Genomic DNA, 109,946 nt, shown 5'->3' on the forward strand with positions numbered 1-109,946 from the left:
GCCGCCGAGTCCGAGTAGCCCGCGGCGCGCGGACCGAGGGGGCGGTGACCGGGGTCTGGTCACCGCCCCCTCGGGGCTTTCCGGACGGGCTCCCGCAGGGCGTGGGCCGCGGGACGCGGGGCGCCGGTGGCCAGGCGCAGAGCGCGCGGCCCCGGCGCCTTGGCCGGCCGGCGCGCCGGGGGGTCGCCTCCGTGCGCCGGCAGGTCGCCGCGGCCGGTGCGGCGGGCCCTGCGGCCGGTGCGGCCGGTGCCCTCCGGGCGTCCTACCGCAGCGCGGCGAGCACCGCGTCCGCCATCACCTTCTCGCCGGTGGCGTTCGGGTGGAACGGCACGGCGGGCGAGCCGGGCAGCGCGCCCTCGATCCAGCGGTCGTCCGAGCAGACGTCGTGGCCGAGGGTCGGCGTCGCGGTGTCGACGTAGGTGGCGCCGTTCGCCGCCGCGGTGGACCTGAGGGCCGCGTTCAGCTCGGTGAGCACGCCGTGCATGTACTCGACGTCGCCCGGGGTGACGGGCTGGCGCAGGATGCACTTCGAGCCGTCGGCGGGCAGCACCGACGGGTAGCCGACCAGCAGGATCCGGGCGCCCGGCGCCTTGGCGTGGATGCGCTTGAGCGTGTCGGCGATCTGCGGCGCGATAGTGGTGGTGATCCGCTCGGCGAGGTCGTCGTTGCCGTACTGCCAGGACCACGTGCTCCAGTCCCAGTAGCCGTGGTGGTAGACGTCCTTGCAGGGCGTGCCGAGCGGGTTGACGACGGCGCCGGCGATGCAGGTGGCGACCAGCTCGCCGAGGCCGAGGTCGCTGGCCGCGAGGTCGTTGCCGCCGATCCCGAGGGTGACCAGGTCGGTGTCGGGGGTCACCGCGTCCAGCTGCGGGTCGTTGACCCTGATGAAGGCGTCGTACTGCGGCTGCGTCATGGCCTTGACCTTGGCGGCGGCGCAGGTGACGTCGGTGTACGCGGCGGCCTTGAGGGCGCCGGCTACGAGGTGGCCGTAGTTGCGGTCGGAGCGCAGGCACAGGCCGGCCGACTGGCCGGGCACGCCGGCGCCGGCGGCGTAGGAGTCGCCGAGCGCCACCATGTGTTTCGGCGCCGGGGTCGCGGCCTGCGCACTGGTGGAGGTGAGGGCGAGGGCGGCGCCGACGGCCACCGCGGCGAGCGCGGTGGAGCGGCGGAGTTTCCGGGCAGGGCGGAGCACGGTTCCTCCTGGGGGAGAGAAACGACGGGTGGGGGTCGTGCCAGCCGGGCCACAGCTACTCACAGGTAAGTTACTGTCAGGTTTCGCGCACGTCCATGGCATGCGCAGAAATTCCCGAAATTCCGTCAGGTGGTATTTCGAATTACGCTCCACCGCGTATCGGAGGCATTTCCGAAACGCCGTGGAGCGGAATTGCCGCCGTCGGTTGTTACCCGCCGGTTGACCGGGCCTCGCCGCAGGCCGCAGTATCGGGCGCACGGCGACGCCGCCCGCCCGTGCGCCGCCCCGCCGACGGCGCCCGCCCCGGAGCGCCGTCCGTGCCCACCGCGACGGAGGACTGCGCAATGGCCCTGGACGCCGACGTCATCGTCATCGGAGCGGGACTCGCAGGCCTCGCCGCCACCGCCGAACTCGCCGACGCCGGACGGAGGGTGATCCTGCTCGACCAGGAGCCCGCGGCCTCCCTCGGCGGCCAGGCGCACTGGTCCTTCGGCGGCCTCTTCCTGGTCGACTCGCCCGAACAGCGCCGGATGCGGATCCGCGACTCGCACGACCTCGCCCGGCAGGACTGGCTCGGCACCGCCGGATTCGACCGGCCCGAGGACGCCTGGCCCCGCCGGTGGGCCGAGGCCTACGTCGACTTCGCGGCCGGTGAGAAGCGCTCCTGGCTGCACGGCATGGGCGTGCGCTTCTTCCCGGTCGTCGGCTGGGCCGAACGCGGCGGATTCCTCGCCGACGGGCCCGGCAATTCCGTGCCGCGCTTCCACATCACCTGGGGTACCGGCCCCGGCCTGCTGGAGCCCTTCGTCCGCCGGGTCCGGGCCGCGGCGGCCCGCGGCCTGGTCGACCTGCGCTTCCGGCACCGGGTCACCGGCCTCGCCGCCACCGCGGGCGTCACCGACACCGTCACCGGTGAGGTGCTGGTGCCCAGCCCGGCCGCCCGCGGCGAGGCCAGCTCGCGCGAGACCGCCGGCACCTTCGAACTGCGCGCCCAGGCCGTGATCGTCACCTCGGGCGGCATCGGCGGCAACCACGACCTGGTCCGCAGGGCGTGGCCGGCCCGGCTCGGCACCCCGCCCGCCAGGCTGCTCTCCGGCGTCCCCGCGCACGTGGACGGGCTGATGCTTGGCATCACCGGCGAGGCCGGCGGCCACCTGATCAACGGCGACCGGATGTGGCACTACACCGAGGGCATCGAGAACTGGGACCCGATCTGGGCCCGGCACGGCATCCGCATCCTGCCCGGCCCCTCCTCGCTCTGGCTCGACGCCCGCGGCGAGCGGCTGCCCGTCCCGCTCTTCCCTGGCTTCGACACCCTCGGCACCCTCGAGCACATCATGTCCACCGGGCACGAACACACCTGGTTCGTGCTCAACCAGCGCATCATCGAGAAGGAGTTCACCCTCTCCGGCTCGGAACAGAACCCCGACCTGACGGGCCGTTCGGTGCGCGGCGTCCTCGGCCGCGCCCTGCCCGGCGCCCCCGGCCCGGTCCGGGGCCACCTGCGGCACGGGCCCGACTTCGTCGTCGCGAGCACCCTCGCCGACCTCGCCCGCGGCATGAACGCCAGGACCCGCCGGGCGCTGATCGACCCCGACGCGCTGCGCCGCACCGTCGAGGCCCGCGACCGGCAGATCGCCAACCCCTTCGCCAAGGACCTCCAGGTCACCGCGATCCACGGCGCCCGCCGCTACCTGGGCGACAAGCTGATCCGCACCGCCGCTCCGCACCGCATCCTCGACCCGGCCGCCGCCCCGCTGATCGCGGTGCGGCTCAACATCCTCACCCGCAAGTCCCTCGGCGGGTTGGAGACCGACCTCTCCTCGCGCGTCCTGCGCCCCGGCGGGGAGGTCCTCCCGGGGGTCTACGCGGCCGGTGAGGCGGCCGGGTTCGGCGGTGGCGGGGTGCACGGCTACCGCTCGCTGGAGGGCACCTTCCTCGGCGGCTGCCTCTTCTCCGGCCGCACCGCGGGCCGTGCGGCGGCCCGGGCGGTCGCGTAGCGGGGCGGGGGCGGGTAGGCCGGCGGGCCGGGCGCACGAAGGCTGGAGCACGCGTGCGCCGGCCGGTGCGCCCCTCCCCTGTGGGAGCGCACCGACCGGCACCGGTAGGGGTCCAGCCTCCCCGAGCGGTGCGCGCGGAACTATCCACTCCGGGGCGGTGGCCCCGCACGTTTCCGGATAGCCGGCGAGGGCCCGGCCTGCTACCGGGCCGCCGTCCGGCGGACGGGCGGCGCCGGTTGCCGGCGGACGGTCAGCGCCGGCCCCGCAGGGTCTCCGAGGGCAGCCGCCCGTACGCCCGCCGGTACTCGGCGCTGAACCGGCCCAGGTGGGTGAAGCCCCAGCGGCAGGCGACGTCGGTGACCGTCCCGGTGGCGTCCCCGGCGGCGACGGCCGTGAGGTCCTGGTGGGCGCGGTCGAGCCGGACGCGGCGCAGGTACGCCAGCGGCGTGGTGTCCAGGTGCCTGCGGAAGCCCTCCCGCAGGGTGCGCAGGCTGACCCGGGCGGCCCGGGCGATGTCGGACGCCGTGACGGCCTCGTCGGCGTGCTCGGCGCAGTAGGCCGTCGCCCGGCGCAGGGCGCTCGGCAGCAGGGCGCCGTCGTGGCCCACCGTCCGGCTCCGGTCGAGCGGGTGGACGTCCAGCAGGGTGTCGGCCAGCAGCCGCTCGAACTGCTCGACGCCCAGCGGGGAACGGCGGCCCAGCGGGGAGACGACGAACTCCCGGAAGGCGTGGGCCAGCGCCAGCCAGGAGTGCACGGCCGGGTCCGCCGGGTCGAGCGCGTGCTGCCGGAATCGCAGCGGGTGCCGCGGAACGTCCCCCAGCCGCACCGCGAGGGCCTCGTCCAGGGTCTCCCGGGACATCGCCAGCGCCGCGTTCACGGCCAGGCCGTCCCACTCCATCCCGACCTCGTCGCCCGGCCCGGCGACGAACGGCGGGGACAGCAGCCCGGTGCCGTTCACGGTCACCCGCCCGTGGCCGGCCTGGGGCAGGATGACGCTGTAGAAGTCGGGGATCTCCCCCGTCCACAGGCGTACGGGGGCGCCGTAGGCGAGGTCGTAGAGCGCCACCCGGCCCTCGTGGAAGGCCCGGAACCGGCCGGGCGCCAGTTGGTCGCCGAGCACCGTCAGCCGGTGCGGCGAGAGCCGGTCGCTCACGATCAGGCGCAGCTCCTCGATGCTGCCGCCCTCGTAGAGCGAGACCGGACCGCTCCCGTCGCCTTCCCGATCCAGTGCCGCGACCGCCACTGCCACCCCCTGATCCGATGATCCGAGCCCGGTGCCGGCGCCGCCCGTGCGGCGGCGCGACGGACCACTCTGACCCCCCGGGCACGGCCGGGCAACGGTATTACGGCGGGCGCCCGCGGGAGCGGCCGGTGGCCGGTCAGTCCTCGTCGGAGAGGCCCAGCCGCAGGTGCTCGACGTGGTAGACGGCCTGGTCGAGCAGGGCGGCCACGTGGTCGTCGTGCAGGGAGTAGACCACCGAGCGGCCGCGGCGCTCGCCGACGACCAGGCCGAGGTTGCGCAGCAGCCGCAGCTGGTGCGAGCACGCGGACTGCTCCAGGCCCACGGCGCCGGCGAGTTCGGTGGCGGCGCGCGGGCCCTCCCGCAGCGCGGCGAGGATCAGCAGCCGGGAGGGGGTGGCCAGGGCCTGCAGCGTGGTCGCGACCTTGGCCGCGTTGGACGCGTCCAGGCGCATCCGCGGTACGGCGTTCTCGGTGGTCGCGTGTCCCATGGGGGCATCCTACGGACCGCCGTGGCGCCCCGGCACCCGGCGGGGGCCCGCCCGCCGCCCGGTAGGCTGCGCGTGCACGACCCGCCCCTGACCTGGAGGAGAACCCCGACCGATGAACGTGCGAAGCGGGCGAGTCATACCGAGGTGCCGGTGGGCGTGCGCCCCGGCCGGGCGCTGCGGGGCCGGGGCATGAGCCGTCGGGACCGCGACCGCGGGCAGGGGGCCGGCTCCCCGGTGACCGTCACGGTCTGCCGCGGCTGCTGCTGCGGCACCGAGGCCAAGCACCCCGGCGTCGACCACGCGGGGCAGTACGAGCGCCTGCGGGCGGCGGTCGGCACGGCGGGCCGGGTCCGGGCGGTCAAGTGCCTGGACGTGTGCACCCAGTCCAACGTGGTGGTGGTCGGCCCCTCCTCGGCGGGCCGCGCGGCGGGCGGGCGGCCGGTCTGGCTCGGCTTCGTGCTGGCCGACGACATGATCGACGAGATCGCCGACTGGGTGCACGCGGGCGGCCCCGGTCTGGCCGATCCGCCCGGGCTGCTGGACCTCCAGCTGATCTCGGTCTCCCGCAGGGTCCGCGAGGCCCTGCCCGAGTAGTCCGCGAGGCCCTGCCCGAGTGGTGCGCGGGGTGGCGCCCGAGTGGTGCGCGGGGTGGCGCCCGAGTGGTGCGCGGGGTGGCGCCCGAGTGGTGCGCGGGGTGGCCTCCGGGGCGGACTGAGCTCCCGTCACCGCCCTTTCCGGCCGGGCGGTTCGGCGGATCCTCCAGTCGTCGGGCATCCGTGGGCGCCGCCCTCGGGCGGCCCCACTAGCATGACCCGTGGTCGCGAGCGGTTCCGCCCAGGGAGGAAGACGATGACGACGGTCTGCCGCATCTGCGCGGGCACCGGCCGGACCGCCGGCCTCAGCTGCCGGACCTGCCAGGGCACCGGCACCACCGAGGTGGGCGGCGGGGGCGGCAACTGCTTCCTCTGCGACGGCACCGGCGTCTACGTCCGGTACCGGGTCGACGCGGGCGGTGCCAAGCACGCCTACCGGGACGAGATCTGCCGCACCTGCGACGGCACCGGCAACCGCTCCACGACGCACTGGGACGAGCCGTCCGGCTGAGGAGCCGTCGGCGCGGCGCCTCCGCCCCGGCCCGACGGACGCTCAGGCGGCCCCGCAGGTCGGGGCCATGATCCCCGGTCGGTCCGGCGGCGGGCGCGGTCTTTACTCCGTCTTGGTCGAACATTGGCGTTCGAATGAGCGGCACGCTGCGGCCCGTTCACCGCGCGTCCGCGTGCGGTCAACGCACCACTGGAAGAGTCCGGCACATGGATATCCCCAACATGGGCGTGCCGGCCCGGCTCGCCGACCGCATGAGCATGGCCGAGCAGCACGAGTACCTGCGGGCCCGTTTCTCCCGCCGCCGGATGCTGCGGGCCGGCGCCGTGACCGTCGGCGCCATCGCCGTCGGCGGTGCGATGGGCAGCGGCACCGCCTTCGCCGCGCCGGCCGGCCCGACGCTGCTCCCGGCCGGTACGGCGGACGGCATCGACGGTTCGCTGGTCGCGCCGATCGGCCGCCACCTCCAGTTCGGCCCCGAGCCGGACACCCAGTTCCGCGTCTCCTGGCAGGTGCCGGCGCCGGTCAAGAAGCCGTTCCTGCGCTTCGGCAGGACCCCGTGGGAGCTCAGCCACAAGGTGCAGGCCGAGGTCCGCGCCCTGCACACCCCGGCGCTGACCCCCACCGGCCAGCCGGTGGACCAGTACTACCTGCACGTGGCGCTGGAGGACCTCCACCCCGACACCACGTACTACTACGGCGTCGGCCACGAGGGCTTCGACCCGGCCTCGCAGCAGCAGATCTCCACCCTGCACACCTTCCGCACCGCGCCCTCCCGGGACCACCGCTGGGGCAAGGTCTACGAGCCGTTCACCTTCACGGCCTTCGGCGACCAGGGCGTCAGCGCGCACGCGGCCGGCAACGACCACATCATCAAGGCCCAGAAGCCGGCCTTCCACCTGCACGCCGGCGACATCTGCTACGCCGACCCGGCCGGTTCCGGCACCGACCCGGACAAGTCCGTCTTCAACGCGAAGACCTGGGACGCCTTCCTGGTCCAGACCGAGACCGTCGCCGCCGAGATCCCGTGGATGGTCGCCTACGGCAACCACGACATCGAGGCCTGGTACTCGCCCAACGGCTACGGCGGCGAGAACTCCCGCTTCTTCCTCCCGGACAACGGCCCGGACCCGCGCAGCGTCCCCGGCGTCTACACCTTCCGCTACAAGAACGTCGGCGTCATCTCCCTCGACGCCAACGACGTCTCCTACGAGATCCCGGCCAACCTGGGCGTCTCGGCGGGCAAGCAGACCAAGTGGCTGGAGCGCACCCTCAAGGACCTGCGCAGCGACGAGACCGTCGACTTCGTCGTGGTCTTCTTCCACCACTGCGCCTTCTCCACCACCGTCGCGCACGCCTCCGAGGGCGGCGTCCGCGAGGCCTGGGTGCCGCTGTTCGAGAAGTACCGGGTGGACCTGGTCATCAACGGCCACAACCACATCTACGAGCGCACCGACGCCATCCTGGGCAACAAGGTCTCGAAGCAGGTGCCGAGCGGCGCCACCATCGAGCCCGAGAAGGACGGCGTGGTCTACGTGACCGCGGGCGCGGCCGGCCGCAGCCTGTACAACTTCGCGACCCCGGACACCTACGAGGGCCACGAGAACCACCAGGACGAGGTCACCACGTACTACTGGAGCAAGGGCCGGGTGAAGACCCCCGAGACCATCCAGTGGTCGCGGGTGCGCTACACCGGCTACTCCTTCATCAAGGTCGACGTCACCCCGGCCCACCTGGGCCAGAAGTCGGTCATGAAGGTCACCGCCCTGGCGGAGGACGGCACGCAGATCGACAACTACTCGATCCTGCGCAAGGTCGGCGAGGGCTGGGACTCCGGCCGCGACGACGACGGCGAGGGCGGCGGCTGGGGCTGGTAGTCCCGGCGCGCCCGACGGGCCCCGGTGCCGGGGAGGCGAGTCCCCGGCACCGGGGCCCGGTGCGTCTCAGCGCCTCGGGCCGTACATGATGACGGCGACCCCGGCCAGGCAGATCAGTGCGCCGACCACGTCGTGGCGGGTCGGCCGGAAGCCGTCCACGAGCACGCCCCACAGCAGCGAACCGGCCACGAACACCCCGCCGTACGCGGCCAGCACCCGGCCGAACTGGGCGTCCGGCTGCAGCGCCGCGACGAAGCCGTAGGCGCCGAGCAGCACCACGCCCAGTCCGGCCAGCCACCACGGGCGCTGCTCGCGCACGCTCTGCCAGACCAGCCAGCAGCCGCCGATCTCGGCGAGGGCGGCGAGGACGAACAGGGCGGCGGAGCGCAGGACGGTCATGCGGTCGAGCCTAGGGTCCGTCCGGCGGGGCGGGGTGGGCGGTCAGCTCTGGCGGTACGTCGCCAGGAAGCGGCCGATGCGGTTGATGGCCGTCTCCAGGTCGTCGGCGCGGGGGAGCGTGACGAAGCGGAAGTGGTCGGGGCGGGGCCAGTTGAAGCCGGTGCCCTGGACGACGTGGATCTTCTCGCGCAGCAGCAGGTCCAGCACGAACTGCTCGTCGTCGACGATCCGGTGGACCGCCGGGTCGAGCCTGGCGAAGGCGTACAGCGCGCCCTTGGGCTTGACGCAGCTGACGCCGGGGATCTCGTTGAGGGCCTTGAAGGCGACGTCGCGCTGCTCGGTGAGCCGGCCGCCGGGCAGCACCAGGTCGTTGATGGACTGGTGGCCGCCGAGCGCGGCCTGGACGGCGTACTGGGCGGGCACGTTGGGGCACAGGCGCATCCCGGAGAGCATGGTCAGGCCCTCCAGGTAGTCGGTGGCGTGCTGCTTGGGCCCGGAGACGACCAGCCAGCCGCTGCGGAAGCCGGCCACCCGGTAGGCCTTGGAGAGGCCGTTGAAGGTGAGGGTGAGGACGTCGTCGGCGAGGGCGGCCAGGCAGTGGTGCTCGGTGTCGTCGTAGAGGATCTTGTCGTAGATCTCGTCGGCGAGGACCATCAGGTGGTGCCGGCGGGCGAGGTCGAGGATGCCCTCCAGCAGCTCCTTCGGGTAGACCGCGCCGGTCGGGTTGTTGGGGTTGATGACGACGATGGCCTTGGTGCGGGCGGTGATCTTCGCCGCGATGTCGTCGAGGTCCGGGTACCAGTCCGCCTGCTCGTCGCACAGGTAGTGCACGGCCTTGCCGCCGGCGAGGCGCACCACGGCCGTCCACAGCGGGTAGTCCGGCATCGGGACGAGCACTTCGTCGCCGTCGTCGACGAGCGCGGTGACGGCCATCTGGATCAGCTCGGACACGCCGTTGCCGAGGTAGACGTCGTTGACGCCGACCCCGCTGACGCCGCGCTGCTGGTAGTACTGCACCACCGCGCGGCGGGCCGGCAGGATGCCGCGCGAGTCGCTGTAGCCGTGCGCCCTGGGCAGGTTGCGGATGATGTCCTGGATGATCTCCTCGGGCGCCTCGAAGCCGAACGGAGCCGGGTTCCCGGTGTTCAGCCGCAGCACGCTGTGCCCGGCCTCCTCCAGCGCGTTGGCCTGGTCGACCACCGGGCCGCGGATCTCGTAGCACACGTCATTCAGCTTGCTGGACTGTCGAAACTCCATCAGCGGCCTCCCGACCGTCACCACCCGCATCGTTGCTGTTGCTTTGTTCTACCAAGTTGTCACTTGGAAAGTCCAACCTTTTGGCTATGCTGATCCACATGTCACGCCGAAGCTACGACCAGTACTGCGCCGTCGCCCGCGCCCTGGACGCGGTGGGGGAGCGCTGGAGCCTCCTGATCGTCCGTGAACTCCTGGGCGGTCCGCGCCGCTACACCGACCTGCACGCCGACCTGCCGGGCGTGTCCACCGACATCCTCGCCACCCGGCTCAAGCAGCTGGAGGGCGACGCCCTGGTCCTGCGCCGACGGCTCGAACGGCCCGCCAACGCCACCGTCTACGAGCTCACCGAGCGGGGCCGCGAACTACGCCCGGTGATCGACGCCCTGGGCGAATGGGGCCTGCCGGCCCTCGGCGAGCAGCGGCCCACCGACGCCGTCCGCGAGCACTGGGTCGCCCCCCGGAAGGCCGTGGACGGGGCGGCCGTCGGGGCGTAGCGGCCCGCGCGTACGATCGTCGGGCCACGGAGCAACCGGAGCAGAGCGGAGGCCGCCCGTGCCCACCACCTACCGCAGGTACGTCGCCGTCGGGGACTCCTTCACCGAGGGGATGTGCGACGACCTGCTGCCCGACGGCCACTACCGGGGCTGGGCCGACCGGGTCGCCGGAGCACTCGCCGGCGAGGCCGCGGACGAGGAGTTCCGGTACGCCAACCTCGCCGTCCGCGGCAAGCTCATCGGCCAGATCCACGACGAGCAGCTGGCCGTCGCCGCCGCCATGGGCGCCGACCTGGTCACCCTCGCCGGCGGCCTCAACGACGTGCTGCGCCCGGGCTGCGACATCGCCCGGGTCGAGCGGCTGCTCGGCCGCTGCGCCACCGAACTGCGCGCCACCGGCGCCACCGTCGTGCTCTTCACCAGCACCGACCCCACCCGCAGGATGGCGGGCAGCGCCCGGCTGCTGCCCGCCATCCTGCGGATGAAGGCCTTCGTGCACGAGCTCGGGCAGGAGGAGGGCGTCGCCGTCGTCGACCTCTTCTCCGCCCCCTGCTTCGACGACCGCCGGCTCTGGGCCGAGGACCGCCTGCACCTCTCGCCCGAGGGGCACCGCCGGGTGGCCGACGGGGTGCTGGAGGCCCTCGGCCGCCCCGCCGCCGACGACTGGCGCGCCCCGCTGCCGCCGGTCGCCCCGCCCGGCCCGGCCGAGCGGCTGCGCACCGACGCCCGCTGGCTGCGCAGCCACCTCGGGCCGTGGATCGGCCGCCGGCTCACCGGGCGCTCCTCCGGCGACGGCCGGCCGCCGAAGCGGGCGGAGCTGCTGCCCTACCGCGGGTGAGCGGTCGGGCGGCCTCCGGGCGCGGGTGAGCCGTCAGCCGTGATCCGTCAGCCGTGAGCCGTCAGCCGGCCTCCGGTTCGAGAACCAGGCTCGCCATCGGGGTGCGGGTGGTCCAGCCGATCGCCCGGTAGAGCGACTGGCCGGCCTCGGTGCCGACCAGGACGCCGGTGTCGGCGCCCGCCCGGTACGCGGTGTCCTGGAGGGTCCGCATCACCAGGGCGCCCAGGCCGCGGCGCCGGTGCTCGGGGGCGGTGAGGATCTGGTCCGGGACGGCCACCGCGCCGGCCAGGCCCGCCTGGCCGCGGGCGGCGAGGTGTCCGGCCCCGGTGCGGACCAGCACCCGGGCCACCCCGCCCCTGGTCCAGCTGGTCACGGTGTACCCCGCCGGCACCGCGGGCCGTTCGGCGGTCAGCGGGGCGGTCATCAGGTAGCCGGGCTCGTCCAGCCGCCACTGCGGGCCCAGCCAGGGCCGGACGGCGGCGTCCTCGGTGAACAGCTTCAGCCAGGTGCCGGGCGCGGTGGTGCACTCGGCGATCTTTCGGACGTCGGCCTCGGTCGGTTCGGGCAGCACGTGCCGGGCGACGTGGCCGACCACGCCGACGTCGATCGTCCAGCCCCAGGGCTCGTCCACCGGTTCGGCCGCCCCGCGTGAGACCGTCCACCCGGCGATCCACATCCGAACGAGTTCGTTGATGCTCGGGTCCTGCACTCCTACCCCCGTACGTAATAGGTGCACTACTGATTGAGACCTTACCGGGGTGGGGTGGCCGTGGCCAGCGCCCGGCCAGCGCACAGTACGCTTGACGGGTTCCACGAGCCCGGCGAGCACCACCGACCGGCGGGTTCACCGCACCGGACCGCCCGGTGCCCCGACGCCGGAAGGACCGAGGAAACGTGCGCGAGACCGAGCCGCCGCAGGACCCCACGGCGGCCGGGCCGACCGAGCTGCGCTCCGACTGCACCAGCTGCTTCGGGCTCTGCTGCGTCGCGCTGCCCTTCGCCGCCGGCTCCGACTTCGCCGTCGACAAGGCCGCCGGCACGCCCTGCCGCAACCTGCAGACCGACTTCACCTGCGGCATCCACGAGAAGCTCCGCGACAAGGGCTTCCAGGGCTGCACCGTCTACGACTGCTTCGGCGCCGGGCAGCGCGTCTCCCAGGTCACCTTCGGCGGCCGCAGCTGGCGCGCCGAACCCGCCGGCGCCAGGGCGATGTACGAGGTCTTCCCCGTCGTGCGGCAGCTCCACGAGCTGCTCTGGTACCTCACCGAGGCCCTCACCTACGCCCCGGCCCGCCCCCTGCACGCCGACCTGCGGCAGGCCCTGGAGGAGACCGACCGGCTCGCCGGCGGCACCCCCGAGGAGGTCCTCGCCGTCGACGTCCCCGCGCACCGGCGGCGCGTGAGCGAACTGCTGCTGCGCGCCGGCGAACTCGTCCGGGCCGCGGTCCCGAACCGCCGCGAGCACCGCGGCGCCGACTTCTTCGGGGCCCGCCTGCGCGGCGCCAACCTGCGCGGGGCCAACCTGCGCGGCGCCCTGCTCGTCGCCGCCGACCTCACCGGCGCCGACCTGCGCCTCGCCGACCTCATCGGCGCCGACCTGCGCGACGCGGCCCTCGGCGGCGCCGACCTCACCGAGGCCCTCTTCCTGACCCAGGCCCAGCTCAACGCCGCCCGCGGCGACGCCTCCACCCGACTCCCCGCGGGCCTCACCCGGCCCGCCCACTGGCCGGACACCACCACCGCCCCGGTGTCCGCCGCCGCGGCCGCCGGCAAGGCGCGCGGCCCGCGCAGGCCGCGACCCGGCGGCCGCGAGGGTGGCGGCGGCCGCCAGGGCCGGCGGCGCTAGACCCGGGGGGCGGGCGCCCGGCGGGGGATCAGTCCGTGAGCAGCCGGGCCCGGAGGGCGGCGACCTGGTCGCGGTCCACGCCGAGGGTGCCGGTGGCGTAGGCCTCGACCGAACCGTGGCGGGCGGCCAGGTCGGCGAGGGCGAGCCGGATGACCGTCTCCGGGGCCCGCCCGTAGCCGGGCCAGCCCAGGGTGCGTCCCGGGTTGGCGGCGTGCCAGTCGGCGATCAGGTGCGGGGTGGCCAGCTCGGTGAGGGCGAAGTCGGCGGCGACGTCGTCCTCGGACACCCCGAGCAGGGTGAGCACGAGGGCGGCGACCAGGCCGGTGCGGTCCTTGCCGGAGGCGCAGTGGAAGACCAGCGGCTCCTCGGCCGCGGTGATCACGTCCAGGGCCTGGCGGATCTCCTTCACCCCGTCCTCGGCGACCTCGGCGAAGCGGTCGGCGAGGTAGCGCCAGGGGTCGAGCCGAGGGTCGATCGCGGCCTGGTCGTACGGGCGGTGCTCGATCGAGAGGTTGTGGTACGCGAGCCCGTCCAGGTCGGGCACCCGCCCCTTGGCGGCGATCTCCCACGGGTAGCGCAGGTCGATCACCGTCCGTACGCCGAGCTCCCGGAACCGTCCGAGGTCGCCGTCCGTGGTGAGCTTGCCCAGTGAGTCGGAGCGGTAGAGCAGACCCCACCGGACGGATCGTCCTCCGGCGGCCCGGTACCCGCCCAGATCGCGGAAGTTGTGCAGTCGGTCGAATGCGAGGTGACGCTTCGTCATGCGCCGCACTCTAGCCACCGGTCCCGCCACCACCCCGGGCCGGGGCGGCGGCGGACGGGGCCGGGAGGGGCTCAGGAGCCGAGCGAGTCCAGGATGCGGCGGATCGACTCCACGACGGGGGCGCCGGCGGCGGCGAGGGCCGCGACGCCGGAGATGTTGCGCAGGGCGCGGCGCAGGGTGGCCGGCGGGGTGCCGCGGCCGTCGCCGATGGCCTCCAGGGACTCGTCGAGGACCTCGCGGTCCTCGGCCGGGACCTGGCCGCGCAACTGCGCCACGGCGGCGATGAGTTCGCGCATCGCGGCCTGGGGGTCGACGGGGCCCTGGTTCTTGACGATGCCGATGTTGTGGTCGCCGTGCTGGGTGACCGAGTCGCCGAAGTGGATGCCGCCGTTCACAGACCGACCTTCTTTCCGATGTTGTGGTCGCCGTACTGGGTGATCCGGTCGCCGACGTGGACGTTCTCCACCTGGACCGCGAACTCGGCCTGCGGGTTGTCGATCGCCTCCATGATCAGCTCGATCAGGTTGTTGACCTGCCAGGCGTCGTGGCTGACCACGGCCGTGTTCGAGGAGCTGGACGTCTCGATGATCAGCGAGTACAGGGTCCGCATCCGCAGCCGGGTGACCAGCCGGTAGAGGCTCACCAGGAACAGGGCGACCATCACCACGGCGATCAGGTTGCCCGCGGTGGGGTTCGCGGAGCTGGAGGTGAGCGAGCCGAGCAGCGCGGTGGCCAGCAGCAGGCCGATCACCTGCCGGACGAACCGGAGGATCACCCGGGCGCGCTTCGGCGGCACCGTCTCGAACCGCCGGGCCCGCGCGATGTTGTGCAGCGGGTAGGCGTCACCGCCCACCCACAGCACCCGACGGCTGACCCTGACGTCGATCACATTGCTTCTGCGTGCCACGTTCCGTCCCCCTGCGCGTGAGTAGCGGGGAGAACCATAGCAACGGCCGCCGACCCGGGGCCGCCGCGAGCGCAGCGGAAGGACCGTCAGGCACCGGGTGCGGCAGCGCGCGGGGCGTGCCGTCAGGTGCACCGCGCCGGGAGTCAGGCGCCGCGGTGGCCGTCAGGCGCTGCGGTCGGCGAGCACCTCGCGGACGACGTGGCGGGCGTTGGCGGTCAGGCCCGGGTCGGTGTGGCGGTAGTACGGGATCGTCACCAGGGCGATGGAGAAGGCCCAGGCGCGGCCGCGGGCCCACATCGCGTCGTCGGCGCCGAGCGCGGCGCGGAAGGCGGGACGGGCGGAGGCGGGCAGCAGGTTCCAGGCGACGATCAGGTCGGCGGTCGGGTCGCCGACGCCCATCAGGCCGAAGTCGACGACCGCGGCGAGCCGGCCGGTGCGGTCGACCAGCAGGTTGCCGGGGGTGAGGTCGCCGTGCATCCAGCTGGGCGGTCCCGCGTACTCGGGCAGCCGCAGGGCCTTGTCCCACAGGGCGGTCGCCGCCCCGGTGTCGACGGCCCCGGCGAGCTGGGCGATGGCGGCGCGGGTGGAGCCGTCCCGGGACGCGAGCGGGAGGCTGCGGTGGGCGGCGGGGCCGCCGGCCGGGTTGACGGCCCGCAGCGCGGTGACGAAGCCGGCCAGGTCGCGGGCGAGCCCGTCGGGGGCGGCGAGGGCGCCGACGGCCGGGTTGACGCCGTCGAGCCAGCGGACCACCGACCACTCCCAGGGGTAGCCGGCGGCGGGTCTGCCGACCGCGACGGGGGCGGGGACCGGCCGCGGGAGGTGCGGTGCGAGCTTCGGCAGCCACTGCTTCTCGCGCCGGACGTCCCCGGCCGCCCACTCCACCCGGGGGAGCCGGACGGCGAGTTCGGGCCCGAGCCGGAACATCGCGTTGTCCGTCCCGACGGAGGCGACCGGTGTGACCGGCAGGCCCACCCAGTCCGGGAACTGGGCGGATATCAGCCGCCGCACCAGGGCCGCGTCGATGACCAGTTCGTCGGGGTGCATCCGGGTGGCAGCGCACATGTGCGGCAGCGTACAGCGCGGACCGCCGCCCTTCAGGCGTTTCCGGAAGCCGGTCCGCCGACCCGCGGGCGCGGACCGTTCGCAGGCCGGTGGCGGGTCGGGCCCGGGTGGCGGGTCCTCCCCTCGCCGGGTCGGGCCCGGGGGCCGGTCCTACCCCGCCGCGCGACGTACCCCGCCGGCCGTCCGGGACCGGCTCAGTCCAGGGTGACCCGCACGCCGATCGTCCCGCCCTTGCCGAAGCGCAGCACGTTCGCGGTGAGCGCGATCGCGCAGAGCGGCCCGTACTTGCGGCGCAGCAGCCTGCGGTAGGCGGGGGCGCGCGCGGAGTCGAGGACGGCGGTCGCCGGGACCTGCTCGCCGAGCAGGGTGCCGCGGATGTCGCTCGGCCCGACCAGGACGTCGGAGCGGTTGCGCAGCCGCTTGACCTTCCCGGTGCGGGTGACGGTGGTGAAGACCAGCGCGTCCCCGTCGCGCGCCACCCAGACCGGGGTGTTCACGGGGGTGCCGTTCCTCCGGTGGGTGGTGAACAGCAGGTACTTGGCGGCGGCGAGCTCCGCCAGCCGGGCGGAGGCGGCCGAGGAGGCGGTCGCGGGGGCGGTCGCGGAGGAGGCTCCGGCGCGGCCCGCGGACGGGGCCGGGCCGGCGTTCAGCGGGCGGGAGGTGTCCATGCGCGCCAGCGTAGGAGGGCACAACGGGGCCCGGCTGGAGTCCTGTTGGGGCCGCCCGGTGCCGCCGCCACGCCCGGCCGCGCCGGGTGCGGCCGGGAGCCGTCCCCGGCACCTGCCAGAATGCAGGGCGTACGGCGAAAGCACTGAAGGAGAAGGTGACCGGCTTCGTGACCACGCCAGTCGAACAGGTGGCCCGGCAGGCCCAGCAGGCGATCGAGCGCAAGATCGCGGAGGAGCTGGGCGTCCGCGAGGGGCAGGTGAAGGCGGCCGTCGACCTGCTCGACGGCGGCGCGACCGTCCCCTTCGTGGCCCGTTACCGCAAGGAGGTCACCGGCTCCCTGGACGACGCCCAGCTGCGCGCCCTGGAGGAGCGGCTGCGCTACCTGCGGGAGTTGGAGGAGCGCCGGACGGCCGTCCTGGAGTCGATCGAGGCCCAGGGCAAGCTCGACGACGCGCTGCGCGCCCGGGTGCTGGCGGCCGATTCCAAGGCCCGGCTGGAGGACATCTACCTGCCGTTCAAGCCGAAGCGGCGGACGAAGGCGCAGATCGCCCGTGAGGCCGGGCTGGAGCCGCTGGCCGACACCCTGCTGACCGACCCGACGCAGGACCCGGCGGCGCTCGCCGCCCGGTACCTCAACGAGTCCGTCGCGGACGGCGCGGCCGCGCTGGAGGGCGCCCGGGCGATCCTCGTGGAGCGCTTCGGCGAGGACGCCGACCTGGTCGGCTCGCTGCGCGAGCGGATGTGGACGCACGGCAGGCTGGTCGCCACCGTGCGCGACGGCAAGGAGCAGGACGGCGCCAAGTTCGCCGACTACTTCGACTTCGCCGAGCCCTACACCAAGCTCCCCTCGCACCGCATCCTGGCGATGCTGCGCGGGGAGAAGGAGGAGGTGCTGGACCTCGAACTCTCGCCGTACGACGGCGAGGAGGGCGACCTGCCGGGCGAGAACGACTACGAGCGGCGGATCGCCGCCCGGTTCGGCGTCGCCGACCGCGGCCGCCCGGCCGACAAGTGGCTCGGCGACACCGTCCGCTGGGCCTGGCGCACCCGCGTGCTGGTGCGCCTCGGGATCGACCTGCGCGCCCGGCTGCGCGCCGAGGCCGAGGACGAGGCGGTGCGGGTGTTCGCGGCGAACCTGCGCGACCTGCTGCTCGCCGCCCCGGCCGGCACCCGCGCCACCATGGGCCTGGACCCGGGCTTCCGCACCGGGGTGAAGGTCGCCGTGGTGGACGCCACCGGCAAGGTCGTCGCGCACGACACGATCTACCCCCACCAGCCGGCCAACAAGTGGGACGCCGCGATCGCGACCCTGGCCGCGCTGGCGAGGAAGCACGACGTGGACCTGGTGGCGATCGGCAACGGCACCGCCTCCCGGGAGACCGACAAGCTCGCCGAGGACCTGCTCAAGCGCCACCCCGAGCTGAAGCTCACCAGGGCGATGGTCAGCGAGGCGGGCGCCTCGGTCTACTCGGCCTCCGCGTTCGCCTCGCAGGAGCTGCCGGAGCTGGACGTGTCGATCCGCGGTGCGGTCTCGATCGCCCGCCGTCTGCAGGACCCGCTGGCCGAGCTGGTGAAGATCGACCCGAAGTCGATCGGCGTCGGCCAGTACCAGCACGACCTCAGCGAGGTGAAGCTCTCCCGCTCGCTGGACGCCGTGGTCGAGGACTGCGTGAACGCCGTCGGCGTGGACGTCAACACGGCCTCCGCACCGCTGCTGACCAGGGTCTCCGGCATCACCGGGACGCTGGCCGACAACATCGTGGCCCACCGCGACGCCAACGGCCCGTTCCGCACCCGCCGGCAGCTCAAGGACGTCTCCCGGCTCGGACCGAAGGCCTTCGAGCAGTGTGCGGGCTTCCTGCGCATCCCCGGCGGCGACGACCCGCTGGACGCCTCCAGCGTGCACCCCGAGGCCTACCCGGTGGTGCGCCGGATCCTCGCCTCGACCGGCGGCGAGCTGCGCGAGCTGATCGGCAACGGCGAGCGGCTGCGGGCCCTGCGTCCGGCGGACTTCGCCGACGAGGTGTTCGGCGTCCCGACCGTCACCGACATCCTCGGCGAGCTGGACAAGCCGGGCCGCGACCCGCGCCCGGCGTTCCGCACCGCGACCTTCAAGGAGGGCGTCGACAAGATCGGCGACCTGGAGGTCGGCATGGTGCTGGAGGGCGTGGTGACCAACGTGGCCGCGTTCGGCGCCTTCGTCGACGTGGGCGTCCACCAGGACGGCCTGGTGCACGTCTCGGCGCTGTCCCGGACCTTCGTCAAGGACCCGCGCGAGGTGGTCAAGCCGGGCGACATCGTGAAGGTCCGGGTGGTCTCGGTGGACGTGCCGCGCAAGCGGATCGGGCTGACTCTGCGGCTGGACGACGAGGTCGGCCGGGACCGGGGTGACCGGGGTGACCGGGGCGGGGAGCGTGGCGGCGACCGCGGCCGGGGTGGCCAGGGCGGCGAGCGGCAGGCCCGCCCGCCGCGCCAGGACCGTCGGGGCGGCGGCCAGGAGCGGCGCGGTCAGGGCGGCTCCGGCGGCGCCGCGGCGCCGTCCAACAGTGCCATGGCGGACGCGTTGCGCCGGGCGGGCCTGACCGGCGGCGAGGGCGGCTCGGGGGACCGGCGCTCCGGCCGGCGCTGAGCGGCCGCCCGGGCGCGAGAACACGGCGGCGGGGCCGGTGGACGACTGCTCCACCGGCCCCGCCGCCGTACCCGCCCGCCCGCTCAGACCAGCAGCTTGTCCTTGGCCTTCTGGTACTCCTCCTCGGAGATGGCGCCCTTCTCCCGGAGGTCGGCCAGCCTGGCGAGGTCGTCGACGTGGCTGCCGCCCGTGCCGCCCTCCGGCCCGCCGGCGGCCGCGTCGCGGATGTACGTCTTGAACGCGGCCTCGGTCTGTCTGGCCTGCTCGACGTCCCGCTCACCCATCGACTTCCCGCGGGCGATCACGTAGATCAGCACGCCGACCAGCGGGATCAGGATCACCAGGATCAGCCAGCCGGCCTTGCCCCAGCCGCTCATGTCGCGGCTGCGGAAGATGTCCGTGATGATCTTGAACAGCAGGAAGAACCAGAGGATCCAGAGGAACAGCTCCAGCATCGTCCAGAAGATGTTGAGCAGCGGGTAGTTGTTCATAGCCGAGTCATATCACCGCAAAACGGACATCGTGCTCCGGTGTACGGCCATTCCGGTGGTTCTCGGTGCCGGCGGGAATAACCCCGGCCGCGGGAGACCGGGTGTCAGCCGGCGCCGGGAGCCGGGTGCCGGCCGACCTCGGGTGCCGGGCCCTGGTCGATGCGGCAGGCCGGAAGTCGGCCGTTGCGGCCGGACCGGTGTCAGCCGAGCCCTGCGCGGCGGCGCAGCTCCACCGCCAGGCCGACCAGCTCGCCCCACCACTCCTCGTGCCCGGCCAGCAGCAGCCGCTGCGCCTCGGCCGCCGGCACCGCCCGCACCTCGACCACCTGCTCGCCGTCCGCCGGATTGGTCGGCGTCGAGTCCACCGAGACCTCCGCCCAGCCCCACAGCCACGCCTTCTCGGGGTGCGGCTGCCACGGCCGGTACGGCGTCGGGTCGTCGGTGCGGCAGCGGTGCGCGCCCAGCCAGTCCGGCTCGCCCAGCAGCCGGGCGCCGGCCTCCTCCCGCAGCTCGCGCTCCAGGCAGGAGGCGATGCTCTCGCCCTGCTCCCGGGTGCCGCCGGGCAGGAACCAGTGGTCCCGGTCGTCGCGGCAGAGCACCACCCGGTCCCCGGTGAAGCCGACCAGGTGGATGTTGGTGACCAGTTCGTCCGGCGGCAGCTCGGTGGAGAACAGGGCGTCGTACCTGCCCCACGTCCAGTACTGCGGCGCGTGCAACGCCGGGAAGAGCGCCGCCAGTTCGGCGGCTCTGCCGGAGGTGTCGGTGCGGTCCGTGGTGTCTGTCATTCGGTGATCGTAGTGCCGGCCGGGAAACGGCGGGGGGCGCTCGGATGGACGAGGGAGATGTCGGAGGTGGAGATGGCGCGCGGCCGCCGGACCCCCGAACCGGTCGCTTCGCCGACCCAACTCCCCAGCGCCATCTCGGCGGTGATGCCCGGTCCGAAACCGGCGATCAGCCCCGGGGTGCCGTCCGGCACGCCCCCCTCGGCGAACAGCCGGGCGAGCGCGTCGAACACCACGGCGCTGGCGATGTTGCCGCGTTCGGTGAGGGTCGCGCGGCTGTGCCGGAAGGCGGCCGGCTCCAGGCCGAGGAACCGGCAGAGGTCGTCGAGGATCCGCGGGCCGCCGGCGTGCACGATGTAGAAGCCCAGCCCGGAGGCGTCCCAGCCGTGGTCGCCGGCCAGGCCGCGCAGGGCCGGGGCGAGCATCTCCATGGTGCCGGGCACCCGTTTGTCCAGCTGGAAGTGGAAGCCGGTGTCCTTCACCCCGTACGAGATCCAGTCCTCGGTGTCCGGGACGAGGTGCGAGCCGTTGCGCTCCACCTGTACGCCCGTGCCGCCGCGCCCGCGCATCACGACGGCGGCGACGGCGTCCCCGAACAGCCCGTTGGAGAGCAGCGAGCCGACGCCGAGGTCGGTCGGCTGGTAGCAGAGCGAGCAGAACTCGCAGGAGACGATCAGCACGTTGGCGCCCGGGTACGCGCGGCAGAAGTCGTGCGCGCGGCTGACCGCGGCCCCGCCGGCCGCACAGCCGAGCTGGGCGACCGGCAGCTGGCGGGTGTCGGGGCGGAAGCCCAGGGTGTTGATCAGCCAGGCGGTCAGCGAGGGCATCATGAAACCGGTGCAGGACACGTAGATGATCAGGTCGACCTCCCGGGCGCCCAGCTCGGCGTGGAGCAGGGCCCGCTCCACCACCTCGGGGACGCGTCGCCGGGCCTCCCGCTCGTAGACCGCGTTGCGGGCGGTGAACCCCGGGTGGGTGAGGGTCCGCTCGATCGGCTGGACCAGGTGCCTGGTCCGCACCCCGGTGTTCTCGATCAGCCGCAGGGCGAGGCCGAGTTGCGGGTGGCCGGCGTGCAGGGAACGGGCCAGGTCGAGCGTCTCGTCGAGGGTGACGACGTGCTCGGGCACGGCGATGGCCGGGCGGCAGAGTGTTGCCATGGGTGAGGGTCTCTTGTGAGGGGCCTGGACGGGCGGGGTGCGGGGGGTGGGGGTGTGCGGGCGGGGCCTGGACGGGCAGGGGGGCGCGGGCTGGGGCGTGCGGGCTGGGGTGTGCGGGCGGTCGGTCACCGGGGGCCGGTCACCGGACCGCTCGGTGACCGGCCCCCGGGGTCGGTCACCAGGCGACCGGCAGGGTGCGCGGGTAGCGCCAGATCGAGCCGGTCTGCCAGTCCAGTTCGGACGGGTCGACGGCGAGCCGCAGCCGGGGGAAGCGCCTTAGCAGGGTGCCGACGGCGACCTGCAGCTCCATCCGGGCCAGGTGAGCGCCGAGGCAGTGGTGCTGGCCGTGGCCGAAGGCCATGTGGGTCGGCGCCCCCCGGTCGAGGTCCAGCTCGTCGGGCCGCTCGTAGACGGCCGGGTCCCGGTTGGCGGTGAGGTAGGACACGTGTACGGCCTCGCCCGCCCGGATCGGCGTGCCGCCGAGCTCCACGTCCTCGGTGGCGACCCGGGCGATGCCGACGCCCTGGCGGAACGGGATGAACCGCAGCAGCTCCTCCAGGCCGCGCGGCAGCAGTTCGGGCCGGGCGCGCAGCTTGGCCAGCTGCTCGGGGTGGGTGAGCAGCGTGTAGGTGATGTTGCTGAGCTGGTAGGTGCTGGTGTCGTGACCGGTGACCAGCAGGACCATCGCCATGACGGCCAGCTCCTGGTCGTCCAGCAGCTCCTCGCCGTCCCGGGCGGTGGCCAGGGCGCTGATCAGGTCCTCGCCGGGGTGCGCCCGCCTGGCCGCCGTGAGCTCGGTGAAGTAGCCGCGCAGCGCCGCCTTGGCGGCCTCCTGGCCGTCCCGGCCGCCCGGGCCCGTCGCCATCATCGCCACGGCGTGCCCGCGCAGTTCGGCGCGGTCCGGCTCCGGGATGTCCAGCATCTCGCAGATGGTGGTGAGCGGGAGCCGGCCGGACAGGAAGTGGGCCAGGTCGGCGGGGGAGCCGTGCTCGGCCATCTCGTCGAGGCAGCCGTCCACGATCCGCTGGGTGGCCGGGCGCATCCGCTCCACCTGGCGGTTGGTGAAGCCCCGGGCGACCAGCCTGCGCAGGCGGTTGTGGGCCGGCGGGTCCATCAGGTTGATCGACTCGACCTGGGCGATCGGGGCGGGCGTCATCCGCGGCAGGTCGCGTCCGATGCCGGCGGCGCGGCTGAACCGGCGGTCGGTGGTGACCACCTTGACGTCCTCGTAGCGGGTGGCCAGCCAGGCCTCCCCCTCGCCGTGCGGCAGCCGGATCCTGGCGACCGGGGCCTCGGTGAGCAGCCGCCTGAGGAGGGGGTCGAACTCCAGGCCGTCGGTGTGGTCGAAGGGGCAGTCCCACACGGGGGCGGTGGTGGTCACGGGCCTGTCCAATTGTCCTGGTACTGCTTTCTGTGTCCTGCCTGCCGTGAACGGCCTGCTGTGAGCCGCCCCCGGTGCGACCCGGCCGGATGGGCCGGGTGGAGCGCCGTGGGCGTACCACCCGGGGGCGGATTCCTCGCCGGGCCCTGTTGTTCGGGCCCGGACAAGCCGATGTTCCCCCATGGATCGGCAAAAATCTTGCCTGCCAAGGGAGTTCGCTCAAATGAGTGAGCCGGATGATGGTCATGTGATGCGACGGCATTCTCGCGGTGTTCTCGCCGTCTTCTCGCGCGGTATTTCCGGCGTGCGCGGGGCACCGGTGGCCGGTGGGTGGCGGTCGGTGGCGAGGGCGTGGCGGGGCGTCGGCCGTTCGGTGCGACCCGGTGGCCCGACACCTGACGTGCGGTCAGGGGCGGGTGTTCGAGCGCCTATCATCACGCCATGGCCACCCCTGAGCTGATCCGCATCGTCTCCCGCTCCTCGCCCATGGCGCTCGCCCAGGTGGAGCGCGTCCGCGCCGAACTCGCCGCCCTGCACCCGGGGCTGCGCACCGAGGTGGTGCCCGTCACCACCTCGGGCGACCGCTGGACCGGAGACCTCGCCCGGCTGGGCGGCAAGGGCGCGTTCACCAAGGAGGTCGACGCCGCACTGCTCGCCGGGGAGGCCGACGTCGCCGTGCACTGCCTCAAGGACGTCCCCGCCGACCGCCCGCTGCCCGCCGGCACCGTCTTCGCCGCGTACCTGCGCCGCGACGACATCCGCGACGCCCTCGTCCACCCCGGCGGACTGACCCTGGCCGAACTGCCGCCCGGAACCCGGATCGGCACCTCCTCCGTCCGTCGGGTCGCCCAACTCGCCGCCTCCCACCCGCACCTGGTGTGCGTGCCGATCCGCGGCAACGCCAACAGCCGGCTGGCCAAACTGGCGGCGGGCGAGGCCGACGCCCTGCTGCTTGCCGTCTCCGGCCTCGAGCGCATCGGCGAGCAGGCGCGGATCACCGAGGTCCTGGACGTCGACGCGATGTGCCCGCCGATCGGGGCCGGCATCCTCGTCCTGCAGTGCCGTGAGGACGACGAGGCGACGATCGAGGCCGTCGCGGCGATCGGCCACCGTGACACCTGGCGCGAGGCCGCGGCCGAGCGGATGTTCCTGCACGTGCTGCAGGGGCACTGCAACAGCCCGATCGCCGGCTACGCCAGGGCCGAGGCGGACGGCCGGCTCTCGATGCGCGGCCGGGTGTTCAGCCCGGACGGCAAGCAGGTGCTGGACGCCCACGAGTGGGCGGGTGCGCTCAGCCCCGAGGACCTCGGCACCTCGACCGCGCTGGCGCTCAAGCGGCAGGGCGCGCAGGAGCTGATCGCGGGCATCCCGCACTGATCGGGCGGTGGGCGGGTGCCGGGCGGGTGCCGGTCTTGTGCTGACTGCGCCGGTCGGGCCCGAGGGCCGGTCGGGTCGCCCGCCCGCCGGGCGTGCGTCCGGATCGTGCACGCCCGATCGTCGGGTGGGCCCGGAGGCCGTCCGCCCGCCCGAGGGCCCCGGCGGGTCGGGCCGCCCGGGTCGTGTGCCCGCCCGTCCGTCCGCAGGTCAGGCCGTTCGCACGCCCCTCTTCCGGCCGCTCGGTTCGCCGGGCTTGCGGCAGAACCGGGCGGGTGTTCGAAGCGTCCGTTGGGGCGTGATCAGTGGAGTTATCGACCGAATCCCGATGTTCTGGCCCGGACTGCTGCTCGCCCTGGTCCCGGCGGCGCTGCTGAACCGGCCGGCGGGGCGGCTGCTGCGCGCGCACTGGGCGGTGGGCTTCCTGCTGCTGCTCGGGCTCGGCGGGGTGGTCACGGCGACACTGCTGCCGGACGCGTTCCGACTGTCCGCGGACGCCGTCCGGCACTGCGCCGTGGCCGGCGGGCGGCCGCGCTCGGCGCACGAGCTGCTGACCGTCCGGCACCTGGACCTCAAGCTGGCGGCCTTCGCCCCGGTCGGGCTCGCGGCCGCCCTGGCCGGCACCCGGCGGCGGGCCGTGCAGGCGCTGATCGGCGCGGCGGCGCTGCCGTTCGTGGTGTCCGCGGTCCAGTACGCGGTGCCCGCGATCGGGCGCCAGTGCGACGTGCAGGACGTCTGGGACGGCGTGCAGGGCATCGTCATCGGCGCGGGCACCGGACTGCTGGCCGGGCCGCTGCTCCGCGCCGGGTGGTCCCGGTCGCGCCGGGAGGGCGCGGCCGGCTGAGGCGCGTCCGGCGGATCCCGCCGGATCCTCCTCGGCCAGTGGGAGGGTGTGGCCGGGCGCGGCCAGTGCTCGGGTCGGTGTTCGGGGCAGTGCTCGGGGCAGTGCTCAGGCCAGTGCTCGGGTCAGTGCTCCGGCCCGTCCTCGCCCGGCAGGAGCGGGAAGAGGCGGGCCACGGCGGCGACCGGGCGGGCGTCGGCGGGCCGGGCGGCCGGGTCGTCGTCGCGGTCGCGGTAGCGGGCGAGCACCCGGCGGATCTCCGCACCGACGGCGGACAGCTCGGCGGGGGTGAGGTGGACGACGGCACTGAACGCCTCGTCCCGGCGCCAGTCGGCGGGAGCCCCGTCCCGGTGGGCGAGCCAGCGACGGTAGCTCTCGTCCTCCAGGCCGCGCGCGAGCTCGCCGAACCCGTCCGCCTCCTGTCCCGCCCCCCGGGCCGGGTGCCCGGCGGGGGCCTCGGCAGGGTCCGGCTCCCGCGGCAGGCGCCAGGGCCGGGCACGTCCGTCGACGGGCGGGGCCTCCTCGACGAGCCCGTGGCGGGCCAGCTGGCGCAGGTGGAACGAGCACAGCCCCGAGCTGAACCCGAGCCGGGCGGCGGCCTCGGTCGAGGTGAGCGTGCCGGTCTCGGCGAGCAGCCGGAGCAGGGCCGTGCGCACGGCGTGCTCGGGCAGTGTGCCGGTGGCGGGGGCGGTGAGGTCGTCGGTCACTTTGCAAAGTCTGCTACTTTGCAAAGCAGCTGACAAGCCGTCGGCCACCCGTGGCCGGAGCCGAATCGACGAGGGAGCGCCGATGTCCGAACTGCGTGAACGCCCGACCGTCCTGCGGATCACCGAGGTCGGGGAGGAGATCCTCCGTCGCACCTGCCGCCCGGCCGACGCGACGGACTACGGCAGCGAGCGGCTGGCCCGGCTCATCGACGACATGTTCGCCACCATGTACGCCGCCGACGGGTGCGGACTCGCCGCCAACCAGGTCGACGTGGACCTCGGCCTCTTCGTCTACGACTGCCTCGACGACCGGGGAACCCGGCACGTCGGCCACGTCCTCAACCCGGTCGTCGAACCGCAGGAGCCGGGCCGCCGACTGATCGAGGACGCCGAGGGCTGCCTCTCCGTACCCGGCGCCAACACCGAACTCGCCCGCCCCGCCCGGGTGGTGGTACACGGCTTCGACCGCGACGGCGAGCCCGTCACCATCGAGGGCACCGGCTACTTCGCCCGCTGCCTCCAGCACGAGACCGACCACCTCAACGGCGGCCTCTACATCGACCGGCTGTCCGGCCGCGACCGCAAGCGCGTCCTGCGGCAGTCCGCCGACCGCCGCGAGTCCGTCTTCGCCGAGCGCGCCGCCCGAGCCGCAGCCGCCGCAGCCGCCGCGAGGCCCGCGGGCTGACCATCGCGCCTGTTCACGCGGTCCGGCCCCGTCGAGGATCCTCGGATGCGGTCCGGCCGAGTGGGCCGACGTTCCGGCGACGGGCGACGTGACCGGCGCGGTCCGGGAAGCACACCCTGCCGGTTCGTCCATGGCCTGCTCCGCCGGATCGGCCGGATCGTTCGGATCGATCGGCGAGGCGGTGTCCGGGCCTTCCGTCCACGGGGTCGGTCGCTCCCGACTCGCCTGATTCCGAACGAGTTTCATCGCTCCGGGCGGCGGCCCGGGCGGCGGCCGGGCGTGGGTGGGGCGGTGCGCCGGTAGATGCTGCCGCCCGGTGCGTACCAGCTCGCCTTCTTCCGGACGGCCGGGCTCGGATCCCCGGTGCGGGACGCTTCCAGCGCGGCGGCGGCGCGCGCGTCGACGTGGACGAACTTGCCGACCAGCTCGGCGGCCATCGACCGGACCAGCGGGGAGGAGTCGGTGGCCAGATGCCGCAGCGCGGGTTCCAGGACCCGGTCCGCCCCCGGCGCGCAGGTGTCCCCCTTGCACCGGTCACAGGCCAGCGCGTGGAACGCGGCCACCCGCACCCGGGCGTCGGGATCGTCGGCCATGGTGATGAGCGCGGGCATGGACTCGATGTCCACCAGGTGGTCCAACAGACGGCAGCAGCCCTCCCGGACGGCCGCGTCCGGATGGGACAGCCCGGCGCGGACGGCGGCGATCACGCCCTCCCCGCGCCGCAACAGCTCCTGGTAGGCCGGCACGGCGCGTTGCGGGTCGGCCAGGCAGGAGACGAGGGACTGGTCGTCGGTGCTGACGAATCCGAGCATGGCCCGAGTGTCCGGCGGCCCGGCCCCTTCCGGCAACGGGATTTCGCCGCCCCCGACGGCGCCGCCGGCCGGGGTTCGGCGCCGGTCCCGGTCAGGCGCCGGTCCCGGTCAGGTGCCGGTGGAGCGCCCGTGCCGAGGAGGCCACCTGCGCGGCGGGCACCTCCAGGTGGCCACCGGGATTGGCGTGCAGCACCTTCGCCCGGGTGCCGAAGGCGTCGAACAGCGCGAGCGCCGCCTCGCGCGGCACCAACTCGTCGTCCCACTGCACGACGAACTCCACCGCGGCGTCGACCCGGGCCGCCGGCCGGTCCAGCGAGCCGTGCCCGGCCAGCCCGAACACGGCCGCCGTGATCCGGGGTTCGGCGGCGGCGAGCGGAACGCCGACCACACTGGCCAGCGACAGACCCCAGTACCCGACGGGACCGTCCGCACCGACCTCGTCCAGCCGCTGCAGGGCGTCCAGCACCGCCCGCCACTCGGGGACGGCCCGTTCCGCGAGCGCGGCGGTGTGCCGGGCGACCCGTTCGCCGATCGGCTCACCGTTCGCCAGCAACTCGCCGACGGCGGCCGGGAACCACTCGTCCTCGGCGGTCCGCGGGCGTTCACCGTGCCCGGGCGCGTCGAGGCCCGCGACCGCGAAGCCGCACCCCGCCACCCACCGGCGCGCCCGCTGCACCAGCCCCGGTGCCAGCTTGTGCTGACCGCCACCGTGCCCCTGCAGCACCAGCGGGCGGCCGCCGACCGCACCGGCGGGGGACCACAGCACCCCCGGGACGCCGTCGAGCGTGAACCGTCGTTCCGTGACGCCGCCGTCGGTCGTCTCCGAACTGAAGCGCATGAGCCCCCCGACCCTCGCGGGCGGCGCCGGATCCCGCCCTGTTCCCGTCCCCGCCCGCCGCATTCTCGCCGAGAACCCTCGCACGCTCCTCCCGGTTTCGCCCGCAGCAGCCGCGCGACGATCCCGGACGGCTCTGCGCTCCCCCTTGGACGACGGCGGAAGCGGCCCGGGGAGGGGCTCCTCCGCGCCACCGACCGGGCGGCGCAACCCCAGCAGGCCCGGTCCTTGCTGCGCAGGAAGTCGGCCCATCCGACTTCCCGTGCGCAGCTCCTGTGCCTGCCCGGGCGAGTGGAATAGGTAGACCAACCGTCATATTTCCCCGGGGCTGGGCTGGGCTGGGCTGGGCCGCGCCGCACAGGAAGTCGGCCTGGTCGACTTCCTGTGCGATTCGCTCGACCCGCTCGCCGGCCTGTGCCTCGATTCTTGGGGTGAATATGTAGACCGGGCGTCATATTCTGCGAGGTGGCGAGGCGTGGAGTGGGAAGTCGGTGGGGTCGACTTTCTGTGTGGCGGCTGCTGTGGAGGGGGCTGCATATGTAGACCGGTCGTCATATTCGATTGCCCGCTTTCTCGCTGATTGCTGGGGAGGCGCACAGGAAGTCGATGGCTTCGACTTCCTGGGTGTGAGGGGTGCGACACTCGCGGAGTCTGTAGACCGGTCGTCATATTCGCTTCGGGTGCCCGGGGTCCTGAGGGCGGGGGTGTGTCGGGGGGCGGGGCTAGGGTGTGGCTGGTGGACGACCAGTACTTCGCGTTGGCGTACAGGGGTGAGGCTCGGTGCCCCGTCTTCCTGAACGGTGTTCTCCACGAGGAGTTCGCCGAGGGGGCCTTCGACCGGCCGATGACGTACGGCTGGCAGCACGACGCCCCCAGGCAGGGGCCGCCCGATGACCTTCCGGCCGAGCTGTGGCTCGTCACCAAGGACCGGTCCTACGGCTTCGACTTCCACACGGCCTTCGGCGGACACGTCGTCAGTGCGGGTTTCCTGGAGCTGCTGCGGGCCGGGGGCGCGGGTGACTGGCAGGTGTCGCGGCTGCAGGTGGTGTCCGCGAAGGGGCGTCCGATCCCGGCGAAGGAGTACTACTTCGTACGGTTCCCGCGGTCCGCGCTGCTGAGCACCGAGCGGCTGGTCGATCTGGAACGGTCGCGGATCGACCTACGTCGTGACGGTCAGGTCAAGAAGGTGTGGGAGTTGCGCTTCGCGGAGTCGCCGGAGCGGGACTTCTTCCTGCTCGACTCGGTGGCGCTGTCGGGGGTCGCGTTCTGCTCCCGCCGCTTCGCCGAGGCCGCGGAGCGGCTGGGGCCGAAGGGTGTCGAGTTCGTGCCGTTGCCGGGGATCGGATCGCTGCAGAGCGCCTGACCCGGACTCGTCCGAGCCCGGGCCGGGCGCCCAGGGCCGGGTGCCGTGGGCGGTCAGTGCGGAACGGGCGGCGAGGTGGGGCCGAAGGCGCGCTCGGCGGCGGTCATCACCCAGAGCGGGAACTGGTCGAGGGGGAGTGCCGGCGAGGCCGGGAAGTCCGGGCGGATGGCGGCGTCGGGGAAGAACGCCGTCCGGCAGCCGAGGCAGAGCCAGCCGGCCTGCCAGACGCTCAGGTTCCGCTGCCACTGGGCCTTCTGGGTGGGCAGGACGATCGCGGCCGCCTGGCGGCGCCGCCGCCGGGACACGGCCTGCACGATCAGGCCGCAGACCACCAGGAGGCCGGGGAGGACGAACGGGCCCAGGCGGTAGCCGAGCCGGTAGGCGGCGTCGTAGCGGTCGAGGTCCCGGGCTCCGTGGAGCAGCGAGACGACGCCGAGCACGGCGAGGGCGGCGGCGATGCCGTAGAGCACCGTCGATGCCGTGCCGGCCTGCCCGGGTGCCGGTCGGGGTTCGGGCGGCGGGGCCAGCAGCGCGCGGGTCGGGCCGTCGAGGGGTGTGCTCGGGTCGGCCACCGCCCGGGGTATCGGGACGGTGTGGTCCGGCGCGGCGCACTGGGGGCAGGTGGCACTCATCGAACGGGTTCGCTCCTGGTGCGGACTGGTGCCTGAACGGTGGACCCGCGTAGTACACCACGGGCGGTCGGGCGGCTCGGTGCCCGGTCGGGCGGTGCCCGGCCGGTGGGCTACCGGCCGTTGCCGTCGAGGAGGGAGCGGGTGAGCCGGTCGGCGACCGTACCGTCCAGTGGGGCGTGGCCGAGCAGGAAGCGGTACCAGAAGACCCCGTAGACCTGGTCGACGACCAGGTCGAGGTCGGTGTCCTCGGCGAGTTCGCCGCGTTCGCGGCCGCGGGCGAGGAGTTCGCGCAGGGCGGTGCGGCGGGTGGCGGTGAAGCTCTGCATGAGGTCGGCGAGGTGGGGGTCGCGGGCGGCTTCGCGGACGAGGGTGCGCAGGGCGGGGGCGGTGGGGCCGCGTTGGGCGCCGTCGAAGGTGGTGGCGACGAAGGCGCGGAGGTCGCTGCGCAGGGTGCCGGTGTCGGCGCCGGGGACGTCCTGGTCGGCGCGGTCGGTGAGCGCGTCGAGCAGGACGGCGCCCTTGGAGGGCCACCAGCGGTAGACGGTCTGCTTGCCGACGCCGGCGGTGCGGGCGATGGCGTCGATGGTGACGGGTGTGCCGTCGGAGGTGGCGAGCAGGCGGAGGGCGGCGTCGAGGATCGCCTGGTGGGCGGCCTCGTTGCGGCGGCGTCCGGTGTGCGGGCGGGTGGGGGTCGCGGGGGCGCCCGGGTCGGTGGTGTCCGGAGCCGCGGCGTCCTGGGCCGTGGCTCCCGGAGCAGGGGCGCCCGGGTTGGCCGGGGTGTCGGGCCGGGGGTCGGTCGCTGGCATGGCGGTCCCTCTTCTCTGCTGCGGTTCGCTGCATCCCCTTGACAAGACTAACAGTCTCGACAACCATCATTACCGGAACTAGCGGTCTCGACAAACCGGAGGATGCACCACCATGAGCACCACCTCTGAACTCTTCGCCGGACAGCACGTCGTCGTGATGGGCGGCAGCTCGGGCATCGGCGAGGCCTCGGCCGCCGCCTTCGCCGCGGACGGCGCCGAGGTCGTGATCACCGGCCGCGACCGGGAGCGCCTGGACGCGGCCGTCGCCCGGATCGGCGGCAAGACCACCGGTCACCGGGTGGACGCCGCGGACGCCGAGGCGGTCGCCGCCTTCTTCGCGGAGGTCGGCACCGTCGACCACCTGGTGGTCGCGGTCAGCGGCGCCGCCGGCAGCGGCCCGTTCGCCGGGCTCGATCTGGCCGATCTGGCCACCGGGTTCGACGCGAAGTTCTGGCCGCAGGTCCGCGTCCTGCAGGCGGCGCTCCCGCACCTGCGCCAGGACGGTTCGGTCACCCTGATCACCGCGGCCTCCGCCCGCGCCGCCATCCCCGGCACCGCCGGGCTGGCCGCCATCAACGGCGCCCTGGAGGCCATGGTCCCGCCGTTGGCCGTCGAGCTCGCCCCGCTGCGGATCAACGCGGTCTCGCCGGGCGTGATCGACACCCCGTGGTGGGACCGCGTCCCGGTCGAGCAGCGGACGGCGCTCTTCGACGGCCTCGCCGCGACCACCCCGGTCGGTCGGGTCGGCCGGGCCGAGGACGTCGCGCGGGCGATCCACCTGCTCGCCGCCAACACCTTCGTCACCGGTGTCGTGTTCGACTGCACCGGTGGGGCCAACCTTCCCACCGGGCGCTGAACCGGGGATAGTCGGATGATCGCGCCCGGTCCGGAGTCAGCCCCGGACCGGGCGCGCACCCGGGCGGACGACCCGGGTGCGGCCGGGCGGTCCGCTGCCCGTGCGCACATCCGTGCGGCGGAGGTTGACGACCCGTCGCCGCGGCCCGGGGTGTCACCCGTGCGGGGGCGTCACCACGCGGCCTCGCGGTAGTCCTTGAGGAACACTCCCGACACCGGGTGGCCGGCCTCCCCGCGCACGATGGGGTCGTAGACCCGGGCGGCGCCGTCCACGACGTCCAACGGGGTGCGGAAGCCCTGGTCGGCGAGGTGGGCCTTCTTCGGCGCCGGGTTCTCGTCGGTGATCCAGCCGGTGTCGACGGCGCACATGTGCACGCCCTGTCGGGCGAGGTCGGCGGCACTGGTGCGGGTGAGCATGTTGAGCGCGGCCTTGGCCATGTTGGCGTGGGGGTGGCCTGCGGTCTTGTTGCGGACGGCGAAGCGGCCCTCCACCGCGGTGACGTTGACGATGTAGCGGGCGGGGTGCGGCGAGGCGAGGAGGAGGGGGAGGAGGCGGTCGCACAGGAGGGTGGGGGCGAGGGCGTTGACGAGCTGGGTCTCCAGGACCTCCGCCGGGTCGAGCGAACCGAGCCGGACGGACCAGGAGTTGGCCGGGGAGAGGTCGGGCAGCAGCCCGGCCTCGTCGGTGAGGTCGAGCAAGGAGGCGGAACCCGAAGGGAGTTGGGCGAGCGCGGAGAGCGGCTGGAAACCGGGGGCGTGGGTGACGGCCCGGCGCTCGGCGGCGGGCAGGGCGCTGCGCTCGCCGGCGGCCAGCAGGGCGTAGGACTCCGGCGGGCGGCGCAGGGTCTGCGCGGCGTTGTTGACGAGGACGTCCAGCGGCCGGCCCTCGGCGGTCAGCCGGTCGGTGAGCCCGATGACCTGGCGCGGGTCGCGCAGGTCGATGCCGACCACGGTGAGCCGGTCCCACCACTGCCCGCTGCCCTCGGCGGCGCGGAAGCGGCGGACGGTGTCGTGCGGGAAGCGGCTGGTGACGATGAGCTCGGCGCCGTCGCGGAGCATCATCAGGGCCAGGTGGTAGCCGATCTTGACGCGCCCGCCGGTGAGCAGGGCGCGGCGGCCGCGCAGGTCGGTGCCCAGGGTGCGGCGGCCGGTGTTGTCGGCGGCGCAGTCCGGGCAGAGCATGTGGTAGAAGGCGTCGACCTGGTGGTACGGCCCCTTGCAGACGTAGCACTTGCGCGGGATCCGCAGGTCGCCGACCGGCCCGTGGGCGGTGGCGAGCGGTGCGTCCTCGCGGCGGTGCCGGGCGCCGGTCGCGGTGCCGGCGAGCAGCTCGGCGTCGGCCTGGCGCAGGGTGTCCCTGGCCTCGCGGCGGCGGAGTTTGCGGCTCTCCGTCACGAAGGAGCGGAGCTGCCGCTCGGCGTGCTGCCGGGTGCGGGAGTGTGCGGGGAGGGTGCGCAGTCGGCCGAGGGTGCGGTCGAAGGCGGCGAGCTCCTCGGCGGTGAGGTCACGGCCCGCATCGCCGACGCGGCCCGCATCGCCGACGCGGCCCGCATCTCCGACGCAGCCCGCAGCTCCGACACGGCCTGCATCGCGGACGCAGCCCGCATGGTCGGTCGTGCCGCGGCCGTCGGCGGCTTCGGCCGCCGACGTGGTGCCGGTGTGCTGGTTCTCGTCGTCCCGGACCGTCATGCCGGTCATGTCCGCCCCCTCTGGTCGTGCAGGTGGGTGGGACTGTAGTGGACGGTCCGGCCTGATGAGATGCCAATTTCCGGGCGGTCGGCCCCCCGGCATCGCCGCCCGCCGGGAACGGGTCCCGGTCCTCCGGAACGCCGAGGTGCCGGCGGCCTCCAGGCCCGCCGGCACCTCGCCCCGCGGTGATCGGCCCGCGGATCAGCCCGCGTACTGCGCGAAGATCTTCGCGAACTCGTACGGCTGCTGCGGGATGTTGGTGCACTTGGACAGCGAGCCGCCGGTGCAGGCGTTGGCGTCCCGGGTGGCGTCCCAGAAGGCCAGCATGCCGAGGTGGTTCTGCTTGGCGAAGTTCACCAACTGCTGGGCGGCGGCCTGGTTGTAGATCTGGTGGTCGTCGTTCTCGCCGAGCATCGGGGTGACCCCGACCATGGCCCACAGCTGGGCGTCGGTCCGGGCCGGGTAGAGCGCCTTGAGCTGCCCGAAGAGCGCCTGGGCGGCCTGGACGGCGGCGTTGCCGTAGTCGGTGCCGGCCCGGTAGTAGTCCATGGCCATGATGTTCACCAGGTCGACGGCGACGCCCGCGTCCCGGGCCGACTTGACGATGGCGACGCCCTCGGAGGTCAGGCCCTCGGGCAGGACGGGCAGGGTGAACGAGACCTTGAGGCCCGGGTGGGCCTGCTGGAGCCTGGCGAGCGCGGCGGAGCGGCGGTCGTTGGAGACGGTGTCGGCGATGGCCGCGCCCTCGATGTCGAAGTCGACGTAGCGCAGGCCGTAGGCGTTGACCACGGCGTCGTACTCGTTGAACAGGGAGTCCACCGAGGTGCAGGCGGCGGCGAGTTCGGTGCCGCTGGCGCCGCCGAAGGAGAGCTTGACGTCGCCGCCGGCCGCCCGCAGCGCGTCGATCTGGTCCTTGGCCCAGCCGGTGCGCGGGTCGTAGGCGTTGAACCAGCTGGCCTTGCAGCCGACGGCGGTGACGAAGCCCATGGTGTAGGCCTTGAGGTTGCCGGCCTTGGCCATGGCGGGCATGGACGGGGTGGGCCAGGCGCCCATGTCGATGTACGGGGCGACGGGCACGGCGACGTTGGGCGGCGGGGTGCTCGGCCCGCCGGTCGGGGTGCCGGTCGGGCCGCCGGTGGGCGTGCCGGTCGGGGTGCCCGAGGTGGGCGGGGTGGTGGGGGTGCCGCCGGGGCCGGTGAGCGTGACGTCGTCGGCGAGGTAGGCGCCCTGCCCGTACCAGCCGTGCAGGTAGACGGTGACGCTGGTGGTGGCCGGGCCGGTGGTGAAACCCGTCGACAGCTGCTGCCAGTCGGCGCCGCCCGGGGTCCAGGTGGCCGGGTCGGTGACGCCGCTGCCGGTGGCGCCGAGGTAGACGTACTGGCCCTGTACCCAGGCGCTGAGCTGGTAGGTGGTGTTGGGCCGCACCGCGACGCTCTGGCCGCACTGCGCGGTGTCGCTCGCGCCCACCGCCCCCTTCAGCGCGTGGCTCCCGCTGTGGGCGCCGGAGTTGACGACGCTGCCGGTGCCGCCGGAACAGCTCCACGGACTCAGTGCGCCGCTCTCCAGGCCCGGGTTGGCGAGCAGGTTGCCGGGAGCGTCGACGGCTCCGGCGTTCCCGGCGACGACGGCCAGACCGCCGGCGGCGAGCGCGGTGGCGGCGGCCAGGCCGAGCAGCTTGGTGCGGCCGCCGGAACGGCGGTGCGTGGGGGTGGGTCGGGGCGCGCTGGGCATGGGGGTGCCTCTCGGGACGTGGGGCCGCCCGCGCCGCGAGGGGGGAGACACGGTGCGGGCGGCAGCTTGGGGGCTGGTCCGGTGCGGGGGAGGATCCGGTGCGTGGGGAGCGCGGTGCGGGGTGGGGCTGCGCGGTGCGGGGGAGCGGTGCGCGGTGGGGCTGCGCGGTGCTGAGCATCAAACTGGACTAGACCAGCTGTGCACGTCAAGCACTTCCGGCGCATCGGAAGGCCGCCCTGGGAAGGTTTTAGGAAGTGTTTAAGGCGGGGTGCCGGACGCGCCGGTGGGCCGACGGCGGTGCCGTCGGCCCACCGGGCCCGCGGGTCGGCCGGAGCCGGTCAGTGGCCGCAGCAGGAGGTGCACTCCTTCACCTGGACGTCGTCGAGGACCGGGCCGTACGCGCCGCCGACGGTGCTGACGAAGCTCAGGGTGGTGGACGTGCCCTGCGCGACGAAGGTGAACTGGCGCCCCACGTAGCCCATGGCGGCCCTCGTCCTGCCGGTGACGTCGAAGGAGAAGTCCTGGAAGTCCTGGCCGTCGATCAGCGCCCGGCCGGTGCGCAGGGCGACCCCGCCTTCGGGGTTGCCGGCGAGCGCGTAGGTGACGGAGTAGGTGGTGCCCGGGGTGGTGGTGAAGCCCTGGGCGACGGTGCCGCTGCCGGAGCCGTTGAGGTCGAGTGACTGGTCGCCCTCGGCGGCCTGCCAGAACCCGGCGCCGATCAGGTCGACGTTGCCGGCGGTGACCTTCCACGGGCCGATGGTCTGACCGGCGGACACCCCGGTGAAGGAGTTCGCCGGGACCTTCGGGGTCTCGAAGCTGCCGTCGTCGAAGCGGCTGAGCGCGCGGTGGCCGCCGGCGGCCTGGGCCGGGGCGGCCAGGGCGGTGGCGCCGACGACGAGCAGGACGGCGAGGGCGGTGCGGGTGCGGGAGAGCGGCACGGGTGGTCCTCCGAGGAGTGGTGGGGATCAACCGATGATCGGCCGATGATCGGCTGTGCACAGAGCGTCTTCGGTCACGGTGATCGCTGCCAAGACGGGACGGGCGGCGCCCGGTGGCGTGCACGGCCCCCGGGCAGGCTCTCGCGCGCCGGTTTCGACCGGGCCGGTGCGGCGGCGCCGGGCCGGGCGGAGCGTTCCCGGCGGTCGGCCCGGGCCGATCCGCCGTCATCAGGCCGGCCCCGTCCAGGGAGTGGGACGATCCGCGCGAGCCCCCACCCCGTCGTGCGCTCCGGCCTAGGCTGAGCCGGTGATCGACGACACGCGCATCTGCTTCATCGGGGACTCCTTCGTCCAGGGCCTCGGCGACCCGGAGTTCCGCGGGTGGGTCGGCCGGGCGCTCCAGGCCTGCGCGGCCGACGTCACCGCGTACAACCTGGGCGTCCGCCGCAACACCTCCACGGACGTGCTGCGCCGCTGCTGGGCGGAGGTCGAGGCGCGTACGGTGCCCGGCGCCTACCACCGGCTGGTCGTCTCGGTCGGCAGCAACGACTCCACCGAGTCGCCGTCCGGCGGCCCGCGCGTCCCGCCGGACCGGACGCGGACGAACCTGGCCGCGCTGCTCGACGGCGCCCGGGACCGCGGCCACGGCGCCCTGGTGGTCGGGCCGCCCCCGGTGGTCATGGGCGGCGCCCGGCAACTGGACCGGATGCTGGCCCTGGTCCCGCTGCTCGCCGAGGTCTGCGCGGAGCGCGCCGTGCCGTTCGTCGACGTCACCCGGGCGCTGGCCGGGAACCCCGCGTGGGTGGCCGAGGCCACCGCGGGGGACGGCGCCCACCCGGGCGCGGGCGGCTACGCGGCGCTGGCCGAGCTCGTCCTGGCCGGCGGCTTCCGGGACTGGCTCCTGGCGGGCCGGGCCGACCGGGCGGCGCGCGCGGGCAGCGCGGACCGGCAGACCCCGACGGCCCCGGAGGCCCTGGCGACGCCCGAGGCCCCGACGGCCCCGGAGTCCCCGACGGCCCGGCCGGCCTGACGCACACCCGGCTCCGGGAGACCCGCCCGCCCCGGTGGCCCGGCCCCGGCGGACGCGCTTGACCTCGAGCGCACTCCAAGGTGAATGCTGGACGCGTCGGTCCACCGCACGACCGCCGCACCACCACCGCACAGATGGGAACACCGCCATGCGCAACGCCACGTTCGGTACCAACGGCCCGGAGACCGGTGTCATCGGCCTCGGCTGCATGGGGATGACCTGGGCGTACGACGTGCACAACCGGGACGACGACAACTCCGTCCGGGTGATCCGCCAGGCGCTGGACCTCGGGGTCACCCTCATCGACACCGCCGACATCTACGGCCCCTACAGCAACGAGGAGGTGGTGGGCGCGGCCCTGGCCGGCCCGTACCGGGAGCGCGCCTTCCTGGCCACCAAGGTCGGCCTCGTCCCGGGCGCCGGCGGCGAGCGGGTCGGGCGCGACGGCCGGCCCGAGCACGTGCGGCGCGCGATCGACGACAGCCTGCGCCGGCTCGGCACCGACCACGTCGACCTCTACCAGCTGCACCGGGTCGACCCGGAGGTCCCGATCGAGGAGACCTGGGGAGCGCTCGCCGAGGCCGTGGAGGCCGGCAAGGCCCGCCGGATCGGCCTGTCCGAGGTGAGCGTCGAGGAGATCGAGCGGGCCCGGGCGGTGCACCCGGTGGCCTCCGTGCAGTCGGAGCTGTCGCTCTGGACCCGGGACGCCCTGGCCGACGTCCTGCCGTACACCGAGGAGCACGGGATCGCGTTCCTGCCGTTCTCCCCGCTCGGCCGGGGCTTCCTGACCGGCAGCATCTCCTCCTTCGACGAGCTCCCGGCGGACGACTTCCGCCGTGCCCTGCCGCGCTTCCAGCAGGACGCGCTGAAGGCGAACCTGGAGCTGGTCGGCAGGGTCGAGGCGGTCGCCGAGCGGGTCGGCGCGACCCCGGCCCAGGTGGCGCTGGCCTGGGTGCTGGCGCAGGGGCGTCACGTCTTCCCGATCCCGGGGACCCGCACGCCGCGCTACCTGGTGGACAACGCGGGGGCGGCCGAGGTCGTGCTCACCGCCGCCGACCTGGCCGAGCTGGACGCGCTGCCGGCGCCGACCGGCGGGCGCTACTGACCGGCGGGCGCCACCGGCCGGCGCCCGCGCCAGCCGCGACGAACCCGCGCCCGCCACCGCCGGCCACACCGGCCGCCCGCCACCCGTGGGCGCGGCCCCGCTACCGCTCCATCACCCAGATCAGCTGCCGCCCGGTCTCGGCCGGCGCCCGGACGGCGGCCGCGGCGACCCGGTCGAGCCGGTAGCCGAGCTTGCGCGGGACGGCCGCGCTGGCGCCGTTCGCCTCGTCGCAGTGGATCTCCACCCGGGCGATGCCGGGCAGGGCCAGCGCGGCCTCGGTGAGCGCGGCGGTGGCGGTGGTGGCGATGCCGCGCCCGGCGTGCCGCGCGGCGACCCAGTAGCCGATCTCCAGCGCGCCGGGGCCGATCCGGCCGTGCAGGCCGAAGGCGCCGATCACCCCGCCGGGTTCGGCGTCCAGGCCGACCAGGTACATGAAGTCGGTGCCGGCCTCCCAGGCGAGGGCGCCGGCCCTGGTCAGCTCGGCGGACTGGGCCCGGCTGGGGGCCTCGGCCGCCCACTCCATCCAGGGCCGCAGGTGGTCGAGGTTGGCGCGGACGGCCTTGTTGAGGGCGAGCGCGTGGGTGGTGCGGCGGCGCAGCAGCGAGATCCCGCCGGGCAGCCGCAGCACCTCGGGCGGCCGCCCGGTGGTGACCTCCTGCGGGCCGGGGCCGGGGCCGGGGAACGGTGCGGGCGGGTGGTCGCAGGACCGTGGCTGCGGGTGGCTCATGACCGCGATTATGTCCTTGGCCGGGACCTGTCACCAGCCGGGTCCCGGGCGGCGCCCGCCCGCACGCCCCGGCGTGCGCGACCGGCCGCTCAGAGCCGGACGAGCACCTCGTCGAGCTCCTTGCGCCGCAGGTCCGGGACGCGCGCCCCGTCGGCTGGGTAGCCGACCGGGATGACGTAGGCGGCGCGCTCCTCGACCGGGCGGTCGCACACCTCGTTGAGGAACCTCATCGGGCTCGGCGTGTGGGTCAGGGTGGCCAGGCCGGCCTGGTGCAGGGAGGCCAGCAGCAGGCCGACGGCGATGCCCACCGACTCCTTGGTGTAGTACGGGCGCGGCGAGTCGGGCCCCTTGTGGACCTCGAACACCACGATCACCGCCGGTGCGTCCTCCAGGAACGGCTTGCGCCAGTCGGTGCCGATCGGTGCCAGTGCGGCCAGCCACTCCGCCGAGGCGCGGTGCGCGTAGAACTCGCGCTCCTCGGCCTCGGCGGCCTCGCGCAGCCGCCGCTTGCGCTCCGGGTCGGTGATCACCACGAACCGCCAGGGCTGGACGTGCGCGCCGCTGGGCGCGGTGTTGGCGGTCCGGACCGCCCACTCGACCACGCCGTCCGGGATCGGGCGGGTCGCGTAGTCGCGGACGGTCCGGCGCAGCGCCATCACGTCGTGGAAGGACCTGCTGCGGGCCTCGGCCTCGTGGGCGGGCACCGTCATGGGGCGGAGCGGGACGCTCGGGTAGGAGCTGCCGTCCGCCGTGCTGTCGATCGTACGGTTCTCAACCATGGTCGACAGCACAGCACATGGGCGCCGTGCCGGGAAGAGGTAGAGACCAATGGCGGTCTACAGCTCGTGCACCCGCCCGCCCCGGACCTCGATCCGCCGGTTCACCGCGACGGTGTCCAGCATCCGCCGGTCGTGGGTGACCAGCAGCAGGGTGCCGGTGTACGAGGAGAGCGCGGACTCCAACTGCTCGATCGCGGGCAGGTCCAGGTGGTTGGTGGGCTCGTCCAGCACCAGCAGGTTGACCCCGCGCGCCTGCAGCAGCGCGAGCGCGGCCCGGGTGCGCTCGCCGGGGGAGAGGGTGTCGGCCGGGCGCAGGACGTGCACCGCCTTGAGGCCGAACTTGGCCAGCAGGGTGCGCACCTCCTCCGGCGTGAGCTCCGGCACGGCGGCGGCGAACGCCTCCGCCAGCGGCTCGCCGCCGAGGAACAGCCCGCGCGCCTGGTCGACCTCGCCGACCACCACGCCGGAGCCCAACGAGGCGTTGCCGGAGTCGAGTTCGAGTCGGCCGAGCAGGGCGGCCAGCAGCGTGGACTTGCCCGCGCCGTTGGCGCCGGTGATGGCGATCCGGTCCGCCCAGTCGATCTGCAGGTCCACCGGGCCGAACGCGAAGTCGCCGCGCCGGGCGACGGCCGCGCGCAGGGTGGCGACCACTGCGCCGGAGCGCGGCGCGGTGGCGATCTCCATCCGCAGCTCCCACTCCTTGCGGGGCTCCTCGACCACGTCCAGCCGCTCGATCATCCGCTGGGTCTGGCGGGCCTTGGAGGCCTGCTTCTCGGTGGACTCGGCGCGCACCGCGCGGCCCATCTTGTCGTTGTCGCTGGACTTGCGGCGGGCGTTGCGCACGCCGTGCTCCATCCAGCCGCGCTGCATCCGGGCCCGGGCCTCCAGCCCGGCCTTGGTGTCGGCGTACTCCTCGTACTCCTCGCGGGCGTGCCGGCGGGCGACGTCGCGCTCCTCCAGGTACGCCTCGTAGCCGCCGCCGTACAGGTTGACCTGCTGCTGGTGCAGGTCCAGTTCGAGCACCTTGGTGACGGTGCGGGCCAGGAACTCGCGGTCGTGGCTGATCAGCACGGTGCCCGCGCGCAGGCCCTTGACGAAGGACTCCAGCCGCTCCAGGCCGTCCAGGTCGAGGTCGTTGGTGGGCTCGTCGAGCAGGAAGACGTCGTAGCGGGAGAGCAGCAGCGAGGCGAGGCCGGCCCGGGCGGCCTGGCCGCCGGACAGCGCCGTCATCGGCAGGTCGAGCGAGACCTTCAGCCCGAGCGAGTCGGCGACCTCCTCGGCGCGCTCCTCCAGGTCGGCGCCGCCGAGGTCCAGCCAGCGGTCCAGACTGACGGCGTAGGCGTCGTCGGCGCCCGGGCGGCCCTCGACGAGGCCCTCGGTGGCCTCGTCCAGCGCGGCCTGCGCGGCGGCCACCCCGGTGCGGCGGGCCAGGAAGTCGCGGACGGACTCGCCCTCGCGTCGCTCCGGCTCCTGCGGCAGGTGGCCGACGTTGGCGCTCGCCGGGCTCAGCCGCAGCGAACCGCCCTCGGGTGTGTCCAGGCCGGCCAGCAGCCGCAGCAGCGTCGACTTGCCGGCGCCGTTCACGCCGACCAGGCCGATCACGTCGCCCGGGGCGACGACCAGGTCCAGGCCGGAGAAGAGGGTGCGTTCGCCGTGGCCGGCGGCGAGGTCCTTGACTACGAGTGTGGCGCTCATGATGAGCCCGATTGTAGGAGGAGGGCGCCGGGCGGCGGAAAACCCGCAGGGTGCCGGGCCGGCGGGCCCGGCGCGGGCGGCGGGTGCAGGGGGACGCCCGGGGGCCGCGGCCGCGCCGGCCGCGGCCCCCGGGCGCGTGAGGGTCGCCCCTCAGCGGATCACTTGGCCTTCTTCGAGAAGTAGTCGAACATGTGCGCCGCCACGTCCTCGAGGTACGGGCCGGCCTCGTAGGTGTTCGCCCCGTTGCCGATGGAGGTGTCGCTGACCAGGGCCGGCTTGCCGTCCTTGGTCGCGTACCAGCCGCCGCCGCTGCTGCCGCCGGTCATGTTGCAGCCGATCAGCAGCATCGCCGGGCGGCTCGGGTCGCCGGTCTTCTTGGCGGGCTTGCCGCCGTCGCAGTGCTCCAGCTCGACGCCGTCGAAGGGCTTGCCCTCCGGGAAGCCGTAGTTGCTGACGGAGGCGAGCTGCTCGCGCGGGGCGTTGAACCACAGCGGCACCGAGCCGCCGACGGTCTCCTCGAGCGACTTGCCGTTCGGGTCGGGGTTGGCGACCTTGATGATGCCGAAGTCGTACTGGCTCCAGGGGCCGCCGTGCTCCGGGTCGGCCTCCGAGGTCCACTGCGGGGAGACCATGCCGGCGGTCGCGCCCCACTCGCCGTACGGCTCGGCGTCGTCCAGCTTGGACTTCTGCTTGTTGCCGTTGCTCAGCACGCCGTTGCTGTTGAAGGCCGGGGCGAAGGTGATGTCGGTGTAGTACTTGTTGCCCTTGCCGCCGTGCAGGCAGTGGCTCGCGGTCCACACCAGGTTGCTCTTGCCGGGGTTGGCCGGGTCGGAGACGACGGTGCCGGAGCAGACGTAGTCCTCGTTGCCGTCCTTGAAGAAGATCTTGCCGTTGACGTGCATGTTCTTCGGGAACGGGTGCGCCACGGGCTTCGCCGGGACGACGGCGGGCAGCTGGTCGGGCCCGGTCGGCGGCTGGGCGGCGGTGGGCTGGGCCGGGGCCGCGGTGGTGGGCTGCGCCGGGGCAGCGCCGGTCGGCTGGGCGGGCGCCTGCGTCGGGTCCTGGGCCGGGGCCTGCGGCAGCGGCTTGGGCTTGGCGTTCAGCAGCTTCTGCAGGGTCCAGTAGCCCTTGACCGCCGGGGTGACGACGTTCTCCTTGGCCCACTTGTCCCAGTCCTCGAGCTTCCAGGTCTTCAGCTCTTCGACGGTCGGCAGCTTGAGCGGCGCCGCGCCCGGCTTGCCGGAGGCGCTGGCGGCCACCGTGGGGGCCGCGGTCTGGGCCCCGGCCGGGTCGCTGTTGTCGGGGCCGCACGAGGTGGCGGCCAGCACGGTCAGCGCGGCGACGGAAGCGCCCAGGACGGCACGGCTCGGCCGGGATATCGGTGACATGAGTTCAGTTCCCCCTGTGAATAACGGCCGCACGCCCCGTTCCGCGGGTACGGCCCCCGGGAGGGGCCGCAGGTGCGGCAGGTGAGGAGTCTGCCATGCGGATAAGGACCTCCTTACGCCCGCCCCGGGCTGGGACGGAGCCGTCACCGGATCGGCACCGGATCGGCACCCGCCCTCCTCCGGCGCCCGAAAACCGGTTGTCCGCGTCCGGCGGCGTGCGTAGCGTGGTCCGAGCCACCAGCCAGACAAGGAGAAGGCCGTTGCTCTACTGAGGTCCCGGGACACCGCCCCCGCCGCGCAGGCCTGTTGCCGCGCGGTGCGCGAGTGTGCGACCTCGGTCACGGCCCCCTGGCGAGCCCGGTCCCCGCGCGTCCTCCTGGACGCGCGGCCGACCTCCGGCGACTCCCCCCGGCCGTAGCGGCCCGCACCCGCGGTGTCTCCCCGTGTTGCTCCCCCTTCCTTCGGCAACCATCCGGGAGTCCCTTCATGGCACAACCCACCACCGCCGTGCTCTGCACCGACCTGTCCTTCGAGTGGCCGGACGGCAAGCCCGTCCTGGACGGCTTCCACCTCGCGGTCGGCCCCGGCCGCACCGGCCTGATCGGGCTCAACGGGGCCGGCAAGTCCACCCTGCTGCGGCTGCTGGCCGGCGAGCTGACCCCGACCGGCGGCACCGTCCGGGTCGACGGCGAACTCGGCCACCTCCCGCAGGGCCTGACGCTGGACACCGGGCTGCGGGTGGACGAGGCGCTCGGCGTCCGGGCCGCCCGCGAGGCCCTGCACGCCATCGAGTCCGGCGACACCGACCAGCGCCACTTCGACGCGGTCGGCGACGACTGGGACGTCGAGGAGCGCGCCCGCGCCACCCTCGACCGGCTCGGCCTGCACCGGCTCGACCTCGACCGCACCACCGGCGAACTCTCCGGCGGCGAGGCCGTGTTGCTGCGCCTCGCCGCGCTGCTCATGCGCCGCCCCGACGTCCTGCTGCTGGACGAGCCCACCAACAACCTCGACCGGGCCGCCCGGGAGCGGCTCTACGAGACGGTGGCGGGCTGGCACGGCGTCATGCTGATCGTCAGCCACGACCGCGAACTGCTGCAGCACGTCGACCAGATCGCCGACCTGAGGGACGGCGCGGTGACGTGGTACGGGGGCAACTTCGCCGCGTACGAGCGCACCCTGGCCGCCCAGCAGGAGACGGCCGAGCGGCTCCTGCGCAACGCCGAGGCCGACGTCCAGCGCCAGAAGCGGGACCTCACCGAGGCCCGCGTCCGGCTCGAGCGCAGCGCCAGCTACGGGAGGAAGCGCTCGATCGCCCGCAACGACCCGCACATCGTCGCGGGCAAGCTCAAACGCCAGGGCCAGGAGACGGCCGGGCGGCTCCAGGGCATGCACACCGAACGCCTGGAGGAGGCCAGGCAGCGGCTCACCGCCGCGGAGGAGGCCGTCCGCGACGACGCCGCGATCCGGATCGACCTGCCGCGCACCGCCGTCCCGGCCGGGCGCACCGTGCTCACCCTGCAGAAGGTCCGGCTGCCGCACGGCATCACCGCCGACCTCGATCTGCGCGGCCCCGAGCGGGTCGCCCTGGTCGGCCGCAACGGCGCGGGCAAGAGCACCCTGCTGCGAGCCGTCGCGGGCGAACTCGCGGCGCTGGAGGGGGAGATCACCACCCCGGTGCCGCTGCGCCACCTGCCGCAGCGGCTCGACCTGCTGGACGACGGGCTCACCGTGGTGGAGAACGTCAAGTCCTTCGCCCCCTCGGCGGGGGACAACGCGATCCGGGCCCGGCTGGCGCGCTTCCTGTTCCGCGGCGGCCGGGCCGACCAGCGGGCCGCCACCCTCTCCGGGGGCGAGCGGTTCCGGGCCACCCTGGCCGCCCTGCTGCTGGCCGACCCGCCGCCGCAGCTGCTGCTGCTCGACGAGCCGACCAACAACCTGGACCTCGCCAGCGTCCGCCAGCTCACCGAGGCGCTCGCCGCCTACCGGGGCGCGCTGATCGTGGCGAGCCACGACCTGCCGTTCCTGCGCGGACTGGGCCCGACCAGGTGGCTGGAGCTGGACGGCGACCTGCGGGCGGTGGACCCGATGTGACGGCGCCGGTGCGGTGCCACCGCCGGCCGTGCCCGGAGCCGTGCCCCGGGCACGGCCGGCTCCCCGGCGGCGCCGTGGCGGGGCGCCCGGCCGGAGCCCGTGGGCCCTGTCGCGGGCTCCGGCGGCGGTGCCGCTTCGGTACCCAACTCCGGTGTGCTCCAGTACCATCGGCGCCATGCCTGCGCTCAACATCGAGTACACGGAGCACGAGCTCGCCGCGATCCGCGAGGCCGCCGCCGCCGACGGGAAGAGCGTCAAGGCCTACGTCCACGACCTGAGCGTGCGGGAGCAGCAGCGGCGGGTGTTCGTGGACCACGCGGTGGCGTTCTGGAAGGCGCACCGGGCCGAGTTCGACGCCGCGTTCCCGGAGGACGCGCCCGCCGCGTGAACGGCAGGGGTGCGGAGCGGGCGCTGCTCCACGTCGACCTGCGCTGGCTGCTGGACGTCCAGGAGCTGGCCTCGCCCGAGGACCTCAGCGTGCGGGACTACTCGGCGCTGCAGGCCGCCGTCGCCCGGCACCGGGTGAACACCGCCCAGCTCGGCCACGACGCGGACGCCGCCTGGTGCGCGGCCACCCTGATGCACACGATCGTGCTGCTGCGGCCGCTGCCGGTGCGCAACAACCTGTACGCCTGCATGACGACGGCCGCGTACATGCACGCGGCCGGGGAGGGCGTCGACCCGCCGTACGGGGCGCTGGTCGAGCTGGCGAGGGACGTCGCCGAGGGGCGGGCGGACGTGTACGCGGCGGCCGACCGGATCCGCGCCTGGCGGATCTGAGGCCGGTCGCCGCTCGCGGCCGTCGTCGGGCGGGGACCGGTGCGCCCGGGCGGGCCCGGTACGCCCGGGCGGGCGTGCTAGGCCCGGGCGGGCCGGAGTTTGGCGGCCACCAGGGTGCCGAGTCGGTCGAGGCCGACCACGGCGGCCGCGAGCACGGTGAACTCGACGGTCAGCAGGGCGATCTGGCCCCAGACGTAGCCGTAGCCCTTGGTGGTGGGGTCGAAGAAGAAGTAGGGGTAGGGCGTCGGGTAGTCGTCGAAGAGCGCGTTGCGGGTCAGCACGATCGCGGCGTAGCCGAGCGGGAACGCCAGCCACAACGGGACGTCCTTCCAGGCCGCCGCGTTGCGCGGCTTCAGCACCAGCCAGTCGACGATCACCATCACCGGCGTGACGTAGTGCAGGAAGAAGGACGACCAGTGGGCGAGCCGGTCCGGCCCGTCGACCAGCCCGGGCAGCGGGTTGGCGCCGTGCTGGAGCAGGATGTGCGAGACCAGCCCGGTGATCAGGATGTAGAGGGTGGCGGCGCCGCGCAGCCGGGGCGCGGGCGCGTCCACGGTGCCGCGCTCGGTCATCCAGTACACCGCGCCGATGAAGTAGCCGAGCACGATGACGTTGCTCTGCACGGTGAAGTACACCAGTGGCGCCGTCCCGAGGGTCAGGCCGAGGCCCGCCGAGAGCACGATTCCCATGCGCCACCAGAGCGCGGGGCGGGTCCGGACAGTCATGCGGCCACCAGTTCGTTCCAGGCGATACGGGAGGTATCGGGCGGTTGCGGGGGAATCCCGCACTCTACTCGCAGGTAGCGGCCGGACGGAAGAAACGTCCCTGCCGGTGACCGGACGGCCCGGGCGGTCCGCTCACCGGCAGGTGTCCTCAGCCCGGCAGCACGAAGCCCGACTCGTACGCGGCGATCACCGCCTGGGTGCGGTCGCGGGCACCGAGCTTGGCGAGCACGCCGCCCACGTGCGTCTTCACCGTCTCCTGGCTGACCACCAGCTCCCGGGCGATCTCGCCGTTGTTGAGGCCGGTGGCCATCAACCGCAGCACCTGGCCCTCCCGTTCGGTCAGCCGGCCGATCGGCCCGCGCTCCGGGGCGGCGGCCCGGCGGGACTCCGCGCCGTGGCGCAGCGCGAGTTCGCGGACGGCCGCCGGGAAGAGCAGCGAGTCGCCGCGCGCGACCAGCCGCACCGCCTGGACCATCTCCTCGGCCCGCGCCCGCTTGAGCAGGAACCCGGCCGCGCCGGCCCGCAGCGCGTCGTACACGTGGTCGTCGTGCTCGAAGGTGGTGACCACCAGGATCCGCGGAGGCTCGGCCATCCCGCCGACCAGCTGCTCGGTGGCCCGGATGCCGTCGATGCCGGGCATCCGGACGTCCATCAGCACCACGTCCGGTCGCAGCTCGCGCACCAGCGGGACGACCTCGGCGCCGTCCGCGGCCTCGCCGACCACGGTGAGGTCCGGCTCGGCGTCGATCACCACCCGCAGGCCGGCCCGCACCAGCCGCTCGTCGTCGGCGATCACCACGCGGACGGTCCCGCCGCCGGCACCCCCGTCGCGGTGGTGCCCGTCGCGGTGCTGGCCGTCGCGGTGCTGGCCGTCCTGGCGGACGCCCCCGTCGCGGCGGTGCCCGTCGCGGTCGTACTCGTTCATCCTGCTGTTCCTCCCACCGGCAGCCAGACGGCCAGCCGCCACGTCGTCCCGTCCGCGCTGGGCCCGGCCGTGCTGCCGCCGCGCAGGGCCGTCGCGCGCTCCCCGATCCCGCGCAGCCCCCGCCCGCCGCCGGGGCGGCTCGGGCGGGCGGTGCCCAGCGGGTTGGTCAGTTCGATCTCCAGCCGGCCCCCGGCCAGCGCCACCCGCAGCCCGGCCGGTGCGGGCCCGGCGTGCCGCAGCACGTTGGTCAGGCCCTCCTGCACGATCCGGTAGGCCTCGCGGGAGACCCCGGCCGGCAGCCGGGCCAGGCCGGGGGCCAGGTCGGCGGACACCGTGACGCCGGTGCGGGCCAGTTGGCGCAGCAGGTCGTCCAGCCCGCCGAGGGTGGGGCCGGCCGGTCCGGCGGCGTCCTCCTCGCGCAGCAGCCCGAGCACGGTGTCCAGCTCGGCGACGGCCGCCCGTGCGGTCTCCTCGATCGCCTGCAGCGCCTCGGCCGCGAAGTCCGGGTCGCTGCGCAGCACCCGGGCGGCCGCCGAGGCCTGGATGCCGACGGCGCTGAGCGCGTGGCCGACCGAGTCGTGCAGCTCGCGGGCCAGCCGGTTGCGCTGGGCCAGCACGGTGGCCCGGCGCTCGGCCGCGGCCAGCCGCTCCTCCGGGGTCGGGCCGAGCAGGACGGGGGCCCAGCGGGCCAGCAGCGCGCCGCAGGCGGCGTTGGTGACGACGATCAGCAGCAGAACGGCGAGGCCCAGCGCCGGCCCGGTGAGCATCCAGCCGGGGAAACGGTTCTCCCAGTACTGCGCGAGGTCCGCGGCCCCGCCGAAGGAGAACATCAGCACCACCGCGAACGGCACCCCGGCGAGCGTCATCCCGGAGACCACCCCGCCGAAGAACAGGTGCAGCACGTACCAGAGCGCGGTGCGCCGGCGGGCCGCCCACGAGCGGGACGGACCGGTCGCCAGCTCCTCGGGCCGCTCCGCCGCGCACAGCGCCCGCGCCGCGGCCCCCTCCAGCGGGCGGACGGTCGGCACCAGCGCGGTGACGGCGGCCATCGGCAGGGAGGTGAACAGCGAGGCGATCTGCAACAGCACCTGGCGCAGGTGCCCCTGGGCCGGGTTGAGCGCCCCGAACAGCACCACCGAGAGCATCCAGTACGGCATCAGCAGGGCGCCGCCCAGCACCAGGTGCGTCCAGCGCAGTCGCGCCCGCCGGCCGAACCCGGCCCCGGCCGCACGCCGGATCCGGCTGCCCACCCCCGTGTTCACCCGGGCGACTCTACGTCAGCGGCCGCTCCGGGGAGAGCCATCCGCCCGGGCCGGGGCCCGGTACCGGCCGCACCCGGCGCGCCGGCCGCCGCGGGCCGCTCCGCCGTGCCGGTCGAACCCGCCGCCGTGGGACGCTCCGCCGCACCCGCCGCCACCCGTCGCGCCGCCGCCCGCTCCACCAGCGCCACCGCGCCCACCACCAGGACCAGCAGCCCCGTCACCACCTGGGCGGCCTGCACCAGCGGCATCAGCCCGGGAACGGCCTTGCCCAGGTCCGTCACCCTGGTCGTGGTCGCGCCGAAGGCCACCACCTGCCAGCCGCCCCAGCCGAACAGCGAGCCGGAGGCCGTCCAGGCCACGAGCAGCGGCCCGACCAGCCGCCGCCGCGGCCCGGCCCGGAACACGAGGGCCAGCAGCGCGCCGACGGCGGCCACCGCCATCACCGCGGTCACCCCCTCCATCACCGCCACGCCCCGGTTGTGGTCCTCGGCCATGGTCGCCGGCAGCCCGGCGGTGCCGCCGCAGGCCCAGTAGGTGCGGGCCGCCGCGACGCCCAGGGCGAGCAGGGCGGCGGCGCAGGCGAGCGTGCGCTGCACGGTCAGCGTGGGGGAGTCGGGCAGGTCGCCGATCCGCTCCCGCAGCAGGCCCGGCCAGCGCCGCCGGGCGTACAGCGCGAAGGCGGTGAGCAGGGCGACCCCCTGGACGGCGAACCCGCCGTACACCACCCCGAAGACCCAGCCGCCGAGCCCGTCGGGGCCGTCCTGGCGGCTCTCCGGAGCGGGGCCGGCCAGCAGGGTGCTCAGCAGGAGCAGCGGCAGCGCGACGAGGATGGTCCCGAGCAGTCCGGTGGCGACCCACATCGGGAACGCCACCAGCCCGGCGGGCGCCCGCCGGCCCCACGGGCGGACGAAGGCCAGGGCCAGGGCCAGGGCGACGGCGTCCATGCCGAAGGTGAGCAGGTTCACCAGCCAGAGCGCGTCCAGGGCGGCCGGGTCGTCGGCGCCCACCGGATGGCCGGTCAGCCAGAGCGTCTTGAGCGTCAGGTACGGCACCGTCGCCAGGACGGCGACCCAGGCCGCCCCCGCCCGCACCGCGTTCTCGTAGGTCCTCATGGGTTCCACGGTCGCGCCCCGCCCGGGGGCGCCACGTCAACCCGGTGAAGGGTCGCCCTCCCCCTCCCGGGGGATCTTCCCGCGCGCCCCTCCTCCCGGCCCGGGGGAGGCTCGTTGATCCGCACGCGCACCGTACGAACCGCACGCGCACCGCAGGAACCCGCACGCGCGGCGCGCGCCCGTCGGCGCACCGTACGGGCCGGCGGGCGCAGCGCACCGCACCCGCACCCGCGCCGGCCGGCGCGGGTGCGGGGATCCGCAGTCGACGGGAGGGGACCCGCCATGACCGAGCCGTCCGCACCGGTACCGCCGCCCCGGCGGCCGCAGACACCCCCGCCGCCGCCCGGCGTCCCGGCGGTGGACCCGCTCCAGCAGCTCATCCAGGCCCAGACCGGGACGCCCCGCGGCGACGCCACCGCCTACCTGCGGGCGGGTGCCCACCTCGATCCGGCCTTCCGCGACGCGGTGATCGAGGAGCTGGCCGAGCACCCCTACCGGGTGCCGCCGCCGACCCCCGGGGTCGACCTGGTGGCGGTGCTCGCGGAGTGCTACGCCGCCCGGCGCCAAGCCGTCGCCCGGGCGGTGCTGGTCCTGCTGGCGGCGGCCGTGGTGCCGGTCCTCACGGTCTGCGCCGTCCTCGCCGTGGCGGAGGGCGGCCCGGCCGGGGCGCTCGACCCGCTGCTGCGGATCTGGCTGTTGCAGCTGGCCCTCCCGCTGGCGCTGGTCGCGGCCTGGCTGGTCCGGTCCGGGCGGCCCGGGCGCCGCCGGCTCGGCAACTGGCTGGCCGTCGGCTGGGCGCTGACCTCGGCCGCGGCCATCGGGTGGCCGTGGATCGCCGGACTGGTCGCGGTCTGGTTCGCGGTGGCCCTGGCCGGCCACCGGCGCCTCGAACTGACCCTGCACGACCTCGGAACCGGCCGCGCCGCCGCCCCCGAGGACCCGGACCCGGCCCACCAGGACCTCTACCGGCGGCTCGCCCGGCAGCAGGCCGACCCCGACGTGGTCTACAGCGACTACGCGCCCTTCGTCGGCGCCGGGATCGAGGTCGACCACTGGTCCTTCGCCGACGAGCTGGTGCCCGACCCGACGGCCGGCGACCCGGCCGACTTCTCGGCAGGTCCTTCGGTAGGCCCCTCGGCGGGCCCCTCGGCAGGTCCGGACGCCGCCCGGGCACCGCTGACCGCCCCGGCCGTCCACGCCCGGCTGCGCACCGAGCTCGCCCGGCTCGGTGCGGCGGGCGCCCCGGCCTACCCCGGCGACCGCCTGCACGGCATCGCCGTGGACGACCTGGTGTTCAAGAGCGGCAAGCGCCTCGGCCCGGCCGGCGACTGGTGCGGGCACGGCCCGGGCACCGCCTTCGCGGCCCTGGCGCCCTACGCGGCCCGCTGCGCCGCCGCCCTGAACCGCGGCCTGCGGGACCCGGCGGGCTGGTGGGTGGAGAGCGTCGACCTCGCGGCCGAGGAACGCCTGCGGCACTTCCTCGCGGTGCGGGTGTCCGGCTGGCACGAGGAGATCGTCGTCACCGTGTTCGTCCGGGCCCAACTCCAGGGCGGGCAGCTGTTCCTGGAGAGCCGGGCCTTCGTGCTCCCGCCGGTCGCCCGGGCCTACCACGCGATCGACACCGCCACCCCGGCCACCGGGGCGGCCGAGTGGACCGGTCTCGCCGCGGCGGCGCTGCTGTCGCTGCCCGCCCTGGTGGCGGGCTCGGCCGGGGTGGTGCGCCGCGCGGCCCGCAGCCGCCGGGCCGCCGTGCGCAACGCCGCCTGGTACGCGCGGATGTGCCGGGAGAACCGGCTGGTCGACCACGGGCCCGCGCTGTCCGTCCGGGAGCTGGGCGCGGAGCCCGCGTACCAGCAGCTGTTCCAGGAGATGGACGTCCAGCGGTACCTGAAGTGCGTCCGGGCCCGGATCGTGACGGCCGTCCAGGAGTGCCTGCGCGAGCACGGCTACCGGACGGAGGGGGCGCGGGCGCTCCAGAACGTGGTGGTCAACCACGGGGTGCAGGTGCACGGCGACGTGCACGGCGTGGTGCAGAGCGGGGAGTCAGCCGCCGCCTGGTACCAGCCGATCGCCACCCCCGCGCCGCGCGTCGGCAGCCCCCGGCCGGACTGAGCCCCGCCAGGGCCGGGCCCCGGCAGGACTGCGCCCCGGTGACACCGCGGGCCACCCCAGAGCGTTCCGGCCCGGGACGACCCCGGACCGGACCACCCGAAGAGCAGAGGAGTCGACCGAGATGGCGAACGCGTCCGACGGCGGGACCGGGATCAGCATCACCGGGAACGTCACCGGCATCGTGCAGAGCGGCGGCCACGCCCGCGCGGAGTACACCCACCAGCAGGGCGCCCCGGCCCCGGGCGAGGCGCCGGAACTGCGCGCCCTGCTCGACGCCGTGGAGGCGCTGCGGGCGCAGCTGCGGGCGCTCGCCCCGGGGGAGCTGCCGCCGGGTGCGGCGGACGTGGCCGGTGAGGCCCTCGCCGAGGTCGCCGACGCGGCGGGGGCCGGCGGGGCCGGGAGCGGGGCCGGGGCCGGGCGGATCAGGCGCGCGGTCTTCACCCTGACCGGTGCCCTGGGCGCCGCCACGGCGCTGACCGCGGCCCTGCAGGCCCTGACCGCGGCGGCCGCCCCCTGGTTCTAGGCCCGTCGGGTCCGGGCCGGTCGGTTCCGGGTCGGTCGCCTCGGCGTCGTCGTACCGTCGCCGCCTGGTCCCGGAGCGCGTCGCCGTACCGTCGCCGGACCACCGCCCCGGCGGTCACCCCGGCCGTCGCCCGGCCCGTCGGGGGGTCTTGTTACCGGCGGGTCGCTTCCCTATCATCGCGAGTGTTACAGCTTTACTGTCAAACCCCGAAGGGTCTGCAGCCAGTGCGTGACACGAGCACTCCGCCGGGCACCGGGACCGGTCCCTTGGCGGGGGTCAGGGTCGTCGAGCTCGCCGGGATCGGGCCGGGGCCGTTCGCGGCGATGCTGCTGGCGGACCTCGGCGCCGACGTCGTGCGGGTGGACCGGCCGGACCCGTCCCCGCTGGGGATCGACCCGGCCCGGGACGTCACCAACCGCAACAAGCGCTCGGTGCTGATCGACCTGAAGTCCCCGGAGGGCGCCGGCCGGGTGCTCGACCTGGTCGAACGGGCCGACCTGCTGATCGAGGGGTACCGCCCCGGCGTCGCCGAACGCCTCGGCGTCGGCCCGCACGCCTGCCTGGCCCGCAACCCCGCCCTGGTGTACGGGCGGATGACCGGCTGGGGGCAGCAGGGGCCGCGTGCCGCCGCGGCCGGCCACGACCTCGGGTACGCCGCCGTGGCCGGGGTGCTCGGGGTGGTCGCCGCGCCCGGCGGGCCGGACCAGCCGCCCGGCATCCCGGCCAACCTGCTGGGCGACTACGCCGGCGGCTCGCTCTACCTCGCCGTCGGCCTGCTCGCCGCCCTGCACCACGCCCGCGCCACCGGCGCCGGCCAGGTCGTGGACGCGGCGATCGTGGACGGCGCGGCGCACCTGTCGAGCATGCTCTGGGGCCTGCTCGCGGCCGGCCACTGGCAGGACCGCCGGGGGGTGAACCTGCTGGACGGCGGTGCGCCGTTCTACGCGGTCTACCGGGCGGCGGACGGCGGGTACCTGGCGGTGGGGGCGCTGGAGCCGCGGTTCTACGCCGAGTTCGCCCGGCTGCTGGAGCTCGGCCCGGACGCCCCCGGCCAGCACGACCCGGCCCGCTGGCCCGAACTGCGGGGCCTGATCGCCGCCCGCTTCGCCACCCGCACCAGGGCCGAGTGGGAGGCCGTCTTCGCGGGCTCCGACGCCTGTGTGGAGCCGGTGCTGACGATGCGTCAGTCGGCCGCGGACGCGCACCTGGTGGCCCGCGGCACCTATCTGGAGGTGGACGGGGTCACCCAGCCCGCCCCCGCCCCGCGGTTCTCCGCCACCCCGGGCGCGGTGCGCCGCCCGCCCGCCCGGCCGGGCGCCGACACCGCCGAGGTGGCGCGCGACTGGGCGGTGCCCTCGCTCCGTCCGACGGCAGCCGATGACGGGACCACGGCCCGCGACGCCGAGGCGGCGCGACCCGATGCCGGGGCCGTGGCGCCCGACGCCGGGGCCGCGGCAGCCGATTCCGGGACGGCGGCACCCGATTCCGAGACAGGACAGGGAGCGTAGCGTTGCAGCGCGAGATCTACACCGAGCAGCACGAGGACTTCCGGCAGGTCGTGCGGGCCTTCCTCGCCAAGGAGGTGCTGCCGCACTACGACCGCTGGGAGAAGGCCGGCATCGTCGACCGCTCCGCCTGGCTCGCGGCCGGCCGCCAGGGCCTGCTGGGCACGGCCGTGCCCGAGGAGTTCGGCGGCGGCGGCGCCGCGGACTTCCGCTACGCCGCCGTACTGGCCGAGGAGTTCGCCCGGGCCGGCGCCTCCGGGCTGGCGATCGGCCTGCACAACGACATCATCGGCCCCTACCTCACCTCGCTCGCCACCGAGGAGCAGAAGCGCCGCTGGCTGCCCGGGTTCTGCACCGGCGAGCTGATCACCGCGATCGCGATGACCGAACCCGGCACCGGGTCCGACCTGCAGGGCATCCGCACCCGCGCGGTCGACCAGGGCGACCACTACCTGCTCGACGGCGCGAAGACCTTCATCTCCAACGGCATCCTCGCCGACCTGGTGATCGTGGTCGCCCGCACCACCCCGGAGGGCGGCGCGCACGGGCTGAGCCTGCTGGTCGTCGAGCGCGGGATGCCGGGGTTCGAGCGCGGGCGCAACCTCGACAAGATCGGCCAGAAGGCCCAGGACACCGCAGAGCTGTTCTTCCAGGACGTCCGGGTGCCGAAGGAGAACCTGCTCGGCGAGCTGAACGGCGGCTTCGTCCACCTGATGCAGAACCTCGCCCAGGAGCGGCTGACCATCGCGGCCGCGGCGATCGCCGGGGCCGAGTACCTGGTGGAGATCACCACCGACCACGTCAAGCGGCGCGAGGCCTTCGGCCGCCCGCTCGCCAAGCTCCAGCACGTCCGCTTCGAGATCGCCGAGCTCGCCACCGAGTGCGCCGTCACCCGGGCCTTCGTCGACCGCTGCATCACCGAGCACAACCGTTACGCGCTCACCCCGGCGGACGCCTCGATGGCCAAGTGGTGGGCCACCGAGCTGCAGAAGCGCACCGCCGACCGCTGCCTCCAACTGCACGGCGGCTACGGCTACATGAGCGAGTTCCCGGTCGCCCGGGCGTTCACCGACGGCCGGATCCAGACCATCTACGGCGGCACCACCGAGATCATGAAGGAGATCGTCGGCCGCTCCATCCTCGGCTGAGCACCCGCCCCGAGCCCGAGCCCGAGCCCGGACCCGCCCGCCCCGGAAGCCACCCCCCGAAAGCTGCCCCCGAAAGGCTCTCCACCGTGACCACCGAAGCGTACGTCTACGACGCGATCCGCACCCCGCGCGGCCGGGGCAAGGCCACCGGCTCGCTGCACGGCACCAAGCCGATCGACCTCGTCGTCGGCCTCATCCACGAACTGCGCCGCCGGTTCCCCGACCTGGACCCGGCCGCGGTCGACGACATCGTGCTCGGCGTGGTCAGCCCGATCGGCGACCAGGGCTCGGACATCGCCCGGATCGCCGCCATCGCGGCCGGCCTGCCCGACACGGTGGCCGGCGTCCAGGAGAACCGCTTCTGCGCCTCCGGACTGGAGGCCGTCAACCTGGCCGCCGCCAAGGTCCGCTCGGGCTGGGAGGACCTCGTCCTGGCCGGCGGGGTGGAGTCGATGTCCCGGGTCAAGATGGGCTCCGACGGCGGCGCCTGGTTCGCCGACCCGATGACCTCCTACGAGACGAACTTCGTCCCGCAGGGCATCGGCGCCGACCTGATCGCCACCCTCGAGGGCCTCTCCCGCACCGACGTGGACGCCTTCGCCGCCGAGTCCCAGGCCCGCGCCGCCAAGGCCCAGGCGGACGGCCTGTTCGACCGCTCGGTCGTCCCGGTGCGCGACCGCAACGGCCTGGTCGTGCTGGAGCGCGACGAGTTCATCCGCCCCGGCACCACCGTGGAGACCCTGGCCGGCCTCAAGCCCTCCTTCGCCGCCATCGGCGAGGCCGGCGGATTCGACGCCGTCGCCCTGCAGAAGTACCACTGGGTGGAGGCCGTCGACCACGTCCACCACGCCGGCAACTCCTCCGGCATCGTCGACGGCGCCGCGCTCGTCGCCATCGGCAACCGCGAGGTCGGCGAGCGGTACGGGCTGCGCCCGCGGGCCCGGATCGTCTCCGCCGCCGTCTCCGGCTCCGAGCCCACCATCATGCTCACCGGCCCCGCCCCGGCCACCCGCAAGGCGCTCGCCAAGGCCGGGCTCACCGCCGCCGACATCGACCTGGTCGAGATCAACGAGGCCTTCGCGGCCGTCGCCCTGCGCTTCATCCGCGAACTCGGCTTCCGGCCCGACCAGGTCAACGTCAACGGCGGCGCCATCGCCCTCGGCCACCCGCTCGGCGCCACCGGCGCGATGCTGCTCGGCACGGTCGTCGACGAGCTGGAGCGGCGCGACCTCCGGTACGGCCTGATCACCCTGTGCGTGGGCGGCGGCATGGGCGTGGCCACCATCGTCGAGCGCGTCTGACCCCCTGGTAGACCTGGAGACCCTGAACTCATGAGCGACACCACCACCATCCGCTGGGAGCAGGACCAGGACGGCGTGGTCACCCTCGTCCTCGACGACCCCACCCAGTCCGTCAACACCATGAACGAGGCCTTCACCGCCGACTTCGACGCCGTCGTCGAGCGGCTGGCCGTGCTCGCCGGGGCGGGGGAGCTGCGCGGGGTGGTCGTCACCTCCGGCAAGCGGACCTTCTTCGCCGGGGGAGACCTGCGGATGCTCTCCGCCGCCCGCCCCGAGGACGCCGCCGCCGTCCTGGAGAAGTCCCTGCGGATCAAGCGCGCGCTGCGCAGGCTGGAGACCCTGGGCCGGCCCGTCGTCGCCGCCGTCAACGGCAGCGCGCTCGGCGGCGGCCTGGAGATCGCCCTCGCCTGCCACCACCGGATCGCCCTGGACACCCCGGCCAGCCGGCTCGGCCTGCCCGAGGTCACCCTCGGCCTGCTGCCCGGAGGCGGCGGCGTGGTCCGCACCGTGCGACTGTTCGGCATCACCGACGCCCTGCTGAAGTTCCTGCTGGAGGGCCGCCAGTACCGCCCGGCGCAGGCCCTGGAGCACGGGCTGGTCCACGAGCTCGTGGCCACCCCGGAGGAGCTCACCGCCCGGGCCCGGGCCTGGATCGAGGCCAACCCGACCGCCGTCCAGCCCTGGGACGTCAAGGGCTACCGGATCCCCGGCGGCACCCCGTCGACCCCGGCCTTCGCCGCCAACCTGCCCGCCTTCCCCGCCAATCTGCGCAAGCAGCTGAACGGCGCCCCCTACCCGGCCCCGCGCAACATCCTGGCCGCCGCCGTGGAGAGCGCCCAGGTCGACGTCGACACCGCGATGGTGGTCGAGGCCCGCTACTTCACCGAGCTGGCCTGCGGCCAGACCAGCAAGAACATGATCCAGGCGCTGTTCTTCGACATGCAGGCCGTCAACTCCGGTGCCGGGCGCCCCAAGGACGTCGAGAAGCGGACGGTCCGCCGGGTCGCCGTGCTCGGCGCCGGCATGATGGGTGCGGGCATCGCCTACACCTGCGCCAGGGCCGGCATCGAGGTCGTGCTCAAGGACGTGAGCCTGGAGGCCGCCGAGCGCGGCAAGGCCTACTCCGCCGGGCTGCTGGACAAGGCGATCGCCCGCGGCCGCTCCACCGAGGCCAAGCGCGACGCGCTGCTCGCCCGGATCACCCCCACCGCCGAACCCGCGGACCTGGCCGGCTGCGACGCGGTCATCGAGGCGGTCTTCGAGAACACCGAGCTCAAGCACAAGGTGTTCCGGGAGATCGAGGGCGTCGTCGCCCCCGACGCGCTGCTCTGCTCCAACACCTCCACGCTGCCGATCGGGGTGCTCGCCGAGGGCGTCGAGCGCACCGCCGACTTCATCGGCCTGCACTTCTTCTCCCCGGTCGACAAGATGCGCCTGGTCGAGATCATCCGCGGCCCGCAGACCGGTGACGAGGCGCTCGCCCGCGCCTTCGACCTGGTCCGGCAGATCGACCGCACCCCGATCGTGGTCAACGACTCGCGCGGCTTCTTCACCTCGCGGGTCATCGGGCAGTTCCTCAACGAGGGCGTCGCCATGATCGGCGAGGGCGTCCACCCGGCCAGCGTCGAGCAGGCCGCGGCGCAGGCCGGCTACCCGGCCAAGGTGCTCTCGCTGATGGACGAGCTCACCCTCACCCTGCCGCGCAAGATCCGCGACGAGTACCGGCGGGCCGTCGAGTCGACCGGCGGCAGCTGGACCCCTCACCCGGCGGACGCCGTGATCGACCGGATGGTCGACGAGTTCGGGCGCCCCGGGCGCAGCGGCGGCGCCGGCTTCTACGAGTACGGCGAGGACGGCGGCCGCGGGCGGCTCTGGCCCGGACTGCTGGAGCGCTTCTCCGGCGCGGGCGGGGCCGAGGTGCCCTTCGAGGACCTCAAGGAGCGGATGCTGTTCAGCGAGGCGCTGGACTCGGTGCGCTGCCTGGAGGAGGGCGTGCTGACCTCGGTGGCCGACGCCAACGTGGGCTCCATCCTCGGCATCGGCTTCCCGGCCTGGACCGGCGGCGTCTTCCAGTACGTCAACGGGTACCGGGGCGGCCCGGCCGGCTTCGCGGCCCGCGCCCGCGAACTCGCCGCCGCCTACGGCGAGCGGTTCGCGCCGCCGGCGCTGCTGGAGCGGATCGCGGCGGAGGGGCGCACCTTCACGGACTGACCGCCGCTCAGGCGAGGGACCGAGTGACCGTCGTTCCGCACCGGACCGAGTGACCGCAGGTTCCGCACCGGACCGAGTGACCGTCAGTCCCGCGCGGGCGGGGCCGTGCCCAGCACGGCCCCGCCCAGCTCCTCCCGCAACGACCGCTGGAACGCCGTGACCAGCGCCTGCGCCACCATCGGCTGGATGTGGTCCGTCAGCGCCTTCATCCGGGCCAGCTCCTCCGGAGCCGGCTCGCTCTCCCGGTACGGCTTCCACACCGTCTCCCGGAACAGCCGCTGCAACTCCCGGGCCGTCGCCCGGCTGTGCTCCAGCACCACCGCGCGGGCGGCCAGCAGCGTCTCCAGCGGGATCGGGACGTCCAGGATCCGCACCCCGAGTGGCAGCAGGCCCGGATCCACCCGGAACACCTCGGGATCGGCCGTGCGCTCCACGGCCCCCATCGCCGCCAGCCGGCCGACCTGTTCCTCCGACAGGCCGCGCCCGGCCCGCCGCTCCAGCTGCGCCCGGCCCAGCTCCTCCACCGCCTCCGGCGTCCAGGACGCCACCAGCGCCCGGTGGATCGCCAGGTCCAGCGGCGTGCTGTCCTCCGGCAGCTGCGCCAGGTACCGCTCGATCGCGGCCAGGGTGAGGCCCTGGCGCTGCAGTTCCTCGATCAGCCCCAGCCGGTCCAGGTGCGCCGGGCCGTACAGCCCGACCCGTCGCGGGCCCAGCTCCGGCGGCGGGAGCAGCCCCTTCGTCCCGTAGAACCGGACCGTCCGCACCGTCACCCCGGCCCGCGCCGCCAGCTCGTCCACCGTGAGCCGGACCACCCCGTCCTCCACGGCTTCCCCCATCCGTCGCCTCCTGCGCTGGCACACTTCCGCTGTGACAGCTGCAGTGTGACAGTGCAGGGCGTGCGGGTCCACCGCGTGCCGGTCCGGGCCCGCGCCGCCCCGCGTCCGCACACGGGTCCGCCCCCGGCGCGTGGTGGCGGCGGGGGCGGACGGGGCGCGGCGGACGGCCCACGGGGCCCGTCGGGGCCTGGCCCGTCGGGACCTAGCGGGACGAGGCCTCGGCGAGGTCGGCGTGGTGGCGGCGGGTGACCTCGGGATGGGCCCGGGTGTACCCCTTCCACTCGTTGAGGCCGAACTCGGCGAACAGCGGGTTCTCCGGGTCCTCGGTGGCGCCGGGGGCGTGGTGGGCGAGCGGGAAGTCCAGCGGCTCGATGTGGGCGTCCAGGCGCGGGTTGTAGAAGAACGGCACCGAGAACCGCTCGCGGGCGCCGGCCGGGCTGACCACCCGGTGGTTGGTGGCCTTGAGGTACCCGTCCGTGGCCACCTCCAGCAGCTCGCCGAGGTTGACCACGAAGGCGCCCTCCATCGGCGGGACCTCCAGGAAGGTGCCGTCCGGGCGCTCGACCTGGAGCCCGCCGACGGTGTCCTGGAGGAGCAGCGTGATGAAGCCGTAGTCCTTGTGGGCGCCGACGCCCTGGCCGGCGCCGTCCGGCGCGGTGCCGGGGTAGCGCACCAGCTTGAGCCGCAGGTGCGGGTGGCCGGCGAAGGCGGCGTCGTAGAAGTCGGGGCGGGCGCCGATCGCGGCGAGGAGTTCGTGCAGCAGGCGGCGGGCGACGTCGCCGAGGTGGTCGATCCAGCCGAGCGCGGCGGTGCGCAGCTCGGGCAGCGCGGCCGGCCACTGGTTGGGCCCCTCCAGCCACCAGTACGGGGGCTCGCCGGTGCCGGGCACGTGCGCGGGCAGCTCGGCGCCTATGTCCAGCTGGTCGCGCCAGTCCTGGCTGCCGCCGGTGCGCTCGTCGCCGGTGCGGGTGTAGCCGCGGTAGTGCGGGGAGTTGAGGTTGCTCACGGCGAGCCGGTCGGCCTCGGGGAGGGCGAAGAAGGCGCGCATCGCCGCGGTGAGCGAGGCCGTCTCCGCCGGGGTGATGCCGTGGCCGACGAGCTGGAAGAACCCGACGCCGGTGGCCGCGGCACGGAGTTCGTCGTGCAGGCGGCGACGGTCCTCGGGGCCGCCGTGGGCGAGCGAGAGGTCGATCACCGGGAGGGAGTCGGGTACGGGCGTGTGCTGCTGCGACATGTGTGACATCCGCTGGTCTCGTCCCGGCGGGGCCCGGTGATCGACCGGGGGCGGCCGGAGGAACCGCCTGGTGCGGCGGGTGCTCCGGGGGCCGGGAGGTGGTGGCGGCCACGTGGGGGCCGCCCTGAGGGTGGTTGGCGCGAGGTTCAGCTGGAGCGTCGACAGGACATGCTCGTCACGCGGAGCAGGTCCACGTGGCGACGACGAACAAGGATGAGCACGTCACCAGCCTAGATGACCCCCTCGTCGGCGAGCGAGCCCCCTGCCGCGGAGTGAGCCCTCTCACTTGTCGGTGGGCGATCAAAGGTCGTCCGGGTCCGTCCGCCCGCGCCCCCGGCGCCGTCCCCCCGCGCCCCCGGCACCACCCTCCCGGGTGCCCCGGTCGGCCCGCCCCGGACCCCCGTTCCGGGGCGGGCCCGCCGGATCAGCCCAGCCGCGCCGCCGCGTACGCCTCCATGGCGGCCCGCTGGTAGGCGGCCAGACCCGGGGCCACGGCCTCGTACACGGCCCGCCACTGGTCGTTCCCGGTGCAGGAGCGCGCGATCGCGAGGTACTCCCCGACCGGGACGCCGCGCAGGGCGGTGAGCTGCCGGTACTCGGCGTCGACGTGGCTCTGCACGGTCTCCGCGTCCGCCGGGTGGCCGGCGGTCATCAGCTCCGCGAGGCGGACCATCCGCGCCGTCCGCTCGCGCTGGCCGGCCTCCACCTCGGCCGGGCTCATCGCGGCGGTGGTGCGGCGGGCGGCCTCGGCGTGCTCGGGGAAGTCCCGCAGGCTCCGCTCGACGTCGGCGGGCTGGATGCCCTCGAACAGGTTCTCCGGTCGGTTGATGCTGGTCATGGGTGTGCCGTCCCTTCGGGAACGTTCCAGGTCGGCGATCGTGCGGGAGACGGTGGCGGCCAGGGCGGCCAGCCGGTCGCGCTCGGCGAGCAGCCGGCGCTGGTGGTCCCGGAGGGCCTCCAGCTCGTCCACCTGATCGCCCGTGATCCGGGCGATCTCGGTCAGGCCGACCCCCAGCGCGCGCAGCACGAGGATCTGCTGCAGCTGCAGCAACTGCCGCTCCTCGTAGTAGCGGTGGCCGTTGGAGCCGATCCGGGCCGGTGGCAGCAGCCCGATCTCGTCGTAGTGCCGCAGGGTCCGGGCGGTCACCCCGGACATCCGGGCGACCGCCGCGATCGGCCAGGCCGCTGCCATCCGTCTTCCCCCTCGTTCACGTCCGCTCGGACCGGGGCCGGTTCCTCCGGCCCTGGTCACGACCGTAGGAGCTGCCGTTGCGGCAACCGCAAGCCCTGACTCCGCCCGGATTCCGGCCGGTCTCCGCCTGCACCCCGTCGGGCGTCCCTCCGCACCCCGCCGGGCGTCCGCCTGCGCCGCCCCGCCCGGCGTCCGCCTGCGCCCCGCCCGGCCGCCGGGGCGTCCGGTGCGGGGCCCGCCCGGATCAGCCCAGCAGGCCGCCCAGGTGCGCGTCCTCGGCGAGCAGCCGCCACGAACGCCCCGGCGAGGCGAACGCCTCCGGGTCGACGGCCTCCACCAGACGGTCCACCACGGTGCTCAGCAGCGACTGCGGGTCGAACACCGCCCAGGTGTCCCGGCCCCGCCCGTAGTCCCAGCGGTCCCACTCCGCGCGCAGCCGTTCGCACGTCCACAGCGCGTAGAGCAGGGCGGACAGGTCGCGGTTGAGGTAGGCCTCCGGCTCGCCGTCGTCGTACCAGTCCGGCAGTTCGAGCCGGCCGGTGACGCCGTCCAGCGCGATCGTCAGATCCGTCGGCCAGTCCCCGAGCGCCAGGAACTCCCGCTGGTACGGGCGCTCCTCCTCGCCGTCGAAGTACTCCGGGTACGCCTCCGCCATCGTGACCAGCGGCTCGGCGCCCACCCCGAACATCGCCCCGCCGAGCGGCAGCCCGATCTCCGTCAGCAGCCGCCGGGTCGGCTCGTGCACCAGCCCGGCGGGCAGCTCCTCCGCGCGGAAGCGGTGCACCGCGCCCGCGCCGTCGTCCTGGTCCGTCAACGCGGCGAGATCGGCGACCAGCTCCGCGCCCACCTCGAACGCCGGCCCGCCCGGACCACCCGGCAGCGCACCCCAGCCCAGCGCCCGCACCAGCAGTGCCGTGCCCCAGTGCGCCGGCGCGGCGGCCCGCCCGAACAGCTCCGGGTCGGCCTCCCGCATCCGGCGCTCCGCCCCGGCCGTCACCTCGGCGACCACCGCCGGTCCGCGCCGCCCGTCCAGGGCGTCCGCCCGCCGGGCCGCCGCGGCGACCTCCTCGACCTCCCGCACCAGCCCGGCCAACGCGGGCAGGCCGGAGGCCAGCGGATCCCGCCGCACCTCCCCGTCGGCCGTGCCCTCCTCGCCCAGGAACACCTCGCCGGTCACCCCGTCCAGCAGCACCGGGCCGCCGGCCGCGGCGAACGGCGCGCAGTACTCCGTCTCCCCGAGGACGAACCACCGCTCCGACCCCGGCAGGGCCTCCAACGTGCCGTCACCGATCACCCCGAAGTCCAGGAACGCCCCCGAGGCCGGCAGCCCCTCCCGCACCAGGAACTCCCGGCTCCCCGCGTGCACCACCCCGTCCGGCAGCCCTGCCGCCGCGACCCGAACCTGCCCCACGTGCCACACCCTCCCCAACCCTGACCCCCAGACCCTAGGGTCTGCCTTCGAACCCGCGTCCACGGGGGGCGGGGCACGCACTCCCCGAGCCATCGGCCGGAAGGCACCCCCACCGCGCGGACTTCCTCTCCGCCCCTGCGGCGCACGCACCCCCAGGCCACCCCGCCCGCCCTCCGAGCGGACGACGGGGGTTCGACGACAGACCCTAGCCGCCCCGCCCGACACCGCCGCCGACGGAGCCCTTCCGGCGACGGCGCGGGCAGGAGGCGCCGGAAGCCCCGGGCGAGCCCCGCCCGCCCGGACGCCACCGGGTGGCCCCGTACGTCGTCGCGCCCGCGGCGGTGCCGGCGGCCGTGATCCCGTTGCGGCGTCAGGCCGGTGCACGCGGGCGGGGGATGCGAGGGGCGCGACGCGGCGGTGCCCGCCCGCCTCGCAGCCCGCTCCGGCGGAGGGTCGCCGGATGCCGCTGCTGGCGGGGTGGTGACTGTCGGTCACTCATCGCGCAGTCGTCGGCCGTTGAGGTCGTCGTCCGGTGGGGGTGGGTTGTTCGGGGGCGTGGCGCTCACTCGCCCGGTGCGGCCTCCCGGCCCGCCTGCCGTGGCTGTCCGGCGATGAGTGCCGGCTCCGGGCGGGGCGGCGGCTCCCGACCCGGCGAGACCTCCGGCGGCTGGCTTCCCCGCCGGGCGCCGCCTGCCGTCCGCCGTTCGGCGGATGCCTCCGGTGGTGGCGACCGGCCTGTTCCGGATCGGCTTCGCGCCCGTCCGCGGCCGACGGCGGGGCGTGTCGCCCGCAGCCGCAGGGCCTCTGGGGTCGCCGACCGTCCGACTGTCACGGAGTGTGACGGGTGGGGTGGCCTGGTCGGACTTGAATCTTTGCGAACGAATGTTCGATCCTGGGGGTGTGCCCGTAATCGAATCTGTTTTCGAATCTGCTGCCGAGCGGCCGACGCTCCGGCCGGTGGCGTCGACCGCCGTGCCGGGGGACGGGCCGGCCGGCCGCGGGCTGCTCCCGGTGCCGCCCGCGCTGCGCGAGGTGCTGCCGGACGGCGGGCTGCGCAGGGGTGCGGCGGTGTCGGTGGCGGGCGGGGACACCGGGCTGCTGCTGGCGCTGGCGGCCGGGGTGAAGGAGACGGAGGGCGGCTGGGCCGCGGCCGTCGGCCTGCCGGAGCTGGGCCTGGCCGCGGCCGAGGGGTACGGGCTGGACCTGCGGCGGCTGCTGGTCGCCGACGACCCGGGGCCGCACTGGGCCGAGGTGGTCTCGGTGCTGGCCGGTGCGGTCGAGCTGGTCATGCTGCGCCCGGACGGCCCGGTGGCGCCGAAGCTGGCCGCCCGGCTGGCGGCGGTGCTGCGGCGCAGCGGGTGCGTGCTGCTGGTGGCCGGGCCCTGGCCGGGGGCGGTGCTGCGGCTGGGGGTGCGGTCCGGGCGCTGGTTCGGGCTGGGGGACGGCTACGGGCAGCTCGCCGGCCGACAGGTCGAGGTGGTGGCCGAGGGGCGCGGTTCGGCGGTGCGCGGGCGGACCGCCCGGCTCTGGCTGCCGGACGAGCACGGCGCGGTGCGGCCGGTCCGGGAACCGCAGGCCCTGGAGCACCCGGTCCTGGACCACCTCGCCCCGGACCGTCCGGTCACGGCACATCCGGTCACGGCAGGCCCGCGCGCGACCGGGCCGCGGCCGCTCGAGCAGGCGGCGGTGGTGTGAACGGCATGAGCAGCACGAGCGGCACGAGCGGCACGAGCGGCACGAACAGCACGAGCGGCGCGCGCGGCACGACGGAGGACGCCGACCGGACGCCGCGGGTGCTGGTGGTCTGGTGCCCGGACTGGCCGGTGGTGGCGGTGACCGGTGACGACCCGGTGGCCGTGACCGAGGGCGGGCGGATCCTCGCCTGTTCGGCCGGGGCCCGGGCGGCCGGGGTCCGGCAGGGGCAGCGGCTCAAGCTGGCCCAGCGGCTCTGCCCGGCGCTGGAACTGCGCGACCGTGACCCGGAGGCGGAGACCCGCCGCTTCGAGCCGGTGGTCGCGGCGGTGGAGGCGTTCACGCCCCGGGTGGAGGTGATCCGCCCCGGTCTGTGCGCGATCCCGGTGAAGGGGCCGGGTCGCTACTTCGGCGGTGAGGAGGCGCTGGCGGCCAAGGTCGGGACGGCGGTCGCGGAGGCGCTGGCGCGGCGGCCGGTCCCGGACGCCGTCCCCGGCGCGGAGCCCGTACCCGAGCCCGCCCCGACCTCTACCGCCCCGGAACCCGCCGCGGAGCCCCCTACCGCCCCGGAACCCGCCCCGGAGCCCCCGACCGCCCACGTCGGCGTGGCCGACGGCCTGTTCGCCGCCGTGCTCGCCGCCCGGGCCGGGGTGCTGGTGCCGCAGGGGCGGACCGCCGAGTTCCTCGCGCCCTACCCGGTGGGTGCGCTCGGCGACGAGGCGTTGGCGGAGCTGCTGGGGCGGCTCGGCCTGCCGACCGTCGGGGCGTTCGCGGCGCTGCCGCCCGAGGCGGTCGCGGACCGGTTCGGCCCGGTCGGGACGGTCGCGCACCGGCTGGCCCGCGGTCTGCAGCCGCGCCCGCTGGTGCCGCGCGACCAGGAGCCGGACCTCGCCGTCGAGCAGCGCTTCGACCCGCCCGAGCCGCTGGCCGAGCCCCTGGTGTTCGTGGCCCGCACGCTGGCGGAGCGCCTGCACCAGCGGCTGGCGGGGGCCGGGCTGACCTGTCGGCGGGTGGCCGTCGAGGTGGTCTGCGCGGACGGGCGGGCGGCCTCGCGGCTGTGGCGGCACGAGGGGCGGCTGTCGGCGACGGCGCTGGCCGAGCGGGTCCGCTGGCAGCTCCAGGCCTGGCAGAGCGCGGGCACCTTCGCGGCGTCGGTGTCCGGGGAGGGCGGCGGCTTCACCCTGCTCCGGCTGGCCCCGGACGGCCTCTCCCCGGACCAGGGGCGCCAGTTGGCGCTGTGGGGGCAGGCGGTCGCGGACGACCGGGTCGAGCGGGCGGTGGCCCGGGTGCAGGCGGTGCTCGGGCACGCCGGGCTGCGCCGGATCGAGCCGTCGGGCGGCCGGGGCCCGGGTGAGCAGGCGGTGAAGGTGCCGTGGGGCGAGCCGTACGAGGCGGCGGCGCCGGCCGACGCGCCGTGGCCGGGGCGGCTGCCGGACGTGTGGCCGGCGGTGGTGCTGCGTGATCCGGCGCCGGTGCGGGTGCTGGACGGGGCCGGGCTGCCGGTGACGGTGGACGGCCGGGCGGGGGTGTCGGCCCGGCCGGTGCTGGTGGTGTTCCAGGGGCGGGAGGAGCGGGTGGAGGGCTGGACCGGGCCCTGGCCGGCGGTCGAGTACTGGTGGGACCAGGCGCTCGCCCGTCGCCGGGCGCGGTTCCAGGTGGTGGTGGGTGGCGGCCGGGCGCTGCTGCTCACCGTGGAGGGGGGTGCGTGGTACCTGGAGGCCGGTTACGACTGACCGGAGGCCGGGCCCTGGGGGGGATCCGAGCACGAGAACGACGAAGGCGACTCCCGATGGGCTTCACCAGCCACCCCACCGTCCCCTGGAGCGAGCTGCACCGCCGCCTGGCCGGCGCGGCGCCGGACCGCACGGTCGTCCCCCTGCGCCGCCCCGCCCGGCAGGACGCCGCCCCCGAGGGCCCGGGACACCCCGGCGGCCCGGGGCGCCCCGGAGGTTCCGGCGACGGCCCCGGCGCCCCCGCCGACGAGCCCTGGGCCGAGCTGCACGTCCACTCCGCCTTCAGCTTCCTGGACGGCGCCAGCGACCCGGAGGACCTGGTCGCCGAGGCGGCCCGGCTGGGGGTGGAGACCCTGGCGATCACCGACCACGACGGCCTGTACGGTGCGGTCCGGCTGGCCGGGGCGGCCCGCGGCACGGGCGTGGCCACCGCGTTCGGCGCCGAGCTGACGATCCGTCACGACGGTGCCGGGGACGAGCACCTGCTGGTGCTGGCCCGCGACCCGGACGGCTACCGCCGGCTCTCCGCCGCGATCGCCGCCGCCCAGCTGGCGGGCGGGGCGAAGGGCCGCCCGGCGTACGACCTGGCGGCGCTGGCCGGGGCGCACGGCGGCCACTGGGCGGTGCTCACCGGCTGCCGGCTCGGCCGGGTCCCGGCCGGGCTCGGGGACGGCACCGCCGGGCGGCGGCTGGACACCCTGGTGGAGGCGTTCGGCCGCGACAGCGTCCACGTCGAGCTGATCGACCAGTGGCTGCCCGGTGACGACCGGCGCAACGACGCCCTCGCCGCGCTCGCCGCCGAGCACGGCCTGACCGCCGTCGCCTCCACCAACGCCCACCACGCGGGCCCCGCCCAGGGCCGGCTCGCGCAGAGCCTGGCCGCGCTGCGCGGACGCCGCACCCTGCAGGACGCGGCCGGCTGGACGCGGGCCGCCGGCACCGCGCACCTGCGCTCCGGCCGCGAGATGGCGGCCCGGCTGGCCCGCTTCCCGGGGGTGCGGCGGGCCACCGCCGAACTGGGCCGCGCCTGCGCCTTCGACTTCGCCCGGCTGGACCCCGAGCTCCCGGGCTTCCCCGTCCCGGCGGGCGAGACCGAGATCGGCCACCTGCGGGCCCTGGTCGCCGCCGGCGGCCCGGCGCGCTTCGGGCCCGGCAACGCGGCCGCCCGGCGCCAGCTCGCCAAGGAGCTGGACGTCATCGAGGACCTCGACCTGGCCGGCTACTTCCTGATCGTGCACGACATCGTCGACTTCTGCCGCCGGGAGGACATCTGGTGCCAGGGCCGCGGCTCGGCGGCCAACTCGGCGGTCTGCTACGCGCTGGGGATCACCGCCGTCGACCCGGTCCACTACCGGCTGCTGTTCGAGCGCTTCCTGTCCACCGCGCGGGACGGGCCGCCCGACATCGACCTGGACATCGAGAACCGCCGCCGCGAGGAGGTCATCCAGTACGTCTACCGCCGTTACGGCCGCGAGCACGCCGCGCAGGTCGCCAACGTGATCACCTACCGGCCGCGGCTGGCGATCCGCGACGCGGCCCGGGTGCTCGGCTACCCGCAGGGCCAGGTGGACGCGTTCAGCCGGCAGACCGACTTCCGCTCCGCGCCCGGGGCGGACGCCGTGATCCCCGCCGACGTGCTCGCGCTCGCCGCCCAACTCCACGGCCTGCCGCGGCACCTGGGCATCCACTCGGGCGGCATGGTGCTCACCAGGGAGCCGATCGGCGAGATCTGCCCGACCGAGTGGGCCCGGATGCCCGGGCGTTCGGTGCTGCAGTGGGACAAGGAGTCCACCGCCGGCGCCGGGCTGGTGAAGATCGACCTGCTCGGCCTCGGCATGCTCGCGGCGCTGCACGACGCCTGCGACCTGGTCGCCGAGCACCACGGCCTGCGCTACGACCTGGCCGGCATCCCGGACGACGACCCGGGCGTGTACGCGATGCTGCGCCGGGCGGACACCGTCGGGGTGTTCCAGGTCGAGTCGCGGGCGCAGATGGCGACGCTGCCCCGGCTCAAGCCGGACCACTTCTACGACCTGGTGGTCGAGGTGGCGCTGATCCGGCCCGGGCCGATCCAGGGCGGCTCCGTCCACCCGTACCTGCGCCGCCGCGCCGGGGCCGAGCCGCCCGGCTGCCCGCACCCGCTGATGGAGAACGCGCTCGGCAAGACCCTCGGGGTGCCGCTGTTCCAGGAGCAGATGATGCAACTGGCCATCGACTGCGCGGGGTTCACCCCTCCCGAGGCCGACCGGCTGCGGCAGGCGATGGGTGCCAAGCGCTCGCACGAGCGGGTCGCCGAACTGCGCGAGAGGCTGCTCACCGGGATGGCCGAGCGCGGCATCCCGCCGGAGGTGGCCGAGGACGTCTACGGCAAGATCGAGGCGTTCTCCAACTACGGCTTCCCGGAGAGCCACGCGATCAGCTTCGCCTACCTGGTGTACGCCAGCGCCTGGCTCAAGTACCACTTCCCGGCGGCCTTCGCGTGCGCGCTGCTGGCCAACCAGCCGATGGGCTTCTACTCGCCGCTCAGCCTGGTCTCGGACGCGCGGCGGCACGGCGTGCGGGTGCGCGGGGTGGACGTCAACGCCAGCGGGCCGCGGCCCACCCTGGAGCCGTACCGGGGGCCGACCCCGAAGCCGCCGCTGACCGCGGGCCGCCCGCAGCCGGCGATCCGGCTCGGCCTGGAGACGGTGCGCGGCATCGGCACCCCGCAGGCCGAGGCGATCGCGGCCGGGCGGCCGTACGCCGACCTGGAGGACTTCGCCCGTCGCACCGCCCTGCCCGCGCCGGTCCTGGAGGCGCTGGCGACGACGGGGGCCTTCGACTGCTTCGGTCTGACGCGCCGTCAGGCGCTCTGGTCGGCAGGGGCGTTCGCCGGAATATCGGACGGGGTGATCCCCGGCACCACGCCCGGCACCGAGGCACCGGAGCTGCCCGAGCTGAGCCCGGTCGAGGCGACCATCGCCGACCTGTGGGCCACCGGCACCTCCGCCACCAGCCACCCGCTCCAGCACCTGCGCACCCACCTGGAGCGCGGCGGCGCCCTGTCCGCCGCCCAGCTCCCGGACGTGCCGCCGGGGACGGCGGTGGTGGTCGGCGGCCTGGTCACCCACCGGCAGCGGCCGCCGACGGCCGGCGGGGTGCTCTTCCTCAGCCTGGAGGACGAGACCGGCCTGATCAACGTGATCTGCAACCGCCCGGTCTGGGAGTCCCAGCGCCGCACCGCCCTGGACCGGGCCGGCCTGCTGGTGCACGGCCACGTCGAGCGCGACCGCGGCGCCACCAACCTGATCGCGACCCGCCTCACCCCGCTGCGGATCGGCCTCTGAGGCCTGCGCCCTCCGAGGCCTGCGCCGAAGCCCGCCCCCGACGCGTTCGCCGGGGGTGGGCGGGCCGCCCCGCCGAACGCGTCAGGCGCCCGCGTCCCGTCCCTTCCCCGGCGCCCCGGCGAAGGCCTGGGCGATCGGCAGCCAGGCGGTGGCGACCGGGCCGGTGGCGGTGAGGGCGAGGTCGTCGCGGTGGCGGCGCTGGGTCACCAGCAGGCAGAAGTCCAGTGCGGGACCGGCCACCAGGTCCGTCGCCCCGGCCGGGCCGAAGGTCCACGACCCGCCGTCGGGGGCGGTCAGTTCGAGGCGCACCGGCTGCTCCGGCACGGGCAGTCCGCGCAGCTGGAAGGCGAAGCCGAGGGTGCGCAGCCCCAGGTGGGCGATGTGCCGCAGCCGGTCGGTCGGCTCCCGCACCACCCCCAGCGCGTCGGCGACGTCCTGGCCGTGCGCCCAGGTCTCCATCAGTCGCGCGGTGGCCATCGAGGCGGGCTTCATCGGCGGGCCGAACCAGGGCAGCCGCTGGTCGGCCGGGGCGGCGGCCAGCGCGGCCAGCGCCGCCTCCCGGCCGGCCCGCCAGCGGGCCAGCAGGGCCGCCGGTGCGGCCGCCGCCCCCTCCGCGGCACCGGCCTCCACCGGATCGGTGCCGGCGTCCAGCAGCGCGCCGAAGTGCTCGCCGAGCGCCGTGCCGAAGCCCTCCGCGTCGCGGGCGGCGAGGGCGGTCCAGTCGTCGGTCCAGGCCAGGTGGGCGATCTGGTGCGCGACGGTCCAGCCCTCGGCGGGGGTCGGGCGGGCCCAGCCGTCCGCGGGCAGGTCGGCGACCAGGGCGTCCAGCACCGCGCTCTCGGCCCGCAGGTCGTCGAGCAGCCCGGTCAGGACGTCCGCCGCGGGCGGTGTCGGGGCGTTCGGATCCGTCATCGGTTCCCTTCCTCCGGTCCCGGCGCATTACCCGCCGGTAATCCACGGCCGCACCCTACGCCGGGCCCGGCCGGCCCGCCCGGAACTCCGCGGAACCCGCACGTCGGACCTCTCGCCAGCGGCCGTGGCGCGTGTGACAATCTCGCGGTGAAGACGGACCCCAGGGCCGCGGACACCCCCAGGCCGACGCCCGCGGACGACCCCGGGATCGGCGCGCGCGCCGCCGAGTTGGTGCGGGACGCGGTGCTGGGCGACCTCGCCCGCCGGGTGGTGGCGCAGTGCGGGGCGGACGTCGGCCTGGTGGGCGTGCCCGAGCCGCTGCCGGTGGCGGTGCCCGGGCACCGCGCGGGCGAGGACGGCCTGGTGCTGCGGCACTGGGCGGGCACCCGGGCGGACCTGCTGCACGACCGTCCCGTCCCGACCGGCACCGGCCTGGGCGGGCGGGCGCTGGCCGAGCGGGCACCCAGCTGGGTGCCCGACTACCGTGCCGCCACCACGATCTCGCACCACCACGACGCCGCCGTCAGTGCCGAGGGCCTGTACGCGATGCTCACCGTGCCGCTGCTGCACGGCGGCACCGTGTACGGCGTGGTGTACGCCTCGCTGCGCGCCGTCGTCCCGTTCGGGGACGTCCGGATCGCGGCCGTCGGCCGGCTCGCGGCGACCGCCACCCGGGCGCTCGCCGGCGCCGCGGCCTGGGGCCGCCCGGAGTCCGCACGGCCGGGCGCCGGGCCGGCAGGCTCCGGACGGACCGCCCCCGTACGGCCGTTGACCCCGCGCGAGCACGAGGTGCTGCGCTGGGCGGCGACCGGCCGGACCAACCCGGAGATCGCCGCCCGGCTTGGGCTGACCTGCAACACCGTGACGGGCTACCTGAAGTCCGCCATGCACAAGCTGGGGGTCCGCAACCGGACCGAACTCGCCGTGGCGGCCCGGGAGTCCGGCCTGGTCGACTGACCGGAGCCGGTCGGCCGACCCGCCCCCTGTGCCGGGTCGGCCGACCCGCGGTCCGCGCCGGCCCGGTCGACCCGCCGTCCGCGCCGGGTCAGTTGACCTGCCGTCCGCGCCCCGACCAGTACGGCTCGCGCAGCCGGAACTTCTGCAGCTTGCCGGTGGCCGTGCGCGGGAGGGCCTCCCGGAACTCCACCGAGGTGGGGGACTTGTAGCCGGCGAGCCGCTGCTTGCAGTGCGCGATCAGCTCGGCCTCGGTGACGGCCTCCCGGCCCTCCCGGAGCACCACCAGTGCCTTGACGGTCTCGCCCCACTTCTCGTCCGGCACGCCGATCACCGCGGCCTCGGCGACCGCCGGGTGGCTGTACAGGCAGTCCTCGACCTCGATCGAGGAGACGTTCTCCCCGCCGCTGATGATGACGTCCTTCTTCCGGTCCGAGATGGTCAGCTGGCCGTCGGTGAGGGTTCCGCCGTCACCGGTGTGGAACCATCCGTCCCGGAGCGCCTCGGCGGTGGCCTCGGGCTGCTGCCAGTAGCCGTCCAGCACGGTGTTGGAGCGCACCAGCACCTCGCCGGACGGGTCCACCCGCAGCCGGGTGCCGATCGCCGGCGCGCCGGCCTGCACCAGCCGCTCGGCCCGCTCGGCGGCGGGCAGGGCGTCCCACTCGGCGCGCGAGCGGTTGACGGTGACCACGGGGGAGGTCTCGGTCAGGCCGTAGAGCTGCATGAACTCCCAGCCCAGCTGCTCCTCGACCTGCTGCACCACGGAGGTCGGCGGCGGCGCGCCGGCCACGATCATCCGCACCCGGTCGCGGCCGGGCACCGGGCCGTCCCAGTCGGCGGCCGCGTCCAGCACCATCTGGACGACGGCGGGCGCCCCGGACAGGAAGGTCACCCCGTGCCGCTCGACCCGGCGCAGGATCTCCGCGCCGTCCACCTTGCGCAGCACGATGTGCCGGGCACCGAGCCCGGTGAGCGAGAACGGCAGCCCCCAGCCGTTGGCGTGGAACATCGGCAGGGTGTGCAGGTAGACGTCCCGGTCGCTCGCGCCGTAGTGCAGGCCCATCAGCACCGCGTTCAGCCAGATGTTGCGGTGGGTGAGCTGGACGCCCTTGGGGCGGGCGGTGGTTCCGCTGGTGTAGTTGATCGTGGCGGTGTCGTTCTCGGAGAGCTCGTACCGCCGGGGGGCGTGGTCGAAGTCGTACAGCAGGGCGTCGCTGTCCGCGCCGAGCGTGAAGGTGTGCTTGGCCGTCACCCCGTGCAGGGAGTCGGCGAGTTCCGGGTCGACCAGCAGGACGGACGCGCCGCTCTGCTCGACGATGTACGCCACCTCCTCGGCGCGCAGCCGGAAGTTCACCGGCACCAGCACCCGCCCGTGGCCGCTCACCCCGAACAGGGCGGTCATCAGCCGGGCCGAGTTGTGCGACACGACGGCGACCCGCTCGCCGGGCCCGACGCCCAGCCGGTCCAGCCCGGCCGCCTGCGCCCGGGCCAGTTCGGCGACCCGGCGGTAGCTCAGCTCGCCCCAGGATTCGGCCGGCTGCACCGGCTCGTCGACGATGCCGACCCGGTCGCCGTAGACCAGCTCGGCCCGGTCGAGGAAGTCCATCACGGAGAGTGGAATCTGCATGCGCCCACTGTCCTCCCCGGGCCGCCCGCCGCATACCCCCGATCGGGGGTGTCGCCCGCGCGGGCGTCCCCGTCCGCCGGTGCCGGCGCCGCCCGGGCCACCCGCCCGGGTGCCGGGGTCACGCTTTCGGGTGCGCCCCGGCCGCCGCGAGGGCCGCGACCAGCCGGTCCCGGGCCTCGGTCTGCGCGGCGATCCGGCGCTCCATGACGGCAAGCCGCTCCCGGGCGATCCGCAGCGCCTCCGCGGACGGAGCCTGCGCCAGCACGTCGCCGTCCAGGCAGCCGAGGAAGGGGCGGACGTCCTCCAGGGTGAACCCGGCCGCGACCAGCGCGCGGATGTTGCGCACCCGGACGGCGGCCTGCTCCCCGTACTCCCGGTACCCGTTGGCGGACCGCTCGGAGCCGATCAGCCCGGCCTGCTCGTAGTGCCGCAGGATGCGCGGCGTCGTGTCCGTCCGCTCGGCCAGCTCACCGATCCGCACCCGCACGGCCCCCGTTCCCGCTGCACGGCGCGTCACATCACGAGCGCGCCCCCGTCCACCGAGAACACTACCCCGGTGACGAACGAGGCCTGCGGTGAGGCGAGTTGGGTGACCGCCCAGGCGATCTCGGCGGGCTGTGCGATCCGGCCCAGCGGGGTGTGCGCGACCTGCCAGGCGCGCAGCGCCGCCAGCTGTTCGGGGCCCAGCCCGGTGTGCTCGCCGATCGGCGTGTCCACCGCGCCCGGCGCCACCGCCACCACCCGGACACCGCGCGGCGCCAGCTGGACGGCCCAGCTGCGGGTGACCGACTCCAGTGCGGCCTTGCCCGCTGCGTACACCGAGTCCCGCGGCCAGCCGCGCTGACCGACGGCGGTGCTGATGTTGACGATCACGCCCCGGCTCCGGGTGAGCGCGGGCAGCGCGGCCTGGCCGAGCAGCACGGGGGCGACCAGGTTGGTGGCGAGCAGGGCCCCGACGCGCTCCCGGGTGAGGCCGCCGAGCTCCCCGCCGCCGACGACCGCCGCGTTGTTGACCAGTACGTCCAGCCGGCCGTACCGCTCCGTGGCCTCCCGCACGATCGCCTCCGGGGCACCCGGCCCGGTGACGTCCGCGACCAGCGGCAGGATCCGCTCCGGATGCGCGGCCGCCGTCCCTTCCAGCGGTTCGGGCCGCCGCCCGACCGCCACCACCCGCACCCCCGGGCCCTGCGCGGCGAACGCCCGGGCGGTCTCCCGCCCGATGCCCGTCCCCGCCCCGGTGACCACCACGACCCGCTGCCGTTCCGTCTGCTCGTCGTCCATGCCCCGAGTCTGCGAGCCTGCCGCCAGTGGCAGGGTCAAGCGGGCGGGGTCGAGCGGGCGGGCGCTTTCCCGCCGGCCTCCCCACCGGCGGGGAGGCCGGCGTTCCACTTGCTGAGCCCGGCGCGAACAGGCGCCGACCGGTGCGCCGGAGCGGCCGTCCACCTGTTAGGAAGGGCGCAGCACGCGGAGTCCCGCACGCGAACCACGGGGAGAACTGCCATGGGCGACGAACGCTCGACGAACCTCTACGAGGCCGTCGGCGGCCTGGAGGCGCTGCGCCGCCTCAGCCGCACCTTCTACGAGGGGGTCCTCGCCGACCCCCTGCTCGCGCCGGTCTTCGCCGGCTTCACCACCACGCACGTCGAGCACGTCGCGGTCTGGCTGGCCGAGGTCTTCGGCGGCCCGGCCCGCTTCACCGCCGACCTCGGCGGCCACCAGTCGCTGCTCCGCTCGCACCTGGGCCTGGCCATCACCGAGGAGCAGCGGCTGCGCTGGATGGAGCTGATGGCCGACGCCGTGCGGGCGGAGCTGCCCGAGGACGAGCTGCTGCGGCGCCGGGTGCTGGAGTACTTCGACTGGGGCACCAGGATCGCCGAGGACGTCTCGGCCTCCCCGGCCGGAACCGACCTGGGGGACCCGGGCCCGACCCCGCGCTGGGGCTGGGAGGGGCTGCAGTGACGGTCGCCGCCGGTCCGCGGGCCCGGGGCCTGCTGCTGCGCCCCTTCGTGGAGGGGGACGCGCCGGCCCTGGTCGAGGCCTACCGGGACGCGACGCTGCGCCGCTTCACCCGGGTCCCGGTGGACGACGCCGAGCAGGCCGCGCACTGGCTGGGCCTGCAGGGGCGGGGCCGGGCGGAGGGCACCCGGTACAGCTTCGCGGTCCTGGAGGAGGGGGTGCTCGTCGCCAACGTCGCGCTCAAGCGCGGCGCCCCGGGCGGGCCGGTGGCCGAGGTGGGCTACTGGACGGCGGCCGCGGCCCGCGGCCGGGGGGTGGCCCCGCGGGCCGTGGAGGCGGTGACGGCCTGGGCGTTCCGGGCCTTCGCCGCCGAGGGCCTGGACCGGATCGACCTGCTGCACCAGGTGGACAACCGGGCCTCCTGCCGGGTGGCGGTCAAGAGCGGCTACGCCCTCCGGGAGGTGCTGACGGCCCTGCCGCCGGAGTTCCCGCTGGACGGCCACCGGCACTCCCGGAATCGGCTGGACGGATCGGGAGACGGCCGGTCAGAGTAACCGGATGGCTTCTCTGGTACGACATGTGACGATCGACTGCGCCGACCCGTACGAGCTCGCCCGGTTCTGGGCGCTGGTGCTGGACGGCACCCTGGGCGAGGACGACCACCCGGGGGACCCGGAGGCGGTGGTGGAGTCCGCGGGCGCCTCGCTGCTGTTCATCCGGGTGCCCGAGGGCAGGTCGGTGAAGAACCGCCTCCACCTCGACCTGCAGCCGCAGGACCGCGGCCGGGACGAGGAGGTGGCGCGCGTGGTCGCCCTGGGCGCCACCGTGCTGGCCGACCGCCGCACCCCGGACGGGAAGGGCTGGGTCACCCTGGGGGACCCTGAGGGCAACGAGTTCTGCGTCGAGCGCAGCCGGGCCGAGCGGGCCGCCACCGACGGCGCCTGACGGCCCGCCGCCGGTCCGTCCGCGGCTCCGTGACGGCCCCTCCCGCGGGGCGGGCCGTCACACGACAGGCCGCCGCCCCGGGCCCGCACGGGGACTCCGTCTGATAATCGGACCTATCCGGCGTCAGCCCTGCGGTGACGCCCCGCCCCGGAGGAACGGCAGGTACCCCCATGGCCAGGATCGCCGTGATCGGCGCCGGCGGCTCCATCGGCGGCGCGGTCGTCACGGAGGCGGCGGCGCGCGGGCACGAGGTCACCGCCGTGGTCCGCGACCCGGCCCGCTACCGGGGCATCGCCGCCGCCGTGGAGCGGGCGGACGTCCTGGACCCGGCGCAGGTGGCCCGGGTGGCGGCCGGCCGGGACGTCCTGGTCAGCGCCGTCGGCGGCGGCGACGGCCCGGGCCACCTGGCGCTCGTCGAGCCGGCCGCCCGGTCGCTGGTGGAGGGCCTGCGCTCGCTCGGCGGCGCGGCGCCCCGGCTGGTCGCGGTGGGCGGGGCGGGCAGTCTGGAGACCGCACCGGGCGTGCGGGTCTGGGACGCACCGGGCCTGCCGGAGCCGGTCCTGCAGATCATGCACGCGCACGGCGCCGCCCTGGACTACTACCGGACGGTCGCCGACGTGCGCTGGACGGTGCTCAGCCCGGCCGCCGAGCTGGTCCCCGGCGAGCGGACCGGCCGGTACCGGACCGGCCTGGAGCAGCTGCTCACCGACGCCGGGGGGCGGAGCCGGATCTCGGTGCCGGACTACGCGGTCGCCTTGGTCGACGAGGTCGAGCAGCCGGAGCACATCGGGGAGCGCTTCACCTGCTGCGCCCCGTGAGGCCTCAGCCCAGCTGGATCGACCGCTTCGCCAGCCCCATCCAGAACCCGTCGATGACGCTGCGCTGGCTGCCGAGGTCGGCCTCGCCGGCGCCGAGCGTGACGAACAGCGGGGCGAAGTGCTCGGTGCGCGGGTGGGCGAGCCGCCCGGCGGGGGCCTTGCGTTCGAAGTCGAGCAGGGCGTCGAGGTCCTGCGCGTCCAGGGCGCGCCGGCCCCAGTCGTCGAACTCGGCCATCACCGAGCTGATCCGGCCCTCGCTGCTGAGCGCGCGGAGGTTGTGGGTGAAGAAGCCGCTGCCGATGACCAGCACGCCCTCGTCGCGCAGCGGGGCGAGCCGGCGGCCGATCTCCAGCAGGCGCTGCGGGTCGAGGGTGGGCATGGAGATCTGCAGGACCGGGACGTCGGCCGCCGGGAACATCTCCACCAGCGGGACGTAGGCGCCGTGGTCGAGCCCGCGGTCGGGGATGTCCTGGACGGGGGTGCCGGGGGCGCGCAGCAGTTTGCGGACGCGCTCGGCGAGCTCCGGAGCGCCGGGTGCCCCGTACCGGACCCGGTAGTAGTGCTCGGGGAAGCCCCAGAAGTCGTACACCAGCGGCACGGTGGTGACGGCGCCGACGGCGAGCGGGGCCTCCTCCCAGTGGGCGGAGACCATCAGGACCGCGGTGGGCCGGGGCAGGCCGGCGGACCAGGCGGCCAGTTCACCGGGCCAGACCGGGTCGTCGGCGAGCGGCGGCGCGCCGTGCGAGAGGTACAGGGCGGGCATGCGCTCGGGAGCCGCGGTGCTCATGGCGTCCTCCTCCGGGGTCGGACCGGGGTGCGTGGGGGCGGGGTGCCGGGTGGGGCCGGCGAGGTTAGTTCAAATTTGAACGTCTCGGAGTCGACGGTACACCTTCGTTCGAATTTGAACAACAGGAGTAGGCTTCACCCCATGTCCACACTGAACGAGCCCCGCTGGCTGGACCAGGACGAGATGGCCGCCTGGCGGGGCTTCGTCGTCGCGAGCAACCTGCTCAACCGCCGGCTGGAGCGCCAGCTCAAGGAGGACTCCGGCCTCTCGCACCAGCAGTACGAGATCCTGGTGCACCTGTCCGCCGCCCCGGCCGGGTCGCTGCGGATGACCGAACTCGCCGACAAGCTGGTCACCTCCAAGAGCGGCCTCACCTACCAGGTCACCCAGCTGGAGCGGATGGGCCTGGTCGGTCGCCGCTCCTGCCCCAGCGACGTGCGCGGCGTCTTCGCCGAACTCACCGACCAGGGGCGGGAGGCGCTGCGGCAGGCCGCGCCCGGGCACGTCGCCCTGGTCCGCGAACTGCTGATCGACGTGCTCACCCGCGAGCAGCTCGCGGTGCTCGCCGAGGGCCTCGGCGAGGTCAGCGCCCGGCTGCGCCTCGACGACGCTCCCTGACGGCGCGCCCGACGAACTGGCCGGCCCGGCGGCCCCGTGTCCGCCGGACCGGCCCCGGGCGGGCTCAGGCCGGCCCGTCCCCGGTCGCGGCCGCCCGCTCCCGCAGCAGCTCCCGCTCCCGCTCGTTGCGGGTCAGCTCCGCCGCCCGCTCGAACTCCGCCCGCGCCTCCGCCGCCCGCCCGAGCCGGTCCAGCAGGTCACCGCGCACGCTGGGCAGCAGGTGGTAGCCGCGCAGCGCCGGCTCAGCCGCGAGCGCGTCCACCAGCTCCAGCCCGGCCGCCGGCCCGCGGGCCATCGACACCGCCACCGCCCGGTTCAGCGCCACCACCGGGGACGGCGTCAGCACCAGCAGCCGCTCGTACAGCGCGGCGATGGTCGCCCAGTCGGTGTCCTGGTAGCGCCGGGCCTTGGCGTGGCAGGCCGCGATCGCGGCCTGCACCGAGTACGGGCCGGTGCCGGCCCGCCCCAGTGCGTCGAAGCCCCGCCGGATCAGCAGGCCGTCCCAGCGGGCCCGGTTCTGTTCGGCCAGCAGCACGGGCCGTCCGTCCGGGCCGGTCCGGGCCGCCGTCCGGGAGGCCTGGAACTCCAGCAGGGCGGCCAGCCCGTGCACCTCCGGCTCGCCCGGCATCAGTCCGGCCAGCACCCGGGCCAGCCGCAGCGCGTCCTCGCACAGCTGCGGGCGCAGCAGGTCGTCCCCCGCGGTGGCCGAGTAGCCCTCGTTGAAGACCAGGTAGACCACCTCCAGGACGGAGGAGAGCCGCTCCGCGCGGTCCGCCCCGTACGGCACCTCGAACGGCACCCGGGCCCCGGCCAGCGCCCGCTTGGCCCGGACGATCCGCTGCGCCACCGTCGCTTCGGACACCAGGAAGGCCCGGGCGATCTCCGGGGTGGTCAGCCCGCCGAGCAGCCGCAGGGTGAGCGCGATCCGGGCCTCGGCGGCCAGCACCGGGTGGCAGGCGGTGAAGATCAGCCGCAGCAGGTCGTCGTCGATGTCGTCCGGCTCGACCGGCTCCGGCGCCGGGACGTCCTCCAGGGACCGCCCCACCTCGGCGAGTTTGCGGGCGTAGACCTCCCGGCGGCGCACCAGGTCGATCGCCCGGTGCTTGGCGGTGGCCGTCAGCCAGGCGCCCGGGTTGTCCGGCACGCCCGACCGCGGCCACTGCTCCAGCGCGGCCACCACGGCGTCCTGCGCCAACTCCTCGGCGATGCCGACGTCCCGCACGATCCGGGTCACCGCGGCGATGATCCGCCCGGACTCGATCCTGAAGACCGTCTCGACGGCGACCGCCGCGTCCCTCTCCGTCACGGCCACCCATCAGAACAGTCGGCGGAGAGGGAGGCAAACGGACCCGCGGCTACGCCTGGGGCGGCTGCGCCGCCTCGTCGATCTGCCGGACCTCCGCCTCGACCGTCCAGCCGTCCGGGTGGACGGTCAGGAACCGGCGGGTCCACTCCAGGGCCTCCGCCTTGTCCTTGCACTGCAGGATGGCGTAGCCGCCGACGACCTCCTTGGTCTCGGTGAACGGGCCGTCGGTGCAACCGATCCTCCCGCCGTTCCAGCTGAGCCGGGTGCCCTGGGAGGTCGGGGTCAGCCCGGCGGTCTCCAGCATCACCCCGGCCTTGGTGATCTCCTCGAACAGCGCCCCCATCCGCTTCTCGAAGTCCGGGTCGGACTCGAACCCGGCGGCGGCCTGCTCGTCGATGCGGATCAGCGTCATGAAGCGCGGCATGGTGACTCCTCGGTCGGACGGGCGGGGCCTCTCCCCGCCTCTCACCCCTGCGTCGAACGGGCCGACCGTGGATCGACACCGGCCCGGAGGAATTTTCCGCGGACGGCGGATCCGCCGCCCGCAGGCCCGCCGTCCGCCGCCGCCGGGGGCCGGAGGGTCACCGGCGGCGGCCGGGGGTCACCGGGCCGCCGCCGGCTGCGGTGCGCAGAGCAGGGCGGCCCGCAGGTCCAGCCGGTCCCGCAGGCGGGCCAGGTTGCGGCCGGTCAGCTCCTCGATCCGGCGGATCCGGTAGTGCACGGTGTTGACGTGGATGTGCAGCGACTCCGCCGTCCGGGCCCAGGATCCGTCGTGGTCCAGGAAGACGGCCAGGGTGCCCAGCAGCGAGACGCTGTTCTCCTGGTCGTGCGTGGTCAGCGGGGCCAGCAGCCGGGCGTGGAAGGCTGCCGTCACCTCCGGCGGGATGCCGCGCAGCAGCCCGTCCAGCGAGTCCAGGTCGGCGGCGCTGCCGACCGGGCCGGCCGAGCCCTCCAGCACGTACCGGGCCTGCACCAGCGCCGCCCGCAGGGCGGCGGGGGCGGGCGCGGCGGCCGGTCCGACGCCGACCCGCAGGGTGCGCCGGCCGGCCAGCCGGGCCTGGAGCGCGGGCCGGGCCCGGCGCAGCCGCTCGGCGACCCGTTCGACGGGCGCGGCCACCAGCGCGGCGGACCGCCCGGCGCGGTCGGTCCCGGCGGCGTACGGCACGCCGAGCGGGTGCAGCGCCTCGGCCAGCGCGTACGCGGCCCAGGCGGCGGGCGTGCCCGCGCCGGGGTCGTCGGCCCGGCCGCCGTCGATCCGCGCGGTGACGGCGACCAGCGCCTCGGTCTCGCCCAGCCCGCACCCGGCGAGCGGTTCGGCGAGCCCGCCCTCCCCGGCGAGCGCGTCCAGCAGCCGCCCGGCGGCCCGGCGCCGGGCGTCGGCGTCGGCGCGGGCCCGGGCGGCGAGCGGCGAGAGCAGCTCGGCCAGGCCCTGCAGCACGGGTTCGGCCGCCGCGGTGGCCAGGTGCGGGCGCAGCCGCCAGCCGTCGAACGGCGAGCCGTCCTGCGGGCCGACCGGCAGCCCGGTGTCGCCGCGGCCGGCGGACGGGACGGGCGTGGCGGTGGTGGCGACGGCCCGGCCGCCGGTGGTGGTGATCGAGCAGTCCGGGACCCCGAGCCGTCCGACGGCGTGCGCCAGCACCCCGCCGGCCCCGGCGTCGGCGCGCAGCAGGTCGAGCAGTTCGCGCCGGACGGTCTCCGGGATGGCGGCGGTGTCCTGGGCGCCGGCCCGCAGGTCGCCCCAGAGCCGCAGGTAGACGCGGTCGGTGACGGCGCGGAAGCTGACCCCGGCGGGCACCGCGAGCAGCGGGATGCCGTGGGTGCGGCAGGCCTCGGCGAGGCTGTCCGGGATGCTGCCGTGGGTGCCCTCGCCGGCCAGCAGCGCCGCCACGCCCGCGCTGCGCAGGGCGGTGGCGAAGCGCAGCGCGCCGGAGGCGTCGGCGGGCTGCCACCAGACCAGTCCGGTGAGCACGAGTTCGCCGGGCTGGAGGTAGCGGGCCGGGTCCTGGAGGTCGGTGGAGCTGACCCCGGTCACCGGGCGGTCGAGCAGGTCCGGCGTGCCCCAGGCCAGCCGGATGTCCAGGTCGTCGAGGTTCAGCAGGTCGCCGACGATCATCTCTCGCTCATCTCTCGCTCGCTCTCGCCTTGTGCTCAGCGCGGGACCGTGTCTCGCAAGTGCAAGGTTCAGGTGCGCACTGGCATCGTAAATGCAAGTGGGATGGCGGTGAATCGTCTTGTCGGATCATCCAGCGCGGGGCCCTTCGGCTGGTGCTGGGAACCAGTCGTCCGCCCGATTGCGGGGTTGCTTCAATCGGCGCGGGGCGCGTCGCAGCCTGTCTCCTCCGGCGCGCCCCGCACGTCGGCCGCCTCGTCCGCGCCGGCGCCGCGTGTCCGCGGATGCGAGCTGAAAGCGCCGTCCGCCATGGCGGATGCCACTGAAGGAAAGCTTTCAGCGTGGCTTCTGCGAATGCCCGGGCTCCCCCTCGGGTAACCCCCTCCCGGGTCGCGACGGTGCGGCCCGGGAGGAGGGAGCACCATGACCCCGGCCAGACCCACCGCGCTGACGGCGGCGCCCACCGTCCGGCTGCACGGCCACCTCGACCGGCCCGCGGAGCTGACGGTGGAGCAGCTGCGCGCCCTCCCGGCCCACCGCGTCGAGGTCGGCTTCGACTGCCTGAGCGAGGGCGAGCAGCGCCACGGGTACGAGGGCCCGGCGCTCTGGGACGTGCTGTGCGCGGCCGGGCCGCGGATCGACTTCTCCGGCCGCAAGCAGCGGCTGCGCTTCCTGCTGTCCGTCAGCGGTGCTGACGGTCACCGGGCCGTGGTGTCCTGGGCCGAGATCGACCCGGACTTCGGCGGCCAGCGGATCCTGCTGGCGACCAGCATGGACGGCGTGCCGCTGGACGCGGCCGGCCCGCAGCTGGTCGTGCCCGACGACCACTGCGGGGCCCGCTACGTCAGCGGCGTCACCGCGGTCTGGCTCGGCCCGCTGGGCGCGCCGGCGTCCTGAGCGGCCGACCGGCGGGCGTCCGCCCACGCGGGTGCCGCCGGGTGCCGCCGGGTGCCGCCGGGGGAGCCGCGCTGCGGGCCGGGCGGCGCGGGCCGCAGCGCGGCGCGTCGGGCGCGTCAGGCCGTCGCGAGCGAGACCTCGGTCGACTTGATCAGGGCGACGACCGGCGAACCGGCCGCCAGGCCCAGGTCGGCCGCCGCGTCCGCGGTGATCGCGGCGATCAGCGCGCCGCCCGCGACGTCGACCTTGACCCCGGCCATCGCGCCGCCGGTGGCGACCTCGGTGACCGTGCCGGGGATCTGGTTGCGGATGCTGAGCCCGGCGACGGGGCCGGTGGCCAGGGCGACCTCGGTGGACTTCACCAGGGCCTGGACGGAGCTGCCCGCGCTCAGCCCGAGGTCCTTCACGGCGTCCACCGTGACGGCGGCGGTGAGTTCCTGGCCCGAGTCGAGCCGGACCTTGACGGTGGCCATCACCTCGCCGGTGGTGACGGAGCTGACGGTGCCGGGCAGCTGGTTGCGGATGCTGAGGCTCATGCGGGGGCCTTCCGATCGTGTTCCGCGGGCGGAACGAGGGTGTTCCGGCCGTGCCGCCTTCCACCCTAGTGTGTGGAAAGTCGCAGGTCAGAGGGCATTTCGCGACGTGATCGACGCCCCGTCGCAGCTGCCATGGCGATCACCGCCCCCGGCTCGCATCCGCCGGTCGGCCCGGGCCGGGGATCCGCCGGGACCCTCCGGCCGGGTGTACGCCTGACGGTCCGTCGGGGACGATGGGGCCATGACCGTCGATCTCGCCTTCGCCGAAGGCTTCGCCCGGACCTGGGCCGCCGACTGGAACTCCCGCGACCTGGAGCGCATCCTCGCGCACTTCACCGAGGACGTGGTCTTCGCCTCGCCCCGGATCCGGGTGCTCACCGGCGAGCCGCTGGACGAGGTGCGCGGCAAGGAGGCGCTGCGGGTCTACTGGCGGCAGGGCCTGGAGCGCCTGCCGGACCTGCACTTCACCGTCGAGGACGTCCGCGCCTCGGTGGACACCGTGGTCATCAACTACCGCAACGAGCGCGGCCAGGCCGTCGCCGAGGTGCTGACCTTCCGTGACGGCCTGGTCTGCCGGGGGCTCGGCGCGTACGGCCCGGAGGCCTGACCCGCTCGCCCGGGCGGGGCGGATCGGGGCGGGGAACGCGGTGGACAAACCACTCGCCGGACGCGGTTTTCCGTGTCAACATGCCCCATATGGGGACGATCCTGCGCGGCACCCTCGTCACGCTCCGCCCGGCCACGACCGAGGACATCCCGGCCCTGGTGGCCATCCGCGCCACGCCCGAGGTCTTCGCGCGCTGGCGGGGCGGTGACGACCTGGCCGACGCGGTCGCCACCGACCTGGCGGAGCCGGACACCGAGACCTTCGCGGTCGACGTGGGCGGCCGGGTGGTCGGCGCCATCCAGTGGTACGCCAACAACGACGACGAGTACCGGCACGCCGGCATCGACCTCTACCTGGACCCGTCGGTGCACGGCCTGGGCCTGGGCACCGACGCCGTCCGCACGATGGCCCGCCACCTGGTGCACGAGCACCACTACCACCGGCTGATCATCGACCCGGCCGCGGACAACGCCGCCGCGATCCGCTGCTACAGCAAGGTCGGCTTCCGTGCGGTCGGCACCATGCGCCAGTACGAGCGGGGTCCGGACGGCACCTGGCACGACAACCTGCTGATGGACCTGATCGCGGACGAGCTGGTCGACGGCTGACCCGGAGCGGCCCCCGGCGCGAACTCCCCGAGCGTGCGGACGACTTGTCGTCCACGCACCCGGGGACCGGCTCGGCTGACGCCCTGCAGGCCGGTGTCGGGCCCGCGTCGGACCGGTGTCGGACCGGCGTCAGCCCCGGGACGCGCCGTCCGCGGCCGGGCAGCCGCAGGAGCGCCGCAGCACCAGCCTGGCCGGGAACGTCCGCGCCCCGGTGGAGCGCTCCTCGGCCCCGCCGAGCACGAGGTCCACGGCCGCGCGGGCCATCTCGTCCTGCCCGGTGGTGACGGTGGTCAGCGCGGGCCCGGCGATCACCGCCTCGGCGATGTCGTCGAAGCCGGCCACCGCGAGCTGCTCGGGCACCCGGATGCCCAGGTCGTCGGCGGCCCGCAGCAGGCCGATCGCCTGGTCGTCCGTCGCGCAGAACACGGCGGACGGCCGGTCGGGCCGGGACAGCAGGGTGAGCGCCTCGGCGTGCGCCCGGACGCGGTCGAACGGCGCCGCCGTCAGCCTCCCCGCGGGGGTCAGGCCGACCTCGGCCAGCGCGGCGGCCCAGCCGGCCGTCCGCCCGGTCACCGGGTCGTGCGGGCTGAGCGAGAGCGTCCCGCCGAAGCAGTGCACCTCGGCGTGCCCGTGCCCGAGCAGGTGGCGGACCACCTCGCGGGCGCCGCCCTCGTCGTCCGCCACCACGGCGACGCCGCCGGAGCTCTCGGCCCGGTGGTGCAGCAGGACGACGGGCGTGCCTTCGCCCACGTCGAAGCCGGTGAGGCCGGGGGTGGCCGGGTCCTGGGTGACCAGGATCAGGCCGTCCACCTGCATCCCGAGGAAGGCGCGGATGTAGTGGGCCTCGCGCTCGTCCACGTAGTCGGAGTTGCCGATCAGCAGCAGTCGGCCGTGCTCGGTGGCGGCCTGCTCGACCGCGTGGGCGAGGCCGGCGAAGAACGGCTGGCGGGCGTCCGGCACGACCATCCCGAGCAGGTTGGTCCGCCGCCGGGCCATCGCCTGGGCGACCCGGTTGGGGCGGTACCCGAGCTCCTCCACGGCCGCGAGCACCCGCGCCCGGGTCGCCGGCGCCACCGGCCGCGGTCCGTCGTTGATCACATAACTCACGACCGCCGTGGACGTCCCCGCCACCCGTGCCACATCGTCCCGCGTCACCCTCGCCATGCCCGCGAGCCTACACAGCGGCACCGACCGGTCCCTCGCCCGCCGGTGCCGCCGCCCACCGCCGGGACTCGATCGGCCCCCTGCGGTTGCGGGGCCCGCGGCCCGGGCCGGAGGGTGGCGGGACAGGCGCCGACCCGGCGCCCCCGCCGACCGTGGGAGCAGGCCGATGACCGCCTCGCCGCACCGGCGGGCCGTCCGGTCCCCGCGCCCGGCGGCCCGGCCGCGGGTCCGGATCCCCGGCCGGGCGCGGGCCGCGGTCGCCCCGCCGGCCCGGCCGAGGGTGCGGCCCTGGCGCGCCTACGCGGTGCTCGCGGTGATCGCCCTGCTGGTCGCCGCCGGGCTACTGCTCTACTTCGACGAGCGCTCCAGCCGGGGCCACGTCCAGGTGGTGGGCCCGGAGAGCTCCGAGACCGGCCCGGACGTCCTGGAGGTCTACGTGCTGCTCCAGCGGGTGGACGCGGCCGCGCAGACGCTCACCACCAAGATCCTGGTCGAGCCGCACGGGGCGCTGCAGGTGCCGGACCGGCCGCTGGTCCCGGTCCAGGACGTGGTGCTGGAGACCACCTCGCTGGAGCAGACCACGCTCCGGTACCCGGCGGGCCAGCAGATCCCCTCCGGCCTGGTCTCCTTCAGCCTGGTCGGCGGACGGATCACCGACTACCCCTTCGACCGCTACCACACGGCCATCGGCTTCCAGGCGACCGTCGGGGGCAGACCGGTGCCCGTGGTGATCGGGATCGAGGAGGGCGACCCGTTCTTCGCCTTCCGGCAGGGCGAGCAGGAGAGCGAGGACTTCGCCGTCGGGGTGACGGAACGGATCAGCCGCTCGCGCAGCACCTTCATCCTGGCCTGGTTCATGATCGCCGCGATGTGGGCGCTGGCGCTGTCGGTGCTGGTCGCGGCCTGGCTGATCGTCCGGCAGCGGCGCGGGATGCTCTGGCCGGCCCTGGGCTGGATGGCCGCGACGCTGTTCGCCCTGGTCGGCATGCGCAACGCCGCGCCCGGCAGCCCGCCGATCGGCTCGCTGCTGGACTACGCGGCCTTCTTCTGGGCCGAGCTGCTGGTCGCGGTGGGCCTGACCATGGTGGTGGTGCGCGGGGCGCGGATCGAGGGCGGGCACGGGCCGGACCGCCGGCCCTAGGGGCGGCAGCACACCCCGGGGCCCGCCCCGGCCCGCCGGCCGTAGGCCTCAGCGTCCGTCCGGCACGATCACGGTCAGCGCGGTGCTCAGCAGGGTGAAACCGAGATGCTCGTAGACCCGGCGGGCGGGGTTGCCGTCGGTGACCGCCAGCCGCACCTCGGGGAGCCCCCGCCCGGCGGCGTCGCCGACCACCCGGCGCAGCAGGTCGGCGCCGAGGCCGCGGTAGCCGCGCTCCGGGTGGCGGAACACCTCGGCGACCCACGGCACGCCGTCCCGGTCGGTGAGCACCACCCCGGCGACCACCGCGCCCCGCGCGTCCACGGCGAGCACGCTGGACGGCAGCACCGGCCCGATGGCCTTCCCGGCGAGCAGCGGGACGAGCCGTTCGGCCAGCGCCCGGGCGTCGTCCCCCGCGAAGCGGTCGACGTGACCGGGGGCGAAGGCGGCCCGCCAGGCTTCGAACAGCTCCTCGGGGGCGCGGTCGCAGGGCGCCGCGTGCAGGCCCGCCCGCAGGGGTGCGGCGGCCCAGTCGGCGGGCGGCGGGTCGGTGCGCAGGTCCCGCCCCAGGGTGTGGGCGTGCCGCAGCACGGTCGCGCCGTCGTCCAGCAGGGCCCGCCCGAACTCGGGGGTGCCGGAGACCACCCACCCGGCCATCCGGGACCGGACGAAACCCACCGGGTCCGCGGCGCCGTCCCGCACCTCCAGCAGGTCGGCCCAGGGCCGGCCCTCCCGTTCGCCGGGCAGGTAGTCCACCACCGGCACGCCGTCGTCGTCGCAGCCCGTCACCCGGTCCGTCTCGGTCACGCCTGGCCCCCTCGTCGGGATCGTCCGTCCGCCGCTCATGCTCGGCGACGGCGCGGCCGCGGGGCAAACGGATTGTCAGGCGACCACCGCGGCCCGGACGCAGAGCACGTCCGGCAGGTGGGCGAGCAGCTGCGACCAGCTCTCGCCCTCGTCGCGGCTGCCGTAGACGTCGCCGGTCCGGTTGCCGAAGTAGATCCCGGCCGGTTCGGCGTCGTCGGTGCGCAGCGCGTCGCGCAGCACGACGCCGTAGTGGTCCTCGCCGGGCAGCCCGTCGGCGAGCGGCTGCCAGCTGTCGCCGCCGTCGGTGGTGCGGAAGATCCGGCAGCGCCGGCCGGGCGGGACGCGGTCGTCGGAGCCGCCGAGCGGGAACAGGTAGGCGGTGCCGGCCCGGCGCGGGTGGGCGGCGACGGCGAAGCCGAACTCGGCCGGCAGTCCGTCGACGATGGAGTGCCAGTTCGCGCCCCAGTCGTCGCTGCGGTAGACGCCGCCGTGGTTCTGCAGGTAGAGGCGGTCGGGGTGGACCGGGTCCGGTGCGATCTTGTGCACGCACTGGCCGAACTCCGGGTACTGGCCGCCGGGCGGGAGGAACTCGGCGCGCAGGCCGGTGTTGGAGGGCTGCCAGCTGTCGCCGCCGTCCTTGCTGCGGTAGACGCCGCCGCTGGAGACGGCGACCAGCAACCGCTGCGGGTCGCGCGGGTCGGTGAGGACGGTGTGGAGCCCCTGGCCGCCGTAGCCGGCGCCCCACTCGGCGCGCTGCGGGTGGTCCCAGAGCGACTCGACCAGGGCGAAGGTCTCGCCGCCGTCCTCGGACCGGAACAGCGCGGCGGGCTCGGTGCCCGCGTAGACGACGCCGGGCGCCTCCGGACCGGCCGGCTGGAGCTGCCAGACCCGGGTGAGCGAGGCGCCGGTGGACTCCGGGAACCGGATCGCCGGCCGCGCCGGCTCGGTCCAGGTGGCGCCGAGGTCGTCGGAGCGCCAGACCGACGGCCCCCAGTGGCTGCTGTCGGCGCCGACCAGCAGCCGGGTGCGCCCGGCGCGGCGGTCGACGGAGACGGCGTAGACCGCGTTCATCGGGAAGTGCGGCCCGCTGAACTCCCAGTCCAGCCGGTCACGACTGCGGCCGAGAAAGAGGCCCTTCTCGGTTCCGACGGCCAACAGCACCTCGGTCATGCCTCACACCACCTGGTCGACGCGACGCCCCCGGGACGGCCCCCGACTGCCAGTGTCCCGCCGTCCACCGGCGGCCACACCTCGCCGCGCCGGGTCCTGCGGAGGTGCTCGCCGCCGGGGGCCCGGAGCTCAGCCCCGGCAGCCCTCCAGCAGCCGCAGCCACACCTCGCTGATCGTCGGGTAGGCGGGCACGGCGTGCCAGAGCCGGTCGATGGGCACCTCGCCGACCACGGCGACGGTCGCCGAGTGCAGCAGTTCGGCGACCCCGGGGCCGACCAGGCACGCCCCGACCAGCACCTGCCGGTCGAGGTCGAAGACCACCCGGGCCCGGCCCCGGTAGTCGTCGCCGTACAGCGAGGCCCCGGCGACGGCGCCGAGGTCGTGGTCGACGGTCCGGACCCGCAGCCCGGCCCGCTCGGCCGCCTCGAGGGTGAGACCGACGGCCGCGACCTCCGGTTGGGTGAACACCACCTGCGGCGCTCCCGCGCTGTCGGCAGACGCGGCGTGCACGCCCCAGCGCGCGGTGTCCAGCGCACGCCCTTCGGCGCGGGCCGCGATCGCCCCGCCGGCGATCCGGGCCTGGTACTTGCCCTGGTGGGTGAGCAGCGCCCGGTGGTTGACGTCCCCCACGGCGTACAGCCACTCCCCGTCCACGCCGAGCACCGTGCAGCTGTCGTCCACCTCCAGCCAGTCGCCCGGCTTCAGCCCCACCTGCTCCAGCCCGACGTCGGCGGTGCGCGGGGCCCGGCCGGTCGCGTAGAGCACCTCGTCGACGGTCAGCCGCTCGCCGTCGCCGGAGCCCTGCCCGTCACCGGACGGCCCGCGGCCGGTGAGGGTCAGCACCACCGGCCCGGTGCCGCCTGTGCGCTCCAGCGCGGTGACCTCCACCCCGAAGCGGACGTCCACCCCGGCGTCCCGCAGCCCCTCGGTGACCAGCTCGCCCGCGAAGGGCTCCATCTTCGGCAGCAGCCCGGCGCCGCGCACCAGCAGCACCACCTCGGAGCCGAGCGCCCGCCAGGCGGCGGCCATCTCCACCCCGACCACCCCGCCGCCGACCACGGCCAACCGGCCGGGCACCGACGGCGAGCCGGTCGCCTCCCGGTTGGTCCACGGGTGGGCCTCCGCCAGCCCGGGCACGCCGGTGGGCAGCACCGGGCGGCTGCCGGTGCACACGGCGACGGCGTGCCGGGCGGTGAGCACCCGCTCGCTGCCGTCCTCGGCCTCCACCGTGACGGTCCGCACGCCGGCCAGCCGGCCGTGGCCGCGCACCAGGTCGATCCCGGTGTCCCGCAGCCAGCCGACCTGGCCGTCGTCGTTCCAGTGCGAGGTGAAGGAGTCCCGCCGGGCCAGCACCGCGGCCGGGTCCAGCCGGCCGTCGCCGACCGCCTCCCGGGAGCCGGCCACTGCGCGGGCGTCGGCCAGCGCGGCCACCGGGCGCAGCAGCGCCTTGCTCGGCATGCAGGCCCAGTACGAGCACTCGCCGCCGACCAGTTCGGCCTCCACGATCACCGTGCGCAGCCCGGCGGCGACGGCCCGGTCGGCCACGTTCTCGCCGGTCGGGCCGGCTCCCAGGACGATGACGTCGTACTCCTCGGCGGTGCTGGTCATGCCCCGTCCCTTCGGCTCGGGTCCGGCCGCCCCGCCGGACCGGCGCCGGGCCGCGTGCCCGGCGCCGTGCCCATCCTGCGACGTCAGCCCTGGTTCGCGCAGTCGAACACGCGGACCGGGCACGGTCGGGACAGTGCCGGGGCACGGTCGGGACAGTGCCCCGGCGCGCCCGGACGCGGCTCTCGCACCGGGTCAGAGCCGGGCCAGCTCCGCCAGCAGCGCCGCCGTGTCGTCCGGGCGGGAGAACATCGGCCAGTGCCCGGTGGGGAGTTCGCGCAGTTCCCAGTTCGGCCCGTCCAGCCCGGCGAACCAGGGGTGGCCGGACGCGACCATCGCCCGCACCTGGGCGATCGGGAACGAGCAGGACACCAGGGCCTGCGGCAGCGCCGCCCCCGCGCCGGTCAGCCGCAGCCGGTCCCGGTAGGCCCCGGCCGGCTGCGGGGTGGCCCGCTCACGGATCCGGGCCAGCGCGGCCCCGTCCAGACCGGCCGCGCCGGCGCCGTGGGCGGCGAGGAACTCCCAGGACGGCATCGGCAGGCGGCCGTCCACCACCGAGGCGTCGGCGGCCTCGCGGTAGTCCGGCGGCCAGAGGTCGTACAGCGACCCGCCGTCGATCACCGGCCCGCTGTCCAGGTAGACCACCCGGCGGATCCGCTCGGGCATCCGGTCCGCCACCCCGCCCGCCGGGGCGCAGCCGCCGCTGTGCGCGACCAGCACCACCTCCCAGAGGTCCTCCCGGACCAGCAGGTCGGCCAGCGCGGTGACGTGGTCCGCCAGCCCGATCGGCTCACGGTCCCCGGCGCGCTCCGCGACCCCGGGCAGGGTGACCGGGTGGACGGCGTGCCCGGCCGCCCGCAGCGGAGCGGCCACCTCGTCCCAGGCCCAGGCGCCCAGCCAGAATCCGGGGACCAGTACGAACGTGCTCATGGGGGATCACTCCTCGTCGTGGTGCGGGGCCGTGTCGCGACGACTCTAGGGTCCGCCCCGGCGATCGGCCCGCAACCGGCGACGACCGGCGGGACGGGGCCCGGGGGAGGGGAGCGGATCCGGACGGCGCCGGCGGGGAGGACGCCGCCGGCGCGGAACGCACCGGGGCCCGGGGAGAGGACTCCCCGGGCCCCGACGCGGGTGGCCTCAGGCCTGGCCCCCGGCCGCCTGCTCCTCGGCGACCTTGCGCTTCACCTCGGCCATGTCCAGCCCGCGGGCCTGGCCGATCAGGTCCTCGAACACCGCCTCGGGCAGCGCACCGGCCTGCGAGAAGACCAGCACGCCCTCGCGGATGATCGCCAGCGTCGGGATGGACTGGATCCCGAACGCGGACGCCAGCTCCTGCTGCGCCTCGGTGTCCACCTTGGCGAAGACGAGGTCCGAGTGGCGCTCGGCCGCCTTCTCGTACACCGGGGCGAACTGCCGGCACGGCCCGCACCACCCGGCCCAGAAGTCGATGAAGACGAAGTCCTTGCCCTCCGGGCCGGGAACGATGTCGTCGAAGTTCTCCTTGGTCAGCTCGACCGTGCTGCTCATCTCGCGATTCCTTCCCTTCCGGAGGAGGCGGTTCAGACCGTGTGCTCGCGACAACCGCGCCCCCCGACGGGGTATTCCGGCGCCGGCCGGGGCCGGTTTGAGCAGTCGGGCGCCGCTTCGCGTACTTGAGGGTGTCCACCCGTCCACCGACCGCGGGAGCACCTCATGCGCAGCAATCGCCGAACCCGCCGGGCCGCCGTGCTGGCCGCCTCCGGCATCGCGGCGGCCGCCCTGGTCGCCGGTTGCGGGTCGTCCGGGTCCAGCGCACCCGCCGCGCCCGCGAGCCCGAGCGCACCGGCCACCCCGGCACCGAGCACCCCGGCACCGAGCACGCCGGGCACGGCGGCGAACACCTCCCTGCAGACCGCCACCGACCCGAAGCTCGGCACGATCGTCACCGACGGCGCCGGGTTCACCCTCTACCGCTTCGACCATGACCAGAGCAGCCCGTCGAAGGCCACCTGCAACGGCGACTGCGCCTCGCTGTGGCCGCCGGAGCAGGACAACGGCAACGTCATGCTCAAGGGCATCGACGCCAAGCTGGTCGGCAGCGTCACCCGCGACGACGGCACCAAGCAGGTCACCCTGAACGGCTGGCCGGCCTACCGCTACTCGCCGGACTCCAAGCCCGGCGACACCAAGGGCCAGGGCGTCGGCGGGGCGTGGTTCGCGCTGACCCCGAGCGGCGGCAAGGCGGGCACCACCGGGAGCTCCACCCCGATGCCGTCCACCCCCGCCAGCCCCAAGCCCAGTGCACCGAGCAGCGGCTACGGCTACTGAGCCGACCGCCGCGGTCCGTCCGCCCTCGACCGGGAGACCAGGGTGCGCAACGATGAAGTGGTGACCGAGGAGCATCCCGGCGGCGGCAGGTCCGCCCGCGGTACGGGGGCGCCGGACGAGGAGCTGATGCGCGCCCTCTACCACGAGCACGCCGGGCCGCTCTTCGGGTTCGTCCTCCACCTCGTCGCGGGGGACCGGCAGCGGGCCGAGGACGTCGTCCAGGAGACGCTGGTCCGGGCCTGGCGCAACATCGACCGGCTCGACCCGGGGGCCGGATCGCTGCGGCCCTGGCTGGTCACGGTCGCGCGGCGGATCGTCATCGACGGCCACCGCAGCGCCCGGGCCAGGCCCCGGGAGGTGGACGCGGCGGCACTGGAACTGATGCCCGCCGAGGACGAACTCGACCGTGCCCTGCGGATGATGACGGTCGCGGACGCACTGGGCGACCTCTCGGCGGCGCACCGCGAGATCATCGTCGAGACCTATCTGAAGGGCCGCACCGCAGCCGAGGCGGCCGCCGAACTCGGCATCCCGGCCGGGACCGTCCGGTCGCGGGTGTTCTACGCACTGCGCTCGCTCAGGCTCGCGCTGGAGGAGAGGGGAGTGACCTCGTGACCAAGCGCCCCGACCCCGTGCCCGGCGGCCCGGAGCAGGTCCCCGGTGTCCCCGGCGTGCCCGGTGCCCCCGGCGGGTCCGGCGGCGTCCCCGGCGCCGGACCGGACCACGTCGACGTCGGCGCGTACGTCCTCGACCTGCTGGAACCCGCCGAGCGCGCCGCGTTCGAGCGGCACCTCGCCACCTGCCCGCAGTGCACCGAGCAGGTGGCGCGGCTCGGCTTCGTGGAGCCGCTGCTGGCCGAGTACGCCGCCTCGGCGACGGCGGCCGGCCTCGATCCGGCCGGCCCGGCCCCGCGTCCGGGCCCGGAGCTCCTGGACCGGCTGGTCGCCGAGGTGGCGTCCGGACGGCGGCGGGGCCGGGTGCGGCGGCTGGTGCTGGCCCTGGCCGCGGCCGTGCTGGTGGCCACCGGCCCCGCCGTCACGGCCGCGGTGCTCACCGCCGGTTCCACGCCGGCCGTGGTCGCCGTCGCCGAGCAGTTCAGCGCCACCGACCCGGGCACCGGCGCCCGGGCCACCGTCGGCGTGGACGCGATGCCCTGGGGGAGCCAGGTGAGTCTGCAACTCTCCGGCGTCCACGGGCCGTTGACCTGCCGTCTGGTCGCCGTGTCGCACACCGGCGAGCGGCAGACGGTCACCACCTGGAGCGTCCCGGCCGGCACCTACGGGAACCCGGGCGGCCCCGCCGAGCTGCGCACCGGCGGCGGTGCGGCGCTCCAGCCGGGGGACATCGACCACTTCGAGGTGCGCGTCCAGAACAGCAACGCCCTGCTGGTCGCCGTCCCGGCGCACCGCGCCTGAGCCGTCCCGGCGCACCGCGCCCGAGCGGCGGGGGCGACCGCGTCCCGGGGCCGGCCCGTCACCACGCCGGATCGAAGCACGGACGCACCTCGTACGCCTCCAGCCGCTCGACCCGCTCCGGACCCCGGACACCAGGCCAGCGCGGGTTCGGCAGGCCTTGGCCGGTCATGTGCTCCCGCTGCCGGATCCCGCTCCTGCCGACCCGCAGGGCCGGCTCGAAGCTGTGCAGGCCGCCGCACGGACACGGCTGCCGCACCCACGCGCAGACCCGGCAGAGCCCGGCGAGGCCGTGGCCGGTCGAGAGCTCCAGGAGCGGCCCCTCCTCGCCGCAGCCCGGGCAGCCGGGCAGCTCGGCGCCGTCCAGCAGCGCGTTCTGCCGCCGCACGAAGTCCGGCAGCGCCAGCGGCGGGTGGATGAACGGGTCGTGCCGCCAGGCCGCGTCCGGCGCGCCCCACCGGGGCCGGCGCCACCACGGCGGCTCGGCCTGCCCGCGCCGCCCGGCCCGCTTCTCGGCGCGCCGCTGCGCCGCGTACCGCTCCGCCCGCGCGAGCCAGAGCACCCGAGCCCCGTGGAGCTCCTCCACGGCCCGCCCCAGCGCGTCCGGGTCGGCCTCCAGCAGCCGCGGGATCCGGGCGCTGAGCGTGAGGTGGTGGTACGTCGCGTGGTAGCCGTAGGGCGCGAAGGAGGTCAGGCAGGTCCGCAGGGCGCCGTGCCGGCGGTGGAGCGGGAGCCCGGCGTCGTGCACCCGGGCCCGGTGGGTGAGGAAGCCGGTCATCGGGCCGGCTCCCGGTACCGGGCCGGCTCCCGGTCCACGGCCCGGACGCGCACGCAGCCGTCCGGGGCGGTGGTCGGGGCGTGCGGGGCAGGCGTCATCGGCGTCATCGGCCGATCATGCCGGATCGGCTGGCCTGGTGTTCACGGTGGGTGCGGCGCACTCTGGAGGAGTAACCGATGGAGGTGATCCGCCATGCAGACTCTGGTCGGTTGGCACATCGAGATGGAGTTCCGCGAGGACGGTGCGCGGACGACCGCCGCCGCCATGCTCCGGCTCCGCGACGGCAGTGAACTACGGGCCCACGGCTACAGCAGCCGCCACCCCTCGGACCCGGAGCAGCTGCGGGTCGGCGAGGAGATCGCGGGGGCGCGGGCGCTCAACGACCTGGCCTCGCAGCTCCTCACCAAGGCCCACGGCGAGATCCAGGAGGTCAGCCCCGTCCCGACCCACCCGCTGACGTGAGCCGGCACCCGGAGGGCGACCACACCGGCGAGCCGTACCACACGCGCATCCCGCTGATCTGTCCGCGCTGCGGGCACGAGCAGCGGGTCGTGCCCGGCGGCCCCGGCCGGGCGGTCAAGGTCGTGCACGCGGGGACGGGCCAGGAGGCCTGCGAGTCCGCCGACCTGGCGAAGGCGCCGGAGGAGGGGGTCGGGTGAGGGCCTTGGCGCGCCCGCTGCGGACGGCGGACGCGCCTCAGTTGACGCAGTAGCCCGTCGGCGGCTCCCACTCCGGCCCGACCAGTCGGCGCTCCACCTCGTTGAGCGTGATGCGGATGCCGACCGTCCCGGCCAGCCCGACCCGGAACCTGCTGCGGGCCAGCGCGAGCACCGCCGTCAGGCCGTACTTGTTGATCAGCTCGGTGCGGTAGCGGGCGGTCGCGTCCTCGTCGCAGAGCCGGGCCCGGGCCGGGACGCTGCGCCCGGTCGGGCGGCCGTGGGCGTCGCAGGGGCCGACCAGCACCCGGGGGTGGTGCCGGATCCGTTCGGCCTCGCCGGAGTGCGCGGGGGTCCAGATGCCGAGCGCGGTGCCGTCGGCCACGACCCAGGTCTGCGAGTCCCGGCGGCTGCCGTCCTCGCCGAAGGTGGTGAGCCGGAGGTACTTGCTGTCGGCGAGCTGGTCGGTCCGGTGGTGCACGACGTCCTCCCTCTGGCGTGGGGGCCGGGCCCGGTCAGTGACCGTGGCCCCGGGTGATCCCGCGGTACTCCTCGGCGGTGGGGCCGGCGATCCGGGCGTGCTCGCCGTGCAGCCCGCGGGACAGCCTCGCGCGGACGCGGGTGAGCGCACCCGCGGGGCGGGCGACACCATTCTCGTCGACCCGGGCCGGTAGTTCGAGGGGGCGCGGCCGCTCGGGTGCCGTGAGCCGGTGCAGTTCGGCGGGCGCGAGCGGGGCGTGCACCTCGGTGTACTCGCCGTGCGGCAGACGCCGGACGACGCCGGTCTCACGCCCGTGCAGCACCTTGTCCCGGTCGCGCCGCTGCAGGCCGAGGCACCAGCGCTTGGTGATCACGAAGACGGCCACCGGGACGGCGAGGGCGCCGATCCGCACGGCGTACGTGATGGCGTTCAGCGACAGGTGCAGATGGGTGGCGATCAGGTCGTTGCCGCCGCCGGCCAGCATCACCAGGTACAGGCTGATCCAGGCGGCGCCGAGCGCGGTGCGGACGGGGGCGTCGCGCGGCCGGTCCAGCAGGTGGCGCTCCCGCCCGTCGGGGGTGAGCCAGGCCTCGACGAACGGGTAGGCCGCGACGGCGCCCAGGACGACCGGGAAGAGGGCGAAGGGGATCAGCACGCCCAGGTTGAGGGTGTGGCCCGCGAGCCCGACCTCCCAGCCGGGCATCACCCGGATCAGGCCCTCGGCGAAGCCCATGTACCAGTCCGGCTGGGCGTCGGTGGAGACCTGGTCCGGCCGGTACGGTCCGTACGCCCAGATCGGGTTGATGGTGGCGACGGCCGACACCAGGGCGATGACGCCGAAGACCAGGAAGAAGAACCCGCCCGCCTTGGCCAGGTAGACGGGCATCAGCGGCATGCCGACGACGTTGCGCTCCGTCCGGCCGGGCCCCGCCCACTGGGTGTGCTTGTGGTGGAAGACCAGGATCAGGTGGGCGACCAGCAGCGCGACCATGACGCCGGGGACGAGCAGCACGTGGACGGAGAAGAACCGCGGGACGACGTCGTGCCCGGGGAACTCGCCGCCGAACAGGAACATCTGCAGGTAGCTGCCGACCAGCGGTACGGCCAGCAGCACGCCCTCGATGAACCGGATGCCGGTGCCGGAGAGCAGGTCGTCGGGGAGCGAGTAGCCGAGGAAGCCGTCCAGCATGCCGAGGAAGAGCAGCAGGAAGCCGAAGAGCCAGTTGACCTCGCGCGGCTTGCGGAACGCGCCGGTGAAGAACACCCGCATCATGTGGACGAACATGGCCGCCACGAAGACCACCGCGGCCCAGTGGTGGATCTGCCGGATCAGCAGGCCGCCGCGGACCTCGAAGCCGATGTCGACCGTGGAGGCGTAGGCCTCGGACATCGGCACGCCCTTCAGCGGGACGTACGAGCCGTGGTAGACCACCTCGGCCATGCTCGGCTTGAAGAACAGGGTCAGCCAGACACCGGTCAGGATGATGATCAGGAAGGTGTACAGGCAGATCTCGCCCAGCATGAAGGACCAGTGGTCCGGGAAGACCTTGCGCAGGTTCGCCCTGGCCAGGGTGTGGATCCCCAGCCTGCCGTCCGCCCAGTCGGCGGCCCGTCGCCCCCGCCCTGGGGCCTGATTCCGGGTCATGTGCACGCACCTCAGTCCGATGGAAACGGGGATAGTTCCCCGTTTCACGCTGGGGCCACCATAATCGGGGAGTGATCCCCGTTTCCACCCCGGGGGGTGTCCCGGACCGCCCGGTGGTCGGACCGCCCGGGGCCGGACGGCCGGCCCGGCGCTGCGTGCGGGCCGCACGCGCCCGGAACCCGGAAACGGCGAGCGGCCCGCCCGGCGTCGTGGAGACACCGGACGGGCCGCGTACGCACCCGAGTGGACCCGCAGGCGTCAGTGCACCAGCACCGGCACCTCGTCGGCCTTCGCCGCACCGGCGCCCGACTCCTGGGCCAGCGACGGCCGGCCCGCGTTGACGAAGGTGAAGGCGATCGCGGCGGCCGCCACCAGGATCCCGAAGGACACCCAGATCGCGGTCGTGAAGCCGTGCACCATGCCGCCGAACTGCACGGCCTTGGCGGCCTGCGGCGAGGCGGCCGCGGCGCCGGCGTGGGCGGCCAGCCAGCTGGTGGTGGCGCTGGCCGCGATGGTGTTCAGCAGCGCGGTGCCGATCGCGCCGCCGACCTGCTGCGAGGTGTTGACCATCGCGGAGGCCACGCCCGCGTCCCGCGGCTGGACCCCGTAGGTGGCCAGGCTCATCGCCGGCATGAACGCGGTGCCCATGCCGAGGCCCATCAGGACCAGTCCGGGCAGGATCAGCACCGGGTAGGAGGTGTCCAGGCCGATGTTGGTCAGCAGCAGCATGCCCATCGAGGCGACCAGGAAGCCGGGCGCCATCAGGTAGCGCGCCGGGACGCGGGTCATCAGCCGGGCGCCGATCTGGGTCGAGCCGGTGATCATGCCCGCCACCATCGGCAGGAACGCCACGCCGGTCAGCACCGGGCTGTAGCCCAGCACGATCTGCAGGTAGTAGGTCAGGAACAGGAACAGGCCGAACATGCCGATCACGGCCAGGCCCAGCGACAGGTACACCCCGCCGCGGTTGCGGTTCAGCACCACGCGCAGCGGCAGCAGCGGGGCCTTGACCTTCCGCTCCACCAGCACGAACGCGGTCAGCAGCACCGCGGCCGCGACGAACAGCGCCAGCGTGCTGCCGGCCGTCCAGCCGCTGGACTCGGCGCGGGTGAAGCCGTACACCAGGGAGACCAGGCCGGTGGTCACCAGCAGGACGCCGGGGACGTCCAGACGGTTGCGGTTGCGGCCCTCGGCGGGCTCGCGGATCACCATGACGGCGCCGGCGGCGGCCACGATGGCGAACGGGATGTTGACGAAGAAGGTCCAGCGCCAGTTCATGTACTCGGTCAGCAGGCCGCCGAGGATCAGGCCGATGGCGCCACCGCCACCGGCGATCGCCCCGTAGATGCCGAAGGCCTTCGCGCGCTCCTTCGCCTCGGTGAAGGTCACCGCGAGCAGCGACAGCGCGGCCGGCGCGAGCAGCGCGCCGAACACGCCCTGCAGGGCGCGCGCGCCGAGCAGCATCGCGGTGTTGGCCGCGAAGCCGCCGAGCGCGGAGGCCACCGCGAAGCCGGTCAGGCCGACGATGAAGGTCCGCTTGCGGCCCCAGAGGTCCGCGATCCGGCCGCCGAACAGCAGCAGGCCGCCGAAGGCCAGCGCGTAGGCCGTGATCACCCACTGGCGGTTGCCGTCGGAGATGCCCAGGTCGCGCTGGGCGGACGGAAGGGCGATGTTCACGATGGTGGCGTCGAGGACGACCATCAGCTGGGCGAGGCCGATGAATATCAGCGCCTTCCAGCGCCGGGGATCGGGCAGCGTCGCCGGTCGGGCGTCGGTTCCAGGCATGGGGGTACTCACTTCACGGTGCGTGGCGTGCGGGAACGGTCGGGTCACCGTGCGGCTCGCCGCCTCACGGGGCGGTCGCGGCCGGACGGTCGGTCGGGTGCGGTCGGTCGGGGCCCGGGCGTGCCGGGGCGGTCCCGGCGGTCCGGTCCGGACGGCGCGGGAGGTCGGGTCGGTCGGTGGTGCTACCGGTGGTCGGTCAGTGGGGGTCGGAAGTCCTCGAAGGTCGCCGCCCGGCCCGGGAGGACCGAACGGGCCGGCGCGCGCAGGCCGTCCAGGAACAGCTGCAGGTGCCGGTGGACGAAGTCGTCGAGCAGCTGGCAGGACGTCCCCGGCAGCGGCCGGGTCAGCTGGCTCATCGCGATGACCAGGTCGCCGTGTTCGGCGTCCGGCCGCAGCTCGCCCGCCGCCCGCGCGCGCTCCATCAGGCCGCTCACGGCGGCCGTCAGGCGCTCACGGGCCTCGGTGAGGTCCGGGTCGTACGGGTCCACGTGGCTGGTGAACACCGGGCAGAGCGCGCCGACCTTCTCCGCGACGGTCGCGTGCGCGAACCGCTGCAGAGCGTCGAACGGGCCCCCGCCACCCGGGGCGTCCGCGTCCGCCGCCGCCGTTTCGGCGATGGCCAGGACGCGGTTCTTGACCAGCAGCGCCACCTCGCGGATCAGTGCCCTGCGGTCGGGGAAGTTACGGTACAGCGTGGCGTTGCCCACCCCGGCCCGCTTCGCGATCTCGTCCAGCGGCACGTCCGCACCGTGTTCGACGAAGGCGTCGCGGGCAGCCAGGACGATCCGTTCCCGGTTGCGGGTCGCGTCGGCGCGCAGCTTGGGCGCGCGAACGGTCTCCACGGGACGGACCGGCTCGGTGGCTGCGGTGGTCACGGCGACTGCTCCTCCAGGATACCGGGGAAGTTCTCCCCGCTTGTGCCTACGAAGATGCAAACGGGGATTCCGTCCCCGGAAATTTCAGCTCCGGATGTGACCTGCATCACATGCTCCCGGCGTGCCCGTCACCCGCGCCGCCCGGGCCGCGGGCGAGCCGCCGTGCACCGTCGTCGGACTCGGGACGGTCCGTGACCGCCCGCCGCTCGGCGCGTTGACCCCGGGGAACGCCGGAGTGGAGGAGGAAGGCCCGTGACCGCGATCTCCGATCGTCCGCAGATGCAGCCGGAGGAATTCGAGGAGCTCGCCCGTGGTGCGGCCCGGACCCTCGAACGCCTCCGGCTGGAGTTCATCGACGGGAAGCTGCGGGTCAAGCCCGTGCCGGACGGCGACCACGGCCGGATCGTCCAGTGGTTGTTCCGGACCTGCACCCGGGCCCGGCCGGAGCTCCACCTGCACGACCAGGGGTTGAGGATCGAGGGTCCCCATCCCCATGGTGGATACGCCCGGCCGGACGGCACGCTGGCTCATGAGGACGCGTTCGTCGGCGAGGGGGAGTGGGCCGGGACCGACGCCGTACTGATGGTCGTCGAGGTCGCCTCCTACGATTCCGACACCGATCGGCGCGACCGTGTAGAGAAGCCCCGTGCCTACGGCGAGTCCGGTGTCCCGGTCTACCTGCTGATCGACCGGGACTCCGCCGAGGTGACCGTCTACAGCCAGCCTGACGGCGTGCGCTACGAGACCGCCCACACGGTTCCGTTCGGCAAGGCCGTCCGGCTGCCCGAGCCGGTGGGGATCGTGCTGGACACCGAGCCGCTGAAGAACTGGGTCCGCTGAACCCGGCCATGCCTTCCCGGGGGCGCTCGGCCGCGCGGCCTAGGCTGAGGGCGTCCCGGGCGGCCGGTGGGCCGTGGGAGTCGGGAGGGGCCCGGCGGCCGGGTGGCGAGGAGGTCCGGGATGGGCAGCGGTGAGACCGCCAGGGTGCGCTGCGTGGCGGCCGTTCCGTGCTGGGTGAGCCTGATGGCCCGGGACCTGGAGGGGGCCAAGGAGTTCTACGGTCCCCTGCTCGGCTGGGAGTTCGAGCCGGGCCCGGACCGGTTCGGCCCCTACGTGCACGCGGTGACGGGCGGGGAGGCGGTCGCCGGGCTGGGGGTCACGGGCGCCGGCTGGGACATTCCGGTGTCGTGGACCAGCTACTTCGGCACCGAGAGCGCGGACGCCGCCGCCGACGCAGTGCGTGAGCGCGGGGCGACCCTCGCGGTGGGCCCGCTGGCCTTCGACGCCGGGCGGGTGGCCTTCGCCGCGGACCCGGCCGGGGCGGTGTTCGGCATCTGGGAGGGCCCGCCGGGCCGGGCCCGGCGGCTGGACCTGCCGGGCGCGCCGGTCTGGATCGAGCTGCGCACGCCGGACCCGTTCGCGGCGGCGCTGTTCTACGGCGAGGTGTTCCGCTGGGACGGCCGAGACCCGGAGCGCTTCGAGGTCCGCTGGGAGCACGACCGGGTGGTGTTGCGGACGGAGGGGCACAGCGTCGCGGCGCTGGCCAAGGAGCAGACGGACGGCCCCGCGGGGCTGCCGCCGCACTGGGAGGTGTTCTTCGCCGTCCCGGACACCGACCGGGCGGTGGCCCGGGCCGAGGAGCTGGGCGGCTCGGCGCTGGGCCCAGCCTTCGACTCGCCGTACGGGCGGGTGGCCCGGCTGCGGGACCGCGAGGGCGGCCGGTTCGCGGTGATCAGCCCGAAGGGCTGACGGTCACGGGGCCGCCCCGGCGGCCTCTCCGGCCGGGCCGGCGTCCGCACCGCCCGTACCGTTCCCGGCGCCCGCACCGCCCGTACCGTTCCCGGCGTCCGTGGGGTCCTGGGCGGGCTCCGCGCGTTCGGCCCGCAGCCGGTCCCCGAGGGCCGCGCGGGCGGCGGCGGGCAGGGCCTTGCGGGCGGCGGGGAAGAGCTGCTTCTCCTCGCCGGCCAGGTGCCGGCGGAGGGTGTCGGCCAGTCCGCGCAGCAGGGGGTCGAAGCCGGGGTCGTCGGCGGGCAGGCCCTGCAGGTCGGAGAGGTACTGCCCGATCGCGAGGTGGTCGTGGATGCTGCTGAACACCAGCGCCCCGCCCTCGGGCACGTCGTGCTGCACGACGGGGAAGAGGTGCTCCTCCTCGGCCGCGCAGTGGGTGAACAGCAGGTCGGTGAGGCGGGTCAGCAGGTCGGCGCGTTCGGCGGCGCCCGCGGGTGCGGCCTCGACCCGGTCGAGCAGCTCGGTGACCGCCCGGTGGTCGGCGGTGAACTCGCCGAGGATGTCCGGCCTGCGGCTCATGGCGCGCCCGCCTCTCGAACGGAAACCTTCCCCCGCTCCCTCCAGTATCCGGCGTCGGCCGCCGGATCCTCCCCCGGGGCGGCGCGGACGGGGCGGGGGCGGGGGTGTCGCCGCAGGTCAGGGGTGGTCGCGTCGCCCGGTGAGGGCGAGCAGCCGGGTCTGCGGGCCCGCGTCGTCGGGGGCGGGCAGGGGCGGGTCGAAGAGGCCGCTGCCGGAGAGGTCCCCGTAACCGGTGATCTCGCCGAGGGCGAAGTCGACGAGTTCCGCCGGGAGCCGGGTGCGCCGACCGATGCCGTCGGCGAGGTCCCAGGCGTGGATGACGAGGTCGGTCGTGAGCTGGTCGAGGTAGTACTGGCCGGAGACGTCGCCGAAGGACAGGTGGACGGTGAGCTCGGTGGCGCCGGGGACGGCGAAGGCCTCCCGGGCGGCCGCGGCGGCACCGGCCCAGGCGGCGACGGGGTCACTGCCGAGGACGTCGCCGTCGAAGCGCCCGCCGACCTCGGAGACGGTGGCGCCCATCAGGAGTTCGGGGATCCAGAGCTGTTCGCCGGTGAGGTGGTTGACGAGGTCGCGGACGGACCAGTCGGCGCACGGGGTGGGGGCGCCCCACTGGTCGGGGGCGATCAGGCGGACGCGTTCGTCGAAGGCGGCGAGGGCCTGGGCGTACGGCGTGCCGGGGTCCGCGGCCGGTCGGTGGTGCCTGCGTTGGGCCATGTCTCCACCCTGCCCCGGGCGGGGTCCGGCCCGCGAGTCGCTCACGGACCGTCAGTTGTTCAAATTCGAACTCCAAGGTACGGTCGAGGAGCGGCCGGTTCAAATTTGAACAACAGCTGCGGGGCGACGGCCCCGCCCGTGCCGCACCACCACACCCCTACGACCGACCCCGATCGATGGAGACGCGCATGCCGAGCAGCAGCCCGAGCACGACCGCCCCCACCACCGCCACCGTCCGCCCGGGCCGGGCGACCCCTGGTCCCGCGGCGACCTCGCCGCACGCCTACGACGCCGGACTCCTGCTCCTGCGCCTGGTCCTCGGCCTGACCATGGCCGCGCACGGCAGCCAGAAGCTGTTCGGCTGGTTCGGCGGCGGGGGGATCGACGGCACCGGTCAGTTCTTCACCATGAGCGGCTACCCGGCGGGCGACACCATGGCCGTGGTCGCCGGCCTCACCGAGACGCTCGGCGGACTCGCGCTCGCCGTCGGCCTGTTGACGCCGCTGGCGGGTGCCGCGATCGTCGGGACGATGGTCAACGCGATCGCCGTCACCTGGGGCGGCGGCTTCTTCGCCCCGAAGGGCAGCGAGTACGAGCTGCTGCTGACCGCGGGTGCCGCGGCGCTCGCGCTGACCGGCCCGGGCCGGTACGCCGTGGACCGCTTCCTGCCGGTGCTGCGCGCGCACCGGCTGGCCTACGGGGCGGCCGCCGTCCTGGTCGGCCTGGTGACGGCCGGCGCGATCCTGCTGCTGCGCAAGTAGCGCCCCGGACCGCCGGCGGGGCGGAGCGGGTCCGTGGACCGTGGCGCCCGGAGGGTCCGCGACGAGGCCGTGGTGACGAACCGTCACCACGGCCTCGTCGTCGTCCCGTTCCCGTTCGAACCGATCTCGGCTCAGGGGCTGTTCAACGTCATGTGATGTGTGCCATGGTACATGTCACACTCCCCACCGTGTGCACGGCGGAGCCGCCCCCACGCGGAGCCGCCGCCAACGGTCCTCGCCCCCACACCGGCCGCACCCCCAGCGCGGCCGACGACGGCCCGGAGGCCCCCACGTGAGTACCCCACGCCCGTTGCGACTCCCGCAGCTGGCAAGACTGTTGACGCTCGCCCTGACCCTGCTCCTGACGGTCGGCCTGTTCGCCCCGCGCAGCCAGGCCGCCCCCGCCGCCGCCCCGAGCCCCGGCGACGCCACCGCGACCCGTCCCGCGCCGACCGCGCCGGCCCCGCCGCCCGCGATCGGCGCCTCCCCGGCGCAGGCCGCCGCGGAGGCGGCGGACGGCCGTAGCGCCCTCCCGCCCCGCCAACCCGCCCCGCTGGCCCTGGAGTCGGCGGATCCGGCGGCGTCCGGGCGGTCCGCCGCCAAGGCCCTCGGCTCCGGCGCGGCCGGTGCCGGCGCCGCGGCGGCCTGCAACGTCGGCGACTTCACCGGCCGCACCGGTGGCGCCCTCGTGCAGCAGATCAAGTCCGTGGACCTGGACTGCATCAGCAGCCTGTTCCAGATCGGCCGCGGCGACGCGGCGGCGGCCTTCCGTGAGTCCCAGATGGTCACCGTGGCCTACGCGGTGCGCGACGCCGCCGGCGGCTACCGGGGTACCAACGACTCGTCGATCACGCAGCTGATGTACTACCTGCAGGCCGGCTACTTCGTGCAGTTCTACAACGCGGACGTGGTGGGCCCGTACGGCGCCGCCCTGAAGACGGCGACCCGCTCCGCGCTGGACGCGTTCTTCGCCAACCCCCACTCCCGGGACGTCAGTTACGACAACTCGGGCCCGCTCGGCCGGGCGACCACGCTGATCGACAGCGCCCAGGACAGCGCCCGCTACCTGCCCGTCGTGAAGCAGCTGCTCGCCGCCTACGACAGTGCCACCTGGAACCCGGCCAACATGGCGTACGCGCTGAACCCGGTGTTCACCGCGCTCTTCCGCGGCCACCAGGAAGCGGACTTCCTGCCCGCCGTACAGGCCGACCCGAGCGTGCTAGACGCCCTGTACACCTTCGCCGTGCGCAACAACGACCAGCTCGGCGGCTCCTACGGCAACCTGGTCTTCAACGCGGTCACCGAGATGACCCGCTTCATGCAGTACCAGTCCTTCGTGCCCAGGATCCGCCCGTGGGCGCAGACGCTGGCCGCGCAGTCCTCCCCGGCCGACCGCACCCGCTACCAGCGGGCGGCCGTCGCCCTCGCGGTCCGCTTCTACGACACCGCCAACTGCGCCTCCTACGGCACCTGCGACGACGCGGCCCGCTTCAAGGCCGCCAACCTGCCGGTCTCGTACACCTGCAGCCCGAGCATCACGATCCTCGCCCAGGCGTTGGACACCACTCAACTCGGCACCGCCTGCACCAGCCTGACCGGCCAGGACGCCTTCTTCCACACCGTCGCGCGCGACAACGGCCCGGTCCGGGACGACAACAACCGGACGATCGAGGTCGTGGTCTTCCACTCCTCCTTCGACTACCAGGTGCTGGCCGCCGTCATCTACGCGATCAACACCAACAACGGCGGCATGTACCTGGAGGGCGACCCGGCCAAGGCCGGCAACCAGCCGCGGTTCGTCGCCTACGAGGCCGAGTGGGCCCGCCCCTCGTTCGAGATCTGGAACCTCAACCACGAGTACACGCACTTCCTCGACGGCCGGTTCGACATGTACGGCGACTTCGACGCCGGGATGTCGACCCCGACCGTCTGGTGGGTCGAGGGCTTCGCGGAGTACGTGTCCTACGCGTACCGCAAGGTCGTCAACGACGGTGCCATCGCGGCGGCCGCCCGGCACACCTACAAGCTGAGCGACCTCTTCGACACCGGCTACGGTGACCAGGACCGGGTCTACCGCTGGGGCTACCTCGCCGTCCGCTACATGCTGGAGCAGCACCGCTCCGACCTCGACGCCGTGCTCGCCGAGTACCGCACGGGCGACTGGGCCGGAGCCCGGACCCTGCTCAAGACCACCATCGGCACCCGGTACGACGCCGACTTCGACGCCTGGCTGACCAGGTGCGCCAGCGGCGCCTGCGCCGGCGGCACGCCCACCCAGCCGCAGCTGCCGGAGTGCGTGGGCACCGACGTCCGCAAGCTGGACGCCAACTGCGCGCGCAGCAACATCGCGGCCACCACCGGCAACTACGCGCACTTCTACCTGCTGGTGCCGGCCGGCACCAAGCAGGTGAGGATCACCACCAGCGGCGGCACCGGCAACGGCGACCTCTACTACAACCCGAGCGGCTGGGCGTACACCAACGCCTACGCCACCCGCTCGGCGGGGCCGGACAACGCGGAGACCCTCACCGTCACCGATCCGCCGGCCGGCTACGTCTACTTCAGCCTCTACGCCCAGCAGGGCTTCGGCGGGGTGAGCGTCACGAGCGAACTCTGACGGCGCCCCGGAGCGACCGATCACGGACAGGTGACCGCCCCGGCGGGAGCGCTTCGGCGCCCCGCCGGGGCGGGTCCGCTTCCCCGTCCTGCGGTCCGCTTCCCCCGCGGGGCGCCTACTCGCCGATCCGGACCAGCGCCAGGGTGATGTTGTCCGGCCCGCCCGCCTCGACGGCCGCCTTCCACAGGTCGAAGGCGGCCTTCCCGTCGGCGCGCTCCGAGCCGCCCGAGGAGCGGGCCAGCAGGTCCGCGAGCTCCTCCTCCGGCACCGGGTCGGTCAGTCCGTCGCTGCACACCAGGTAGCGGTCGCCGGTGGCCAGCGGCTCGGTGCGCAGGTGCGGCTCGACGAAGGTCAGTCCGAGCGAGCCGCCCAGGGTCTGGGTGACCACGGAGGTGGTGCGCCGGCCGGGCGGCAGCGGGGGGCTGTCGTCGACGCTCACCCGGTGCAGGCCGTCCGCGGTGATCCGGTAGACCCGGCTGTCGCCGACGTTGAAGGCCAGGGCCTGGTCGGGCAGCAGGACGAGGCCGGCCACCGTGGTGCCCATCGCGGCGAGCCCGGGGTCGCCGCCGGCGGCCGCGTAGACGGCGCGGTTGCAGTCCTGGAGCTCCTCCCGGACGGCCTCCTCGTCGGTCAGTCCGGCGCCGTCGGCGGCCAGCCGGCGGGCGACCAGGGAGCTGGCGACCTCGCCGCCGGGGTGGCCGCCGAGCCCGTCGGCGACGGCGACCACGCAGGGCGGGCCGAGCGGGAACAGCAGGGTCTGCGGGTTGCCGGTCACGGTGGCGCAGAGCGTCCACGGGCCGACCGTGAGGCTGTCCTCGTTGTGTTCCCGCACCAGGCCCTCGTGGCTCAGCGCGCTCACCGCGATGTACGCCGCCATCGGTTCGCCGCCCTTCCGGAGCTCCTCCCTCAATTGTGGGCGGGTCCCGTGGATCCCGCGGGGCCGGCGGCCGGCGGGGGAGCGGTGCGTCCGGGGCGGGGGCGCCCGGTGGGAATAGTGGGGCGCACCCCGGTGCTAAGGTGGTTGAAAGTTTGACGATCTGGCCCGGGAGGGCCACGGAGCCCGGGCCCGCAGGCCCGGGCCGACCTGGAGTGTGGTGAGCAGCATGCAGTTCGGAATCTTCACCGTCGGCGATGTCACCCCCGACCCGACCACCGGACGCACCCCGAGCGAGCACGAGCGGATCAAGGCCATGGTGGCCATCGCGCGCAAGGCCGAGGAGGTCGGCCTCGACGTCTTCGCGACGGGCGAGCACCACAACCCGCCGTTCGTCCCGTCCTCGCCGACGACGATGCTCGGCTACGTCGCCGCGCAGACCGAGCGCATCATCCTCTCCACCTCGACCACCCTGATCACCACCAACGACCCGGTGAAGATCGCCGAGGACTACGCGATGCTCCAGCACCTGGCCGACGGCCGGGTGGACCTCATGATGGGCCGCGGCAACACCGGCCCGGTCTACCCGTGGTTCGGCCAGGACATCCGCCAGGGCATCCCGCTCGCGATCGAGAACTACGCACTGCTGCACCAGCTCTGGCGCGAGGACGTGGTGGACTGGGAGGGTCGCTTCCGCACCCCGCTGCAGTCCTTCACCGCCACCCCGCGCCCGCTGGACGGCGTCCCGCCGTTCGTCTGGCACGGCTCGATCCGCAGCCCGGAGATCGCCGAACAGGCCGCCTACTACGGGGACGGCTTCTTCGCGAACAACATCTTCTGGCCCAAGGAGCACTTCCGGAAGCTGGTCGGCCTCTACCGCGAGCGCTACGCCCACTACGGCCACGGCACGCCGGAGCAGGCGTACGTCGGCCTCGGCGGCCAGGTGTTCATGCGCCGCAACTCGCAGGACGCGGTGCGGGAGTTCCGTCCGTACTTCGACAACGCGCCGGTGTACGGGCACGGGCCCTCGCTGGAGGAGTTCACCGAGCAGACCCCGCTGACCGTCGGCAGCCCGCAGGAGGTCGTCGAGAAGACGCTGTCCTTCCGCGAGACCTTCGGCGACTACCAGCGCCAGCTGTTCCTGATGGACCACGCCGGCCTGCCGCTGAAGACCGTCCTGGAGCAGCTGGACCTGCTCGGCGAGGAGGTCGTGCCGGTGCTGCGCGAGGAGTTCGCCAAGGGCCGCCCGGCCGGGGTGCCGGACGGGCCGACGCACGCCGCCCGGGTGGCGGCCCGGGACGAGGAAGCCGTGGAGGTGGCCGAGTGAACGCGTTCAAGCTGGTGGTGGTGAGTGCCGGGCTGAGCAAGCCGTCCTCGACCAGACTGCTGGCCGACCGGCTCGCCGGGTCGACGGACCGGCAGCTGGCCGCGCGGGCGGGGCTGCCGGAGGGCGCCGCGGCCGACGTGACGGTGGTCGAACTGCGCGACCTGGCGGTCGAGATCGCCAACAACCTGGTCACCGGATTCCCCGGTGCGGCGCTGCGGGCGGCGGTCGGGGCGGTGACGGAGGCGGATGCCGTGATCGCGGTGACGCCGGTCTTCACCGCCTCCTACAGCGGTCTGTTCAAGTCCTTCTTCGACGTGATCGACCACGACGCGCTCGCCGGCAAGCCGGTGCTGATCGCCGCCACCGGCGGCACGCCCCGGCACTCGCTCGCCCTGGAGCACGCCGTCCGGCCGCTCTTCGCCTACCTGCGGGCGGTGGTGGTGCCGACCGCCGTCTACGCGGCCACCGACGACTGGGGTGCCGGCGGGGACGGGCTCACCGAGGGCCTCCCGGGCCGGATCGACCGGGCGGCGGGCGAGCTGGCCGCGCTGCTGGCCGGCCGCGGCCCGGCGGCGCCGACCCTGCCGGACCAGGTGGTGCCGTTCGCCGAGCAGCTGGCGGCGCTGCGGGCCTGAGCCGTCGGCGTGGCAGTGGCAGTGGCAGTGGCAGTGGCGGGTGCGCGAGGGCGCCCGCCCCTGCCGCACGTCCGGGGCGGCGGCCGCCCTGCCCGCCGGACCTCCGTCGCGCCGCCCGGTGCTCCGTTCGGGCGCCCGCTCCCGTGCCGAAACGTCCGCTCTGCGGTGTAATCGTACGCATGATCAGATCTCCGCTGGTCCGTCCCGCTCCCGGCGCCCCGTCCCGCTCCGGCCGCCCGGCGCGCCGCGGCGACCACCGCGCCGAGCGGGGCGCCCTCCGGGCGCGGTGAGGAGGGGCGAGCCGACCATGCAGGCCGAACCGCAAGCCGTGCTCTCCCCGCTGACCAGCGCGGCCGTCTTCCTGGTCCTCACCGTCGAGCCCGGCGGCGAGGACGCCGTCCGTGCACTGCTGCCCGACCTCGCCGGGCTGCGCCGCGCCGTCGGCTTCCGCGCCCCCGAGGGCGGTCTGACCTGCGTCACCGGCATCGGCTCCGGGCTCTGGGACCGCCTCTTCACCGG

General features: G+C 75.0%; 109 protein-coding genes and 1 pseudogene (2 of these 110 running past the window's edge). 52 read left to right on the plus strand and 58 right to left on the minus strand.

The features are described from left to right. Positions 1 to 18 carry the 3' portion of a HoxN/HupN/NixA family nickel/cobalt transporter gene (locus ACFYUY_RS28520; protein WP_360213032.1) on the plus strand. It extends 1,083 nt beyond the left edge of the window, so 18 of the gene's 1,101 nt are visible here — the last part of the coding sequence; the start codon falls outside the window, past its left edge; its stop codon occupies positions 16 to 18. Positions 19 to 262: 244 nt separating this feature from the next. On the opposite strand, the gene ACFYUY_RS28525 is transcribed toward ACFYUY_RS28520, so the two are convergent. Further along, positions 263 to 1,192, minus strand: a complete 930-nt coding sequence (locus tag ACFYUY_RS28525; protein WP_387904851.1) for an SGNH/GDSL hydrolase family protein — start codon at positions 1,190 to 1,192, stop codon at positions 263 to 265. A gap of 344 nt (positions 1,193 to 1,536) precedes the next feature. Between ACFYUY_RS28525 and ACFYUY_RS28530 the strand changes: the two genes are divergently transcribed. Next, on the plus strand, positions 1,537 to 3,192 hold the full coding sequence (locus ACFYUY_RS28530) for an FAD-binding dehydrogenase (RefSeq protein WP_387905006.1): 1,656 nt from the start codon (positions 1,537 to 1,539) through the stop codon (positions 3,190 to 3,192). Between the two features lie 250 nt (positions 3,193 to 3,442). Here ACFYUY_RS28530 and ACFYUY_RS28535 read toward each other — a convergent pair whose 3' ends face one another. Both ACFYUY_RS28535 and ACFYUY_RS28540 read right to left on the minus strand, forming a co-directional pair. Continuing rightward, a complete protein-coding gene (locus ACFYUY_RS28535) occupies positions 3,443 to 4,441 on the minus strand; it encodes an AraC family transcriptional regulator (RefSeq protein ID WP_387904853.1) in 999 nt (332 codons plus the stop codon). A 130-nt stretch (positions 4,442 to 4,571) separates the two neighbouring features. After that, positions 4,572 to 4,922: an ArsR/SmtB family transcription factor gene (locus ACFYUY_RS28540; protein ID WP_387904856.1), complete on the minus strand. Its 351-nt coding sequence runs from the start codon at positions 4,920 to 4,922 to the stop codon at positions 4,572 to 4,574. Positions 4,923 to 5,111: 189 nt separating this feature from the next. Between ACFYUY_RS28540 and ACFYUY_RS28545 the strand changes: the two genes are divergently transcribed. From ACFYUY_RS28545 to ACFYUY_RS28555, 3 genes are all read left to right on the plus strand, one after another. Next, entirely contained in the window at positions 5,112 to 5,516 is a 405-nt protein-coding gene (locus ACFYUY_RS28545) for a (2Fe-2S) ferredoxin domain-containing protein (protein WP_360213040.1), read from the plus strand. Positions 5,517 to 5,771: 255 nt separating this feature from the next. Then, positions 5,772 to 6,026, plus strand: a complete 255-nt coding sequence (locus ACFYUY_RS28550; RefSeq protein WP_360213042.1) for a hypothetical protein — start codon at positions 5,772 to 5,774, stop codon at positions 6,024 to 6,026. Between the two features lie 206 nt (positions 6,027 to 6,232). Further along, a complete protein-coding gene (locus ACFYUY_RS28555; RefSeq protein ID WP_360213044.1) occupies positions 6,233 to 7,900 on the plus strand; it encodes a metallophosphoesterase family protein in 1,668 nt (555 codons plus the stop codon). Between the two features lie 66 nt (positions 7,901 to 7,966). Here the strand turns inward: ACFYUY_RS28555 and ACFYUY_RS28560 are convergent, their stop codons facing one another. Beyond that, the gene (locus ACFYUY_RS28560; RefSeq protein WP_360213046.1) at positions 7,967 to 8,299 is read right to left on the minus strand and encodes a YnfA family protein; all 333 of its coding nucleotides are present in this window, start codon (positions 8,297 to 8,299) and stop codon (positions 7,967 to 7,969) included. Positions 8,300 to 8,341: 42 nt separating this feature from the next. Further along, on the minus strand, positions 8,342 to 9,556 hold the full coding sequence (locus tag ACFYUY_RS28565) for a pyridoxal phosphate-dependent aminotransferase (protein WP_360213048.1): 1,215 nt from the start codon (positions 9,554 to 9,556) through the stop codon (positions 8,342 to 8,344). 98 nt (positions 9,557 to 9,654) lie between these two features. On the opposite strand from ACFYUY_RS28565, the pseudogene ACFYUY_RS28570 reads away from it, so the two are divergent. Both ACFYUY_RS28570 and ACFYUY_RS28575 read left to right on the plus strand, forming a co-directional pair. After that, a pseudogene (locus ACFYUY_RS28570) lies at positions 9,655 to 10,011 on the plus strand (winged helix-turn-helix transcriptional regulator); the annotation flags it as partial. A 97-nt stretch (positions 10,012 to 10,108) separates the two neighbouring features. After that, the gene (locus ACFYUY_RS28575; RefSeq protein WP_360213050.1) at positions 10,109 to 10,888 is read left to right on the plus strand and encodes an SGNH/GDSL hydrolase family protein; all 780 of its coding nucleotides are present in this window, start codon (positions 10,109 to 10,111) and stop codon (positions 10,886 to 10,888) included. 61 nt (positions 10,889 to 10,949) lie between these two features. Here the strand turns inward: ACFYUY_RS28575 and ACFYUY_RS28580 are convergent, their stop codons facing one another. Then, positions 10,950 to 11,597, minus strand: coding sequence for a GNAT family N-acetyltransferase (locus tag ACFYUY_RS28580; protein ID WP_387904861.1), 648 nt, complete (start codon positions 11,595 to 11,597; stop codon positions 10,950 to 10,952). Between the two features lie 185 nt (positions 11,598 to 11,782). On the opposite strand from ACFYUY_RS28580, the gene ACFYUY_RS28585 reads away from it, so the two are divergent. Next, a complete protein-coding gene (locus ACFYUY_RS28585; RefSeq protein WP_387904863.1) occupies positions 11,783 to 12,733 on the plus strand; it encodes a pentapeptide repeat-containing protein in 951 nt (316 codons plus the stop codon). Positions 12,734 to 12,761: 28 nt separating this feature from the next. On the opposite strand, the gene ACFYUY_RS28590 is transcribed toward ACFYUY_RS28585, so the two are convergent. The 5 genes from ACFYUY_RS28590 to ACFYUY_RS28610 all read right to left on the minus strand — a co-directional run bounded on the left by ACFYUY_RS28590 (position 12,762) and on the right by ACFYUY_RS28610 (position 16,133). Then, complete coding sequence (locus ACFYUY_RS28590; protein ID WP_360213056.1) at positions 12,762 to 13,496, minus strand: tyrosine-protein phosphatase; 735 nt, start codon at positions 13,494 to 13,496, stop codon at positions 12,762 to 12,764. A 71-nt stretch (positions 13,497 to 13,567) separates the two neighbouring features. Continuing rightward, positions 13,568 to 13,891, minus strand: a complete 324-nt coding sequence (locus ACFYUY_RS28595) for a hypothetical protein (protein WP_360213058.1) — start codon at positions 13,889 to 13,891, stop codon at positions 13,568 to 13,570. Further along, on the minus strand, positions 13,888 to 14,403 hold the full coding sequence (locus ACFYUY_RS28600; RefSeq protein WP_360213060.1) for a DUF6232 family protein: 516 nt from the start codon (positions 14,401 to 14,403) through the stop codon (positions 13,888 to 13,890). Before ACFYUY_RS28600 ends, ACFYUY_RS28595 begins: the two co-directional genes overlap by 4 nt. 162 nt (positions 14,404 to 14,565) lie before the next feature. Further along, a complete protein-coding gene (locus ACFYUY_RS28605; protein ID WP_360213062.1) occupies positions 14,566 to 15,465 on the minus strand; it encodes an aminoglycoside phosphotransferase family protein in 900 nt (299 codons plus the stop codon). Positions 15,466 to 15,659: 194 nt separating this feature from the next. Beyond that, positions 15,660 to 16,133, minus strand: a complete 474-nt coding sequence (locus ACFYUY_RS28610; RefSeq protein ID WP_387904868.1) for a PPOX class F420-dependent oxidoreductase — start codon at positions 16,131 to 16,133, stop codon at positions 15,660 to 15,662. Between the two features lie 167 nt (positions 16,134 to 16,300). Between ACFYUY_RS28610 and ACFYUY_RS28615 the strand changes: the two genes are divergently transcribed. After that, the gene (locus ACFYUY_RS28615) at positions 16,301 to 18,763 is read left to right on the plus strand and encodes a Tex family protein (protein WP_360213066.1); all 2,463 of its coding nucleotides are present in this window, start codon (positions 16,301 to 16,303) and stop codon (positions 18,761 to 18,763) included. An 83-nt stretch (positions 18,764 to 18,846) separates the two neighbouring features. On the opposite strand, the gene ACFYUY_RS28620 is transcribed toward ACFYUY_RS28615, so the two are convergent. The 4 genes from ACFYUY_RS28620 to ACFYUY_RS28635 all read right to left on the minus strand — a co-directional run bounded on the left by ACFYUY_RS28620 (position 18,847) and on the right by ACFYUY_RS28635 (position 22,574). Further along, positions 18,847 to 19,254 carry an SHOCT domain-containing protein gene (locus tag ACFYUY_RS28620; RefSeq protein ID WP_387904870.1) on the minus strand — a complete coding sequence of 136 codons (408 nt, stop codon included), beginning with the start codon at positions 19,252 to 19,254 and terminating at the stop codon, positions 18,847 to 18,849. A 200-nt stretch (positions 19,255 to 19,454) separates the two neighbouring features. Continuing rightward, positions 19,455 to 20,039 (minus strand): NUDIX domain-containing protein, encoded by a 585-nt coding sequence (locus tag ACFYUY_RS28625; protein WP_360213070.1) that lies wholly within the window; start codon positions 20,037 to 20,039, stop codon positions 19,455 to 19,457. Further along, on the minus strand, positions 20,036 to 21,193 hold the full coding sequence (locus ACFYUY_RS28630; protein ID WP_360213072.1) for a type III polyketide synthase: 1,158 nt from the start codon (positions 21,191 to 21,193) through the stop codon (positions 20,036 to 20,038). Before ACFYUY_RS28630 ends, ACFYUY_RS28625 begins: the two co-directional genes overlap by 4 nt. A 175-nt stretch (positions 21,194 to 21,368) precedes the next feature. Then, positions 21,369 to 22,574, minus strand: coding sequence for a cytochrome P450 (locus tag ACFYUY_RS28635; protein ID WP_360213074.1), 1,206 nt, complete (start codon positions 22,572 to 22,574; stop codon positions 21,369 to 21,371). A gap of 441 nt (positions 22,575 to 23,015) precedes the next feature. Between ACFYUY_RS28635 and hemC the strand changes: the two genes are divergently transcribed. Next, complete coding sequence (gene hemC / locus ACFYUY_RS28640) at positions 23,016 to 23,951, plus strand: hydroxymethylbilane synthase (protein ID WP_360213076.1); 936 nt, start codon at positions 23,016 to 23,018, stop codon at positions 23,949 to 23,951. A gap of 325 nt (positions 23,952 to 24,276) precedes the next feature. Further along, entirely contained in the window at positions 24,277 to 24,792 is a 516-nt protein-coding gene (locus ACFYUY_RS28645) for a hypothetical protein (protein WP_360213078.1), read from the plus strand. Positions 24,793 to 24,914: 122 nt separating this feature from the next. On the opposite strand, the gene ACFYUY_RS28650 is transcribed toward ACFYUY_RS28645, so the two are convergent. Next, positions 24,915 to 25,496 (minus strand): winged helix-turn-helix domain-containing protein, encoded by a 582-nt coding sequence (locus tag ACFYUY_RS28650; RefSeq protein WP_387904875.1) that lies wholly within the window; start codon positions 25,494 to 25,496, stop codon positions 24,915 to 24,917. A gap of 82 nt (positions 25,497 to 25,578) precedes the next feature. On the opposite strand from ACFYUY_RS28650, the gene def reads away from it, so the two are divergent. Continuing rightward, complete coding sequence (def, locus tag ACFYUY_RS28655; RefSeq protein WP_387904877.1) at positions 25,579 to 26,181, plus strand: peptide deformylase; 603 nt, start codon at positions 25,579 to 25,581, stop codon at positions 26,179 to 26,181. Between the two features lie 242 nt (positions 26,182 to 26,423). Here the strand turns inward: def and ACFYUY_RS28660 are convergent, their stop codons facing one another. Further along, the gene (locus ACFYUY_RS28660; RefSeq protein WP_387904880.1) at positions 26,424 to 26,993 is read right to left on the minus strand and encodes a HEAT repeat domain-containing protein; all 570 of its coding nucleotides are present in this window, start codon (positions 26,991 to 26,993) and stop codon (positions 26,424 to 26,426) included. A gap of 91 nt (positions 26,994 to 27,084) precedes the next feature. Further along, positions 27,085 to 27,831, minus strand: a complete 747-nt coding sequence (locus tag ACFYUY_RS28665) for an alpha/beta hydrolase (RefSeq protein WP_387904882.1) — start codon at positions 27,829 to 27,831, stop codon at positions 27,085 to 27,087. Positions 27,832 to 28,564: 733 nt separating this feature from the next. Between ACFYUY_RS28665 and ACFYUY_RS28670 the strand changes: the two genes are divergently transcribed. Then, the gene (locus tag ACFYUY_RS28670; RefSeq protein ID WP_387904884.1) at positions 28,565 to 29,191 is read left to right on the plus strand and encodes an Imm43 family immunity protein; all 627 of its coding nucleotides are present in this window, start codon (positions 28,565 to 28,567) and stop codon (positions 29,189 to 29,191) included. Between the two features lie 53 nt (positions 29,192 to 29,244). Here ACFYUY_RS28670 and ACFYUY_RS28675 read toward each other — a convergent pair whose 3' ends face one another. Then, positions 29,245 to 29,823, minus strand: a complete 579-nt coding sequence (locus tag ACFYUY_RS28675; RefSeq protein ID WP_387904887.1) for a hypothetical protein — start codon at positions 29,821 to 29,823, stop codon at positions 29,245 to 29,247. Positions 29,824 to 29,933: 110 nt separating this feature from the next. Next, positions 29,934 to 30,629 (minus strand): TetR/AcrR family transcriptional regulator, encoded by a 696-nt coding sequence (locus tag ACFYUY_RS28680; protein ID WP_387904889.1) that lies wholly within the window; start codon positions 30,627 to 30,629, stop codon positions 29,934 to 29,936. 112 nt (positions 30,630 to 30,741) lie between these two features. On the opposite strand from ACFYUY_RS28680, the gene ACFYUY_RS28685 reads away from it, so the two are divergent. After that, entirely contained in the window at positions 30,742 to 31,485 is a 744-nt protein-coding gene (locus tag ACFYUY_RS28685) for an SDR family oxidoreductase (protein WP_387904892.1), read from the plus strand. Positions 31,486 to 31,655: 170 nt separating this feature from the next. Here the strand turns inward: ACFYUY_RS28685 and ACFYUY_RS28690 are convergent, their stop codons facing one another. From ACFYUY_RS28690 to ACFYUY_RS28700, 3 genes are all read right to left on the minus strand, one after another. Then, positions 31,656 to 33,182 carry an SDR family oxidoreductase gene (locus tag ACFYUY_RS28690; RefSeq protein ID WP_387904894.1) on the minus strand — a complete coding sequence of 509 codons (1,527 nt, stop codon included), beginning with the start codon at positions 33,180 to 33,182 and terminating at the stop codon, positions 31,656 to 31,658. Positions 33,183 to 33,374: 192 nt separating this feature from the next. Then, on the minus strand, positions 33,375 to 34,904 hold the full coding sequence (locus tag ACFYUY_RS28695; protein WP_387904896.1) for a carbohydrate binding domain-containing protein: 1,530 nt from the start codon (positions 34,902 to 34,904) through the stop codon (positions 33,375 to 33,377). Between the two features lie 338 nt (positions 34,905 to 35,242). Continuing rightward, complete coding sequence (locus ACFYUY_RS28700; RefSeq protein ID WP_360214114.1) at positions 35,243 to 35,842, minus strand: choice-of-anchor C family protein; 600 nt, start codon at positions 35,840 to 35,842, stop codon at positions 35,243 to 35,245. Positions 35,843 to 36,149: 307 nt separating this feature from the next. On the opposite strand from ACFYUY_RS28700, the gene ACFYUY_RS28705 reads away from it, so the two are divergent. Next, the gene (locus ACFYUY_RS28705; RefSeq protein ID WP_387904899.1) at positions 36,150 to 36,872 is read left to right on the plus strand and encodes a GDSL-type esterase/lipase family protein; all 723 of its coding nucleotides are present in this window, start codon (positions 36,150 to 36,152) and stop codon (positions 36,870 to 36,872) included. 148 nt (positions 36,873 to 37,020) lie between these two features. Then, on the plus strand, positions 37,021 to 37,977 hold the full coding sequence (locus ACFYUY_RS28710) for an aldo/keto reductase (protein WP_360214118.1): 957 nt from the start codon (positions 37,021 to 37,023) through the stop codon (positions 37,975 to 37,977). A 100-nt stretch (positions 37,978 to 38,077) separates the two neighbouring features. On the opposite strand, the gene ACFYUY_RS28715 is transcribed toward ACFYUY_RS28710, so the two are convergent. The 4 genes from ACFYUY_RS28715 to ACFYUY_RS28730 all read right to left on the minus strand — a co-directional run bounded on the left by ACFYUY_RS28715 (position 38,078) and on the right by ACFYUY_RS28730 (position 42,566). Next, complete coding sequence (locus ACFYUY_RS28715; protein ID WP_387904902.1) at positions 38,078 to 38,704, minus strand: GNAT family N-acetyltransferase; 627 nt, start codon at positions 38,702 to 38,704, stop codon at positions 38,078 to 38,080. A gap of 89 nt (positions 38,705 to 38,793) precedes the next feature. Next, on the minus strand, positions 38,794 to 39,483 hold the full coding sequence (locus ACFYUY_RS28720) for a nitroreductase family protein (RefSeq protein WP_360214122.1): 690 nt from the start codon (positions 39,481 to 39,483) through the stop codon (positions 38,794 to 38,796). A gap of 57 nt (positions 39,484 to 39,540) precedes the next feature. Continuing rightward, the gene (locus ACFYUY_RS28725) at positions 39,541 to 41,178 is read right to left on the minus strand and encodes an ABC-F family ATP-binding cassette domain-containing protein (RefSeq protein WP_360214124.1); all 1,638 of its coding nucleotides are present in this window, start codon (positions 41,176 to 41,178) and stop codon (positions 39,541 to 39,543) included. 158 nt (positions 41,179 to 41,336) lie between these two features. Further along, positions 41,337 to 42,566 (minus strand): hypothetical protein, encoded by a 1,230-nt coding sequence (locus ACFYUY_RS28730; protein ID WP_360214126.1) that lies wholly within the window; start codon positions 42,564 to 42,566, stop codon positions 41,337 to 41,339. Positions 42,567 to 43,052: 486 nt separating this feature from the next. Between ACFYUY_RS28730 and ACFYUY_RS28735 the strand changes: the two genes are divergently transcribed. The 3 genes from ACFYUY_RS28735 (at position 43,053) to ACFYUY_RS28745 (ending at position 45,440) form a co-directional block, all read left to right on the plus strand. After that, positions 43,053 to 44,660 carry an ABC-F family ATP-binding cassette domain-containing protein gene (locus ACFYUY_RS28735; RefSeq protein ID WP_360214128.1) on the plus strand — a complete coding sequence of 536 codons (1,608 nt, stop codon included), beginning with the start codon at positions 43,053 to 43,055 and terminating at the stop codon, positions 44,658 to 44,660. A 175-nt stretch (positions 44,661 to 44,835) separates the two neighbouring features. Continuing rightward, on the plus strand, positions 44,836 to 45,048 hold the full coding sequence (locus tag ACFYUY_RS28740) for a hypothetical protein (RefSeq protein ID WP_360214130.1): 213 nt from the start codon (positions 44,836 to 44,838) through the stop codon (positions 45,046 to 45,048). After that, positions 45,045 to 45,440, plus strand: coding sequence for a toxin Doc (locus ACFYUY_RS28745; RefSeq protein WP_360214132.1), 396 nt, complete (start codon positions 45,045 to 45,047; stop codon positions 45,438 to 45,440). The genes ACFYUY_RS28740 and ACFYUY_RS28745 overlap by 4 nt, the downstream gene beginning before the upstream one ends. Before the next feature lie 77 nt (positions 45,441 to 45,517). Here ACFYUY_RS28745 and ACFYUY_RS28750 read toward each other — a convergent pair whose 3' ends face one another. The 4 genes from ACFYUY_RS28750 to ACFYUY_RS28765 form a co-directional block, all read right to left on the minus strand. Continuing rightward, positions 45,518 to 46,165: a Pr6Pr family membrane protein gene (locus tag ACFYUY_RS28750; RefSeq protein WP_387904906.1), complete on the minus strand. Its 648-nt coding sequence runs from the start codon at positions 46,163 to 46,165 to the stop codon at positions 45,518 to 45,520. Positions 46,166 to 46,313: 148 nt separating this feature from the next. After that, positions 46,314 to 47,090 carry a response regulator gene (locus tag ACFYUY_RS28755; RefSeq protein WP_387904908.1) on the minus strand — a complete coding sequence of 259 codons (777 nt, stop codon included), beginning with the start codon at positions 47,088 to 47,090 and terminating at the stop codon, positions 46,314 to 46,316. After that, positions 47,087 to 48,352: a histidine kinase gene (locus ACFYUY_RS28760; RefSeq protein WP_360214138.1), complete on the minus strand. Its 1,266-nt coding sequence runs from the start codon at positions 48,350 to 48,352 to the stop codon at positions 47,087 to 47,089. Before ACFYUY_RS28760 ends, ACFYUY_RS28755 begins: the two co-directional genes overlap by 4 nt. Then, positions 48,349 to 49,464, minus strand: a complete 1,116-nt coding sequence (locus ACFYUY_RS28765) for a hypothetical protein (RefSeq protein ID WP_387904910.1) — start codon at positions 49,462 to 49,464, stop codon at positions 48,349 to 48,351. The genes ACFYUY_RS28760 and ACFYUY_RS28765 overlap by 4 nt, the downstream gene beginning before the upstream one ends. Before the next feature lie 282 nt (positions 49,465 to 49,746). Between ACFYUY_RS28765 and ACFYUY_RS28770 the strand changes: the two genes are divergently transcribed. The 6 genes from ACFYUY_RS28770 (at position 49,747) to ACFYUY_RS28795 (ending at position 58,264) form a co-directional block, all read left to right on the plus strand. After that, the gene (locus ACFYUY_RS28770; protein ID WP_360214142.1) at positions 49,747 to 51,576 is read left to right on the plus strand and encodes a hypothetical protein; all 1,830 of its coding nucleotides are present in this window, start codon (positions 49,747 to 49,749) and stop codon (positions 51,574 to 51,576) included. Between the two features lie 121 nt (positions 51,577 to 51,697). Then, complete coding sequence (locus ACFYUY_RS28775) at positions 51,698 to 52,099, plus strand: DUF5955 family protein (protein ID WP_360214144.1); 402 nt, start codon at positions 51,698 to 51,700, stop codon at positions 52,097 to 52,099. A 224-nt stretch (positions 52,100 to 52,323) separates the two neighbouring features. Further along, entirely contained in the window at positions 52,324 to 53,607 is a 1,284-nt protein-coding gene (locus ACFYUY_RS28780; protein WP_387904914.1) for a CaiB/BaiF CoA transferase family protein, read from the plus strand. 2 nt (positions 53,608 to 53,609) lie between these two features. Further along, entirely contained in the window at positions 53,610 to 54,752 is a 1,143-nt protein-coding gene (locus ACFYUY_RS28785) for an acyl-CoA dehydrogenase family protein (protein WP_360214148.1), read from the plus strand. Positions 54,753 to 54,838: 86 nt separating this feature from the next. Next, a complete protein-coding gene (locus tag ACFYUY_RS28790) occupies positions 54,839 to 56,053 on the plus strand; it encodes an acetyl-CoA C-acetyltransferase (RefSeq protein WP_360214150.1) in 1,215 nt (404 codons plus the stop codon). A gap of 30 nt (positions 56,054 to 56,083) precedes the next feature. After that, complete coding sequence (locus ACFYUY_RS28795; RefSeq protein WP_387904917.1) at positions 56,084 to 58,264, plus strand: 3-hydroxyacyl-CoA dehydrogenase NAD-binding domain-containing protein; 2,181 nt, start codon at positions 56,084 to 56,086, stop codon at positions 58,262 to 58,264. Between the two features lie 83 nt (positions 58,265 to 58,347). On the opposite strand, the gene ACFYUY_RS28800 is transcribed toward ACFYUY_RS28795, so the two are convergent. From ACFYUY_RS28800 to ACFYUY_RS28815, 4 genes are all read right to left on the minus strand, one after another. Then, positions 58,348 to 59,100, minus strand: a complete 753-nt coding sequence (locus ACFYUY_RS28800; RefSeq protein WP_360214154.1) for a MerR family transcriptional regulator — start codon at positions 59,098 to 59,100, stop codon at positions 58,348 to 58,350. Between the two features lie 202 nt (positions 59,101 to 59,302). Continuing rightward, positions 59,303 to 60,334: an isopenicillin N synthase family dioxygenase gene (locus ACFYUY_RS28805; protein ID WP_387904921.1), complete on the minus strand. Its 1,032-nt coding sequence runs from the start codon at positions 60,332 to 60,334 to the stop codon at positions 59,303 to 59,305. A gap of 424 nt (positions 60,335 to 60,758) precedes the next feature. Next, positions 60,759 to 61,526, minus strand: a complete 768-nt coding sequence (locus ACFYUY_RS28810; protein WP_360214158.1) for a MerR family transcriptional regulator — start codon at positions 61,524 to 61,526, stop codon at positions 60,759 to 60,761. 244 nt (positions 61,527 to 61,770) lie between these two features. Continuing rightward, positions 61,771 to 63,030, minus strand: coding sequence for an SUKH-4 family immunity protein (locus ACFYUY_RS28815; protein WP_360214160.1), 1,260 nt, complete (start codon positions 63,028 to 63,030; stop codon positions 61,771 to 61,773). Between the two features lie 864 nt (positions 63,031 to 63,894). Here ACFYUY_RS28815 and ACFYUY_RS28820 point away from each other — a divergent pair. From ACFYUY_RS28820 to ACFYUY_RS28830, 3 genes are read left to right on the plus strand one after another with little or no spacing between them, the layout of a single operon-like run. Continuing rightward, a complete protein-coding gene (locus ACFYUY_RS28820) occupies positions 63,895 to 64,632 on the plus strand; it encodes a hypothetical protein (RefSeq protein ID WP_360214162.1) in 738 nt (245 codons plus the stop codon). Positions 64,633 to 64,637: 5 nt separating this feature from the next. Then, positions 64,638 to 66,362: a DNA polymerase Y family protein gene (locus tag ACFYUY_RS28825; protein ID WP_387904923.1), complete on the plus strand. Its 1,725-nt coding sequence runs from the start codon at positions 64,638 to 64,640 to the stop codon at positions 66,360 to 66,362. 56 nt (positions 66,363 to 66,418) lie between these two features. After that, positions 66,419 to 69,688, plus strand: a complete 3,270-nt coding sequence (locus tag ACFYUY_RS28830; protein WP_387904925.1) for an error-prone DNA polymerase — start codon at positions 66,419 to 66,421, stop codon at positions 69,686 to 69,688. Positions 69,689 to 69,769: 81 nt separating this feature from the next. Here the strand turns inward: ACFYUY_RS28830 and ACFYUY_RS28835 are convergent, their stop codons facing one another. Then, positions 69,770 to 70,600 carry a TIGR03084 family metal-binding protein gene (locus ACFYUY_RS28835; RefSeq protein WP_360214168.1) on the minus strand — a complete coding sequence of 277 codons (831 nt, stop codon included), beginning with the start codon at positions 70,598 to 70,600 and terminating at the stop codon, positions 69,770 to 69,772. 147 nt (positions 70,601 to 70,747) lie between these two features. Here ACFYUY_RS28835 and ACFYUY_RS28840 point away from each other — a divergent pair, with 147 nt between their 5' ends. Next, positions 70,748 to 71,557, plus strand: coding sequence for a LuxR C-terminal-related transcriptional regulator (locus ACFYUY_RS28840; protein ID WP_387904928.1), 810 nt, complete (start codon positions 70,748 to 70,750; stop codon positions 71,555 to 71,557). A gap of 88 nt (positions 71,558 to 71,645) precedes the next feature. On the opposite strand, the gene ACFYUY_RS28845 is transcribed toward ACFYUY_RS28840, so the two are convergent. The 3 genes from ACFYUY_RS28845 to ACFYUY_RS28855 all read right to left on the minus strand — a co-directional run bounded on the left by ACFYUY_RS28845 (position 71,646) and on the right by ACFYUY_RS28855 (position 74,462). Beyond that, on the minus strand, positions 71,646 to 73,181 hold the full coding sequence (locus ACFYUY_RS28845) for an AMP-binding protein (protein ID WP_360214172.1): 1,536 nt from the start codon (positions 73,179 to 73,181) through the stop codon (positions 71,646 to 71,648). A gap of 118 nt (positions 73,182 to 73,299) precedes the next feature. Next, entirely contained in the window at positions 73,300 to 73,662 is a 363-nt protein-coding gene (locus tag ACFYUY_RS28850; protein WP_360214259.1) for a MerR family transcriptional regulator, read from the minus strand. 32 nt (positions 73,663 to 73,694) lie between these two features. Further along, entirely contained in the window at positions 73,695 to 74,462 is a 768-nt protein-coding gene (locus ACFYUY_RS28855; RefSeq protein ID WP_360214174.1) for an SDR family oxidoreductase, read from the minus strand. 219 nt (positions 74,463 to 74,681) lie between these two features. Between ACFYUY_RS28855 and ACFYUY_RS28860 the strand changes: the two genes are divergently transcribed. From ACFYUY_RS28860 to ACFYUY_RS28875, 4 genes are all read left to right on the plus strand, one after another. Next, positions 74,682 to 75,140, plus strand: a complete 459-nt coding sequence (locus ACFYUY_RS28860; RefSeq protein ID WP_387904931.1) for a group II truncated hemoglobin — start codon at positions 74,682 to 74,684, stop codon at positions 75,138 to 75,140. Continuing rightward, positions 75,137 to 75,691 carry a GNAT family N-acetyltransferase gene (locus ACFYUY_RS28865; RefSeq protein ID WP_387904933.1) on the plus strand — a complete coding sequence of 185 codons (555 nt, stop codon included), beginning with the start codon at positions 75,137 to 75,139 and terminating at the stop codon, positions 75,689 to 75,691. The genes ACFYUY_RS28860 and ACFYUY_RS28865 overlap by 4 nt, the downstream gene beginning before the upstream one ends. Positions 75,692 to 75,695: 4 nt before the next feature. Next, on the plus strand, positions 75,696 to 76,082 hold the full coding sequence (locus tag ACFYUY_RS28870) for a VOC family protein (protein ID WP_360214180.1): 387 nt from the start codon (positions 75,696 to 75,698) through the stop codon (positions 76,080 to 76,082). 170 nt (positions 76,083 to 76,252) lie between these two features. Further along, on the plus strand, positions 76,253 to 76,900 hold the full coding sequence (locus ACFYUY_RS28875) for an NAD(P)-dependent oxidoreductase (RefSeq protein ID WP_387904936.1): 648 nt from the start codon (positions 76,253 to 76,255) through the stop codon (positions 76,898 to 76,900). A gap of 4 nt (positions 76,901 to 76,904) precedes the next feature. Here ACFYUY_RS28875 and ACFYUY_RS28880 read toward each other — a convergent pair whose 3' ends face one another. Then, a complete protein-coding gene (locus ACFYUY_RS28880) occupies positions 76,905 to 77,687 on the minus strand; it encodes a dioxygenase (protein WP_387904939.1) in 783 nt (260 codons plus the stop codon). Between the two features lie 150 nt (positions 77,688 to 77,837). Here ACFYUY_RS28880 and ACFYUY_RS28885 point away from each other — a divergent pair, with 150 nt between their 5' ends. After that, positions 77,838 to 78,305: a MarR family transcriptional regulator gene (locus ACFYUY_RS28885; protein WP_360214261.1), complete on the plus strand. Its 468-nt coding sequence runs from the start codon at positions 77,838 to 77,840 to the stop codon at positions 78,303 to 78,305. Between the two features lie 64 nt (positions 78,306 to 78,369). Here the strand turns inward: ACFYUY_RS28885 and ACFYUY_RS28890 are convergent, their stop codons facing one another. The 3 genes from ACFYUY_RS28890 to ACFYUY_RS28900 all read right to left on the minus strand — a co-directional run bounded on the left by ACFYUY_RS28890 (position 78,370) and on the right by ACFYUY_RS28900 (position 81,724). Then, positions 78,370 to 79,611, minus strand: a complete 1,242-nt coding sequence (locus ACFYUY_RS28890; protein WP_387904941.1) for an RNA polymerase sigma factor — start codon at positions 79,609 to 79,611, stop codon at positions 78,370 to 78,372. Between the two features lie 49 nt (positions 79,612 to 79,660). Continuing rightward, positions 79,661 to 80,035, minus strand: coding sequence for a YciI family protein (locus ACFYUY_RS28895; RefSeq protein ID WP_360214188.1), 375 nt, complete (start codon positions 80,033 to 80,035; stop codon positions 79,661 to 79,663). 177 nt (positions 80,036 to 80,212) lie between these two features. Continuing rightward, positions 80,213 to 81,724 (minus strand): PucR family transcriptional regulator, encoded by a 1,512-nt coding sequence (locus ACFYUY_RS28900; protein ID WP_387904944.1) that lies wholly within the window; start codon positions 81,722 to 81,724, stop codon positions 80,213 to 80,215. Positions 81,725 to 82,144: 420 nt separating this feature from the next. Here ACFYUY_RS28900 and ACFYUY_RS28905 point away from each other — a divergent pair, with 420 nt between their 5' ends. Beyond that, a complete protein-coding gene (locus tag ACFYUY_RS28905; protein WP_360214192.1) occupies positions 82,145 to 82,618 on the plus strand; it encodes a molybdopterin-dependent oxidoreductase in 474 nt (157 codons plus the stop codon). A 116-nt stretch (positions 82,619 to 82,734) separates the two neighbouring features. On the opposite strand, the gene ACFYUY_RS28910 is transcribed toward ACFYUY_RS28905, so the two are convergent. Then, on the minus strand, positions 82,735 to 83,154 hold the full coding sequence (locus ACFYUY_RS28910) for a molybdopterin-binding protein (protein WP_387904947.1): 420 nt from the start codon (positions 83,152 to 83,154) through the stop codon (positions 82,735 to 82,737). 241 nt (positions 83,155 to 83,395) lie between these two features. Between ACFYUY_RS28910 and ACFYUY_RS28915 the strand changes: the two genes are divergently transcribed. Continuing rightward, positions 83,396 to 83,761 (plus strand): nuclear transport factor 2 family protein, encoded by a 366-nt coding sequence (locus ACFYUY_RS28915; protein WP_387904950.1) that lies wholly within the window; start codon positions 83,396 to 83,398, stop codon positions 83,759 to 83,761. An 89-nt stretch (positions 83,762 to 83,850) separates the two neighbouring features. Next, on the plus strand, positions 83,851 to 84,369 hold the full coding sequence (locus tag ACFYUY_RS28920; protein WP_360214198.1) for a GNAT family protein: 519 nt from the start codon (positions 83,851 to 83,853) through the stop codon (positions 84,367 to 84,369). A gap of 129 nt (positions 84,370 to 84,498) precedes the next feature. Here ACFYUY_RS28920 and ACFYUY_RS28925 read toward each other — a convergent pair whose 3' ends face one another. Further along, on the minus strand, positions 84,499 to 85,533 hold the full coding sequence (locus ACFYUY_RS28925; protein WP_387904953.1) for a LacI family DNA-binding transcriptional regulator: 1,035 nt from the start codon (positions 85,531 to 85,533) through the stop codon (positions 84,499 to 84,501). A gap of 166 nt (positions 85,534 to 85,699) precedes the next feature. On the opposite strand from ACFYUY_RS28925, the gene ACFYUY_RS28930 reads away from it, so the two are divergent. Continuing rightward, positions 85,700 to 86,674, plus strand: a complete 975-nt coding sequence (locus tag ACFYUY_RS28930) for a DUF4436 family protein (RefSeq protein WP_387904955.1) — start codon at positions 85,700 to 85,702, stop codon at positions 86,672 to 86,674. 48 nt (positions 86,675 to 86,722) lie between these two features. Here ACFYUY_RS28930 and ACFYUY_RS28935 read toward each other — a convergent pair whose 3' ends face one another. The 5 genes from ACFYUY_RS28935 to ACFYUY_RS28955 form a co-directional block, all read right to left on the minus strand. Beyond that, positions 86,723 to 87,478 (minus strand): GNAT family N-acetyltransferase, encoded by a 756-nt coding sequence (locus ACFYUY_RS28935; RefSeq protein ID WP_387904957.1) that lies wholly within the window; start codon positions 87,476 to 87,478, stop codon positions 86,723 to 86,725. A gap of 75 nt (positions 87,479 to 87,553) precedes the next feature. Further along, entirely contained in the window at positions 87,554 to 88,648 is a 1,095-nt protein-coding gene (locus ACFYUY_RS28940) for a WD40/YVTN/BNR-like repeat-containing protein (protein ID WP_387904959.1), read from the minus strand. A 129-nt stretch (positions 88,649 to 88,777) separates the two neighbouring features. Further along, positions 88,778 to 90,256, minus strand: a complete 1,479-nt coding sequence (locus ACFYUY_RS28945) for a dihydrolipoyl dehydrogenase family protein (protein WP_387904962.1) — start codon at positions 90,254 to 90,256, stop codon at positions 88,778 to 88,780. 192 nt (positions 90,257 to 90,448) lie between these two features. Further along, entirely contained in the window at positions 90,449 to 91,183 is a 735-nt protein-coding gene (locus ACFYUY_RS28950; protein ID WP_360214210.1) for an alpha/beta hydrolase, read from the minus strand. A gap of 207 nt (positions 91,184 to 91,390) precedes the next feature. Next, positions 91,391 to 91,780 (minus strand): thioredoxin domain-containing protein, encoded by a 390-nt coding sequence (locus tag ACFYUY_RS28955; protein ID WP_360214212.1) that lies wholly within the window; start codon positions 91,778 to 91,780, stop codon positions 91,391 to 91,393. A gap of 165 nt (positions 91,781 to 91,945) precedes the next feature. On the opposite strand from ACFYUY_RS28955, the gene ACFYUY_RS28960 reads away from it, so the two are divergent. Genes ACFYUY_RS28960 through ACFYUY_RS28970 form a run of 3 tightly spaced genes read left to right on the plus strand, consistent with a single transcriptional unit; the run spans position 91,946 to position 93,975 of the window. Beyond that, on the plus strand, positions 91,946 to 92,560 hold the full coding sequence (locus ACFYUY_RS28960; protein WP_360214214.1) for a hypothetical protein: 615 nt from the start codon (positions 91,946 to 91,948) through the stop codon (positions 92,558 to 92,560). Positions 92,561 to 92,602: 42 nt separating this feature from the next. Beyond that, positions 92,603 to 93,175 (plus strand): sigma-70 family RNA polymerase sigma factor, encoded by a 573-nt coding sequence (locus tag ACFYUY_RS28965; RefSeq protein WP_387904967.1) that lies wholly within the window; start codon positions 92,603 to 92,605, stop codon positions 93,173 to 93,175. Next, a complete protein-coding gene (locus tag ACFYUY_RS28970; RefSeq protein WP_360214216.1) occupies positions 93,172 to 93,975 on the plus strand; it encodes a zf-HC2 domain-containing protein in 804 nt (267 codons plus the stop codon). Before ACFYUY_RS28965 ends, ACFYUY_RS28970 begins: the two co-directional genes overlap by 4 nt. A gap of 58 nt (positions 93,976 to 94,033) precedes the next feature. On the opposite strand, the gene ACFYUY_RS28975 is transcribed toward ACFYUY_RS28970, so the two are convergent. After that, the gene (locus tag ACFYUY_RS28975; protein WP_360214218.1) at positions 94,034 to 94,750 is read right to left on the minus strand and encodes a hypothetical protein; all 717 of its coding nucleotides are present in this window, start codon (positions 94,748 to 94,750) and stop codon (positions 94,034 to 94,036) included. A 192-nt stretch (positions 94,751 to 94,942) separates the two neighbouring features. Here ACFYUY_RS28975 and ACFYUY_RS28980 point away from each other — a divergent pair, with 192 nt between their 5' ends. After that, complete coding sequence (locus ACFYUY_RS28980; protein WP_360214220.1) at positions 94,943 to 95,212, plus strand: DUF1876 domain-containing protein; 270 nt, start codon at positions 94,943 to 94,945, stop codon at positions 95,210 to 95,212. Further along, positions 95,209 to 95,409 carry a hypothetical protein gene (locus ACFYUY_RS28985; RefSeq protein WP_360214222.1) on the plus strand — a complete coding sequence of 67 codons (201 nt, stop codon included), beginning with the start codon at positions 95,209 to 95,211 and terminating at the stop codon, positions 95,407 to 95,409. Before ACFYUY_RS28980 ends, ACFYUY_RS28985 begins: the two co-directional genes overlap by 4 nt. A gap of 37 nt (positions 95,410 to 95,446) precedes the next feature. Here the strand turns inward: ACFYUY_RS28985 and ACFYUY_RS28990 are convergent, their stop codons facing one another. From ACFYUY_RS28990 to ACFYUY_RS29005, 4 genes are all read right to left on the minus strand, one after another. Continuing rightward, a complete protein-coding gene (locus ACFYUY_RS28990; protein ID WP_360214225.1) occupies positions 95,447 to 95,887 on the minus strand; it encodes a PPOX class F420-dependent oxidoreductase in 441 nt (146 codons plus the stop codon). Between the two features lie 34 nt (positions 95,888 to 95,921). Further along, entirely contained in the window at positions 95,922 to 97,532 is a 1,611-nt protein-coding gene (locus ACFYUY_RS28995) for a cytochrome bc complex cytochrome b subunit (RefSeq protein WP_387904972.1), read from the minus strand. Between the two features lie 258 nt (positions 97,533 to 97,790). Beyond that, positions 97,791 to 99,317: an MFS transporter gene (locus tag ACFYUY_RS29000; RefSeq protein ID WP_360214229.1), complete on the minus strand. Its 1,527-nt coding sequence runs from the start codon at positions 99,315 to 99,317 to the stop codon at positions 97,791 to 97,793. A gap of 182 nt (positions 99,318 to 99,499) precedes the next feature. Continuing rightward, the gene (locus ACFYUY_RS29005; RefSeq protein WP_360214231.1) at positions 99,500 to 100,192 is read right to left on the minus strand and encodes a TetR/AcrR family transcriptional regulator; all 693 of its coding nucleotides are present in this window, start codon (positions 100,190 to 100,192) and stop codon (positions 99,500 to 99,502) included. A 121-nt stretch (positions 100,193 to 100,313) separates the two neighbouring features. On the opposite strand from ACFYUY_RS29005, the gene ACFYUY_RS29010 reads away from it, so the two are divergent. From ACFYUY_RS29010 to ACFYUY_RS29020, 3 genes are all read left to right on the plus strand, one after another. After that, positions 100,314 to 100,448 carry a hypothetical protein gene (locus ACFYUY_RS29010; protein WP_360214233.1) on the plus strand — a complete coding sequence of 45 codons (135 nt, stop codon included), beginning with the start codon at positions 100,314 to 100,316 and terminating at the stop codon, positions 100,446 to 100,448. Next, positions 100,445 to 101,032: a Uma2 family endonuclease gene (locus ACFYUY_RS29015; protein WP_387904977.1), complete on the plus strand. Its 588-nt coding sequence runs from the start codon at positions 100,445 to 100,447 to the stop codon at positions 101,030 to 101,032. The genes ACFYUY_RS29010 and ACFYUY_RS29015 overlap by 4 nt, the downstream gene beginning before the upstream one ends. Before the next feature lie 120 nt (positions 101,033 to 101,152). Further along, positions 101,153 to 101,941 (plus strand): VOC family protein, encoded by a 789-nt coding sequence (locus ACFYUY_RS29020; RefSeq protein ID WP_387904980.1) that lies wholly within the window; start codon positions 101,153 to 101,155, stop codon positions 101,939 to 101,941. A 3-nt stretch (positions 101,942 to 101,944) separates the two neighbouring features. Here ACFYUY_RS29020 and ACFYUY_RS29025 read toward each other — a convergent pair whose 3' ends face one another. Together ACFYUY_RS29025 and ACFYUY_RS29030 are read right to left on the minus strand one after the other, a co-directional pair. Then, a complete protein-coding gene (locus tag ACFYUY_RS29025) occupies positions 101,945 to 102,499 on the minus strand; it encodes a hemerythrin domain-containing protein (RefSeq protein ID WP_387904982.1) in 555 nt (184 codons plus the stop codon). Between the two features lie 117 nt (positions 102,500 to 102,616). Further along, positions 102,617 to 103,213, minus strand: a complete 597-nt coding sequence (locus tag ACFYUY_RS29030; RefSeq protein ID WP_360214241.1) for a TIGR03086 family metal-binding protein — start codon at positions 103,211 to 103,213, stop codon at positions 102,617 to 102,619. A gap of 188 nt (positions 103,214 to 103,401) precedes the next feature. Between ACFYUY_RS29030 and ACFYUY_RS29035 the strand changes: the two genes are divergently transcribed. The 3 genes from ACFYUY_RS29035 to ACFYUY_RS29045 all read left to right on the plus strand — a co-directional run bounded on the left by ACFYUY_RS29035 (position 103,402) and on the right by ACFYUY_RS29045 (position 106,591). Next, positions 103,402 to 103,974, plus strand: coding sequence for a DoxX family protein (locus ACFYUY_RS29035; RefSeq protein WP_360214243.1), 573 nt, complete (start codon positions 103,402 to 103,404; stop codon positions 103,972 to 103,974). A gap of 33 nt (positions 103,975 to 104,007) precedes the next feature. Then, on the plus strand, positions 104,008 to 104,130 hold the full coding sequence (locus ACFYUY_RS29040; RefSeq protein ID WP_360214245.1) for a hypothetical protein: 123 nt from the start codon (positions 104,008 to 104,010) through the stop codon (positions 104,128 to 104,130). 136 nt (positions 104,131 to 104,266) lie between these two features. Continuing rightward, complete coding sequence (locus ACFYUY_RS29045; protein ID WP_387904987.1) at positions 104,267 to 106,591, plus strand: M9 family metallopeptidase; 2,325 nt, start codon at positions 104,267 to 104,269, stop codon at positions 106,589 to 106,591. Between the two features lie 115 nt (positions 106,592 to 106,706). Here ACFYUY_RS29045 and ACFYUY_RS29050 read toward each other — a convergent pair whose 3' ends face one another. Further along, a complete protein-coding gene (locus tag ACFYUY_RS29050) occupies positions 106,707 to 107,468 on the minus strand; it encodes a protein phosphatase 2C domain-containing protein (protein ID WP_360214249.1) in 762 nt (253 codons plus the stop codon). Positions 107,469 to 107,694: 226 nt separating this feature from the next. Between ACFYUY_RS29050 and ACFYUY_RS29055 the strand changes: the two genes are divergently transcribed. The 3 genes from ACFYUY_RS29055 to ACFYUY_RS29065 all read left to right on the plus strand — a co-directional run. Beyond that, the gene (locus ACFYUY_RS29055; RefSeq protein ID WP_360214251.1) at positions 107,695 to 108,792 is read left to right on the plus strand and encodes an LLM class flavin-dependent oxidoreductase; all 1,098 of its coding nucleotides are present in this window, start codon (positions 107,695 to 107,697) and stop codon (positions 108,790 to 108,792) included. Then, on the plus strand, positions 108,789 to 109,427 hold the full coding sequence (locus tag ACFYUY_RS29060) for an FMN reductase (protein WP_360214253.1): 639 nt from the start codon (positions 108,789 to 108,791) through the stop codon (positions 109,425 to 109,427). The genes ACFYUY_RS29055 and ACFYUY_RS29060 overlap by 4 nt, the downstream gene beginning before the upstream one ends. A gap of 307 nt (positions 109,428 to 109,734) precedes the next feature. Continuing rightward, on the plus strand, positions 109,735 to 109,946 hold the 5' end (the start) of the coding sequence (locus tag ACFYUY_RS29065) for a Dyp-type peroxidase (protein ID WP_387904992.1). It continues 823 nt past the right edge of the window; only the first 212 of its 1,035 coding nucleotides appear in the window; it begins with the start codon at positions 109,735 to 109,737; its stop codon lies beyond the right edge, outside the window.

The sequence above is a fragment of the Kitasatospora sp. NPDC004745 genome (assembly GCF_042873275.1).
In the GTDB taxonomy this organism is placed as follows: Bacteria; Actinomycetota; Actinomycetes; order Streptomycetales; family Streptomycetaceae; genus Kitasatospora.

Bases quoted from the DNA above. Each gene is read 5' to 3' on its own strand.
- ACFYUY_RS28530 (WP_387905006.1), top strand. From the start codon at position 1,537: ATGGCCCTGGACGCCGACGTCATCGTCATCGGAGCGGGACTCGCAGGC.
- ACFYUY_RS28540 (WP_387904856.1), bottom strand. From the start codon at position 4,922: ATGGGACACGCGACCACCGAGAACGCCGTACCGCGGATGCGCCTGGAC.
- ACFYUY_RS28545 (WP_360213040.1), top strand. From the start codon at position 5,112: ATGAGCCGTCGGGACCGCGACCGCGGGCAGGGGGCCGGCTCCCCGGTG.
- ACFYUY_RS28550 (WP_360213042.1), top strand. From the start codon at position 5,772: ATGACGACGGTCTGCCGCATCTGCGCGGGCACCGGCCGGACCGCCGGC.
- ACFYUY_RS28555 (WP_360213044.1), top strand. From the start codon at position 6,233: ATGGATATCCCCAACATGGGCGTGCCGGCCCGGCTCGCCGACCGCATG.
- ACFYUY_RS28560 (WP_360213046.1), bottom strand. From the start codon at position 8,299: ATGACCGTCCTGCGCTCCGCCGCCCTGTTCGTCCTCGCCGCCCTCGCC.
- ACFYUY_RS28565 (WP_360213048.1), bottom strand. From the start codon at position 9,556: ATGGAGTTTCGACAGTCCAGCAAGCTGAATGACGTGTGCTACGAGATC.
- ACFYUY_RS28590 (WP_360213056.1), bottom strand. From the start codon at position 13,496: ATGACGAAGCGTCACCTCGCATTCGACCGACTGCACAACTTCCGCGAT.
- ACFYUY_RS28605 (WP_360213062.1), bottom strand. From the start codon at position 15,465: ATGTGCGCTGCCACCCGGATGCACCCCGACGAACTGGTCATCGACGCG.
- ACFYUY_RS28610 (WP_387904868.1), bottom strand. From the start codon at position 16,133: ATGGACACCTCCCGCCCGCTGAACGCCGGCCCGGCCCCGTCCGCGGGC.
- ACFYUY_RS28620 (WP_387904870.1), bottom strand. From the start codon at position 19,254: ATGAACAACTACCCGCTGCTCAACATCTTCTGGACGATGCTGGAGCTG.
- ACFYUY_RS28625 (WP_360213070.1), bottom strand. From the start codon at position 20,039: ATGACAGACACCACGGACCGCACCGACACCTCCGGCAGAGCCGCCGAA.
- ACFYUY_RS28630 (WP_360213072.1), bottom strand. From the start codon at position 21,193: ATGGCAACACTCTGCCGCCCGGCCATCGCCGTGCCCGAGCACGTCGTC.
- hemC (WP_360213076.1), top strand. From the start codon at position 23,016: ATGGCCACCCCTGAGCTGATCCGCATCGTCTCCCGCTCCTCGCCCATG.
- ACFYUY_RS28645 (WP_360213078.1), top strand. From the start codon at position 24,277: ATGTTCTGGCCCGGACTGCTGCTCGCCCTGGTCCCGGCGGCGCTGCTG.
- def (WP_387904877.1), top strand. From the start codon at position 25,579: ATGTCCGAACTGCGTGAACGCCCGACCGTCCTGCGGATCACCGAGGTC.
- ACFYUY_RS28660 (WP_387904880.1), bottom strand. From the start codon at position 26,993: ATGCTCGGATTCGTCAGCACCGACGACCAGTCCCTCGTCTCCTGCCTG.
- ACFYUY_RS28665 (WP_387904882.1), bottom strand. From the start codon at position 27,831: ATGCGCTTCAGTTCGGAGACGACCGACGGCGGCGTCACGGAACGACGG.
- ACFYUY_RS28675 (WP_387904887.1), bottom strand. From the start codon at position 29,823: ATGAGTGCCACCTGCCCCCAGTGCGCCGCGCCGGACCACACCGTCCCG.
- ACFYUY_RS28680 (WP_387904889.1), bottom strand. From the start codon at position 30,629: ATGCCAGCGACCGACCCCCGGCCCGACACCCCGGCCAACCCGGGCGCC.
- ACFYUY_RS28685 (WP_387904892.1), top strand. From the start codon at position 30,742: ATGAGCACCACCTCTGAACTCTTCGCCGGACAGCACGTCGTCGTGATG.
- ACFYUY_RS28690 (WP_387904894.1), bottom strand. From the start codon at position 33,182: ATGACCGGCATGACGGTCCGGGACGACGAGAACCAGCACACCGGCACC.
- ACFYUY_RS28695 (WP_387904896.1), bottom strand. From the start codon at position 34,904: ATGCCCAGCGCGCCCCGACCCACCCCCACGCACCGCCGTTCCGGCGGC.
- ACFYUY_RS28710 (WP_360214118.1), top strand. From the start codon at position 37,021: ATGCGCAACGCCACGTTCGGTACCAACGGCCCGGAGACCGGTGTCATC.
- ACFYUY_RS28715 (WP_387904902.1), bottom strand. From the start codon at position 38,704: ATGAGCCACCCGCAGCCACGGTCCTGCGACCACCCGCCCGCACCGTTC.
- ACFYUY_RS28720 (WP_360214122.1), bottom strand. From the start codon at position 39,483: ATGGTTGAGAACCGTACGATCGACAGCACGGCGGACGGCAGCTCCTAC.
- ACFYUY_RS28725 (WP_360214124.1), bottom strand. From the start codon at position 41,178: ATGAGCGCCACACTCGTAGTCAAGGACCTCGCCGCCGGCCACGGCGAA.
- ACFYUY_RS28730 (WP_360214126.1), bottom strand. From the start codon at position 42,566: ATGTCACCGATATCCCGGCCGAGCCGTGCCGTCCTGGGCGCTTCCGTC.
- ACFYUY_RS28735 (WP_360214128.1), top strand. From the start codon at position 43,053: ATGGCACAACCCACCACCGCCGTGCTCTGCACCGACCTGTCCTTCGAG.
- ACFYUY_RS28740 (WP_360214130.1), top strand. From the start codon at position 44,836: ATGCCTGCGCTCAACATCGAGTACACGGAGCACGAGCTCGCCGCGATC.
- ACFYUY_RS28750 (WP_387904906.1), bottom strand. From the start codon at position 46,165: ATGACTGTCCGGACCCGCCCCGCGCTCTGGTGGCGCATGGGAATCGTG.
- ACFYUY_RS28755 (WP_387904908.1), bottom strand. From the start codon at position 47,090: ATGAACGAGTACGACCGCGACGGGCACCGCCGCGACGGGGGCGTCCGC.
- ACFYUY_RS28765 (WP_387904910.1), bottom strand. From the start codon at position 49,464: ATGAGGACCTACGAGAACGCGGTGCGGGCGGGGGCGGCCTGGGTCGCC.
- ACFYUY_RS28770 (WP_360214142.1), top strand. From the start codon at position 49,747: ATGACCGAGCCGTCCGCACCGGTACCGCCGCCCCGGCGGCCGCAGACA.
- ACFYUY_RS28775 (WP_360214144.1), top strand. From the start codon at position 51,698: ATGGCGAACGCGTCCGACGGCGGGACCGGGATCAGCATCACCGGGAAC.
- ACFYUY_RS28795 (WP_387904917.1), top strand. From the start codon at position 56,084: ATGAGCGACACCACCACCATCCGCTGGGAGCAGGACCAGGACGGCGTG.
- ACFYUY_RS28800 (WP_360214154.1), bottom strand. From the start codon at position 59,100: ATGGGGGAAGCCGTGGAGGACGGGGTGGTCCGGCTCACGGTGGACGAG.
- ACFYUY_RS28805 (WP_387904921.1), bottom strand. From the start codon at position 60,334: ATGTCGCAGCAGCACACGCCCGTACCCGACTCCCTCCCGGTGATCGAC.
- ACFYUY_RS28810 (WP_360214158.1), bottom strand. From the start codon at position 61,526: ATGGCAGCGGCCTGGCCGATCGCGGCGGTCGCCCGGATGTCCGGGGTG.
- ACFYUY_RS28815 (WP_360214160.1), bottom strand. From the start codon at position 63,030: ATGGCTCGGGGAGTGCGTGCCCCGCCCCCCGTGGACGCGGGTTCGAAG.
- ACFYUY_RS28825 (WP_387904923.1), top strand. From the start codon at position 64,638: ATGAGCAGCACGAGCGGCACGAGCGGCACGAGCGGCACGAACAGCACG.
- ACFYUY_RS28830 (WP_387904925.1), top strand. From the start codon at position 66,419: ATGGGCTTCACCAGCCACCCCACCGTCCCCTGGAGCGAGCTGCACCGC.
- ACFYUY_RS28835 (WP_360214168.1), bottom strand. From the start codon at position 70,600: ATGACGGATCCGAACGCCCCGACACCGCCCGCGGCGGACGTCCTGACC.
- ACFYUY_RS28845 (WP_360214172.1), bottom strand. From the start codon at position 73,181: ATGCAGATTCCACTCTCCGTGATGGACTTCCTCGACCGGGCCGAGCTG.
- ACFYUY_RS28855 (WP_360214174.1), bottom strand. From the start codon at position 74,462: ATGGACGACGAGCAGACGGAACGGCAGCGGGTCGTGGTGGTCACCGGG.
- ACFYUY_RS28860 (WP_387904931.1), top strand. From the start codon at position 74,682: ATGGGCGACGAACGCTCGACGAACCTCTACGAGGCCGTCGGCGGCCTG.
- ACFYUY_RS28870 (WP_360214180.1), top strand. From the start codon at position 75,696: ATGGCTTCTCTGGTACGACATGTGACGATCGACTGCGCCGACCCGTAC.
- ACFYUY_RS28875 (WP_387904936.1), top strand. From the start codon at position 76,253: ATGGCCAGGATCGCCGTGATCGGCGCCGGCGGCTCCATCGGCGGCGCG.
- ACFYUY_RS28880 (WP_387904939.1), bottom strand. From the start codon at position 77,687: ATGAGCACCGCGGCTCCCGAGCGCATGCCCGCCCTGTACCTCTCGCAC.
- ACFYUY_RS28895 (WP_360214188.1), bottom strand. From the start codon at position 80,035: ATGCCGCGCTTCATGACGCTGATCCGCATCGACGAGCAGGCCGCCGCC.
- ACFYUY_RS28900 (WP_387904944.1), bottom strand. From the start codon at position 81,724: ATGATCGTCGGCGACCTGCTGAACCTCGACGACCTGGACATCCGGCTG.
- ACFYUY_RS28905 (WP_360214192.1), top strand. From the start codon at position 82,145: ATGACCCCGGCCAGACCCACCGCGCTGACGGCGGCGCCCACCGTCCGG.
- ACFYUY_RS28910 (WP_387904947.1), bottom strand. From the start codon at position 83,154: ATGAGCCTCAGCATCCGCAACCAGCTGCCCGGCACCGTCAGCTCCGTC.
- ACFYUY_RS28915 (WP_387904950.1), top strand. From the start codon at position 83,396: ATGACCGTCGATCTCGCCTTCGCCGAAGGCTTCGCCCGGACCTGGGCC.
- ACFYUY_RS28920 (WP_360214198.1), top strand. From the start codon at position 83,851: ATGGGGACGATCCTGCGCGGCACCCTCGTCACGCTCCGCCCGGCCACG.
- ACFYUY_RS28925 (WP_387904953.1), bottom strand. From the start codon at position 85,533: ATGGCGAGGGTGACGCGGGACGATGTGGCACGGGTGGCGGGGACGTCC.
- ACFYUY_RS28930 (WP_387904955.1), top strand. From the start codon at position 85,700: ATGACCGCCTCGCCGCACCGGCGGGCCGTCCGGTCCCCGCGCCCGGCG.
- ACFYUY_RS28940 (WP_387904959.1), bottom strand. From the start codon at position 88,648: ATGACCGAGGTGCTGTTGGCCGTCGGAACCGAGAAGGGCCTCTTTCTC.
- ACFYUY_RS28945 (WP_387904962.1), bottom strand. From the start codon at position 90,256: ATGACCAGCACCGCCGAGGAGTACGACGTCATCGTCCTGGGAGCCGGC.
- ACFYUY_RS28950 (WP_360214210.1), bottom strand. From the start codon at position 91,183: ATGAGCACGTTCGTACTGGTCCCCGGATTCTGGCTGGGCGCCTGGGCC.
- ACFYUY_RS28955 (WP_360214212.1), bottom strand. From the start codon at position 91,780: ATGAGCAGCACGGTCGAGCTGACCAAGGAGAACTTCGACGACATCGTT.
- ACFYUY_RS28960 (WP_360214214.1), top strand. From the start codon at position 91,946: ATGCGCAGCAATCGCCGAACCCGCCGGGCCGCCGTGCTGGCCGCCTCC.
- ACFYUY_RS28975 (WP_360214218.1), bottom strand. From the start codon at position 94,750: ATGACCGGCTTCCTCACCCACCGGGCCCGGGTGCACGACGCCGGGCTC.
- ACFYUY_RS28980 (WP_360214220.1), top strand. From the start codon at position 94,943: ATGCAGACTCTGGTCGGTTGGCACATCGAGATGGAGTTCCGCGAGGAC.
- ACFYUY_RS28995 (WP_387904972.1), bottom strand. From the start codon at position 97,532: ATGACCCGGAATCAGGCCCCAGGGCGGGGGCGACGGGCCGCCGACTGG.
- ACFYUY_RS29000 (WP_360214229.1), bottom strand. From the start codon at position 99,317: ATGCCTGGAACCGACGCCCGACCGGCGACGCTGCCCGATCCCCGGCGC.
- ACFYUY_RS29020 (WP_387904980.1), top strand. From the start codon at position 101,153: ATGGGCAGCGGTGAGACCGCCAGGGTGCGCTGCGTGGCGGCCGTTCCG.
- ACFYUY_RS29025 (WP_387904982.1), bottom strand. From the start codon at position 102,499: ATGAGCCGCAGGCCGGACATCCTCGGCGAGTTCACCGCCGACCACCGG.
- ACFYUY_RS29030 (WP_360214241.1), bottom strand. From the start codon at position 103,213: ATGGCCCAACGCAGGCACCACCGACCGGCCGCGGACCCCGGCACGCCG.
- ACFYUY_RS29035 (WP_360214243.1), top strand. From the start codon at position 103,402: ATGCCGAGCAGCAGCCCGAGCACGACCGCCCCCACCACCGCCACCGTC.
- ACFYUY_RS29050 (WP_360214249.1), bottom strand. From the start codon at position 107,468: ATGGCGGCGTACATCGCGGTGAGCGCGCTGAGCCACGAGGGCCTGGTG.
- ACFYUY_RS29055 (WP_360214251.1), top strand. From the start codon at position 107,695: ATGCAGTTCGGAATCTTCACCGTCGGCGATGTCACCCCCGACCCGACC.